A 115,343-nucleotide genomic window follows, 5' to 3' on the forward strand; every position below is an offset into this window, starting at 1 on the left:
CACAAGGTCGAAATCGGCCTGGTGCCGTTCGGTTCGATCGGCATCACCCTGTTCGGCGTCGACCTGTATTTCGCGCGTCCGCATCCGGCGCCGGTGCAAGGGTTGGGGCCACTCGAATTCCTGCATTCCGCGGGCGGCTGGCACATCGCGTTCGACCTCACCCTGATCGGCGTGTTCGCCGGCTTCTACATCGTGCCGCTGTTCGCGCTCGTGCAGAGCCGCGCCGAGCGCGACCAGCTTTCGCGCATCATCGCCGGCAACAACATCATCAACGCGCTGTTCATGGTCGCGGCGACGGCGCTGTCGCTCGCGCTGCTCAACGCGGCGCATTTCACCATCCCCCAGTTATTTCTCGTCGCCGCGCTGCTCAACGCCGCCGTTGCGATCTACATCTACACGCTGGTACCGGAATTCCTGCTGCGCTTCGTCGACTGGATCCTGATTTCGCTGCTCTACCGCGTCCGCACTGAAGGCCTCGACAACATTCCGGAGGAGGGCCCGGCAGTGCTCGTCTGCAACCATGTCAGCTTCATGGATGCGCAGATCGTGCTCGGCTGCATCCGCCGGCCGGTACGCTTCGTCATGTACTACAAGATCTTCAACACGCCGCTGCGGCCGCTGTTCAAGGCGATGAAGGCGATCCCGATCGCAGGCGCAAAGGAAAACCCCGAACTGTTGCAACGTGCGTTCGCGGAAGTCGACAAGGAGCTGGCCTTGGGCAACCTCGTCTGTATCTTCCCGGAAGGCGGCATCACGCGCGACGGCGATATCGCGCCGTTCCGTCCCGGTATCGAACGCATCCTCGCCACGCAGCCCGTGCCCGTAGTGCCGATGGCCCTGCGCGGGCTCTGGGGCAGCATCTTCAGCCGCAAGGATTCCTGGCTCAACCGCGCGCGCCTGCCGCGCCGCTTCCGCGCGCGCATCGAACTCGTCGCCGGCCCGGCCGTACCGGCGGCGCAGGCGACTGCAGCCATGCTCGAAGCAAAGGTGCGTGCATTGCGCGGCAATTCAGCGTGAGATCGAGAACACCTTGACCACGGATTGCACGGATAGAGCAGAACCAGAAAATTTTTTTCTTTATCCGTGTTGATCGGCTCGTATCAGTCCCGATCCGTGGCCAACACTCTCGATTTGCTTCTCAGCCGAACACCCCGGCAATGACGATCACGGCGAGAATCGCGAGCCAGACAATCAGCACGCGGCGGATCAGGGTCATTGCATCGTCGAGCTCGATCAGCGCATCGGTTGTGTCGACCGAATGGCCGTCGCCGGCTTCGACGTCGGCATCGACGCTGGCGCGCGCGATCGCGCCGAGAAAGCCGCACTCGAAGCTCCAGTAGCCCTGCGGATGCGCGGCGTGGTAGCTGCGCCAGGCCTTGAGCACGGCGTCGAAGTCCGAAGCGATAGCGAGCGCGAGCGCGATCAGGTGCGCCGGCAGCCAGTCGAGCAGGCGCGCGAATTTCTGCGCCAGCGACTGTTGCGTGGCGGGCAATGCCTGCGCGTGCGCGGGCGTGTACGCGAGCAGGTGCGCGAGGCGATAGAGCAAGGCGCCAACGGGCCCGAGAATGGCGAACCAAAGCACGACTCCGAACACGCGGCGCAGTCCCGCGGTGAACGCGGCTTCGACCACCGCGTTCGCTTCAAATGGCAGCGGCTCGCTCATTTCCTCGGGCTTGAGCGCCTGCGCCGCCTCGTTGCGGCGATCGGAGTCAGGCGCCTTGTCGACCGCTTCGACGTCCTGTTCGAGATCGCGCGGCCCCATGCAGTAGAACAGCACGACGATGCCGACGACGAGGCTAGGCAGGCCAAAGACATTGCCGCGCAGCGCCAGTTGCACGGCCAGGCAGAGCAACGCGGGCAGGCCGATCGTGATGAGCAGGCCGAGTTCCGCGCTGGATTGTGCCGCGCCCTGATCCTGCCAGCCGCGCAGCCAGGAAAAATTGCGCAGGCGCTTGAGGTCGGGGGCGAAATGCGTGAGCAGCAGGACGACTACGATCGCGACGAACACGATGGCCATGAAAAATTTCCTTCCGCGCAAAATGCGCGGGCGCGGGAAATTGTAACAGCGGCGCTTATCCGCGCACGGCCCGGCGCAGCGGATCGTCGTGCGTCACCGAATCGAGCTCGATGCCCGCGGCTTCGCGCAGCCAATGTTCGACGAGGCGGTACGACACCGACAGTGGCGACGGCATCAGCAATTCGCCCGAGGCGACACCGTCGACAAGTTGCCGCGCGGTGAACCAGCGCGCGTCTTCGAGTTCGGGACCGAGCTTGATCGTCGGATCGTCCGCGCGCGCGGTGAAGCCGAGCATGATCGACGAGGGGAACGGCCATGGCTGCGAGGAATGGTAGTCGCAATCGACCACGCGCACGCCGGCCTCCTCGTACACCTCGCGCTGCACCGCGGCTTCCAGCGTCTCGCCCGGCTCGACGAAGCCGGCCAGCGCCGAGTAGCGGCCCTTCGGCCAGCTCGCCTGGCGGCCGAGCAGGCAGGCGCCGCCGTGCGCGACGACGACGATCATCGCCGGATCGGTGCGCGGGAAATGCTCGGCGGCACATTGCGGATTCGTGCACACGGCGCGATGACCGGCGCTTTCATGCCGCACGCGCGAACCGCAGACGCTGCAATGGCGTGTGCGCTCCTGCCAGTTGACGATCGCACGCGCGTAGGCGAACAGGCCGGCATCGTCGGCAGCCAGGGTCAGGCCGGCGCTGCGCAGGTCGACGAAGTCGCCGCCGATCCGCGCGGCAATGCTGGCGCAGGCCGCATCGTCCGCACGCCAGACGAACCAGTCGTGGCCTTGCGTATTGCCGAGATAGGTCGTGGCCTCCTCGCTGCCCCCGAAGCAAGCGAATCGAGCGTGGTCGAGGCCACGCAGGCGGTGCCCGGCGGCGTCGACCAGTGCGCGGCCGTCGGCGCGCAGCAACAGGAACCGCGCGGCCACCGCGTGCAAGCGCCGGTTGATCGTTTCGGTGTCGCTGCGCCAATCGGCGTCGCGTTCGATTTCGAGGGCGGAGAACGTATTGTTACGGCTGCGTACGAGAGAACTCATCGAATCATTTTAGCGCCCATCCATGAGCGCAGGATCGAAAACGCAGTTCCCGGTGCCGGCGGCGTGTCAGATGCTGAAGGACGAACCGCAGCCGCAGGTCGTTTTCGCATTCGGATTGCGGATCACGAACTGCGCGCCTTGCAGGCTCTCGCTGTAGTCGATTTCCGCACCCATCAAGTATTGCAGGCTGAGCGGATCGACCACCAGGGTGACGCCTTCCTTTTCCAGCGCGAGATCATCCTCGGCGCGCGCCTCGTCGAACGTGAAACCATACTGGAAGCCCGAGCAGCCGCCGCCGGAGATGTAGACGCGCAGCTTGAGGTCGGGGTTGTTCTCCTCGGCGATCAGCTCGCGTACCTTGTGCGCGGCCGCGTCGGTGAAGATCAGCGGCTGCTCGAGGGCGTCCTGGTAGCTGGGCGTCGTATCCATGCGGGCGTAGATCGTGCCGATTCGGGCGAAATCAAGTACGCGCGGCACCGGACAGCGCGAACTCGTCCGCTTCGTCGGGCGCGGCCAACTGCTTCGGCGGCTCGGCACGATGCACGATCTTGCCGTTGATCTGCGCGCCGGCTGACATTTCCATGACCTTGTAGTAGACGTTGCCTTCGACGCGCGCGCCGGCGGCAAGTTCGAGCCGCTGCGTCGCGGTGACATCGCCGTTGACCTCGCCGTTGATGATCACATGCGGGGCGATGATCTCGCCCTTGATGCGCCCGCTGTTCGACAAGGTCAGCACTGCGCTGTCGCCGTCGCCGTGCAGCGCGCCTTCGACACTGCCGTCGACGTGCAGTCGGCCGTTGAAGCTGACGTCGCCGCGGATCTGCGTACCGCCGGCGATCAACGAGGTGGTTTCGGCCGGCGGCGCGACCTGATTGGACTTGCTTCTATTCCCCAGCATGCGTCCCTCCCGACGTGGTCAATACCTCGTCCCATGTGAAATCGCGTGAACCCTTGCCGAACTCGGAGCCGGCATCGGCCTCGACACGCACGCCGTTCGGCACGAAACCCGCCGGCAGCAGAAGAGTACCTTTTATTTGCTGGAAATACTTGAAGGAGAATCCCACTCCCTTTGCGTCTGCGCTGTCCGCGAGATCGGCCCAATCAACCGTCACGAGTTTGCCGGCGCGCATGCCGCTCAGGCTGATCCGCACCTGCCCGCTGGCGACCTGGCCAGGCTTGAGGTTCTGCGTAAGCGTGACGGAATAATTGAACAGGCGCGGATTGTCGCGCACCGGCGCGAGGCTCAACGCCTGCACGCTGAGACCGTCGCGCTTTGCGTCGGCGCGCGTCAGACTGCTGTAAAAGGCCAGGTCGGCGCGCAGCCCGGCGATCTCCTCCTGGCGCTCGCCGATCTGGCGCTGCAACTGCGCATTCGCCGCGTTTTCCACCTGCTGCGCGCGCTCGAGCACGGCCACGCGCTGCTGCAGGGTCGCGTTCTGTTCGAGTGCATGCCGAAGCTGCGTCAGGCCGTCGGCCGGCACATTCTCGCGCAACACCCAGGTCGCAGCGACGGCGACCACAATCGAAGCGAACCAAAACAGGCCTAGCGTCGCCCACTCACGCCAGCGCGGGCGCTCGGCGTGCGGGCGGATGACGAGGGTGGGTGGTGGCGGAACGTGGACCATGCACGAATCGTTCGAGGCGAACGCGAGAGCTTAGCGAAAAACGCGGCCCCGCACCCATTCGCCGCGGCTATACTGCGTCGTCGTTCACATTCATTTTCGCCGATGCTCTGGATCAAGGCCCTGCACATCGTCTTCGTCGTGACCTGGTTCGCCGGGCTGTTCTATCTGCCGCGGCTGTTCATCTACGACGTCGAATCCGCCGACGCCGCGGTGCGAGCGCAGTTGCGAATCATGCAACGGCGCCTGCTCGGGATCACGCATGTCGGCGGCGCGCTCGCGCTGACCTTCGGCATCTGGACGCTGATCCTCGTACCCGCCTACCTGCACCAGGGTTGGCTGCACGCCAAGCTCGCCCTGGTGCTCGGCCTGGTCGCCTACCACATCCGGCTGGTGCAACTGGTGCAACGATTCGCCGAAGACCGCAACACGCACTCCTCGCGCTGGTTGCGCGTGTTCAATGAAGTGCCGGCGCTGTTCCTGATCGCGATCGTGCTGCTGGTGGTGGTGAAACCGGCATAGAGGCATGCCGGCGCAGCCGGCATTCCATCTATCTTCTGCTCTTCTGCGTACCGCCCGGATTCACGACCCCAGCTTCTGCTGCAGGTAGCCCGTTTCGCCGAGTTGCTTGACCAGGCCGAGCTGCGTCTCAAGCCAGTCGATGTGCTCTTCCTCGGATTCCAGGATCTCCTCGAACAGCTCGCGGCTGACGTAATCGCCGACCTTTTCACAATGCGCGATCGCCAGCTTCAAATCGGGATGCGCGGCCTGCTCCAGCTTGAGATCGCACTTGATCACCTCGACCGGCGTCTCGCCGATCATCAGCTTGCCGAGCGCCTGCAAATTCGGCAGACCTTCGAGGAACAGAATGCGCTCGATCAACTTGTCCGCATGCTTCATCTCGTCGATCGATTCCTTGTATTCGTGCTCGGCCAGCTCCTTGTAGCCCCAGTTCTTGTACATGCGTGCATGCAGGAAATACTGGTTGATGGCGGTCAACTCGTTGAACAGCACCTTGTTGAGGTGGGCTATGACCTGCTTGTCGCCTTTCATGCCTGGAACTCCCGATCTTTCGCGAAGGTACGACTATAGCGCGCGCCACAGCCACGCGAAGAAACGCGAATCGTGAGCATTTGCAGGAAGGCCCGCCGTGCACGCACCGCCAAGCGGATCAGCGCCGCCTACGCCGCCTGTGCAACCAGCGGCAGGCTGAACGCCGCGCGCGTGCGGCGATGCGCGTCGCGCAGCACCTCCTCGGCGACATCGGCGCAACTGCCGCAATCGCCCGAGCAACCCGTGCGGCGCGTGAGTTCACTCAGGCTGCGCACACCCTCGGCGGCAGCCTGACGAATCATCTTCTCGGTGACGGCGTTGCAGATGCAGACGTACATGGGCACGGATATGGCGAGACGATAGTCATATTCAATTGCAAATGAGAATGATTGTCAACTACTTTCTGCAATGCGATCCCGGATTCACGAATGACCGCAACAAACCAGGTCCGCAATTGGCAAAAGAAGCTCCCATCGATCCCGTCGATGCAGGAATCCGCGGATCTTCACCGGCGACTCCACAGCAGGTGTTCGTTTGCGCGGGCTAACAAACGCCGAAGTGGAGCAGCAGCCTGGGCGGGTTCGATACGTTTGATGCCGGAAAACCGCGGCGAGCGGCCCGCAGGCCGGCTCCGATGCCGCGCACCGGTCCGGCGCGCAATGTCCGGACTAACCCGCCTTGGCCAAGCCGAGCCGCTCGGCCAGATCAGCCATGCCTTCAGCCATCGCGCGCGCACTCTCGGCCATCTGCTCGGCCGCGGCGAAGGCGGATTCGGTCATCTGCCCGGCCACGGCGAGCGCATCGTCGAGCGTGGCGTGGCTGTAGCTGGTCGCGATCGGGGCAAGGTGGCGCAACGCGCGCTGGTACACGTCGCGCTTGAACGCAACGACGTGGCTGGCCGGATACCAGAAATCGACCCAGCGCCATTGATCGAACTCGGGTTCGTCGGTCGCGTCCAGGCGCACCGCGGACTCTTCGCCGACGAAGCGCAGCAGGAACCACACCTGTTTCTGGCCGATGCACATCGGCTTCTGGTTGCGCCGGACCATGCGCGGCGGCAGGCGGTAGCGCAGCCAGCCCGGCGTCGCGCCGAGCACCTGCACGTGATGCGGCCGCAGGCCGGTTTCCTCGTGCAGTTCGCGGTACATCGCCTCCAGCGGGGTTTCGTCGCTGCGCATGCCGCCCTGCGGGAACTGCCAGCCGTCCTTGAACGCACGGCGCGCCCAGAACACCCTGCCGTCGTCGCGCAACAGGATGATTCCCACATTCGGACGGTAGCCATCCGGATCGATCACGTAGCTCTGCTCCAAATCCCGACGCGCCGCGCCGTGGAAACCGATACCAACGGCGGGAAATGGCGCTTTTGTCCCGATTCTTCCACAGCCGGTCACGCCGGGCAAGCGAACCGGGGCGCATGCCGCGCCTGAAACAGGTTGTGCCGCGATCAGAGTTCTTCGACCGCCGTGCGCTTGGAGCGGCGGATCAGCCAGGCCACGCCGCGCAGGTCGGAGATGCCGACCAGCGCCCGATTGAGATTGTTGTACTTCGACACGCCCGTCCCGCGCGCACGGTGGTTCACCGGCACGCTTTTCACCTGCCAGCCGGCGCGCTGCATGAGCGCGGGCAGGTAGCGATGCATGTGGTCGAAATACGGCAGGTCGAGGAAAACGGCGCGCTCGAACAGCTTGATCCCGCAGCCGGTGTCGGGCGTTTCGTCCTTGAGCAGATTGGAGCGGATGCGGTTGGCCCAGCGCGAGGCCCAGCGCTTGCTGCCCGAATCCTGGCGGTTCACGCGCCAGCCGGCGAACAGCTTGATTGCGGATGCCGACGCGTCGCGCATCGCGATGAGCTTGGGGATGTCGGCCGGGTCGTTCTGGCCGTCGCCGTCGAGCGTGGCGATCCAGGCGCTGCGCGCGGCCTTGATGCCGGTGCGCAGCGCGGTGCTCTGCCCGCTCTGCGAAACATGGCGCAGCACGCGCAGCTCGGGGAACTGCGCTTTCGCCGCAGTCAGCACGGCGAGCGTGTCGTCACGGCTCAGGTCGTCGACATAGACGATCTCGAAATCGACCTTGCCGCGCAGCGTGGCCACAATTTCGCTGAGCAGCGGGACGATATTGTCACGCTCGTTGTGCACGGGCACGACGACGGATAAGTCGGGCATCGCTTCGATCCGGAAGTTGACGCGGCCATTATCGCCTGCCGCGGCGCCGCTTGTCGCCCGCGCCCCGGCTCAGCCGGCGATCGCCGCGCGCCACTGCGCCTCGGCGCGGCCGAATTCGGCGGAAGTCCTGGCCAGCAGGATCAGGGTGCCGCTGCCGAGTGGAAGACTACGGCCGCGCAGGCCGTCACGCTCGAAGTCTGCGGCCGTCGCCACTTTCTGATCGACTATGTAGATCACGGTCAGCGGGCCGTCCTCGGTCGGCATGACCAGATGCACCGAACGATGTTTGCTGGCGCCGACCGGGCAAGGCGCAACAAAGCTGATGCCGTCGGGGACTTGCTTCAGGGTGACGCCACGCTCGGCGAATGTGCGCACCACTTCTGCGGCCGGGACCGGTGCGGTCAGTGCCAGCACCTCCTCCTCCGAATGCAGGTGCTCGACCGCCTGCACCGACAACGGCTTGGCCTCCGCGCGCATGCCGGCGACGCCGATCGCGAGCACGAGCGCTGCGGCGATCGCGAACATCGAGGCGCGACGCAGGTTCGTGCGCCGGCGCCTCTCCGCGGTGGTTTGCGCAAGCAGGATGGCCTCGGCGAGCTGCGCGGGCACGGCGACGCTCAACGCGCGCACCAGCTCACCCTCGAACGCCAACGCACGCGCCTGCGCCTCCGCGCAACGCGGGCATTCCGTGCGATGTCGCACGAAATCCGCGGCAGTCGCCTGGGGCTCGATCGCGAGTTGTCGCCGGAATTCAACGCAGTTCACAGTACTATCACCTTGGCCTGTGCATCGTTCGACTCGCCGCCGAGCATCGCCTTCAACTTCTGCCGCGCGCGGAACAACTGGGTCATCACCGCGGCGCTGGAAATGTTCAACTCGCGCGCGATCTCCTCGCAGGAGAACCCGCCGACCACCTGCATGAGCAGCGGCTCTCGATATTTCACTTCGAGCTTGAGCATGGCCGCGCGGACCAACGCATCCTCGCCCGAACCTTCCGGCGTCAATGCCTCGCGCACGTCCGCCACCTCGACCTCGTCCACGTCGACGAACTGCGGCGTCTTGCGCTCGTACAGGCGCGCATGCTCGCGGCGCAGGATCGTGATCAGCCACGCCTTGGCCGCGCCGGTCTCGCGCAAGCTGTCGAGCGAACGCCACGCACGCAGAAACGACTCCTGCACGAGATCCTGTGCCAGTGCCTCCTCGCCGCAAAGCCAATACGCATAGCGGAACAAGTCACCCGAATGACCGCGCACGAGCGCGTCGAACTGTCGCTGCTTGCTGCTCACAGAAGACATGACCGGGCGGATGCTATCGAGCTTTCATGGAAAATTTGTGCTGTCATTCGCGCGCGCTTCCGGCGGAAGGACGAAAAAAAGTTCAACGGCGGATTTTTTCGAGGATGCCTTCCAGCTCGTCCAGGCTGTGGTAGCCGATAACGAGCTTGCCACGCCCGCCGCTGCCGTGCTGGACCGCCACGCGCGCGGCGAGCTTCTCCGACAGCTCGCGCTCGAGCGCGACGATGTCGGCATCGCGCGACGCGGCTTTCTTCGCCTTGCCCTGTGGCGCGGTCTGCGCCTTGCGCGCCGCAGCCTCCAGCTCGCGCACCGACCAGCCGTGCGCGGCCGCATGCCGCGCCAGACCGAGCGCCAGCGCCGCCGGCAGTGTGGCCAACGCCTTGGCGTGCCCGGTTTCGATCCGGCCTTCCTTGAGCAGGCGCTGGATCTCCTCGGGCAGGTCGAGCAGGCGCAGCAAGTTCGACACCGCCGAACGCGAACGGCCGATCGCCTCGGCAACCTTCTCGTGCGTATGCTGGAACTCGTCGATCAGGCGGCGCAATGCGTGTGCTTCCTCGAGCGCGGACAAATCCTCGCGCTGGATATTCTCGATCAGGGTCATCGCCGCGACCGCGGGGTCGCCGACTTCGCGCACGACCACCGGAACCTCGGCGAGGCCGGCAAGCTGCGCGGCGCGCCAGCGGCGCTCGCCGGCGATGATCTCGTAGCGTTCCGCACCGAGCGGACGCACGACGATGGGCTGGATCACGCCCTGCGCCTTGATCGAGGCGGCAAGCTCGGCGAGCTTGTCCTGATCGAACACGCGCCGCGGCTGGTACTTGCCCGGCGCGATGCGCCCGACCGGCAGCGCACGCAGATCGTCACCGTGCGCGGCGGTTTCCGCGGCGACATCGCCGCCGCCGAGCAATACGTCCAGATCGCGCGAACCCAGCCCGCGCCGCTTTGCCGCTGCCATGTGCTATCCAATCACCGATTCGGGGCGCGCAAGTTTAGCGCACGAGCAGTGAGGCGATGGACGGTGGTGGTGTTTCCGCGGGCTGGGACTTTTCATCGACCGCCGCGGCGGCCGGCGGATTCGCGTCCGCCGCGGGCACCGGTGCGGGATGCGCCGCCCCGGCCGCCGCCGCGCGGTCGCGCCGCAACAGCTCGCCGGCCAAGCCGAAATAGGCGATCGCGCCGCGCGATTCACGGTCGTAGAGGTTGATCGGCTGACCGTGGCTAGGCGCTTCGGCGAGGCGGATGTTGCGCGGGATCACCGAGCGCAGCAGCTTGTCGCCGAAATGCTTGGCGAGTTGCGCGGAAACGTCGTTGCCGAGGTTGTTGCGCACGTCGTACATCGTGCGCAGGATACCGTCGATTTCGAGATGCGGATTGAGCCGCGCGCGCACCGCCTTGACCGTGTCGAGCAGGCTGGTCAGGCCTTCCAGCGCGAAGTACTCGCACTGCACCGGGATCAGTACGCCGTGCGCGGCGGTCAGCGCATTGACTGTGAGCAGGTGCAGCGACGGCGGGCAGTCAATCAGGATCGTGTGGTAACGCTCGCCGAGCTTGGCCAATTGCTCCTTCAGGCGCGACTCGCGCGCGAGCATGTCCATCAGCTTGATTTCGGCCGCGGTCAGGTCGCGGCTGCCGGGCAGCAGGTCGAAATTGGCCGGCGTCGGCAGGATCGCCGCCTCGATTGCGGCCTCTTCGAGCAGCACTTCGCAGCCGGTCGGCTTGGCCGTGCGCTTGTCGATGCCCGAGGCCATCGTCGCATTGCCCTGCGGATCGAGATCGACGAGCAGCACGCGGCGTTTCGCCTCGGCCAGCGCCGCGGCGAGATTGACCGCGGTCGTGGTCTTGCCCACGCCGCCTTTCTGGTTCACCACCGCGATGATGCGAGTCATGCTTGGATCGCTCTGCAACGATAAAAAACACAAGACAGCCACGAAGACACGAAGGTCGCCAAGGAAAGCCGCGAAGGAAATCTCAACCACGATCCTTGCTTCGTGATCTTCGTGTCTTTCATGGCAACGTTTTGATTTCCCTGCGCCGCCGGAACCGAAACCGGGTTTACGAACGGCGAAGTATGATGGCATGCCGCGCCGCACCCAAGCCCGGGACGGACAGCGGCACGATTTGCTCGATGCGGAAGTCCGGCGGGATGCCGCGCAATTCCCCCTCGTCGATCACACCTTTCATTGCCACGCATATGCCGTCCGGGGCAAGCAACTGGCCGCCCCAGGTCAGAATATCGCCCAGCGCGGCGAATGCGCGCGCGGTGACGCAATCGTACTGCCCGGCCACCTCCTCGACGCGCGCCTGCTCGACGCGCACATTGGCCAGGCCGAGCACACGCACGGCCTCGCGCAGAAAGCGCGTCTTCTTGCCGTTGCTGTCGACCAGGGTGACGGCGCGATCCGGAGCGAGAATCGCCAGCGGAATGCCGGGCAACCCCGGGCCGGTGCCGAGATCGACCAGCGTGGCGCCGCGCACCAACGGCGCAATCGCGAGCGAATCGAGCAGGTGGCGCGTGACCATTTCCGCCGGATCGCGCACCGCGGTCAGGTTGTAGACCGCGTTCCAACGCACCAGCAGATCGAGATAGTCGAGCAGGCTCCCGCTCTGTTCCACGGTCAATGCCAGGCCGAGTTCACCCGTGCCGGCCCGCAGGCGGGCTTGCAAGGTGGCGCGATCGGGAGCAGGACGGGCGGCGGGCATGCGGGCAATTCCGGCGCGGAACGGCCGCGCGGCGGCCGGCAAGTATCGCGGCAGCGCGCGGCAAATTCCACCGGCGCGGCCACTCCGGGACAGACTGCCCCGGGCAATCCGGGGCAGACACGCCGCTCGGTTACGCGAGCTGCACCCGCGTCACCATCAGGCCGCGCTCGCGCAATGAGCGGTTCAGTTCGGTCTTCAGGTGCTGGTTGCGTGCGGCAATGTCGCGTGCCGGAGCGGCCGCGACCAGTTCGGGCAAGCGCTCACGCAGACGCACGCCGACCTCGTCGATGATCGCGTCGGCGCGCGCGGCGTCGAGCACCTGGTAGTAGATCTTGCCGTGCAACGGGCCCTGATCCGGAGTCGCGATTTCGCCAACTTCGACGACATTGCCGAACAGCCGGATCTTGTGCGCGACGCGCTCGATCACGGGCAGGACCAGGTGGGTACCGGCACCGAGCGTACGCATGTGGCCGTCCACGCGCCGCAGGGTATATGCCTGCCCTTCAGGAATGCGCTTGATCGACGCAACGAACAGCAGGACCGTGGCGCCCAACAGCGCCATCATCACGATAGGGGCTAGCATTTTTATTCCCTCTTCCAAGAGGTTATGTGAAGCTTGCAATACGCACTCTGGAAAAAACCCGCACCTTGGTGAATATACGGGCTTTTCTTGAGTATGCCGCTGCGCCGCCGAATCGGCGCTGAATCATTCTGGTATTTTTGCGTTTTCATACTTGTCTTCCCGGGAAGCCGCACCCGATTACACAAGCAAGTAACTTGCCAAATTCCCGAAATCAGCGCCTGAAACGCGGCATGCGCCAAGGAGTGATGTCGATGTCCTACCCCGCCACCCGTCTGCGCCGCATGCGCCGCGACGCGTTCTCGCGCGCGCTGATGCGCGAGACGACCCTGCTGCCCAGCGACCTGATCATGGTTGCCTTTGTCATCGAGGGCGAAGGCCAGCGCGAGCCGGTCCCGTCGATGCCCGGCATCGCACGCCTGTCGATCGACGAACTGGAAAAACTGGCCGGCGAATGCGTCGCCGCTGGCATTCCGGCACTGGCGCTATTTCCTTCGCCGGGCGACAAGGTCAAATCTGAAGATGCATGCGAGGCGTGGAATCCCGACGGGCTGTTCCAGCGCGCCGCGCGCGCGCTGAAGCGGCGCTACCCCGGGCTCGGCCTGATCGGCGATGTCGCCCTCGATCCCTACACCACGCACGGCCAGGACGGTCTGATCGACGCCAATGGCTACGTCATGAACGAGCCGACCATCGAGGCACTGGTGAAGATGTCGCTGGCCCAGGCCGAAGCCGGCTACGACTTCGTCGCGCCGTCGGACATGATGGACGGCCGTATCGGCGCGATCCGCGATGCGCTGGAGCGCGCCGGCTTCATCCACACGCGCATCCTCGCCTACTCGGCCAAGTATGCGTCGGGTTTCTACGGCCCGTTCCGCGACGCGGTCGGCTCGGCCGGCAACCTCGGCACGGGCAACAAGCACACCTACCAGATGGACGTCGGCAACAGCGACGAGGCGCTGCGTGAAATAGAACTCGATCTGGCCGAAGGCGCGGACGCGGTGATGGTCAAGCCGGGCATGCCCTACCTCGACATCGTCCAGCGCGTGAAGCAACGCTTCGGCGCGCCGACCTTCGTCTACCAGGTCTCCGGCGAATACGCGATGCTCAAGGCCGCCGCGCAGAACGGCTGGCTCGACGAAAGGGCGGTCGTGCTCGAATCGCTGACTTCGATCAAGCGCGCCGGTGCCGATGCGATCCTGAGCTATTTCGCGCTCGATGCGGCGCGCTGGCTGAACGAACGGTGCCCGCCATTGCGGCGGGGATTGCCGGAATGACGCACAGGTGGATGAATCCATGACCATTGCGAACTACGCCGTCTTCGGCCACCCGATTTCACACTCGTTGTCGCCGCGCATCCACGCCGCGTTCGGCAAGCAGGCCGGCATCGCACTGAATTACGTCGCGATCGATGCACCGACCGACACGTTCGCGGCGGTGCTCGCGCGCTTCGCCGACGCAGGCGGACGTGGCGCAAACGTCACCTTGCCATTGAAGCAGGAAGCGTTCCGCCTCAGCGCGAGCGCTTCCGATTTCGCCCAACGTGCCGGCGCCGTCAACACGCTGACGCGCCTCGACGCCGGCTGGCGCGGCGACAATACCGACGGTGCCGGCCTGATCCGCGACCTCACCGGGCGCCACGGGCTCGACCTGCGCGAACGCCGCACGCTGCTGCTCGGCGCCGGCGGCGCCGCGCGCGCGGCCGCGCATGCGCTGCTCGACGCCGGCATCGGCGAACTCGTCATCGTCAACCGCAGCCCCGAGCGTGCCGACGCACTCGCCGATGCGATCGGCCTGCCCAAGCGCGTGCACACGCGCTACTGGAACGATCTCGCCAATCTCGGCAGCTTCGACCTCGTCGTCAACGCCACCTCGGCCGGCGTCGCGCGCGAAACGCTGCACCTGCCGTTCGCCCTGGTCGCGCCGCGGGCGCTGTGCTACGACCTGTCCTACGGCGCGGCCGCGTTCGGCTTCATTGCCTGGGCGCGCGCCGCGGGCGCGGGCAAGGCGCTCGACGGCCTCGGCCTGTTGGTCGAACAGGCCGCCGAATCGTTCTCGATCTGGCACGGCACGCGGCCCGAAACCGATCCGGTGCACGACCTGCTGCGCGCCGAATTGCCGCTGCTCGCCACGGACTGACGATGGAATGCCGTGTCGGCTGCGGCGCCTGCTGCATTGCGCCGTCGATTTCGTCGCCGATTCCCGGAATGCCGAACGGCAAGCCGGCGGGTGTTCGTTGCGTCCAGTTGGACGACCGCAACCGCTGCCGGATTTTCGGCCGGCCGGAACGACCCGCCGTCTGTGGCAATCTCGGACCGGAGCCCGCAATGTGTGGCAACAGCGCCGCCGAGGCGATGCGCACGATCGCGGCATGGGAAATCGCAAGCACTCCGCAGTAGACGGTTCTCCTCCCAACTGGTGCCCTACGGCTCGCCCAGGTATTCGTTCTTCAGTAGCACGTAGTGCCTGGCCGAGTAGTAGAGCTGCTCGATCTGCTTGTCGGTCAGCACGCGCACACGGCGCGCGGGGTTGCCCAGCCACAGCTCGCCCTCACCGACGACTTTGCCCGGCGAGACGACCGCGCCCGCGCCGATCATCGCGTGTTTGCGCACGACCGCCTTGTCGAGCACCGTCGCGTGCATGCCGATCAGGCAGGCGTTCTCGATCGTGCATGCATGCAGGATCGCGCCGTGGCCGACGGTGACGTCGTCACCGATGATCAGCGGCGCGCCGCCCGGCGTGTACGGGCCGTCGTGGGTGACGTGCAGCACGCAGTTGTCCTGGATGTTGGTACGCGCACCGATGCGGATGAAATTGACATCGCCGCGCGCGGCAACAAACGGCCAGATCGACGCGTCGTCGCCGATTTCGACATCACCGACCACGACCGCGGCAGGATCGACATAGGCGTTTTCGCCGAGGCGCGGCAGGCGGCCGCGGTAGGGGCGCAGGTGCATGGGGTTCCTTGTCGCGTGCGAACTAGCGGGCACGCATCGTAGCACCGTGGCCGCTTTGCCCCCGCCGATGCGCCGTTGCCGCCGTGCCGCCACGCGCGGAGCGCGCTACACTGCGACCATACGCCACCGAATCCCGGACCGCCGATGGACATGCCCGTCTCCACGACCGATCTTGCCGCCACCCTCGCGCGCCTGCGCGGCGCGCAGCAGGCAAACGTGCCGAGCTACACGCAGCGCATGGACGATCTGAAGCGCCTGCGCGCTGCCTTCAAGGCGCGCATGGACACGCTGATCGCGGCAATGAACGCGGATTTCGGCCGCCGCGCACGCGCGGACTGCATCCTCGGCGACGCGTTCACCGTGCTCGCCGACATCGACCACATCCGCGCCCACCTGCGCGGCTGGATGCGCAGCAAGAGCGACCTTGCCGACTGGCTGTTCTGGCCCGCACGCACCGAGGTACGCTACCAGCCACTCGGCGTGGTCGGCGTGATCTCGCCGTGGAACTACCCGGTCAACCTCGCCCTGCTGCCGCTGGCGGCGGCCATCGCCGCGGGCAACCACGTGATGCTGAAACCGTCCGAGCACACGCCGCGCACCTCGCAGGAACTGAAAGCCTTGCTCGATGAAGTGTTCCCGCAAGACCGCGTCGCCGTCGTACTGGGCGGCGCCGAGGTGGCCGGCGCGTTCGCCGCACTGCCGCTGGATCATCTGTTCTTTACCGGCTCGACCGCGGTCGGGCGCAAGGTCATGCTTGCCGCCGCGCAGAACCTGACCCCGGTGACGCTCGAACTCGGCGGCAAGTCGCCGGCGATTCTCGCGCCGGGCTATCCGGTGACGACTGCAGTCGATCGCATTTCCGCGGGCAAGCTGCTCAACGCCGGCCAGACCTGCATCGCACCCGACTACGTGCTGATGCAGAAGGAAACGGTCGCGCCGTTCGTCGCCGAGATGCAGCGCGTGGTCGCGCAGCGCTATCCGGACCTGGCGACGAATCCCGCCTACACGAGCATCGTCAACGAGGGACAGTACACGCGCCTCGCCGGCTATCTCGAAGAGGCGCGCGCGGTCGGCGCAAAGGTGGTCGAGCTGACGCAAGGCGATGCCGCGAACCGCATCCTCGCGCCAACGCTGGTGATCGATCCACCCGCGCATCTCGCCGTGATGCAGGACGAGATTTTCGGCCCGATCCTGCCGATCGTCACGGTCGACTCGGTCGATGCCGCAATCGACTTCGTCAACGCGCGCCCGCGCCCGCTCGCGCTCTACCATTTCGACCACGATCGCGCGCGTACCGAGCGCGTGCTCGAGCGCACCATCGCCGGCGGTGTCACCGTCAACGACACGATACTGCACATCGCGCAGTCGAACCTGCCGTTCGGCGGCGTCGGTCCATCCGGCATGGGCCACTATCACGGCCGCGAAGGCTTTCTCACTTTCAGCAAGCAGAAGCCGGTGCTCTACCAGGCGCGCTTCAGCAGCATGAAGGTGTTGCGCCCGCCGTACGGCAAGCTCGCGAACTTCGTAATGAAATTCCTCACCCGCTGAGCGCGGCCCGGCTTCGGCGACCGGTGGCGCTCCTGTCGCCCGCGGCAAGCGTCATACGCGCCGCGCCCAAGCCCTCAACGCACCGGCAGGTCGAGCACGATCGGCGGCAGCGTGCGCGAGCGGCGCAGGTTGCCGAGCATGAAGCCGCCGCGCAGCAGGCGTCCGGCGATCATGCGCGTGATGCGCGAGACGTCGCGAAACGGTTTGAAATGACTCGCGCGGCGCTCTTCCTCGTAGCTGGCCTTGATCGGCACCGACACGGCGCGAATACCGCGCCCGGCACACTCGATCAGGATTTCGCTTTCGAATACGAAGCCGTCGTGCGGCAGCGCAAGCGCAGTCTCGATCGCGGCGCGCGGGTAGTAGCGCTGGCCACTCTGCGAATCGACGATGCGCTGGCCGCAGGCCCACGACACCCAGAAGTCGGCCTGCGCATTGCCGAAGCGGTTCTTGTCCGGCTGCGCATCGCGGCCGAGCAGGCGTGCGCCGATGACGATGTGGTTCGGGTACCGCGCGGCGGCGGCGAGCAGGCGCGGCAGGTCGGCCGCATCGTGCTGCCCATCGCCGTCCATGGTCAGCACGCCGTCGGCGCCGAGCTTGAGAGCGAGTTCGAAGCCGTCGCGCAACGCCATCGCCTTGCCCTGAGGCAGGGCATGGTGGATGCGTTCCACCGGCAGATCGGCAACGGCCTCGCTGGTCCGGTCGCTGGATCCGTCGTCGACGACGATCACTTTCGCGCAATGCCGCAGCGCGGACTCGACCACGCCGCGAATCGCGCGTTCCTCGTTCAGCGCCGGAATCACGACGACGCCGGCGATCGCCGCGTGCGCGCCTTGGGCGGCCTGAGTTTGCTCCCCGCTCAAAACGAAATCTCCAGATGCAGTGTCGATGCCGGCAAGTCTTGGTCGGCATGCAGGGCGAAGTCAAACCCTCCGGCTTCGCTGCGCGCCAACGCGGCCAGCAACGGCAAGCTTGCCGCTGCCGGATTGCGTTCGCGCAAAGCGTGCAGCGAGGCCGGCAGTGGCACAAGTTCCGCCGCAGCATCGCTGCGAAATTGCAGGCGCAGACGCGCCAGCGGCTCCGGCCTGGCCGGCGCGAGCACGAAGGCAACGCCGAACGGCACGTCGCAGGCAATGACCGCGGCGAGCGGCCCGGCCGCCGCGACGTCGAAGGCGACGTAGAGCACCGGGCTGGCCTCGCTCGCCACGATCGCCGCCGCTTCGAGCAGGCCGGCGGCGAATGTGGCGCCGCCGGCGCTCAGCGCGGTCGAGGATGCCATGCAGCCGGCCGCGATCGTCCAGTAGCCGGCCGGCGCGTTGTGCACGGAGTTGTGGAACCTGGTCGGCGACACCTCGAGAGGTGTGCGCGCGAGCACGGCGCAGAGATAGTCGTTGATCGCGAGATCGCCGTAGGCCGAGGCGAACACGTTGGGCAGCTCGCGCGGTGCCTGTCCGGCCATCGCACAAGCCTGTTCGGCCGCGGCGAGCGCAAGCAGCACCGAATCCGGCGCACGCCGGCGTTCGTTCGGCGACAGCAGCGCCGGTGCGGGTCGCGTGCACGCCGACGTATCGGGCCTGTTCATGCTGCGCAACGCATCGCGGGCCGCGCTCCAGTCGGCCATGCCGGGCGCACAGACGCCGATGCCTTCGATCGCCAGCTCCAGCGCCACGCTCATGCCTCGTCCCCGCGCGCGAACGCGAGGCAGCAGTTGTTGCCGCCGAAACCGAATGAGTTCGACAGCGCGATGCGCAGGTCTGCCTCGGCGTTGTCGGTGCGCAGCTGCGGACCGCAGACGGGGTCGAGCTCACGCGTGTTCAGCGTGCCCGGTGCGAGGCCGCGCTCGAGTGCGATCAGGCTGATCGCGGTTTCGAGGATGCCGGCCGCGCCCAGCGTATGCCCGCTCCAGCCCTTGGTGGAGCTGGCGCGCGTCGTCGCCGGAAAGCGGCGCGCGATCAACGCGGCTTCCATCGCATCGTTGTGCAGGCTCGCCGTGCCGTGCAGGTTGATGTAGTCGACCTGGCTTGCGCGGATGCCGGCGCGCGCGAGCGCATCGTCGAGCGCACGCTCGGCGCCGAGCCCCTGCGGATGCGGTGCGGACATGTGGTGCGCGTCGCTGGATTCGCCGTAGCCGATCAGCAGCGGCGTTCCTTTTTCCACTTTTCCACTTTGCGGCGTGCGCTCGAGAATCGCGAAGCCGGCTGCCTCGCCCAGCGAAAGGCCGCGACGGTTGGCGTCGAACGGCCGACATTCCTCGTCGGAAACAAGCTGCAGCGAATTGAAGCCGAACAACACGCTGTCGCAAAGCGTATCGACGCCGCCGACGATAGCCGCATCGACCAGGCCCAGATGCAACATGCGCGCGGCGCTGGCGAACACCTTCGCGCTCGACGAGCAGGCCGTGGCGATGGTCAGGCTCGGCCCGGCCAGACCTAGCGCGTGCGCGACGAACAGACCCAGTGCGTGCGGCTGGTGGATCGACGCGCGGCGCTGCGCGGCGGGAAAATGTCCATCCGCATCGAGTTCGCGGTACGCGCGCTCGGTTTCGCCGATGCTCGAAGTCGAGGTACCGAGCACGAGTGCGACGCGCGAAGCGCCGTGGCGCTCGCGCAACGCAAGCGCACGCTCGCGGAAGCCGTCCTGGTCGAGACCGAGCCAGGCCAGGCGATGATTGCGCGAGTCCAGCGATGCGAGCGCATCGGGCAGGCGCAAATCTTCCAGACCGTCGACGCGACCGATCTTGCACGCCAGCGGTTGGGTCGACAACGAATTCGCGGTCAGCCCGCCGGACCGCGTTTCCAGCGCGCGCGCGATCGCCCCCGACCCGCGCCCGGCGGCGCAAGTGGCGGTGTAGGCGGTGATGGCGAGCGGCGCAATGCGGTCTGGCAAACGGAAGCGTCAAAGCGAAATACGATGACAAAGTATAGGTTTCCCCGGCGATGCGCCGCAACGTGGCGACGGCCATCACGTTCGCCGGTCCGGGCAGGCACCCGCGGCGGCACGGTATCATTCGCGCATCTTTCCCCCGTAAAAAATGAACAGCCATGCCCGCCGATTCGCCCGCCGTCATCGAAACTTTCCTGCGCGACCTGCAGGATCGCATCTGCGCCGCGCTGGAGCATGCCGACGGCGGCGCAGGATTCGCCGAGGACGCCTGGGCGCGCAGCGAAGGCGGCGGCGGACGCTCGCGCGTGCTCAAGAACGGTGCGGTGTTCGAACAGGGTGGGGTCAACTTCTCGCGCGTCGATGGCAGCACCCTGCCGCCGTCCGCGACCGCGCACCGGCCCGAGCTTGCCGGCCGCGCCTGGTCGGCGCTCGGCGTCTCGCTCGTGCTGCATCCGCGCAATCCCTACCTGCCGACCACACACATGAACGTGCGCTACTTCGAGGCGCGCGCGCCAGGCGTCGAGCCGGTGTGGTGGTTCGGCGGTGGCTTCGACCTGACTCCGTACTATCCGTTCGACGAGGACATCGTGCACTGGCACCGCGTCGCGCGCGACCTGTGCGCGCCGTTCGGCGCCGGGACCCATGCGAAGTACAAGCGCTGGTGCGACGAATACTTCTTCCTCAAGCACCGCAACGAGACACGCGGCGTAGGCGGCCTGTTCTTCGACGATCTCAACGCGGGTGGGTTCGAGCGCTGCTTCGAATTCACCCGGGCGGTCGGCAACGGCTTTCTCGACGCCTATCTGCCAATTGTGGAAAAGAGAAAAAATACATTTTTTGGCGAACACGAGCGCGAGTTCCAGCTCTACCGGCGCGGACGCTACGTCGAGTTCAACCTGGTCTACGATCGCGGCACGCTGTTCGGCCTGCAGTCGGGCGGGCGCACCGAATCGATCCTGATGTCGCTGCCGCCGCGCGTGCGCTTCGAGTACGCCTACGCGCCGGCGCCCGGATCGGCGGAGGCGCGATTGGCGGGGTATCTCGTCCCGCGCGATTGGGTCTGAGGGCGGATCGCCGCGTTGGCCGTGCCGCTACGTCAGCGGCGGGATCGTCAGTGCCTGTGCGAGCGAGCGCTCGTCGCAGTTCGCGCCGGGACCGCCGCGATCGACGACCAGGAAGTCGCCGACTTCGCCGAGCGCGAGCAGCGGATGATGCCAGACGCCGGCGGCGTAGTTGACGCCCTGGTCGCCGCGCGCGAGGAACACGCGCACGTCGTCCGCGCCGAAGGTTTTCCCGCGCGCCGCGACCGCAACGAGGTAGGGCCGGCCGTTCAGCGGCATGAATGCCTGGCTGCCGAGCGGGTGGCGTTCGAGCAGCGTGATCGCGAACGGCAGCGTGCGCGGCTGCGCGCGGAAGATGCTGATGATCGCTCGACCTGCGCCATCGACTTCGACCTTGGCGAGATCATGGTAGCGTTCGGTCGTGCCGTTGTTGATCGGGAAGTGACGCGCGCCGCCGCCGGCCTCGATCACGTCGCCGAACGGCGCGAACTCTGCCTGCGTCAACGCTTCGATCGTGGCAATGCGCGGGCTCATCCGGCCAGACGCCCCCAAAGGCGCAGGCGCGAAACGCCGCCGTCGGGGAAGATGTTGAGGCGCACATGGGTGATCGGCCCGAGCGCGGCGATCTCGTTTGCGTAGTGGTGCCCGGCATCCATGGCAAGCTTCTGTTCGGGCAGCAGCACCGGCCAGAACATGCTCTGCGCGACCAGCGATTGTTCCGTACCGCCGTCGACGCGTGCCGCCTGGATCGAACAGCGGTCGGGATAGTTGCCCTTGAAGTGCGCGGTGTCGACATCGATTTTTTCGACGACGCCCGGCGCGGCCAGCGCGATCAGGCACCAGTCGTTGCCGGGCTCACGGCGGCGCCGTGTCTCCCAGCCGTCGCCCATGTCGCGACCGCGCCCCGGCAACAGCAGGTTCGCCACCGCGCCGAAGTGCGCGTCGTTCCAGGCCACGGCGCGACCGCCATTTTCCAGCGCGACCAGATCGTGCAGCGCGCTTGCGTCACTCGCATCGAACGCACCGGCAACATGGCCATACACGCGCAGGCGGGCAACGCCGCCGTCGGGATAGATGTGCACGCGCAAGTGCGACCAGACACCATCGTTCGCGATCTCGACAAGATGATGGCTGTTGCCCTTGAGCGCGGTCGCGGCCAGCACCGGCGTCCAGCTCGCCTGCTTCAGGGTGTCGGGTTCGTCGCTGGCCGTCAGCGTGCCCTCGATCGAAATGGCCGGCGCGTAGTTGCCGGTGAAATGGCTGGTGTCGATGTCGAAACCGGCGATGCGCCCGCGCCGGAGTTTGATTACGGCCCAGTCGTGGCCGGAGGTGCGCTTGCGTCGCGTCTCCCAGCCGTCCATCCACTTGCCGTTGGCGTCGTACTTGCCGGGCACGAAGATGGCCGGTTGCGGATCGAGCATGCGCGCGAGCGGGGCGAAGAACTCGTCCGAGGCGCAGATCGCCGCCGCGCCGATGCGCGGATTGGCGAGATTGGTCGCGCGCCGCGCCCAATCGGGCAGATCGATTGCGGCCGCCACGATGGCGGCGCCGGGGGATGGTGTCATGGTGGTTCGTCCTGTCCAGTTCGAAACGATTGTAGAAAAACCGCGGCGCCAACAAAATGCCCTCTGTTCCGCAGGCGCCCGAAGACGCGACCATGAACCTCGACACCCTCAACCGGCTGTCCGCCGGCGAATTTGCCGAAACGCTGGGCGGCATCTACGAGCATTCGCCGTGGATCGCCGCCGCTGCGCATGCGCACGCGCCATTCGCCGACGTCGACGCGCTGGCCGCGGCGCTGCGCGACGCGGTGGCGCAGGCAGCGCACGGCCGCCAGCTCGGCCTGCTGTGCGCGCACCCCGAACTCGCCGGCAAGGAAGCGGCGAGCGGCACCCTGACCGCGCATTCCAGCGAGGAACAGAAAGGCGCCGGCCTGATCGACCTGAGCGAGGCGGAGAGAGCCGAACTGGCCGATCTCAACCTTCGCTACCGCGACAAGTTCGGCTTCCCGTTCATCATCGCCGTGCGCCACCATACCAAGTCGGGCATCCTCGCCGAGTTGCGCCGTCGGACCGCGGGCGACGACGCGGTGCGCGAGTTCTCGACCGGCCTTGCGCAGGTGCACGAGATCGCGCGGCTGCGTCTCGCCGCGCTGCTCGCCGTCTGATGCGGTTGCTTGCGTGAGCAGGAGCGCGAATTTTCCGATCGCGGAGATCCTGCCCGAGCTGCTGGCGCGGCTCGATGCCGGTTCGCGCCTCGTGCTCGAGGCGCCGCCGGGGGCGGGCAAGACGACGCAGGTGCCGCTGGCCCTGCTCGATGCCGGGTGGCTGGACGGACGCAAGATCCTCATGCTCGAGCCGCGCCGCATCGCCGCGCGCGCAGCCGCCGAGTTCATGGCCGCGCAGCTCGGCGAGGCGGTCGGCGACACGGTCGGCTACCGCATCCGCTTCGAGGCGAAAGTGTCGGCGCGCACGCGCATCGAGGTCGTCACCGAGGGCATCCTCACGCGGATGATCCAGGGCGATCCGGAACTCGCCGGGGTCGGCGCGATCCTGTTCGACGAATTCCACGAGCGTCATCTCAGCGGCGATTTCGGCGCGGCGCTTGCGCTGGAAATCCAAAGCTCGCTGCGGCCCGACCTGCGCCTCGTCGTCATGTCGGCGACGCTCGACGGCGAACGCATCGCGCGCTGGTTCGCTGCCCCGCGCCTGACCAGCGCGGGCCGCAGCCATCCCGTGCGCATCGAGTACCCCGCGGCCAAGCAGAACGAGGACTGGCCGTTCCATTTGCGCCGTGCCGTCGAGCGCGCGCTGACCGCGACCGCAGGCGATGTGCTCGCATTCCTGCCGGGGCGGCGCGAGATCGAACGCGCGCAGCAGGCGCTCGCTGCGACAAGTGCGTCGGACGGACGCGAAATCACGTTGGTGCCGCTGCACGGCGAGCTTTCATTGGCCGAACAGCACGCCGCGCTCGCGCCCGCGCGCGCGGGCACGCGGCGCATCGTGCTCGCGACCAACGTCGCCGAGTCCAGCGTCACCTTGCCGGGCATCCGCGCGGTGATCGATTCGGGCCTCGCGCGCGAGCCGTTCTACGATCCGAATTCGGGCTTCACCCGGCTCGAGACGGTCGTCATCTCGCAGGCTTCGGCCGACCAGCGTGCAGGGCGCGCGGGGCGCGTTGCCGAAGGCGTGGCCTATCGCTTGTGGCCGCAAAGCCGGCGCCTCGAACCGGCGCGTCGCGCCGAGATCGCGCAAGTGGAATTGTCTGGCCTGGCACTGGAACTCGCGGCGTGGGGCGCGAGCGATCTGCGCTGGCTCGATGCGCCGCCGTCCGGCGCGCTCGCAAGTGCGCGCAGCCTGCTGCATCTGCTCGGCGCGACGAGCTCGCCGCACGCCGATGCGCGCCCGACCGAGCTGGGCAGGTCGATTCTGGCAAGCGGTACCGGGCCGCGTCTCGCGGCCGCCGCACTGCGCGCAGCGCCGGCTTCGCGCGCACTCGCTTGCGATCTGATCGCACTTGTCGAAGCGCGCAACCCGTTGCGCGGCGAGGGAGCGCGCAGCGACGATTTCCGCGCCCGCCACGCCGCGCTCGTCGCGTTCCGCAAGGCCGGCGGACGTGCTGCGCGCGAACTCGGTGCCGACGCCGGTTTGCTCGCGACGATAGCGCAAGCGGCCGAGGCATGGCAGCGGCGCTTCGGTGTGCGCGATCGCGCGCCTGCGCAGACGGCGAGCCTCACCGCCGTCGGCGATCTGCTCGCGCACGCTTTCCCCGACCGCATCGCACGTCAGGACGCGAACAACCCGCGCCGCTACGCGCTGAGCAACGGCCGCGGCGCAAGCCTGCGTGCGGATTCGGCGTTGTACGGGGAGCCATGGCTGGTCGTCGTCGACCAGCGCTTCGATGAGCGCGACAGTCTCGTGCTTGCCGCCGCGCCGTTCGATCCGGACCTGCTCGAACGCGACTGTGCCGATCGCCTGAGGCGCGCGCGCACGGTGCGCTGGAATCGCGACACGCGCAGTGTCGAAGCATTCGAGGAATATCGCTTCGCCGATCTCGTGCTCGAACGCCGCAGCGTACCGGCGATGCCTGCCGACGCGCTGCCGGCGCTGCTCACCGCAGTGCGCGAAGCAGGCCTCGATGCGTTGCCGTGGAGCGATCACGCGCACCTGCTGCGTGCACGCGTGGGCTTTTTGCGCGAGGCCTGCCCCGAACTCGACCTGCCCGATCTGTCCGATACCGCATTGCTGGCGACGCTCGAGGATTGGCTCGCCCCCGCGCTGGCCGGCAAGACCCGGCTCGATTCGCTCGATGCACGGCAACTCGGCGAGGCGCTTGCCGCCAAACTCGACTACGCGCAGCGCAGCGCCATCGACGAGTACGCGCCGGAAACGCTGCGCGTGCCCAGCGGCAACGAGCGCACGCTGCACTACGAACCGGGCAAGCCGCCCGTGCTCGCGGTCAAGCTGCAGGAACTGTTCGGCCTCGCCGACACGCCGCGCATCGCCCGCGGACGCGTCGGCGTGACCCTGCACCTGTTGTCGCCCGCGCAGCGCCCGATTCAGGTCACCCAGGATCTCAAGGGATTCTGGGAACGCACCTACCCCGAGGTGAAGAAGGAACTCAAAGGGCGCTATCCCCGGCATCCCTGGCCGGACGATCCGTGGACCGCGGCGCCGACCGCACGCGCGAAGCCGCGCGCGCGCTGATCCACGCGGCACGGCGCTCGCGCCCGGAAGCATCCGGATCGCTCCTATCCAGCGAACGGATGCGTGGCGATCCAATGCCGCGCAATGTCGACGCGACGGCAGATCCAGACCTTTTCGTGCGCGAGCACATGGTCGAGGAAGCGCTCGAGCGCGGCGACGCGCGCAGGCCTGCCGACGATTCGCGCGTGCAGGCCGATCGACAGCATCTTCGGCGCGTCGAGGCCGCCGGGATCACCTTCGCGCCAGAGCACGTCGAACGCGTCTTTCAGATAGTCGAAGAACTGCGTGCCCGAGTTGAAGCCCTGCGTCGCGGCGAAGCGCATGTCGTTCGTGTCCAGCGTGTACGGCACGATCAGCTGCGGCACGCTTTGCGCCACGCCATCGCGGACGATGTCGACCCGGGCCCAGTACGGCAGGTCGTCGGCGTAGGAATCCGCGTCGTACAGATAGCCGCCCTGCTCGACGACGAGGCGGCGCGTGTTCGGACTGTCGCGCCCGGTGTACCAGCCCGCAGGATGCTGGCCGACGAGTTCGCCGAGCAGGGCCGTCGCTTGCGCGATGTGTGCCCGCTCGGTCGCCTCGTCGATGGACTGGTAACTGATCCAGCGCATTCCATGACAAGCAATCTCGTGGCCGAGTTCCCGGTAGGCGGCAAGCAATTCCGGCTTGCGCCGCAAGGCCATGGCGACGGCGAAGATCGTCAACGGCAGCTTGCGCGCCTCGAACGCACGCAGCACGCGCCACACGCCCGCACGTGCGCCGTATTCATAGAGCGACTCCATGCTCATGTGCCGTGCCGGGAAGGCTTGCGCACCGATGATTTCGGACAGGAACGTTTCCGAGGCCGGATCGCCGTGCAGCACGCAATTCTCCGCGCCCTCCTCGTCGTTGAGCACGAATTGCAGCGCGACGCGCGCGCCTCCCGGCCAGCGCGGGTGTGGCGGGCTGCGGCCGTAACCGGTCAGGTCGCGCGGATAGGCGGTATCGGAAACCGGCGGCATCGGAAACTTCCCGGCGGAGAATGCCGTCATCATAGCGATTCGGCACAATGACGCCATGCCCGCCGTGTCGCCGAGAGTCCGAACCCGCCTCCGGATCGCCTGCATCGCGATGCTCAGCCTGCTCGCCAACGCCTGCTCGACCCTGCGCTACGTAGCCCACGTTACGTACGGTCAGGCACAGCTCGTGACCGCGCGCGAACCGATCGCGAAAGTGGTCGCCGATCCCGCAACGGATGCCAGGCTCGCCAAGCGCCTGCGCGTCGCACTGGAAGCGCGCCGTTTTGCTTCGACCCATCTGCATCTGCCCGACAATCGCAGTTACACGAGCTACGTCGATCTCAAGCGGCCCTACGTCGTCTGGAACGTGTTCGCCGCACCGCGCTATTCGGTCGAGGCTGTCCTGCATTGCTTTCCGATCGCCGGCTGCGTGCCGTATCGCGGCTGGTTCGACGAAGCGCTGGCGAAGGCGGATGCGGACGCGCTCGAGGCGCGCGGCGACGACGTCTACATCGGCGGCGTGACCGCGTATTCGACGCTCGGCTGGTTCGCCGATCCGATCACCTCGACGATGCTGCGCGGGGACGATGACGAGCTGATCGGAACGATCTTCCACGAACTCGCGCACCAGCAGCTCTACGTGAAGGGCGACAGCGCGTTCAACGAATCGTTCGCGAGCTTCGTCCAGGACGAGGGCCTGCGCGAATGGCATGCGGCGCGCGGCGACGCCGCGCCTGGAGAACCGCAGCGCGAGACCAACGATGACTTCACCCGCCTCGTGCTCGATCTGCGCAAGCGTTTGCGCGCGCTCTATGCGAGCGGGATCGACACTGCCGCGATGGAAACCGCCAAGCAGGACGAGATCGCCGAATTCCGCAAGCGCTACGCGGCATGGCGCGATGCGTACTGGCCGGACGACCATCGCTACGACGCTTTCGTCGCCAAACCGCTCAACAACGCCAGCCTGCTGCCGTTCGGCCTCTATGACGGCTGGACGCCGGCCTTTGCGGCATTGTTCGCGCAGTCGAAGCGCGACTGGCCCGCATTCTACGCACGCGTGCGTGAGCTGGCGCACATGAACAAGGCGGTGCGCGAGGAAAAACTGAGCGCGCTGACGGCTGTTGCAGTCCGATAGATTCTGCCGTCTAGACGTCCAAACCGCCGCACTTGCCATGCCCCGAGGCCGGTCTGCTAGAATCGAAACATGCGCACGCTGCCCCCATCGCTGCTTCTCGGACTGGACCTTACCCTCGGCCGGGATCCGCTGCGCGCGCTTTGAACTCTCCCTGATCCCGGCCATCGACCAGACCTTCGCAGAAGGTCGGCAGGAGAGAAGCGCGCCGCCGAATTTTTCTCCCCGCAACATCCTGGCCGAATCATGATCCCCAATCCCCAAACCAAGTACCGCCCCTTCCCCACGGTCGACCTGCCCGACCGGCAGTGGCCGTCGCGCCGCCTCGGCGCCGCGCCGATCTGGCTGTCGACCGACCTGCGCGATGGCAACCAGGCGCTGTTCGACCCGATGAACAAGGCGAAGAAGCTGCGCCTGTTCGACGAGCTCGTGCGCGTCGGCTTCAAGGAAATCGAACTCGGCTTCCCGGCTGCATCGCAGATCGACTACGACGTGATCCGTCACCTGATCGAAAACGATCTGATCCCGGACGACGTCACGCCGATGGTGCTGACCCAGGCACGGCCGGAGCTGATCGAACGCACGATCGAATCGGTGCGTGGCGCCAGGCGCGCCATCGTCCACGTCTACAACGCGACCGCGCCCTTGTGGCGCCGCGTCGTGTTCCATATGAGCGTCGAGGAGATGCTCAAGCTCGTTGATACGCAGGTCACGCTGATCAAGCGCCTCGCCGAGGCGCGGCCCGGCACCGACTGGCGCCTGCAGTATTCGCCGGAAACGTTCTCGATGACCGAGCTCGAGGTCTCGCTCGCCGCGTGCAATGCGGCGACGCGCGCGTGGGACGCCGGCCCCGGCCGGCCGATCATCCACAACCTGCCGACCACGGTCGAAGTGGCGACACCGAATGTGTTTGCCGACCAGGTTGAGTGGATGCACCGCCATCTGGAGCGGCGCGAGCATGTGGTGCTCTCGGTGCATTCGCACAACGACCGCGGCACCGGCGTCGCCTGCGCGGAACTGGCCATGCTGGCCGGCGCGCAGCGCGTCGAGGGCTGCCTGTTCGGCAACGGCGAACGCAGCGGTAACGTCGACCTCGTCACGCTGGCGTTGAACCTGTACACCGAAGGCATCCATCCCGGCCTCGACTTTTCCGACATCAACGCGACCGCGCGCATCGCCGAGGAATGCACGCAGCTGCCGATCCACCCGCGCCACCCCTACGTCGGCGACCTGGTCTTCACCTCGTTCTCCGGCTCGCACCAGGACGCGATCAGGAAGGGCTTCGGCGCGCGCCGCGAAGGCGATTTCTGGGAGATGCCGTACCTGCCGATCGACCCGGCCGACGTCGGCCGCAGCTACGAGAGCATCGTGCGCGTGAACAGCCAGTCGGGCAAGGGTGGCATTGCCTATCTGCTCGAACGCGAGCACGGCATCGTCCTGCCGCGGCGCATGCAGATCGAGTTTTCTTCGGTGGTGCAGCGACACACCGATGCGAGCGAGGCGGAGATCACCAGTCAGGAGCTGTGGAAACTGTTCGAGCACACCTATCTGAGCTGCGCGAACGACACGAACGGATTCGTCTACCGCTCGCACAGCACGCGCGCGACCGGCGACGGCCATGCGATCGATCTCGACGTCGCTGTCGATGGCCAGCCGCACACGCTGTGCGGCCAGGGCGCAAGCCTGCTCGACGCGACGGCGCAGGCGTTGCCGGTGTCACTGCGCATCGACAGCCACGAGCAGCTCGGCGCCACGAATGGCGACGCGGTCGTCATCGTCGAGGCCGCGCACGCGGATGTGCCCGGCGCGCGCTTCGGCGTCGGCCGCCACGCCGATCGCGATACCGCGGCGATCCTCGCCGTGCTCAATGCGGCGGCACGGCTCGCGACGAAGCCGGCGGCTTAGGCTTGGCGGACAGCACCCCTGCCCTGCGCTTCATGCGAGGCAGGGGTGCGGCGGCGGCGCAGGATCGAAGACTCGCCTACCAGATCGTCACGCGCTTTTCCGGCGCAACGTACATCTTGTCGCCTTCCTTGACATCGAACGCCGCATAGAATGGCGCCTGATTGGCCAGCGTGCCGAGCACGCGGTCGACCGGCAGCGAGTGCGGATCGGACTTGATCAGCTCGATCGCGAACTTGTCGCGCAGTTTGGCCTGCCACACCTTGGCCCAGCCGATGTAGACGCGCTGGTCGCCGCTGAAGCCGTCGAGGGTCGGCGCGGGTTTGCCGGCAAGTGAAATCTGATACGCCTTGTAGGCGATCGCGAGGCCCGAATTGTCGGCGATGTTCTCGCCAAGCGTCAGTTCGCCGTTCAAGTGAAAGCCCGGAACCGGCTCGAACGCGGCGTACTCGGCGACGAGCGCCTTGGTCTTGGCCGCGAACTTCTCGTGGTCGGCCACCGTCCACCAGTCGCGCAGGTTGCCGTCACCGTCGTATTGCGAGCCCTGGTCGTCGAATCCGTGCGAGATTTCATGACCGATCACCGCGCCGATGCCACCGTAGTTGATCGCATCGTCGGCCTTCGCGTCGAAGAACGGCGGCTGCAGGATCGCGGCCGGAAACACGATCTCGTTGAGTTCCGGATTGTAGTAGGCGTTGACCGTCTGCGGCGTCATGCCCCACTCGGTACGGTCGACCGGCTTGCCGAGCTTGTCGATGTTGCGCCGGTATTCGAACGCATTGCCGCGCATGACGTTGCCGACGAGATCGTCCTTCTTGATTTCCAGCGCCGAGTAGTCGCGCCACTTGTCCGGATAGCCGATCTTCGGCATGAACTTGGCGAGTTTCTCCTGCGCGGCCTGCTTCGTTTCCGGGCTCATCCAGTCCAGCGTGTCGATGCTCTGCTGGTAGGCGGCGAGCAGGTTCTTCACGAGCTGGTCCATGCGCGCCTTGGACTCGGGCGGGAAGTAATTGGCCACGTAGAGCTTGCCGACCGCTTCACCGATGATGGTTTCGGTGAGGCTGACGCCACGCTTCCAGCGCGGCTGGTCGGCCGGCACGCCGCGCAGTTCGGTGCCATAGAAAGCGAAGCGCGTGTCGACGCAATCCTTGTTGAGATACTTGGCGTAGCTGCGCAACAGCTGCCAGCGGAAATACGACCGGAGCGTCGCCAGCGGCGTCTTCGCGAGGATCTTGTCCATGCCGGTCAGGTAGCTTGGCTGGCCGACGATGACGTAGTCGGTCTTGCCCTCGATGCCGGCGGCGACGAGGAAGCTTTTCCAGTCGTAGCCCGGCGCGAGCTTGGCCAGATCGCCAAACGACTCCTTGTTGTAGCCCTTGATCGGATCGCGCAGCTGCACCTTGGTCCACTGCGCGCGCGCAAGCTCCGTCTCGAACGCGAGGATCGCCTTCGCATTGGCCGCGGCGGCCTGGTCGCCGGACAACGCAAGCATCTTCTCGATGAACTTCGCGTAGGCCTCGCGGATCTGCTTGAGCTTGGCGTCGTTCTCCAGATAGTAGTCGCGGTCGGGCAAGCCGAGGCCGTCCTGCTGCAGGTCGACGACGTACCTGGTCGAATCCTTGTTGTCCTGGTGCACGAAGCCGCCGTACGGCGCGGTGACGCCGATCATGAGGAAGTGCGCAAAGAGCGCGGGGATCTCCTTCTTGTCCTTGATCGCGTCGATGCGTGCGAATTCGGCGTCGAGCGGCTTCAGGCCGGCGCTCTCGAGCGCGGCCTCGTCCATGAAGCTGGCGTAGAGGTCGGCGATCTTCTGCCTCTCCTTGTTCGCAGGATCAGGCTTCGCCGCCACGCCCTCGATGATCGCGCGAATGTTCGCCTTGGCCTCGTCGTCGAGCTTGACGAAGGCGCCGCTCATCGGCTTGTCGTCGGGAATCTGGAACGTATCGAGCCAGTGCCCGTTGACGTAACGGTAGAAGTCGTCCTGCGGACGCACGGCCGTGTCCATGTTCTCCTTGTCCACGCCCGAAGTCAGCGGCGGAGGTGCCGGTGTGGCCGCAGCCGGCGCGGGCGCCTTCTCGACCGGTGGCGGCGTCGGTTGCGAGCAGGCGGCGACGAAGCCGGCGCAGGCCAGCCAGATGAGAGTGCGTTTCATGGACGAACCTCCGGAAAAATGCGACCGGCAAGTTTATTCAGCCCACACGGACGACGCATGGGCCAAAGGTAACCGCAGGCACCGGGCAATTCCCCGGCTTTGGTTTTTGATCTTCGGGTCCCCGTTTGCCTCGGCGAGGGCATGACGGAAACGCCTGAAGGTCGCGCGCACGATGCGCGGGGTTTCGCGAATGGCAGGGATGTCCATCGAGCGAACCACGGCATGACCTCGCGTACCCGGAGCGCGCAGCGCGGAGGGCGCGGCATCCGGGATGCATTTCTTTTGGTTACTTTTCTGTGGGCAAACAAAGAGAAGTGACCCGCGCGCTGGACGCGCGCGGAAAGGCGAAAGGGCGCGGCTACAAAAGAATCCAAAGCCAGATCAGAAGCGCCCCCTCACCCCAGCCCTCTCCCCCGACGACAAAACCGTCGAGGGAGAGGGAGCAGGTTCGGGTTACGAGAGATTGCGCCCGTGGAACAACTCTTCGATTTCGCGCTTGAGCAGCGACTCGATGCGCAGGCGTTCCTTGAACGACAGGTCCTTGGCGTGCGCCTCGAACAGGTAGGTCTCGAGATCGAACTCCTTCACGTGCATCTTCGTGTGGAAGATGTTTTCCTGATACACGTTGACGTCGAACATCTCGTACTTGGTGCGGATGTGCTTTGCCAGATATTCCTGGATCGAGTTGATGCGATGGTCGATGAAGTGCTTCTTGCCGCGCACGTCGCGGGTGAAGCCACGCACGCGGTAGTCCATCGTGACGATGTCCGACTCGAAACTGTCGATCAGGTAGTTCAGTGCCTTGAGCGGCGAAATGACGCCGCAGGTCGCCACGTCGATATCCGCGCGGAAGGTGGCGATGCCGTTGTGCGGATGCGTCTCAGGGTAGGTGTGCACGGTGATGTGACTCTTGTCCAGATGCGCGACGACCGCATCGGAGATGATGTCGCGACCAGCATCGCGCTTGTCGATCACCGGCTCCTCGGAGATCAGGATCGTCACCGAGGCGCCTTGGGGGTCGTAGTCCTGGCGCGCGATGTTGAGGATGTTCGCGCCGATGATGTCGGCCACATCGGTGAGGATCTTGGTCAGGCGATCGGAGTCGTACGCCTCGTCGATGTACTCGATGTAGCGATCGCGCTGCTCGGGCGTTACCGCGTAGCAGATGTCATAGATGTTGAAGCTGAGCGCCTTGGTCAGGTTGTTGAAGCCCTGCAGCTTCAGACGCGGGATCGGCTTGACCATGGTTGTAGTCCTCGCAAAACGTGCCGCAAACGCGGAGAAGGGGGCGAATTATGGGCCAAGTTGGCTACAGACGAAACCGTGGAGACAACATGGGCCAGTTTGGCTGCCGACGAAACCGTGGAGACGACATGGGCCAAGTTGGCTACAGACGAAACCGTGGAGACGACATGGGCCAGTTTGGCTGCCGACGAAACCGCGGAGACGACATGGGCCAGTTTGGCTGCCGACGAAACCGCGGGAGCGACACGGGCCAGGTTGGCTGCCGACGAAACCGTGGGAGCGGCATGGACCGGATCGACCGGGAAGGAACTACGGACGCAGACGGGGCCCTTAGAGCCGGACATGCCGCGCGGCAATTCCGTGAACTACACGACACCTTGCATCTTCGTCCGCAAATTTTTCCAGGACGATACGCTTCACCGCTTTTTTTCGTCTAAGATGCGGGAGCGTCGATCCGGGAGCCCTGATGAGCGCCGTGCGATTCGAGGGATGATCGACGATACATGTCCATACAAACACGAGGTCGAGTGTGCCCCAGCCTTTGCGTTACACCCTGCAGAAAGCCGTAGCGCGCGTGCAAACACCAGCGGCCCTGGTCCTCGATCAGGCGGCCCTGAACCGCTTCCTGGAAGACTGCCATTTGCGCCATTACCCGCGCAAGACAGTGATCATCCGGCCGGGTGATTCGGCGAACATCCTGTATTTCATCATCGACGGTTCTGTAACCGTTTCCTCGGAGGACGAGGAAGGCCGCGAGTTGATCCTCGCCTACATCAACGCAGGCGAGTTCATCGGCGAGATGGGCCTGTTCGTGGAGACGCCGCAGCGCGAAGTCACCGTGCGCACGCGTACGCCGTGCGATCTCGCCGAGATCAGCTACGAGCGCCTGTTCCAGCTCGCCGAGGGCCCGCTGCGCGAGGACCTGCCGAAGCTCCTGTTCGCGATCGGCACCCAGCTCACCAACCGGGTGCTCAACACCTCGCGCAAAGTCAGCCGCCTCGCCTTCATGGACGTCACCAACCGCGTCGCCAAGACCCTGATCGACCTGACCAGCGAACCGGATGCCCTGTCGCACCCGAAAGGCATGCAGATCCGCATCTCGCGCCAGGAGATCAGCCGCATCGTCGGCTGCTCGCGCGAGATGGTCGGGCGCGTGCTCAAGCAGCTCGAAGGCCAGGGCATGATCTCGGTGTCGGGCAAGAACATGGTGGTGTTCGACTCGCGCTGAGCGCGCGCGGGCGAGTGGTGGGCGCACGCGAGCCGGCCCGCCGCTACCATCGACGCGACGCGCGTCTCACCACTCGACGATGGCCAGGCGCTGGCGCAGGCGCGGCGACAGCTTCGCGAGCAAGGCGCGATCCGGATTGACGAGCACGGCCGAGCGCGCGCCGGCGAGCATGTCGAGATCGGCAAACGAATCACCGTAGGCGACATCCCAGGGCGCGCGCACGCCGCGCAGGCGCAGCTGATGCGCCTTCTGAAAGCCGACGTTGTGCACCTTGACGCGCGCGCCGGCACGGCCGGCTTCCAGCTGCGAGGCAACGAGTTCGACGTCGGCGAGGCCGAGTCCGTCGAGCATCGCCCGCGCCAGGGTCTGCTCGCACCCGGTGACGACGATGACGCGTGCGCCCTGATGGCGATGCACGCCGAGTGCCTCGAGCGCGGGCCGCGAGAACCGCCGCGCGTCGCGCGCAAGCGCAAAGCCGAAGTCCTCTGCGAGGCTGCGGTAGCGCGGCAACGAAATTCCGAACAAGGCCAGATGCACGAGAAACCGCAGCATCGGGCGTCGCGTGCGCCGTATCAACAGCGTCGGCGAGACAAGCAACAACAGCGGCGACGCGAACACGACACGCCACCATTGACGCCGGAAATGCGCGCGCAAAAACGCGGCGAATGCGTCGCCCTTGAACAATACGCCGTCGAAATCGAACAGCACCACGGGCGCAATCACGGTGGACGTCGAGCCGATCACGCGGTTGCGAACACGCGCCGCAACGCCTGCCCCGGATCGTCGGCGCGCATGAAGGTTTCGCCGACGAGGAACGCATTCACGTCTGCCGCGCGCATCCTTGCCACGTCGTCGCGCGTGACGATGCCGCTTTCGGTGACGAGCAGTCGATCGGCGGGCACCCTGGCGCGCAACGCCAGCGTGGTTTCGAGCGAGGTTTCGAACGTGCGCAGATTGCGGTTGTTGATACCGATCATGCGCGCGGAGGTCGCCAGCGCACGCTCGAGCTCTTCGCCGTCGTGGACTTCCACGAGTACGTCCATGCCGAGTTCTTCGGCAAGTACGGCAAACTCGAGCAACGCGGCATCGCCCAGCGCCGCGACGATCAACAGGATGCAGTCCGCACCGAGCGCGCGCGCCTCGTAGACCTGGTACGCATCGATCGTGAAGTCCTTGCGCAGCACCGGCAACGAGCACGCACCGCGTGCTTCCTGCAGATACGCATCGGCGCCCTGGAAGAAATCGACGTCGGTCAGCACCGACAGACAGGCGGCACCACCGGCCTCGTAGCTGCACGCGATCTCGGCCGGGCGGAAGTCCGCGCGCATGACGCCCTTGGACGGACTCGCCTTTTTCACTTCGGCGATCACGCCGGCCTGCCCGGTCGCGATCTTCGTCTCGAGCGCCCCGACGAAGCCGCGCACGGCTGGCGCATCGGCGACACGCGCCGACAGTTCGCGCAACGCCACGCGCGCACTGCGCTCGCGGATTTCTTCAGCCTTGCGCGCAAGGATTTTCTTCAGGATATCGGACATGGAGCCGGAATTCGGAATTCGGGATCAGGAGTTCGGGAAAAAACTGCACGACCATCATTCCCGCGAAGGCGGGAATGACGTGCCGGCCCTATGGTCCGCCATAGGCGCGCTCGACCTTGGCCGCGCGCACTTCGAAATGTTCGTACCACTCGCGCTTGCCGCGTTCGCGCGTCGCCGCATGCGCGGCGTGGTTGCGCCAGGCACGGATATTCTCCTCGCTGTCGAAATAGGCGACGGTGATGCCGAAACCGTCGGCACCGCGGGTCGATTCGGCGCCGAGAAAACCCGGCTGCCGCTGTACGAGTTCGAACATCGCATCGGCCGCGGCGGCATAGTCCGCCTCGCCCCGGCCGTTGCGTCGCGAGGAAAAGATCACCGCGTAGTACGGCGGTTGCGGCAGGCGCGCGAATCCCGATCCGCTCATGTCTGCGCCTCCTTCAGGCGCCGCGTCGTGGCGACGAACTGATCGAGCCTGGCGAGTGCGGCGCCGCTTGCCAGCGCGGCCTTGGCCGCATCGATGCCGCTCGCGATAGAATCGCTCGCACCGGATGCATACAGCGCCGCGCCCGCGTTCAGTGCGACGATGTCGCGCGCTGCGCCCGCGCGGTTCTCCAACGCTTCGAGCACGCGCGCCGTCGACTGGCCGGGATTGTCCACGCGCAACACGGCGCTGTCGACCGCGGCAAAGCCGAACTGCGCAGGCTCGATTTCGTATTCGTTGACCGTCCCGTCGCGCAACTCGCCGACCAGGGTCGGACCCGCGAGCGAGATCTCGTCCATGCCGTCGCGACCCCAGACGACGAGCGCATTGCCGGCGCCGAGCCGCTGCAGCACGCGCACCTGGATGCCGACGAGGTCGGGGTGGAACACGCCCATGAGGACGTGCGAGGCCCCGGCCGGATTGGTCAGCGGCCCCAAGATGTTGAACAGCGTGCGCACGCCCATCTCCTTGCGCACCGCGCCGACGTTCTTCATCGCCGGATGATGGTTCGGCGCGTACATGAAGCCGATGCCGGTTTGCTCCAGACATTCCGCGACCTGCGCAGGAGACAAATCGATCGCCGCACCGAACGCCTCGAGCACGTCGGCGCTGCCCGACTTCGACGAGGCGCTGCGATTGCCGTGCTTGGCCACGCGCGCGCCGGCCGCGGCAGCGACGAACATCGAGGCGGTCGAGATGTTGAACGTGTTCGAACCGTCACCGCCGGTGCCGACGATATCGACGAGGTGCCGGGTGCCGCCGGCCAGCGGCACCGTCGCCGCCATCTCGCGCATCACGCGCGCCGCCGCGGCGATCTCGCCGACAGTCTCCTTCTTCACGCGCAGGCCGGCGAGGATCGCGGCCGTCATCGTCGGCGACACCTCGCCACGCATGATCTGGCCCATCAGGTCGATCATCTCGTCATGGAAGATCTCGCGATGTTCGATCGTGCGCTGCAGCGCCTGTTGCGGAGTGATCGACATCGCTACGCCGCCAGCTTCGGCGCGCGCAGGAAGTTGCGCAGTTGATCGTGGCCGTGCTGGGTCATGATCGATTCGGGGTGGAACTGCACGCCCTCGATCGGCAGCGCCCGGTGGCGCAAGCCCATGATCTCGTCGACACCGCCGTCGGCAGCTTGCGTCCACGCAGTGATTTCGAGGCAGGTCGGCAAAGTATCTTTTTCCACAATGAGAGAATGATACCGCGTCGCCTCGAACGGATTCGGCAGGCCGGCGAACACGCCGAGGTTGCCGTGGTAAATCGGCGAAGTCTTGCCATGCATGATCGTGCGCGCCCGCACCACCTTGCCGCCGAATGCCTGGCCGATCGCCTGATGCCCGAGGCAGACGCCGAGGATCGGCACCTGACCGCCGAGCCTCTCGATCACCGCCAGCGATACGCCCGCCTCGTTCGGCGTGCACGGACCGGGAGAGATCACGATCTTCTCCGGCGCCAGCTTCTTGATCTCGGCCACGCTCAACTCGTCGTTGCGCACCACGCGCACATCCTCGCCGAGCTCGCCCAGATACTGGACGAGGTTGTAGGTGAAGCTGTCGTAGTTGTCGATCATCAATATCACGTCGCCACCAACCTGTTGTCCGATGAGGCGCATTTTCGCGAATCCCGCTCCCGATAACCGCGCCGGTACCTGCTGTTTCTTCGCCGTGGCGGACGGAAAACGCTGCGGGAAACACCACGGCGCTATTCTCGCCCAGAAACCGGCGCCGATGAACTACCGCGTGAACCGGCTCATCAAACCCCCGCGTCGGTCCGACGGTGGAACTGGTCGAACCGGGGTTGCGGCCGAGGGTCGATCCCGGCCCTCGATCCGAGCCGCCGCACGATCATCATGCGCACGGGGTAGCCCGCATCGGCGCGCGCGCCACTGGCCGCACGCAAGTCCTGCGCGTCATCGCGACCGCGTCGGTGATACCTCGGCGCAACCGGCAGCCAGCCATTGCTTGTCGATGCGCGCAAACGTCAGATAGCGGTAATCGTCGCGTTCGTAGAGCAGGCCGATATCGCCGCCCGGCAACATCGCCAGCGTCGAATACGCGGCACTACCCGCGTCCAGCACGCGCGATCTGGGCCAGGTCCGGCCGTCGTCGCAGGACAGGCGCAGGGTCAGATTGCGGCGTTGGTGAATCGACGCGGTATTGCTGAACAACAGCCAGTGCGCACGCGCATCGTCGGCGCGGGGGGCGACGCGGATGATCGATGCGTTGTTTCCGGGATCGGGCAATTGGCGATCCGGCGCGGGCGCGTCGTAGTGGATGCCGCCGTCGTGCGAATGCGCGACGAGGCGCGCCTTGCCCGCGCCTTTCGGTCGCGAGTTCAGCAGCAGCGTGCCGTCGGCGAGTTCGACGACCTTGTTCTCGTCCATGCCGGGACCGACCGGCTGGCCCGCATGCCAGGTCTCGCCGTGATCGTCGCTGTAGATGCTGACGGCGCGCAACTGCTGCCGGGCGTGATCCTCATCGCCGACCTGCACGGCGTATTGCTGGAGCAGACGTCCCTTGTGCGGCCCCTGGGTGAGCTGGATGCCCTGCCCCGAGGAAAAGAAACCGCCCCACCAGGACGGATCGCGAATCTCCGCCGTGAGCCGGCGCGATTGCCAGGTCAGGCCGTCGTCGTCGGACCAGCTCACATCGGCCTGAGCGAGATTCGGATTGGTTGGATCGTTGCCGCGCGCGCTCTTGCGGATGCCGTTGTTCACGGCTGCGCTGTAGAACAGGAAGATGCGGCCGGTGTCGCGATCGACCAGCAGGCTCGGGGCGCCGAAGCCCTGGGGAGCCGGACCGTCGCGCACTACCTGCCGGGCTTGCCACGTGCGGCCGCCGTCGATGCTGCGTCGAAGCAGCACGGCGATGTGCGCCGGCAGATCGGCGAGGCTGGGGCGCCCGTCGTAGGCGGCGAGCAGCGTGCCCCGGTTGCTGACGGCGAGTGCGGGGATGCGGTAGACGGGCCAGCCGCCGATGCCGTTTTCGGCCACATCGACGCGCACAACGTCCGCGCCAGGCTGCCCGGCCGCATTCGTTTGCGTCGCGCGCAAAGCCGGCTCGCCGCGGGGCGGCGCGGCGCAGGCCGCCAACAGGACGCCTGCCGACAATGTCATGCGCGCCACGATCTTCCCGACGACTTCGCATCGGAGCATCGCGACGCCTACACGTTCGCATCGCGCGCATGCACGTGGCAAAGCCACAGCGCTCGCGGGTGATGGAAGAACGATTTCCACAACGAACCCTTGAGGGTGTTCGCTGGCGTGCCGTCGCGATGCAGGTAGCCGTACCACTCCCCGTGGCGCGGGTCGGCGAAGCGGCGGAAGCTCCACTCCCGCAACTGCTCGTGCCATTGGAGATAGCGCGGTTCGCGCGTAATCGCGTAAGCATGCAGCGTCGCGATCAACGCCTCGTCGTGCGGCCACCAGAATTTCATCTCGGCCCAGTATTCCTGCACCGGCTTGTCGTGCACGTCGCGGAAATAGAACAGGCCGCCGTGCTTCTCGTCCCAGCCGCGCGCCCACATCCAGTCGAGCATGTCGCAGCCTAGCTTGGCGAGCGCCGCATCGCCGCGGTGCTGTGCTTCGGCAAGCACGAACCAGGCGCCTTCGATCGCGTGCCCCGGATTGAGCGTGCGCCCGTCGAAATGGTCGCAGATGCCGCCGTCGGGCGCGACCAGTTCCATCACGACCCTGAGCTGCGGCTTGACGAACCGTCGCGCGATGTCCTCGAGACTGCGGTCGATCCAGCGCGTATACAACGCATCTTCACCCAGGCGGCGGCGCAGTTCCTGCGCGATGAGCAGCGTGAACATGCGCGGTCCGATCGACTCGAGCGGCCGCGCGCCGGTGGTCTTGGGCGGCATGCGGCCCGGGGTGAAATTCCAGTCGACGAAGTGTTCGAACCAATGCCGCGCTTTCGCCGCCGAGTCGGCCGAACCGGTCGCGGCGGCGTGGGTTGCGAAGGCGAGCGCAGCGAAGCACTCGCTGTAGGCGTAGCGGCGCTTGCGCAGCGGCGTGCCGTCGCGGGCGACGTGGAAGTACATGCGCCCGTCGGCCGGGTCGATGCATTTCGTTTCGAGGAATTGCAGGCCCGACTCTGCCCAGCGCAGCCAGTCGTCGTTGCGCTCGTGGTCCAGATACAAGGTCAACAGCATCCAGGCCATGCGCCCCTGCGCCCATACCGACTTGTCGTCGTCGACCAGACTGCCGTCGCGATCGAAGCAATGCAGGAAGCCGCCGTGTTCGGTATCGAGCGCACGCGGAAACCAGAACGGCAGGCAATCACGAAACAGCTGGTCGTGATAGAAGGCGGCGAGAGTGTCCGTCATGGCGTGATGGGTTCGCTTGCGTGTGATGAAATCCGTCAAGGCAACGGCGCGTCGTCGTGGATCGCCGGCGCCACGCGCGGCGTGGCCGCGCACGTGCCGAGCGGGGCTGCGCCGATGCGTGCGCAGCGCAAGCGTACACGAGCGCCGCGTGCGACGGTGCGGTCGTTCAAAGCGCTTTGGCGCCCCATTGCGCGAAGCCGAGCGCATCGAGTTTGCCGAGCAGCGCATCGAACTGCGCCGGCGTCGGGTTCGGCAGCGGCAGGCGTGCCGGTCCGACCGGCACGCCGAGATGAGCCATCAGGCCCTTTGCCGTGCCGAGGAAGCCGCTGGCGGCGATCGCGTCGATCATCGCGATCGAGGTCGATTGCAGCCGGCGCGCCTCGGCGAGGTCGCCGCGGGTGAACGCGGCAATCAGATCGGTGTACAGCTTCGGCGCCCAGTTGTAGGTCGAGCCCACGCCACCGTGCGCACCGGTGGCGAGGCCGGCGAGCAACATCTCGTCGACGCCCCAGGGCAGATCGAATTTGTCGCCCGCAACGTCGAGGCTACGCCGATATGCGACCAGATCGGGATTGGTGAATTTGATGCCGACGAGATTGGGAATGCGCGCGGGTGCCTCGACCAGGAATTTTTCGTTCGCCAGGTTGATGCCCGTCAGCGGCGGAATGTCGTAGTAGTAGAACGGCAGCGCCGGCGCCGCGCCCGCGATCGCGGCGCAGACATCGACCAGCACATCGAGACTGGTCAGCTTGAAATAGGACGGAGCCACGGCGCTGATCGCATCCAGACCGAGCTGCTGCGCATGCGCGGCAAGGACTTTCGCATCCTCGATGCAGTTGTCGCCCACATGCGCGATCACGGTGAGGCCGGTTTCCTTTTTTGCCGCGGCCCACGCGTCGTAGATCGCTAGTTTTTCGGACAGGCTGAGCGAGTGTGCCTCGCCGGTCGAGCCGGTCATGAACACATATCGGATGCCGTTCTTGGCGTAGAAGCGTGCCTGCCGGGCGACGACTTCGGGCGCGAGCGAGCCATCGGGGTGAAACGGCGAGTGGCTGGCGACGCACAGCCCGGAAATCTTGAATTGCGACATGGAATTTTCACCAAACAAGGGAGAAAGGAAAAACGCGGCCGCGTCAGAGAGGGGTGCGCGGCCGCGGCAGCAACCACAACAAGATGCCGCTGAAAAAGAGAACTGCGCCGGAACAAGCCAAGGTCTGCGCGAGCGGAATGCCGGCATCCTTGAGGCGACCGCCGTAGACCACCGCGATGCCGCCGACACCGGCGCTGACGAAATTGAGGAACCCGTAGCCGGTTGCGGCGAAGCGACCGTCCACGTGCGCGCGCAGGATCGGCATCAGCGTCGCGTCGAGCGCACCTTGCGCAAGGCCCTGGAACAGCACGCAGCCGACGAACAGCGGCAACGTATGCACGCCCAGGCACAGCGCGACCATGGGCCCCGCAACGAGGAAGGCCGCGCCCGCGATCTGCGAGCGCGCCTTCGGATTCGTGCGCGACCACGCGTCGGCGGCGAGCGCGATGGTGATGACCGAAACGTATTTCGCGATCGATTGCGGCGTGGTCGCATAGGTGCCCGCCGCACCGAGCGACAAGTTGAACTTCTCCTGCAGCAGCAGCGGCAGCCACGACAGCGTGAACCAGTTGGCGATGCCCGAACAGGCCACGATCAGCATCAGCAGCCAGAACGCCGGCACCCGCAGCACGCCGGCGAGGATCGCGCCGATGGCCGGCGCTGGCGGTGCCGGCGCGCGCGCGTCCGCACCCGGCTCACCCGCTGCCGGTTCCTTGAGGAACACGATCAGCACGATCGCATACGAGACGCCGATGAGTCCGAACAGACTGAATGCCAGACGCCAACCCATGTCCTGGGCGACGAAGGCGCCGACGCCGGCGAGCGCCTGGCCGAGATAGACGCCGCTCATGTGGATGCCGGTAGCGAGCGAGCGCGTCGATCCGCGATGGTAGTCCGTGATCAGCGCAAGCGCAGCCGGGATGTAGCAGGCCTCGCTCACCCCCATCAATGCACGCGCCCAGAACAGTTCCTCGTGGCTGCGCACATGACCGGTCAGCCAGGTGACGCCCGACCACACGACGAGCGAGACGACGATCACCAGGCGCCTGCTGTAACGGTCGGCGAAGATGCCGCCGAACGGACTCAGGCCCGAGTAGACGAACAGGAATACCGCGGTGAGCATGCCGAACTGCGCGTCGGTCTGCGGGATATCGCGCACGATCGGCGAGCGCAACGTCGCGAGCAGCTGGCGATCGAGATAGTTGAGCATCGCGACGAAGAACAGCAGACCGACCGCAATCCATGCGGCGCGCCCGGGCACGCCGCGCCCCGCGGCAAGGTCGCCCAGTCCGCGGGCAAGGCCGTCGCGGCGCGTCTGGCGCACGATCAGGCCGACCGCGAGCGTGCCCAGCACGAGCAACAGCACGTCGCGCGGATCGACGGCGTACGCATAACCGAGCCGCATCGCGGCGACGGCCGGCGTGCGCACCCCGGGGCGCACCTCGCCCGAGACGGTCATCAGCGTGTCGCCCTGGACCACGGCAGGCGCAGTCGCCAGGCCCAACGGCCAGGTACCCAGCGTGCTCCACGCATCCGCGTGCGGGGCGTAGGCGAGAACCTTGCCGGACTGCCCCGGATGTTGTTGCGGCGGTTGGCCGTAATGGGCGCCGTCGTCGCCGCCGATCACGATCAATGCGCCCTCGCGCGCCGTTGCCGGCGCGGCCGCAGCGGCGAGCGGATACGGAAGTGGCGCGGGTCGGATCTGCAACCACATCTGTGCGGGATCGTCGCCGCCGCCTCGCAGCGCCGCGCCGTCCGCATGGTACGTGCGCCGCGTCCGGCCATCGGCGTCCGCGGAAAGCGAGCAGCCGCCAAATACATAGACGTTGCCGTCGAGCGCGCCGGCGATCGACAGGATACGTCCGCCGAATGGTGCGCCCGGCAAGGTCTCCCATTGCACCCCGTCGGGGTGGTCCGGATCGACACGGGTCAGGTCGAGGCGATAGGTCGCAGCGAGTGCCGTGGTGGCGGAGGGCGATGTCTGGCCGCCGATCACATACAGACGATTGTTGTCGACCGCGAACGCGGCATAGGCCACCGGCGTAGGCAACGGTGCAAGACGCGTGACCCGACCGTCGTCGTGCACATACAGCGTTTCGGCGAAATGTCGATCCGCATCGGCACCGCCGGCGATGATCATGCCGTGCTCGAAGGCCGCGTAGGCAGCGTACGCGCGTGGTGCAGGCAATTCGCCGATCTTGTTCCACGCACCGCCGCCGAGCCGATAGATCGCGCGATGGAAGACCTTGGTGCCACCGTCCCAGGGGGCGGCATCGGGAAAGTTCGCCCCGCCCGCAGCGAGCACGATGTCAGCGCCGTCCGCGGCATGCGTCGCCACGGCGGCCATCCCGGCGAGACCGTGCGCATCGGGGATCGGTGCGATGGCGGGCGCGGGTGCGAGTCGCGGCCCGGCTGCGGCCGCGCAATTCCACGCAACGAGTGCAAACAACACGATGAGGAGAAGGGTACAAGCGCGTATCGCCAACAGAGGCCTGCGCCGGAAATCGGGGGCTTCCGACAGCGCGAAAACCTTGTTCATCGACGATCGTCCCCACGCCACACTTTGGGGCGTGAGGACAATGTGGTCCGCGATGACAACCATCGTCTCGATTTGCAGCGACCTAGAAACGAAGCTTCAACCCGGCGAAATATTGCCGGCCGATCACATCGTAAGCACCCGGTTCGGTATTGGTGCCAATCGCCGCGTCACGCACGTTGATCGCGGGCTGCACGTTGAACACGTTGTTCGTACCGACATACAGATTGAGGTGGTCGGTGGCCTTGTAGTTCAAGCGCAGGTCGACGTAGGTGACCGCCTTCATGTCGTTCAAGTTGGGCGCAAAATTGGTTGCCGTGAGGTAACTTTGCGTCGCGCTGCGATAGCGGGCCTGTGCGAACACGTTGATCTGGTCGGTAAGGTTGTACGCGAAGTTCGTGGTGACCCGCCATTTCGGATAGAGCGGGCGGCCCGCGAATGCGGTGTTCGTGCCGGTCCCATCGATCACATTGAAATTGTGGAGATAGTTGACGAACGTGCCAACGTTGAATCCGTGCCCAAGGTAGCCGATTTCCAGGTCCACGCCCCTGGTCTTGATGCTTGCCGCATTGATCAGCGGCGAGCGGAGGTTGAGGATCGGGCCGTCGTTCACGTCGCGGACGAGTATTCCTCCGCACGTCGGGTCAAAGGACGTTGGCGCGACGGAATAGCAATTCCTGACGAAAACATCCGGCGGGAGGCGGGTGATGCCGTTCTTGATGGCGATGTCATAGTAGTCGGCCGACAGTGACAAACCGCGCAACGGCGTCAGGACCACACCCAGCGTCTTGGTATTGGCTGCTTCGGCCGACAGCGTCGGCGACCCGGCAAGCAGCAAACGCGTGTTGTTTGCTTCCGAGGAAACCAGGGTGAAGGAACCGTTGTTCGCGATGCGATTGGCGATGGCCGGGATCGAGCGGCAGTTGGTCGCGAGGTTGCCCGTGCTGGCGGCCGTCACACCGTTGCAAACGTCGGTATTGGCCGGGGCCACGTTGGTGATGCCGTTGGAAAACAGATCGTTGATGTTGGGCGCGCGTACCGAACGCGGCGACCAGCTGCCACGAAATCGCACGATGTCGTTGATCGGCGCGCTGAAACCGTAGCGGTGGGTGAAGTTGGTGCCAACGGTCGAGTAGTTGCCGAGACGACCCGCGGCGCTCAGATTGAGCCACGACGCGACCGGCACCTCGACTTCGCCGAATACTTCGTTGACCGTGAAGGCACCCGAAATCGCCGAGACCTGAAGATCGCGGGAAAGCCCCAACTGGCGGAACGCATCGGGCGTTTCCCGGGCCTGCTCGCGACGGTGTTCGACACCGGCAGCAAAGCTGATCGGATCGGACGTGAGCGAAAACGGCATCTGGCCGGAAAGAACCGAGTTGACGACCGTTTGCTTGATTTCGCCGGTCTGCCCGGTTGCAATCATCAGATACTTGGCCGCTGCGGGCGAGATGCCGGTGATTCCCGCCTTGCCGACCAGGCTGTCGGTGGTGCCGAACGGATTGATCGGGACGCAGCCTTCCAGGCGCGCCGTCGCGTCGGCGCACTGATAGCCACCTTTGCCGTCGGGTTGAATGGTCACGGCATTGCGGAAGTTGGGAATACTGAAGTCGCCGGTATTGGCTTGAAGTTCGGAGGTCGATCCGTAGACGACGCTGCTCTTCCACGACAGGGTGTCGCTGAAGTCATGCGTGAAGGCGGCCGCCGTGCGGAAGGTCGTCCGACGGTTCGACACGGTTCGATCGCCGAACTCCCACGCACGCCGGTAGGTCTGGACGCGGTCGAGCGAGGTGTTGGAGCCCATCGCGGCCAGCAACTGCGCACCGGCACTGCTGCCGACGAAGTAGGGGCTGGTCGCGACGTCGATCCCGGTCTTGCCGCCGACCGGTACGCGGAAGACATCGGCGACGACGGAAACCGGAGCCGGTTCGAGCGCCACGAACGAGGTTGTCCGCGTGTAGTTCATCTCGACATCGAGCCTTGAGCTATCGTCAACGTTTACGGTCAGCCCCGAGGCGAGGTAGGAGGGCTGGTAGGGCGCGACGAGATAGCGGTGTGCGAATTGGTTGTACCAGTCGGTCGTGCCATTCCGGTTGAAGTTGGAATCGAGCAGCGGCTGATTGGTATTGAACGGATTGCCATTGCCGAAGATCGCGAGTTTGCCGAAGAACAGCGCGCCCGGATCGACATAGGCGGGGCCGGGGCGCACCGCGATCGTGTCGAGAATGCCGTTTTTTTGGCTGCTGACGAAGCCCAGTTCGTTGGCCGAAAAGGGGCGATCCCTCGACATCAATGGTTCCTGCTTCGAGCGGCCGAACGAGACCCAGACGTTGCCCGCATCGAAGTTGCGCCCGTAGGTGACATCGAAACTTCGCTTGCCCGCACCGCCATCGGCCGAGTCCGAGGCAAGCCCGTTGACCTCGAGGCCGTTGAAGTCGGTCTTGGTGATGATGTTGACGACACCACCGATCGCATCCGAGCCGTAAATCGCCGACTGACCGCCGGTGAGAACGTCTACCCGCTGGATCATGGCCACCGGGATGCTGTTCAGATCGACGCCGTAACCGGTGTTGGCCGACACGCCCGACACCCAGCGGCGGCCGTTGACCAGCACGAGGGTGCGTGCCGCGCCAAGATTGCGCAGGGAAATCGTCGCCACGCCGACGTTCGCCGCCGCACCGCCGGTCGAAGTATTGTTGCTCGACGCGGACAGGTCCGATGAGATGGACGGAATGCGGCTCAAGGTGTCTTCGATCGAAATCGAACCCGTGCCCTCGAGAACATCTCTGCCCACCTCGGTGATGGGCGCCGACGAAACGATGTTGGCACTGCGGATATTGGTTCCGGTGATGACCACCGCTTCCATCACCTTGGGCGCCGCCTGGCTGGCATCGGCCTGCTTGGTGTCGACTTGCTTGGCATCGGCCTGGCTCTTGTCGTCGCCCGGGGCTGCGGTCCCTGGCGCGGCTTGTTGCGCCACGGCCAACGATGCGCCGCCAAGCAACAACACGCTGGCGATCATGCCAGACAAACGGTTCTGTCGCGGCGCCACCCACTTCGGATTGCGATTCATGCTCATTCCCCAACGTTATCAGACATCTGATGTCTTATCAGACAGGATTTTTACGCCGGAGTCAAGTGGAAGGGGCAGATTTGATGTCAGCGAATCAATGCCCGCGCAGTGCCGGCCCCATGCGCGCCGCAACGCCCACCACCGGGACCACCGCCATGCTCGCCGTCGGCTGACGAACACACCAGCCGGCGCGACGCCTTTTCGAACTGCCTCGGGGGAACTGCCCCTAGGACATCGAAGCCGCAAACCGCCGGCCTATTTGCGCTCGATCACGGTGACCGTGTTGGTGCGCTTGCCCGGGCCGGTCTCGCCGCAAACCAGCCAGACCTTTCCCTGCCACTGCACTGCAGGCGCGGTTACGATACCCAGCGGCAGCTCGCCCGCTGCCGCGTAGGCGTCTTCGGCGGGACGGTAGGCGTAGATGGTGCGCGGTTGGCCTGGATGCTCGGCCGGCGAACGACCGTTGTTGTAGAAGAAACCGGTATCGCCGCCGAGCAGCAGCAGCGCATCGCCGACGGCCGGGGCCGGACCGACCGTGGCCACCAGCGGCTCGGGCAACTCGCGCACTGGCTTCCATTCGCCTTGCTCGCCATCGAGGACGAAGGCTTCCTTCCGATAGCTGCGCACCGGCTTTCCGGCCGCGTCGGGCTCCAGCGCGCAACCCCCGAACACGTACAGTTTTCCGCCAAGCACGCCCGCCACCGAAAGCATGCGCCCACGCCCCGGCAGGGAGGGCAGGCGGCCCCAACCGCGGCCCGGGTCGGCGAGATCGAGCCAATGCACGCTGTCGAGTGCGCTGGTCGCCGACGGCGAGTCGGTGCCGCCGATCACCACCAGTCTGCCTTGCCAAACCGCGTGTGCGGAGAAGGCCACCGGCGTCGGCAGCGCGGGTAATTCCTCGCGCACCAGTCGGCCGCCGGTGATCGACACGCGAAAGGCCGTGCGGAAGTTTTCCTTGTCGTCGGTACCCCCGGCGAGGACCAGCCCCTCGCGACTGCCGGCGCAGGCCGCATACGCGATCTTGCCCGAGAGTTCACCGATTACGCGCCAGTCGCCCTTCTCGAACGCATACACGGCCTTGTTGTAGACCTTCGCCCCACCCTCCCACGGTTTTCTTTCCGGGAAGTTCGCGCCGCCGGTGGCGAGCAGCACCTCGTTGGTCACGCCGGCACCCATGCCGGCGAAACCCACGGGGTCGGGAAGCGCCGGCGCCTGATCGAAAGCGAGCTTGATGACGGCGCCGGAGCAGCCGGCAACGAAGGAAGACGTTGACATGAGCATCAGCCCAGGCAGGCTGCGAGCGGGGAAATGGCAGTCGCGAGAGGTGCTGCTCGCATCGCACCACGCTTGCGCCGGCACCTCCTGGAAATCGAGCAAGTCGAGCGCTTACGCGAACGCAGTTCCATTGATACGCAGCCGTTACCATAGATAAGATATCTGACATCTTATCAGACATCTTGTTCAAGCATAAGTACGAGACAGGAGCAACGCAAAATTTGAATATCAGATATCAGGAAACTATAGTCCGGGCATGAGAGTACGCATACCTGCCTATCGCCACGCTCAACGCGAAATCAAGCTGTTCATCGAAACCAACCGCCTTGGGCCGGGCGACGCTCTGCCTTCCGAGGCGGCCCTGGCCCATGAGCTCGGCATCAGCCGGCCCTCGCTGCGGGAAGGCATGAAGGCGCTGGAGTCCCTGGGCATCGTCGAGACTCGCCACGGCGAGGGGGTATTCGTCGCGGCCTTCTCGTTCGACTCGATCATCGAGAACCTGCCGTATTCGATCGTCAGCGGCGGCAAGAACCTTTACGATCTGCTGCAGGTGCGCACGGCGGTCGAGATGGGTGCCATTCCCTATGTGCTCGAACGCATCGGCGTGGCTGACAAGGCGCGCCTGCGCCAGTTGGCCGAGGAGATGCTCGCAGCGGCCAAACAGGGACAGGAATTCGAGCAGCAAGACCGCGAATTCCACGCGACCATGTTCCGCTGCCTCGACAACGCGTTCCTGTCCCGCCTGATCGATCTGTTCTGGGAAGTGTTCCATCGCCTGAACCAGTCGCTGGAGAGCCCCGACCACTGGTCACTCGAATCGACTGCGCTCGATCATCTGAGCATCGTGGACATGATCGAGCGCGGCGACAAAACCGGCCTGCTGGCCGCGCACCAACGCCATTTCGGATCGATTCTGGCCCGGCTGGAGCGCGCAAAACCCGCGGCATAGCTCGCGCGACGGTTGATCAACCGATCACGCTTTCGTCGTCCACGAGGTAGTCGCCGACCGCCTCGATCCGAGGCTGTGCGCCGATCCCGCAAAACAGCAGCATTTGCCCGGCTCGCCGCGACGAGCCCGCTACAGCCCGCCCACCGCCTGCGCCACCGCGCGGAACAGCGCGCGGCACTTGTTCATCGTCTCCTTCCACTCGAGCTCGGGCACGGAATCGGCGACGACACCGCCGGCGGCCTGCACGTGGAGCTGGCCGTCCTGCACGATCGCGGTGCGGATCGCGATGGCGAGGTCGGCCTCGTCGTGCCAGTTCCAGTAGCCGATCGCGCCGCCGTAGACGCCGCGCTTGACCGTTTCGAGTTCCGCGATCACTTCCATCGCGCGTACCTTCGGCGCGCCGGTCAGGGTGCCGGCCGGAAACGTTGCGCGGAACACGTCGATGAAGCTCAAACCCCGCTTCAGCCTGCCGACGACCTCGGAGACGATGTGCATGACGTGCGAGTAGCGCTCGACGACCATGTTCGCGGTGAGTTCGACCGTGCCGGTTTCGGCGATGCGGCCGACATCGTTGCGGCCGAGATCGATCAGCATCAGGTGCTCGGCGCGCTCCTTCGGGTCGGCGAGCAATTCGGCTTCCATCGCCGCATCCTCCTCGGGCGTGTGCCCGCGCCGGCGCGTGCCCGCGATCGGTCGCAGCACGACCTGCCCGCCTTGCGCGCGCACGAGGATCTCCGGCGACGAACCGATGATCTGCTCGCTGCCGAGGTCGAGGAAATACATGTACGGCGAAGGATTCAACGCGCGCAATGCGCGGTAGACGTCGAGCGGGCGCGAGCGGAACGGCACGCTCAGGCGCTGGCTGATCTGCACCTGGAACACGTCGCCCGCGTAGACGTATTCCTTGGCCTTCTCGACTGCGGCGAGATAGTCGTGCTTCGGGAAACTCGACACGAAATGCGATTCGTCGATCGCCTGCGGATCGACGATGTCGGGATACGCCGCGCTGGTCGAGCGCAGGCGATGCACGAGCGAGTCGAGTCGGCGCTGCGCGCGTGCATACGCGCGCGGCTCGGCCGGATCGGCGTTGACGATGAGGTAGAGCTTGCCCTTGAGGTTGTCGAACACGGCCAGTTCTTCGGCCAGCATCAGGCAAATGTCGGGCATGCCGAGCCGATCGGGCTTCGCATCGGCCTTGATCCGGTGCTCGATGTAGCTCGCGCACTCGTAGCCGAAGTAGCCGACCAGGCCGCCGGCGAATTTCGGCAGGCCGTCGATGCGTGGCACCTTGTACTGCGCCTTGATCGCGGCGATCTCGGCGAGCGGATCGGCGACGTCGTGCTCTTCGACCACCTCGCCTTCCTCGCTGAGGATCAGGCGATGGCCATGGACGCGGATCACGCGCCGTGCCGGCAGGCCGATGATCGAATAGCGCCCCCAGCGCGCGCCGCCCTCGACCGATTCGAACAGGTAGGCGTAGGGTCCGTCGGCGAGTTTCAGATACACCGACAGCGGCGTGTCGAGATCGGACAACACCTCGCGCACGAGCGGAATGCGGCTGTAGCCCTGCGCGGCGAGTGCGGCGAATTCGGCAGAAGAGATCACGGGACAATACGGCGGCAGAAGGGCTGCCGAAGATAGCAAGCAATGCTGCTGTGCGCCAATCAGCCGGCCAGCGAGCGTCGCGGCATGCCGTGCAGTTCGAGCGAGAACTCGACACCGGTGCCATCGGGCAGATTGTGCGCCGTCGCCACACCGCAATGCAGTTCGGCGATCAGACGCACGATCGACAAGCCGAGTCCGAGATGCGGCGGCTCGGCCGGCGCGCCGGTGATCGGCGTGTTCTTCTGCGTCGCGGACGGACGCACGCTGACCAGCGAATCGAACAGGCGATCGGTCATGCTGCTTGGCAGCGCAGGCCCCTGGTTGGCGACGCTGATGACGGCGTTGTCGCCGAGTGCGCGCAGATCGATGCGGATCCAGCCGTCCTCGGGCGTGAAGCCGCGCGCGTTGTCGACGAGCTTGTCGAGTGCCTGCGCAACCAGTTCGGGTGCGCCGTGCATCAGCAGCGGCGACGCCGGCAGGTCGGCTTCCACGCGCCGCGGCGCGAGCAGCGGTCGGTACGCTTCGACGCAGCCGCGCACGACCGCTGTGAGATCGAACTCCTCCGCGTCGACGCCGTGGATCGCGCGCTCCATGCGGCTCGCCTCGCTCATCGCGCGCAGGATCGCGCCAAGACGCTCGGCACCGCTGCGCGCGCGCACGAGGTAGGTGCGCGCATCGGTCGACACCGACTGCTGGTCGAGATTGTCGAGCGAGGATTTGACGATCGCGAGCGGCGTCTGCAACTCGTGCGAGAGCTTGGAAGCAAGCGTGCGCAGATAGTCGGTGTAGGCGTTCACCTCGTCGAGCAGGTGCGCGAAGCTGCGCGCCAAATCGCCAAGCTCGTCTTTCGCCCCGAGCAGCGGCAGCGGAACCGGTCGGTCCGGGTTGCGCTGCATTCGCCCGTTCGCCTGCTTGGCGCGTTCGACCGCGTCGCGCAGGCGGCGGATGCGCAGGCCGAGCACGCCGGCGAAGGCGAACAGCACGGCACCGGCGAAGACCAGTGCACCCAGGCTTGCGCCAATCAGGATCAGCAGCGCGCGATTGGTCAGCAGCGGCAGCGCGTCGCCGGATTGCTCGAGCAGCAGCGCGCCGCGCACCTCGTTGTTCTCCTTCAGCGGCACCGCGGCCGCGAGCACGACGCTGCTGCCCTGATTGGGCGCCGGATGCCAGGCCGTCGCTGCGACGCCGGACAACGCCTGCCAGATTTCCGGCGAAGACAGGCGCGGCAGGTTGGTCGCGAAGTCCTGCGCGCGCGTCATGTCGGGCGCGATCAGGCTGCGGTAGATCAGGTTCTCGAACCAGCGCCGCAACGCCGGTGTAGACGATTTCGACGACAGCACCGCAAGCTGGCCCGATTCGGCGACGACCCAGCCTTCGGCGCTGAGCACGCGCACGCGCATGCCATCCGGCGCGAACTGGGCGAGGTCGGTGGACAGGTCCGGCGAACGCAGCAGCAGCGGCCGCAATTCGATGTGCGCGTTGTTCGGTGCGTCAGCATCGAACTCGTTGAGCGTGAGCGAGTCGGGCATCTGCGAGCGCGGCAAGCGCAATTCGACGCGATAGCCGTCGGCGTCCTCCTGCCACCAGCCACCGAGCACCTGCGGCAGCGAATCGCCTGCGCCGTCGAGCACGCGCGCCTGGAACCTTCCCGGCGCCGCGCTCGCGATCAGGTAGCGGCGCAAATCCTCTTCGCGCGCCAGGCTCAGGATCAAATGATCGCGCAACAGCGCATTATCGTCGCCCGCATCCGCGCGCGTGCGCGTCGCATCGCGCACCTGGGCGAGCAGATAGAGCCAGTCGCCGTCGACGCAGAGCAGCAACTTTGCCTTTTGCGCATCGTCGGCCGGGCCGATGTTCTGCGCATACGGCGTGAGCGTCGTCCAGTCGTCGGCGTATCCGTCGACGTGCATGCGGCCCGCGCAAGGATGCACATAGAATGCCTGCCCGGCCGGCGGCAGCGCGGTCTTGAGGGCGGCAAGACTGCGCGCGAGCGCCTTGGCCGACGCCGTCAGCGTCTGTTCCTGACCCTGGCGCAGCAACTCCTCCATCTGACGCACGATCAGCCAACCCGCCAGCGGCAGGGCCAGCGTGGAGAGGGCGAGGAGGAGGAGCTTGAAGCGGAGGGACATGCCGGGAGAATTGCACAAGCCAAAGATAAATCGAATACCGGCTCCGCCGGCAGGGCTTTATGTCGGCCTCCACCGATACCCCGCCCCATGCACCGTCTCGATCGAATCGAACGCCGCGTCGAGGGCAAGGAACTTCTTGCGGATGCGCTTGATGTGCGAGGTGATGGTGGCGTCGTCGACGACGACCTGCGCCTCGCGCATGAGCTGGTCGCGGTTCTTCACATGCCCCGGGAAGCGTACCAGCGTGTGGATCATCCAGAACTCGGTCACGGTTAGCGGCACTTCGGCATTGTTCCAGGTCACGCGCATGCGCTCGGCCTCGAGCTTGAGCGGGCCATGCTCGAGCACGGTTTCCTTCGACGCGGGCTTGTTCAGCGCGTCGATGCGGCGGAACAGCGCGCTGATGCGCGCGGCGAGATGATGCAGGCTGACGTCCTTGGTCAGATAGTCGTCGGCGCCGAGACGCAGGCCGGAGATCACGTCGAAATCCGAATCGCGCGCGGTCAGGAACAGGATCGGCAGCGTCGGCGATTGCGCGCGCAGTTCGCGGCACAGCTCGAAGCCACCCTCGGGGTCGTCGCCGAGGCCGACGTCGATGATGACCAGCTCCGGCAGGCGTTGCGCGAACGCGCGGCTCGCGTCGGGCCGCGTAGAATAGCCATGGGTGGTGTAGCCGAAGCGATTGAGCGCCTCGACGTAGTTGGCGCGGATCGCGGGTTCGTCTTCGACGATGGCGATGTTGCGGCCCATGCGGAAAATCCTGCGAGCTGAGGTAAGTGCAGCTTACGCAACGCGCCCGGCGCGCGGCAATGGCGGCGGCGCATTTGTCATCGTCGTGCCAGATTTGATCCGCGCGCCGCCCCAACTGGCGCAGGCTCCGTTCAGTCGCGCAGTGGATCCTGCCACCGTGTCAACGCCCCGCACGGAATCCCCGCCATGAACGCTTCCCGCCCCGAACCGAACCTCGAACTGCACCAACCCGAACCGTTCCGCGTCGCTTTTGCCCTGCTTGCGCTCGTGCTCGGCGCGATCGCCGCCCTGCAGATTTGATTGCCCGTGCACCGCGCTGCCGGACGGCGCCTCCCGTCCGGCGGCGCGGTTTTCTTGGCCTGGTCTTGCGCTCGTCCTTGATCGCGAAAGCCGCAAGGCGGCCATTCTCGGCCGCACTTTTCAATTTAGAATGCGCAACCCCGCCCGGTTCGCGCGATCCGTCCGATGCGTCACGACTACATCCTCACCCTGTCCTGCCCGGACCGCACCGGCATCGTCTACCGCGTCAGCGCACTGCTGTTCGAGTCCGCGTGCAACATCCTCGATGCGCAACAGTTCGGCGACGAGGAAACAGAACGCTTTTTCCTGCGCATCCATTTCGATGTACCCGCCGTGCTCGACATGGCTGCGCTGGAGGGCCGCGTCGCGCAGCTCGCGCAGGAATTCGGCGGCGACTGGCAAATCCACGATGCACGCAAGCGCGCGCGCCTGCTGCTGCTCGTGAGCAGGCAGGGGCACTGCCTCAACGACCTGCTGTTCCGTGTGCGCAGCGGCCAGTTGCCGGTGGAGATCGCCGCGGTCGCCTCGAACCACGAGGATTTCGCCGAGCTTGCCGCATCGCATCGCGTGCCGTTCCGCTATCTGCCAGTCAGCAGCGCGACGCGTGACGCGCAAGAGGCATCCCTCGTCGAACTCGTCGACAAGGAGCGCATCGATCTGGTCGTGCTCGCGCGCTACATGCAGATCCTGTCGCCGAAACTGTGCGCCGCCCTCGCCGGCCGCGCGATCAACATCCATCACAGTTTCCTGCCGAGCTTCAAGGGCGCCAAGCCCTATCACCAGGCGCACCAGCGCGGGGTGAAGGTGATCGGTGCGACGGCGCACTACGTTACCGGTGATCTCGACGAAGGCCCGATCATCGAGCAGGAGGTCGCCCGCGTCGACCACGCCGCAACGCCGCGCGACCTCGTGCGCGTGGGCAGCGACGTCGAATCGCTCGTGCTCGCGCGCGCGGTGCGCTGGCACGTCGAGCACCGCGTGCTGCTCAACGGACATCGCACGGTGGTGTTCCGCTGAGCCACCGCGCCCTTGCATTGGCGGACGCTCAGAAAAATCTGCCGCGGATCAAAGCAGATCGGCACGGATCAAGGCGGATGGAGCAATGACTTACGTGCCCTATCCGCACTCATGAGCCTCGATCCGTGGCAAGTACCTTGTTTCAAGCGCAGCCGCTCAGGCGACCGCGGACAGCATCTTGGTGACTATCTCGCGATAGTCCCCGTGGCCGAAGATGGCCGAGCCGGCGACAAAGGTGTCGGCACCCGCTTTCGCGATCTCGCCGATGTTGTCGGCCTTGACGCCGCCGTCGATCTCGAGGCGGATCGCACGACCGCTGCGATCGATGCGTTCGCGTACTTCGCGCAACTTGGCAAGCGCCGACGGAATGAAGCTCTGCCCGCCGAAGCCCGGGTTGACGCTCATCAACAGGATCAGGTCGATCTTGTCCATCACGTAGTCGAGATACGCCAGCGGCGTGGCCGGGTTGAACACGAGGCCGGCGCTGCAACCCGAGTCGTGGATCAGGCCGATCGTGCGGTCGATATGCTCGCTCGCCTCGGGATGGAAACTGATGTTGGTCGCACCGGCCTTGGCGAAATCCGGCACGATGCGGTCGACCGGCTTGACCATCAGGTGCACATCGATCGGCGCCGTCACGCCATGCTTGCGCAGCGCTTCGCAGACGAGCGGGCCGATGGTCAGATTCGGAACGTAATGGTTGTCCATCACGTCGAAGTGCACCCATTGCGCACCGGCGGCGAGGACACTGTCGACCTCCTCGCCCAGCCTGGCGAAATTCGCGGACAGAATCGAGGCTGCGATGACGGCGGATTGTTTCATCGGACGACTCTTGCGGTGAGGCGTGACAGTGTACATGCAAGCCCGCCCCCTCTCCCGGCGGGGGAAGGGTGAGCGGGGCTACGTGCCGCGCGCGCTGCGGATTTGCTCGAAAGCCGCGTTGATGTCGCGCGCGCGCTCCTCGGCGCGGCGCTTCATCTCGTCGGGCACGTCGCCAAGCTTGTCGGGATGATGCTGGCTCATCAGCTTGCGATAGGCGCGCTTGATCTCGGCATCGCTCGCCGTGCGCTCGACCCCGAGCACGGCGTACGGATCCTTGCTCCGCGCGGCGCCGGGAGCGGGACCGCGCGCGCGGTCCTGGTGCCGCGCATGGACGTATTCCTCCCAATTGTCCGGCGCGACATAGGCATAGCCCTTCATCACCGCAATGCCGATCAGCTGGCGCTCGTCGACGCCGAGGGCGGCACAGAGCTTGCGCACGATGACGAGCTTGGCCGGCGCCAGCGGGCCGTCGGCGCAGACGATGTCGAGCAACAGGTCGACCAGGATGAACGACCGGTCGCGTCGCCCGCTCGTCCACGTACGCAGGTGCACGATCGCGTTGGTTGTCGAATATCCCGTCTGCTTGCCGGCGGTGAACTGGCCGACCGCCACACCGCGCAGCTCGGACGAAAGCTGCAGGCGCGCCATCAGTTGCTCGGTCGCGGCGATCTCGGCCTCGGACACGCGCCCGTCCGATTTCGCGATCGCACCCGCAAGGCCGAACAGCGGCGCGACGAACGACAGCGGCGCGGCATCGAGCGTCGCGCCGAAGCTGCCCATGCTGCGGTCGAAAATATGCCCGAGCAGGACGCAGATGACGATCGCCGGCGGGTTGTGGAACGCAGCAACCCCGATCGCCAAGCCGATCAGCTTGCCCCAGATCTTCATGCGTGCAACCGCTTGGCACCGCGCGCGGTTACCGGATCGGGGGCGGGAAGAGGCACTGTCATCGATCACTGTGGCATTTTTCGGAGCGCGAATTCTAGCCGAACCCCGCGATGCACGACGAATGGACGGTTACAATGCGCACCCCGTTCCGCCCGAGGTCGCCGTGCCCACCACGCTTCTGCAGTCCCGCCTGCCCGGTCTCGACCTGATCCATCGCGGCAAGGTACGCGACGTCTACGCACTGTCCGCGCGCGAACTCCTGATCGTCGCCAGCGACCGCCTTTCGGCGTTCGACGTGATCCTGCCCGACCCGATTCCGGGCAAGGGCGAGATGCTGTGCCAGATCTCCAACTTCTGGTTCGCCCGCACCGCGCACCTCATGCCGAATCATCTGACCGGCAAGGACGTGGCCTCGGTGCTGCCCGCGGGAGTCGATGCGGATTTGTATCGCCGGCGCAGCGTGATCGCCAAGCGCCTGAAACCCGTGCCGGTCGAAGCGATCGCGCGCGGCTACCTGATCGGCTCGGGCTGGAAGGATTACCAGGCCACCGGCGCCCTCTGCGGCATCAAACTTCCGGCCGGCTTGCGCCAGGCGGAAAAACTGCCTGCACCGATCTTCACTCCGTCGACCAAGGCCGCGATCGGCGGCCACGACGAGAACATCGGCTTCGACCAGGTCGTCGCGACCATAGGCGGCGACCTCGCCGAGCAGGTACGTGCGGCAACGTTGAAAATCTATGCTTTTGCCGCCGAATACGCCGCTGCGCGGGGCATCCTGATTGCCGACACCAAATTCGAATTCGGCACCGACGAGGCCGGCAAGCTCCACGTCATGGACGAAATGCTGACCCCGGATTCCTCGCGCTTCTGGCCCGCCGACGAATACCGCATCGGCATCAGCCCGCCGAGCTACGACAAGCAGTTCGTGCGCGACTATCTCGAACGGCTTCCCTGGAACAAGACCGCGCCCGGGCCGGACCTGCCGCAATCGGTGATCGATGGCACCGCGGCAAAATATGCCGAAGCCCTGAAACGCCTCGCGGATATCGAACTGCCTTGATTCCGCCACCGTGCTTGCCGTGCGCAAATCCTTGTGCTATCTCTAGCGCCATGACTTCCCTCCGCCACAGCTACTTTTTTTGGTATTACCGCATTCCCACGCCGGCGGCGGAGGAAGGGGCACGATCGATCTGAAGATTGCGCAAAACGAACAACCCTCAAACAACCGCCGGCCCATCCGGCGGTTTTTTGTTGCCGCCGGGAAACGAAAAATCCCCGACCCGATGACCCTCCCGAGGACACCCGCCATGACCACCCAACACACCGACGACCTGCGCATTGCCGAACTGCGCGAACTCTCCACGCCCGCCCAGGTGATCGCCGAATTCCCGCTCGACGACACTGCCGAAGACACCGTGTCCCGATCGCGCGCCGCCGTGCATGCGATCCTCGAGGGCAAGGACGACCGCCTCGTCGTCGTCGTCGGCCCATGCTCGATCCACGATATCACCGCGGCGCTGGAGTACGCGCGGCGCCTGCGGAAAGAACGCGAGCGCCACGCCGGCGAGCTCGAAATCATCATGCGCGTGTACTTCGAGAAGCCGCGCACCACGGTTGGCTGGAAGGGCCTGATCAACGATCCCGAACTCGACGGCAGCTTCCAGATCGACAAGGGTTTGCGCCGTGCCCGTGGCCTGCTGCGCGACATCAACGCGCTCGGCCTGCCCGCCGGTTGCGAGTTCCTCGACATGATCACGCCGCAATACATCGCCGACCTCGTCGCCTGGGGCGCGATCGGCGCACGCACGACCGAGAGCCAGGTGCACCGCGAACTCGCCTCGGGCCTGTCCTGCCCGGTCGGGTTCAAGAACGGTACCGACGGCAATGTCAGGATCGCGGTCGACGCGGTGTTGTCGGCGGCGAGCCCGCATCATTTCATGGCGGTGACCAAGGAGGGACGCACGGCTATTGCCGCCACGCGCGGCAACCGCGACTGCCACGTGATCCTGCGCGGCGGCACGGCGCCGAACTACGACGCCGCAAGCGTGGACGCCGCCTGCGCGGCAATCGCCAAGGCGGGACTCGACGCTCGCGTGATGATCGACGCCAGCCACGCCAATTCGTCGAAGAATCCCGAGAACCAGCCCAGGGTCGTCGACGACATCGCCGGCCAGATCGAGGCCGGCGAGATGCGCGTCCTCGGCGCGATGATCGAGAGCCACCTCAGCGCTGGTCGCCAGGATCTCGTCGCAGGCCAGCCACTGCGCTATGGCCAGAGCATCACCGACGGCTGCATCGACTGGGAGACGACCGTGCGCACGCTCGATCGCCTCGCGCACGCGGTGCGCGCGCGTCGCACGCGCACGCAGGAGGTCAAGTCGGCAGCCTGAGATACACTTCGACCATGTCGACGGTGTACTACGACTACATGCATACACCGATCGGCCGCCTCATGCTCGCGGCCGACGGCAGGGGTCTGCGCCACGTCGATTTCGAGAACGGCAAGTACACCGCAACGATAGGCGAGGACTGGGAACCCGGTGCCGGCGCACTGCACGAGGCGCGTGCGCAACTCAAGGCGTATTTTGCCGGCAAGCTCACCTGCTTCGACCTGCCGCTCGCACCGCAGGGCACCGATTTCCAGCAGCAGGTGTGGCTCGCCCTGCTCGAAATTCCGTACGGCACGACGACCAGCTATGGCGAGATCGCGCGCCGGCTCGGCGATGCCCATGCCACGCGCGCGGTCGGCGCGGCGAATGGACGCAATCCGTTGCCGATCATCGTTCCCTGCCACCGCGTGATCGGCGCGAACGGCTCTCTCACCGGCTTCGGCGGTGGCCTGCCGATCAAGCGCTGGTTGCTCGAACACGAGCAGCGACACAGCGCGTTCGCCTTGACGCCAGCCTGACCGGTACGCTGGTTTTCATCGCTCGCCAGCACCGGAAAACTTCGGCAGCAACCCGCGTACACCACATTGCCTTCGCGTATGGTCGGGCGCATGATTCACGCCGTTCCTTGCCCATCGGGTTCACTGCCGGAGGCTCGCATGTCTGGATTGCGTACCACGAAAATCACCTTGTTCGCGGGAATTCTGCTCGCACTGTCCGCCTTCACCGCCTCCGCGCAGGACAACCGCGACAGCGCGGCCGCAGCCGCCGAGCAGGATGCGAAGGACATCATGAATCGCGCGTCCCACCCACCCGACCTGTCGAAGGACACGCCGCCTGCCGGTATCCAGCAGAACGGCAATGCCGGCACGGCCAATATCAGCCGGCAGACGAACGAGCACAGCGAGACCGTCACCCGCGGCAGCGAGCATTCCTCCGGCTTCTCGGTCGGAGTCGGCAACGGCAACCGGCGCGACGACGACCGCCGTGACGACGGTCATCGCGACGATCCGGTCGGCGGCAACCACGATGACGGTCGTCCGGTCGCCGGCGAGATCGCCAACAATCCACCGCCGCCGCCGGGCTGGCCAGGACATGACGGCGCCAACCGTCCGGTCAACAACCAGGCCGGAGCCGTGGAAAATTTCGATGCCGGCCCGATCTGGAACAACAACGATGCGCAAGGGAAATGCCCGAACGTCTGCGGCCGCAACCAGAGGACGTGGACCGGCGACTGGCGCACCGTGGGCTTCAACAAATCGGTGTGCGCCTGCGCGGCGGGCAGCGACACGCAGTCGCCCACGGCGCAGTCCTCGGGCTGGGGGCGTGGATCGTCCTGCCAGGCGCCGGCCAATCACCAATGCCGTGGCTGCTCGGTAAGCTGCCCCGCCGGCAAGGAAGCGCATTGCTCCCAGGGGGACCGCGGCATTTTTACCAGCCCGGAAAACGCCATATGCCCACGAGAAGCGGTGTGCGAGTGCCGCTGACGCGATGAAGCCCGCGCGCCGGCGGCGTCGGCGCGCGATTGGTTTTCAACCGGAAAACGCAAACAGCCGGAATCGGGCACCCGCTTGATATGACCGGATAGGGGTTTCCAGCTACCGCGGAATCTTCCCCGGCTTCCGGCCAGGCCGATCATCTACCTTTCGCTTTCCGCCGCTTTCTGGGCGAAATCGAATCGCAGTGTCCAGTACAGGGATCCCCACCATGGAAGCACCCTTGTCCGACAGCGGTTATCGCCAGGAACTCGAGCGTCGGCTCGGACTCGGCCACCTGATCGTCTTCGGCCTGATCTTCATGGTGCCGATCGCGCCCATGGCGGTCTATGGTTTCGTGGCGAAGCAGAGCTACGGCATGGTGCCACTGGTGTACCTGGTCGGCATGACCGCCATGTTCTTCACCGTCATGAGCTATCGGCAACTGAGCCGCGAGTTTCCGATCGCGGGCTCGGTGTATTCCTATGTGCAGCGCGGCCTGCACCCTTACGCCGGTTTTGTCGCCGGGTGGCTGATCGTGGCCGATTACCTGCTGGTGCCGAGCCTGATCTACGCGTTTGCCGCGAGCTGGCTGCACGGATTGCTGCCGGGCGTGCCGCTCTGGGTCTGGATCGCCGCTTTCATCGGCGCGAATTCCGCCATCAATGTCCTCGGAATCGAGTTGCAGGCGCGCGCGAACTTCGTGCTGCTCGCGGTCCAGTTGGTCGCGCTCGCGCTGTTCCTGGTATCGGCGGTGCAATTCGTGTTCATCGCACGCCACGGTACGGGCGGCTGGTCGATCGCGCCGTTCTACCAGCCGGCGCACATCAACGGACATTTCATTGCCACCGCGACGTCGATTGCCGTGCTGAGTTTTCTCGGATTCGACGCGGTCAGCACGCTCGCCGAGGAAGCCCATGACCCGCGCCGCAACATCGGCAACGCCATGGTGCTGGCCTTGCTGCTGCTTGGCGCACTGTTCGCCGCGCAGACCTACGTCGCTGCGCTTGCTCATCCCGACTACGAGACCCTGGATGCCGAACTCGGGTTTTTCCAGATCGGCCAGCAGGTGGGCGGACGTTGGCTGTACGTGCTGCTGCTGCTCGCCAATGTGGCGGGCGCCGTCATCTCGGCTTTGGCGGCGCAAACGGCTATCGCACGCATGCTCTATGCCATGGGCCGCGATCGCGCCCTGCCGGGCGGCCGGTTTTTCGCCTACATCCAGCCGCGATTCAAAACGCCGGTGAACGCCATCGCGCTGGTCGCGATACTGTCATTCGTGCTGGCGGTATGGGTGCCGGTAGAAACCATTCTGAAACTCGTGAACTTCGGCGCCCTCACCGCTTTCATGCTGCTCAACCTTACCGTGTTCGTGTTTTTCTACATCAAACGCAGGAATCTCAAGAGCATATTCCGCTACCTGCTGCTTCCGCTACTCGGTTTGGCCATCGTCGCATTCGTGTGGTCGGGTTTCGACCGCGCGACGTTCGCGTTCGGCGGCGTCTGGCTCGCCATCGGGCTGCTCCTAGGCATCAGCCGCTACAAGAACTTCGTCTCGTTCGAATCCCTGTAGGCAACACAGGCACGCCGGCACGTCCACTGAGAATCTGAAACTCCATCCGGTCGCACCAAGCTGCTACACCGCAATTGCGGCTATTCCACGGTGACCGACTTGGCAAGGTTGCGCGGCTGATCGACGTCGGTGCCGCGCAGCACGGCGACGTGATAGGCGAGCAGCTGCAGCGGCACGGTCAGCACGGCCGGGGCGATGAAGTTGCCGCCGGAATCGAGCTTGACCAGGGCGCCATGCCCTTCGCCCACGCCGAATTGGCGCGCATCGATCTCCGCGGCTTCATCGGCGAAGACGAACAGTTCGCCACCGCGCGCGCGAACCTCGGCCAGATTCGATTTGAGTTTCTCGAGCAGATGATCGTTCGGCACCACCGCGACGACCGGCATCTGCGCATCGACCAGCGCGAGCGGGCCGTGCTTGAGTTCGCCGGCCGGATAGCCTTCGGCGTGGATATAGGAGATTTCCTTGAGCTTGAGCGCACCCTCGAGCGCGACCGGCCAATGCGTGCCGCGACCGAGAAACAACGCGTGCTGCTTGGGCACGAACCGCTGTGCGAGTTCGCGCACCTGGCCCTCGACCTTGAGCACCGCATCGACCACGCGCGGCAGGCTTGCCAGCTCGGCAACGAGTTCGCGCAGGCGCTCCGCCGGCAGGCCGTTGATGCGCGCGAGCTCGAGCATGAGCAGGGCGAGCGCAGCCAGCTGCGTCGTGTTCGCCTTGGTCGAGGCGACGCCGATCTCGGGGCCGGCGCGCGTCATCAACACGAGGTCCGATTCGCGCACGAGGCTGGACTCGGGCACGTTGCAGATGACGAGCGTGGCGAGATAGCCATGCTTCTTCGCCTCGCTCAGCGCGGCCAGCGTGTCGGCAGTTTCGCCCGACTGCGAGATGGTGACGAACAGGCTGTCCTTGGGCGCGACGAATTCACGATAACGGAATTCGCTCGCGATCTCGACGTTGCATGGGATGGCCGCAAGCGACTCGCACCAGTAGCGCGCGACGAGGCCGCCGTGATAGCTCGTGCCGCATGCGACTATCTGCACGTGACGCACACGCCGCAGCAGCGTCTCGGCATCGACACCGAAAATGTTCGGCAGGATGCGATCGTTGGCGATCCGTCCTTCGAGCGTGTCGGCGATCGCCCGCGGCTGCTCGTGGATTTCCTTGAGCATGTAGTGCGCGTACTCGCCGCGCTCGACCGCATCGGCGGACAACGAGGACTCGTGCCGCTTGCGCTGGACGACGCGACCGTCGGCGTCGAACACCGTCACCGCGTCGCGGCGCACGTCGGCGACGTCGCCCTCTTCGAGGAAGATGAACTGGCGCGTCACCGGCAACAGCGCCTGCACGTCGGAGGCGACGAAGTTCTCGCCTTGGCCGAAGCCGATCACGAGCGGGCTGGCGATGCGCGCGACGACGATGCGGTCCGGCTGCAGCGCATCGAACACGACGATCGCGTAGGCACCGGTGAGCTGCCTGACCGCGAGCTTCACCGCTTCGGTGAGATCGTGGCCCTGCTTGACGAACTCATGAATCAGATGGGCGACGACTTCGGTGTCGGTTTCGGAGGCGAAAACGTAACCCTTCGCGCTCAAGGCAGCGCGAATCTCGAGGTAATTTTCGATGATGCCGTTGTGGATCAGCGCGATGCGGCCTTCCGAAACGTGCGGATGCGCGTTGGCCTCGGTGACGCCGCCGTGCGTGGCCCAGCGCGAATGGGCGATGCCGAGCACGCCTTCGCGCGGGCTCGCCTTGACCTTCTCGGCAAGTTGCGTGACCTTGCCGATCGTGCGCCAGAGCGCGAGCTCGCCACCCGGCTGCGCGAGCGCGAGACCGGTGGAATCGTAGCCGCGATATTCGAGCCGGCGCAAACCTTCGACCAGGATGGTCGTGACATCGCGCTGCGCGATCGCGCCGACGATTCCGCACATAAGCCGCTCCTCAATTCGACAGGCTGTCCATTTTACTTGGTTCCGCTTCCGCGATGCGCGATTACTTCGGCGCCTTTTGCGGGCGCTTCCAGCCGCGCACCGTCGTCTGCCGCGCGCGTGCGACGGTCAGTTCGCCGTCCGGCGCATTCGTGCCGATCGTCGAGCCCGCGCCTATCGTCGCATCCTTGCCTATCGTCACCGGCGCAACCAGCGCGCTGTTCGAACCGATGAACGCGCCGTCCTCGATCACGGTGCGGAACTTGTTCACGCCGTCGTAGTTGCAGGTGATCGTGCCGGCACCGACGTTGACCCGCGCACCGATCGTCGCGTCGCCGATGTAGCTCAGGTGATTGGCCTTCGAGCCGGCGCCGATGCTCGCGTTCTTGACTTCGACGAAGTTGCCGACGTGCGCGTCGGCGGCAATCTCGGTACCGGGGCGCAAGCGCGCGAACGGACCGATGATGCAGGCGCCGTGCGTGACGACGCCGTCCAGGTCGCTGTGTGCCTGCACGACGGTGCCGGCGGCGAGCGTGCAATTGCGGATCCGGCAGAACGCGCCGATGCGCACTTCGTCGCCGAGCGCGACTGCGCCCTCGAGGACGACGTCGACGTCGATCTCGACATCGCGGCCGGCGCTCACGCTGCCGCGCAGATCGAAGCGCGCCGGGTCGGCGAGGCGCACGCCCTGCGCGCAGAGGTTGCGCGCCGCGCGTTGCTGATAGCGGCGCTCGAGCTGGGCCAGCTGCCATGCGTCGTTCGCGCCGGCGATCGCGTTCGGGTCGGTCGACAGGATCGCCAGCGCCGAAGCGTCGTCGGCCGCGGCGAGCGCGAACACGTCGGTGAGGTAGAACTCGCCCTGCGCGTTCTTGTTGTCGAGCCGCGCGAGCCAGCCGCGCAGACGCGCCGCAGCAGCGGCGAGCACGCCGGTGTTGATGGTGCGAACCGTGCGTTGCGCCGATGTCGCGTCCTTCTCCTCGACGATGCCCAGCACGCGTTGCGCGGCATCGAGCAGGATACGCCCGTAGCCAGCCGGATCGGGCAGGTCTGCGGCGAGCACGACGAGCGCGGCCTGCGCCTCGACCAAAGGTTGCAGGGTTACCGCGCGGATCAGCGGCACGTCGCCGTAGAGCACGAGCACGCGCGCTGCGTCGGGAATGCCCGCGATCGCGAGTTGCATCGCATGGCCGGTGCCGTTCTGCTCGGCCTGATGCACCCAGGCAAGGTCGGTCTGGCCGGCGAACGCGGCCAACACCTGTTCGCCGCGATGGCCGTAGACGACGTGGATCTTCTCGGGATGCAGCGCGCGCGCGGTGTCGAGCACATGCGCGAGCATCGGTCGGCCGGCAAGCGGCAGCAGCACCTTGGCGCGCGCGGACTTCATGCGTTTGCCCTCGCCCGCGGCGAGGACGACGATATGCAACGGATGGATCGGATTCATCGGTGCAGCCTAGCAGAAGGAACAAGATGAATTTCGGGTGCGGGCGTGGCTACGTGTCGACGCCGAACAGATGGCCTATCGCCGCCGTGGCAACCATCGCCAGGGTGCTCCAGGCCAACACGCGCAGTGCGCCCGGCAACATCGGCGCGCCGCCGGTGCGTGCGGCGATCGCGCCGAGCACGGCAAGCGAAACCAGCGAGGCCAGGGCCACGGTCAGGGCCATGTGCGCGGGCGCGGAAAGCAACACGGCGACCAGCGGCAACGCCGCGCCGACCGAGAACGCCAGCGCCGAAGCCGACGCCGCCTGCAACGGGCGTGCACGCTGCTGCTCGGTCAACCCGAGTTCGTCGCGCAGATGCGTACCGAGCGCGTCGTGCGCGGTCAGCTGGTCGGCTACCTGCTCGGCGAGCGGACGGTCGAGGCCGCGACCAACGTAGATGTTGACCAGTTCTTCGCGCTCGCCGTGCGCGTCGGTGGCCAGCTCGTGCCGTTCCAGATCGCGCTCCGCGTTTTCCGCATCGCTCTGCGAGGAAACCGAGACGTATTCCCCGGTTGCCATCGACAGCGCACCGGCGACGAGCCCGGCGACGCCGGCGACCAGCACGCTGCCGCGCGTGGCATCGGCGCTGGCAACGCCGATGACGAGGCCGGCCGTGGAAAGAATCCCGTCGTTCGCGCCGAGCACCGCCGCGCGCAGCCAGCCGACGCGTTCACCGACGTGGCGTTCGTGGTGCCTGCGCATGGATGGGTTGTCGAAATGCTTCGATCGCATGGGCGCCACATCTTCAAATGGGGAAAAGCGCTTAACGCAGATCAAAGCGGATCCGAGCCGATAAGAGCGGATTCAGTATTTGATGCTTTATCCGCTCTTATCCGTGTTTATCCGCTCTTATCCGTGTTCATCCGCTCTTATCTGCGTCAAAAATCGCTTTTCGACTATAACTCGTGCTGGCCGCCGAGGTCGTCGTGATACTCCTCGTCAGCCTCGAAGCGCAGGTGCTTGACGCTGCGACCGTGGCGGCGCACGAGCTTCAACGCCTCGATGCCGACCTTGATGTGCTTCTCGACATAGTTCGCCGTGATCGACTTGTCGCTGGCCTCGGTCTTCACACCCTCGGGAATCATCGGCTGGTCGGAGACGAGCAGCAGCGCGCCGGTCGGGATGTGGTTGGCGAAGCCGGCGGCGAAGATCGTCGCGGTTTCCATGTCCACGGCCATGCTGCGCGTGCGGCGCAAAAGGTTCTTGAACTCCTCGTCGTGTTCCCAGACACGGCGGTTGGTCGTGTACACGGTGCCGGTCCAATAGTCGTGGCCGAGGTCGCGGATCATCGTCGATACGCCGCGTTGCAGCTGGAACGCGGGCAGCGCCGGCACGATCGGCGGCAAATAGTCGTTCGAGGTGCCTTCGCCACGGATCGCCGCGATCGGCAGGACCAGATCGCCGAGCTGGTTCTTCTTCTTCAGGCCGCCGCATTTGCCGAGGAACAGCGCGGCCTTCGGCGCGATCGCGCTGAGCAGGTCCATCACCGTGGCCGCGTTCGGCGAACCCATGCCGAAGTTGATCAAGGTGATGCCGTCGGCGGTAGCGTTCGGCATCGGCCGATCGCGACCTTGCACCTCGACCCCGTTCCATTGCGCGAACAGGTCGACGTAGTTGCCGAAATTGGTCAGCAGGATGTACTCGCCGAACTGATCGAGCGGCGTGCCGGTGTAGCGCGGCAGCCAGTTTTCCACGATGTCTTTCTTGTCTTTCATTTTTTGTTCCGCTGGAGTTGCCGATGACGGCACATCGGCGGGATGGCAGGTCGTTTGGGCATCGCCGGCAAGTTTATCCGTTACGCGCGCCGTGCGCAGCCGCCGCGCGGCGGCGCAGCTTTGCTTTTTGCCGGCCGCGAAGGATGATGCGTCGTACGTATCCGTCCGAATACCGGGAGTCTGCGATGCTCGTTACCCTGCTTCTGGCCGTGATCGCGCTGAGCGCGTTGCTCTTCCTCGGCCGCGGCTTCCTCGCCTGGGTCGTCGCCGCCGGCATCTGTCTGGTCGGCTGGCGCATCACCGGCATTGCGGCGCCACTGCTGTTCGAAACCACGGCGCTCGCGCTGACCGCGCTTGCCATCGTCTTCGGCATTCCCGCAATCCGCCGCGCACTGGTCACACGCTGGATCATGCCGATCTTCGCCAGGGTGCTGCCGCGGCTCGGCGAAACCGAGCGCATCGCGCTCGACGCGGGCACGGTGTGGTGGGATGCGGAGCTGTTCTCGGGCAAGCCCGACTGGAACAAGCTGCTCGATTTCAAGCCGCAGCCGCTGGATGTCGACGAGCAGGCGTTTCTCGACGGCCCGGTCGAGCAGCTTTGCGCGATGCTCGACGACTGGCAGATCAACCAGCTGCGCGACCTGCCGCCCGAGGTCTGGGAGTTCATCAAGAAGAACGGGTTCTTCGGCATGATCATCCCGAAGGAGTACGGCGGCCACGGTTTTTCGGCGATCGCACACTCGCGCGTGGTGACGCGAATCTCCTCGCGCTCCGTGGCCGCAGCGGTGACGGTCATGGTGCCGAATTCGCTCGGCCCGGGCGAACTGCTGCTGCACTACGGCACCGATGCGCAGAAGAACTACTACCTGCCGCGCCTCGCGCGCGGCGAGGAAATCCCGTGCTTTGGCCTGACCGGCCCCGAAGCCGGCTCCGACGCAGCGGCGACGCAGTCGACCGGCGTGGTCGAGAAGCGCATCGTCGATGGAAAAGAAATTCTCGGCCTGCGCCTGCAATGGAAGAAGCGCTACATCACGCTCGCGCCGGTGGCGACGCTGATCGGTCTCGCCTTCCGCATCAAGGATCCCGACCATCTGCTCGGCAGCGAGGATGACCTCGGCATCACCTGCGCGCTGATCCCCCGCAACCTGCCCGGCATCGAGATCGGTCTGCGCCACGACCCGATGGGCGTGCCGTTCATGAACGGGCCGATCGTCGGCAACGACGTGTTCATCCCGCTCGACAACGTCATCGGCGGCCGCGCCGGCATCGGCCAGGGCTGGCGCATGCTGATGGAATGCCTCGCCGCCGGTCGCTCGATCTCGCTGCCCGCGCTCAGCGTCGGCGCGGCGCAGATGATGACGCGCATCTGCGGCGCCTACGCGACCGTGCGCGAGCAGTTCGACACCCCGATCGGCCGCTTCGAGGGCATCGAGGAGCCGCTTGCGCGCATCGCTGCGAAGACCTACATGATGACCGCGACGCGCACCCTCACCTGCGGCGCGCTCGATGCGGGCGAGAAACCCGCCGTGCTCTCGGCGATCGCCAAGGCGTACCTCACCGAGAGCATGCGCGAGGTCGTCACCGATGCGATGGACATCCGCGCCGGCAGCGCGATCCAGCGCGGGCCGCGCAATTCGCTCGCGCGCGCATGGGACGCGGTGCCGATCGGCATCACCGTCGAAGGCGCGAACATCCTCACGCGCTCGATGATCATCTACGGCCAGGGCGCGATCCGCTGCCATCCGTTCGTGCAGAAGGAAATCGGTGCGGTCGCCGCCAACGATCTTGCCGCGTTCGATACGGCGCTATTCGGCCACATCAATCTCGTGTTCCGCAACGTCGCCCGCGCCAAGCTGTGCGCGCTCAGCGGCAGCCGTCTCGCCGCAGCGCCGAATGTGCAGGACACGCGACGCTACTACCAGCATCTGTCGCGCTTCAGCGCGGCGTTCGAGTTCGCTTCGGACATCGCGATGGGCACGCTCGGCGGCTCGCTCAAGCGCCGCGAGAAAATCTCCGGCCGCCTCGCCGATGCGCTCGCCTATCTCTATCTCGCCTCCGCCGCGCTCAAGCGCTACGCGGACGAGGCGAAGACGACAGCGAATCTCAACCTCGTCTCGTGGTGCGCGGAATATTCGCTGTACAAGGTCCAGGAAGCCTTGCTCGGTGTGATCGAAAACCTTCCCACGCGCGCTGCCGCGTGGATGCTCAAGCTGGCCATCTTCCCGCTCGGCGCGCGCTTCCGCCCGCCCTCGGACAAGCTCGGCGCGCGCGTCGCGCGCGACATCCTCGAGGACCGCGAAGCACGCGCGACGCTGACCGGCGACGTGTTCATCCCGCCACCGAGCGAACCCGGCCTGGGCACGCTCGAAGCCGCACTCGACAAGGCCGTGCGCGCAATCCCGGTCGAGACCAAGCTGCGCGATGCGGTGCGCGCCGGCACGCTCGACCGCGCACCGGGTTACATGCTCGACGAGATGGGTTTGAAGGCCGGCGTCATCAGCCAGGCCGAATACGATCTGCTGCAGGACGCCGAAGCGGCGCGCAACGAGGTGATCGCCGTCGATGCGTTCGATCCGGCGATCTTCAAGACGCTGCACTGATGTCGTCTCGACATTTGAGAATGCTTGCAGGGTAAAATCGTCCAACATGGAAATCACGCAAGTTGCCGATATCGAAACACGACGGCGCAACGCCACGCGGGCTGTGGAAGAAGATCATCGCGCGGCATTCGGGCAATTCTTCACGCCGCAATCGGTGGCGCGATTCATGGCTTCGCTGTTCGATTTCGGCGATGAGCCGATCGAACTCCTCGACCCCGGTGCGGGCATCGGTTCGTTGACTGCGGCGTTCGCGCATTGCGCAGGCCGACGACGCCTCCATGCGTCCTGTTTCGAGATCGACCCTCATTACCATGCGGGCTTGCAGGAGACGCTGCGGGCGCTGCGCAATGTCGATGCGCAGATACTCTCGCTCGACTTCATCGAATCCAGCGTGCGGTGGACACAAGCATCGGAACAGCCGCGTTACACGCATGCCATCGCCAATCCACCGTATCGGAAAATCTCGGCCGACTCGCGCGAGCGCAGGCTGGTATCGAAGTTGGGCTTGGCGACGTCGAATCTCTATTCTGCTTTCCTGGCGTGCGCCATCGCGCAATGCGTGCGTGGTGCGCAAATCGTGGCGATCGTGCCGCGTTCGTTCATGAACGGACCCTATTTCAAATCATTTCGTTACTGGTTGCTCGATCGCGTGGCCTTGATCCACATACACTTGTTCGAGCGTCGCGACTCGGCATTTGCCGACGACAAGGTGCTGCAGGAAAACGTGATCCTAAAAATGGTCGCGGGCGGAATGCAAGGCGACGTGACAGTCTCGTCCTCGACCGACGACCGCTTTGCCGATTTGCGCGAACGTCGCGTGTCTTTCGATGAAATCGTCACACCCGGCGACGATGAGCTTTTCATCCACGTGCCCGCGGCACACACGCAGCGCATGGCGGTACTCAACGGCATTCCGCTGCGCGAGCTCGGCATCGACGTCTGCACCGGTCCGGTAGTCGATTTCCGTTTGCGCGAACATTTGCGGCAGCAACCACAGGAAGGCAGCGTGCCGCTGCTCTATGCAACCCATTTCAATGGCGGCTTCGCGTGGCCGCGCGAAGGGCGCAAGCCCAACGCGATCGATGCGAATTCGCAAACGCAATCGTGGCTGATGCCGAACGGTTGCTACGTCGTGACACGCCGATTCACATCGAAAGAAGAAAAGCGCCGCATCGTCGCGCACATGCTGCCTGCCGATGCATTGTCCGCCAACCGCATTGGCTTCGAGAATCACTTGAACGTATTTCATCGCGACAAGCGCGGCTTGCCGGAGCGACTCGCAATAGGTCTGTGCGCCTACCTGAATTCGCAGGAAGTGGACGATTACTTCCGCACGTTTTCGGGTCATACGCAGGTCAACGCCACCGATCTGCGCCGGCTGAAGTACCCATCGATCGCGCAATTGGAAGCATTGGCAAATGGCCAAGAAAATTAAAGAAGCGCTGCGGATATTGACGGCACTGGGGCTGCCGCGCGCTCAATTGAACGCGCGTTCGGCGATCTGCCTGCTTGCATTGTGCAACCTGAAACCGCGAACCGCCTGGGAGAATGCCAGCGCACCGCTTGTCGGCATCACGCCGATCATGGAGTTTGCAGCCGTGCACTACATGGACAAGCCCTACGCACCGAACACGCGCGAAACGATTCGGCGCCAGACCATGCACCAATTCTGCGATGCCGGAATAGCGCTCTACAATCCAGACGATCCGGGCCGCGCCGTGAATTCACCCAAAGCCGTGTACCAGATCAGTCCGGAAGCCTTGAGTCTCGTGCGCAGCTTCAATGGCCGGCAATGGCAGCGTAGTCTGACCGACTTTCTCGACCGCAACGCAAGCCTTGCCAGCAAATATGCAAAGCCACGCAAACTGGCAGGCATTCCGGTGAGGATTGGCGACTCGCAAACGATACGACTCTCGCCAGGCGCGCACTCCGAACTGATCCGGGGCATCGTGGAGCAATTCGCACCGCGCTTCGCGCCCGGATCGACGTTGATCTATGCCGGTGACACCGGCGACAAAAGAGGATTTCTGGATAGCACGGCGCTTGCAGCACTGAACGTGAAGCTCGACAGCCACGGCAAGATGCCGGATGTCGTGATTCACGATACTGCACGCGATTGGCTACTGCTCTGTGAAGCAGTTACAAGCCACGGCCCTGTCGATGCCAAGCGCCACGAAGAACTCAAACGCCTGTTTTCAGCGGCACGTCCCGGGCTGGTTTTCGTTACAGCCTTTCCCACGCGCAAAAATATGGCGAAATATCTCGGCGATATAGCCTGGGAAACGGACGTCTGGAGTGCCGACGCACCCGACCATCTCATCCACTTCAACGGTGAACGGTTCCTCGGGCCGTATGCGTAATTCACGATGACAGTCACGAAAGCATCCTGGTATTTCGATTTCGTCTCGCCGTTTTCCTACCTGCAACTGGCGAAAGTGCTGCAATGGCGCGACCGGCTCGACATCACGCCGAAGCCGATCGCGCTCGGCGCGGTGCTGAAACATTGCGGCCAGCTCGGCCCCGCGGAAATTCCGGGCAAGCGCGAGTTCATGTATCGCTTCGTGCTATGGCAGGCGGAACACACCGGCGCGGTGCTGCGCTTTCCGCCGCAGCATCCGTTCAACCCGCTCGCCGCGCTGCGGCTGTGCATCGCCGCAGGCACGACGTGGGCGGCCATCGAGGCGATTTTCCATCACCTCTGGCGCGACGGAAGACCGGGCGCGACGGCCGCGGAACTCGCCGAAGTCGGCCATGCGCTCGGCATCGGTGACGTCGAATCCGCGATCAACGATGCGCAAGTGAAGAACACGCTGCGCGCGAACACCGACGGCGCGATTGCCGCGGGCGTGTTCGGCGTGCCCGCGCTCAAGGTCGGCAACGAAATGTTCTGGGGCAACGACGCCACGCCGATGATCGAGGACTGGCTTGCGCATCCGCGGCGTTTCGACACGGACGAATACCGGCGCATCGCCACGCTGCCGCTCGGCATCGAGCGGCGGCGCTGAGTATGCTTCTTGTCGTCGTGCAATTTTCTGCGATGATGCCTCGTTGCTTGCCAATGCCAAGATGTTGATCATCCGGAGACGCCAATGAACGGCTCGGTAAAACGCAATGCGGGGGGCTGGTTCGCATCGCTGTATGCGATCGTCCTTGTCCTCATCGGTCTTGTCTTGTTCGCAGGCGGCGTGATGCTCGCCAAGCTGGGCGGCTCCTGGTATTACCTGATTGCGGGTGCGCTGCTCGTCGTTTCGGGCGTGTTGACATATCGACGTCGTTTCGCCGGAATTTGGTTGTTCGCTCTCGGCTTCGTCGGCACGCTGATCTGGGCGTACTGGGAAGTCGGTGCGCAGTTCTGGCCGCTGGTGCCGCGACTCGCACCGTGGATAGCGCTGGCGCTGGTCGCCGCGTTGATCGCGCCGACATTCCGCCCGTCGGCTCGCGCCACGAGCTGGCTGATGGCGATTGTACTGGCCATCGCCGGCGCCGTGGGTTTCGCGCAGATGTTTTCCGAGCACGGTGTGATCGAAGGCACGCGGCAACTGGCGGCCGTGCCCGTTGCCGACGCGCAGGCGCAACGCAACGAGCGCTGGCAGTACTACGGTCGCACGCTTGACGGCCACCGCTTCGCGCCATTCGATCAGATCAACAAGGGCAACGTCGACAAACTGCAGGTCGCCTGGACCTTCCGTACCGGCGATGTCGCCGGCAAGGGTGCCGAAGACCAAACCACGCCGACGCAGATCGGCGACAACGTCTACGTCTGCACGCCTTACGGCAAGGTGTTTTCGCTCGACGCCGACAGCGGCAAGGAGCGCTGGCGCTTCGATTCCAGGGAGCCGGACAGCAAGCTGTGGAACCGTTGTCGCGGCGTGGCGTACTACGACGCCAGGGAGTTCGCGCAAGCGCACCCCGAGAACGCGACGGCGCAAGCCGCGGCGAGCGCGCCCACCTGCGCACAGCGCCTGTTCCTCGGTACCACCGATGCGCGCCTGATCGCGCTCGACAGCGCGACCGGCCAGCCATGCTCGGGCTTCGGCAACAACGGCAGCGTGGATTTGAAAGTCGGCATGGGGCTGGTGCAGCCGTTCTATTACATGACGACATCGGAGAACACCGTCATCGGCAATCGCGTTCTTGTCGGCGGCTGGGTGCAGGACGGTGCTTCCGTCGACGAGCCTTCCGGCGTGATCCGGGCGTTCAGCGCGGATACGGGCGAATTGCTGTGGGCGTGGGACCCGGACAATCCGAACATCACTTTGCTGCCGCCGCCCGGCGAGACGTATTCGCGCACCACGCCGAACATGTGGTCGACGCCGGCCTACGACGCGAAACTCGATTGGGCGTTCCTGCCGATGGGCGGCCAGACGCCGGACTTTTTCGGCGGCTTCCGTCGGCCGGGAAGCGACGAATTCGGTTCCAGCGTGGTCGCCATCGACATGAATACCGGCAAGGTGCAATGGCATTTCCAGACGACGCACCATGATCTGTGGGACTACGACGTGCCCTCGCAGCCGGCGCTCGTGGACATGCCCGATGCAAGCGGCAGGATGGTTCCGGCAGTCGTGCAGTTGACCAAGCGCGGGCAGATTTTCGCGCTCGATCGCGCAACCGGACAACCGATCGCAGAGGTCGTGGAAAAACCCGCACCGACGAACGTCGTCAAGGGCGATCGGGTTTCACCAACGCAGCCCTTCTCGGTCGGCATGCCGCAAATCGGCAACGAGCCGCTCAGCGAAAAATCCATGTGGGGCGCCACGTTCTTCGATCAACTGTATTGCCGCATACAGTTCAGGCGCATGCGCTACGACGGCGAGTTCACCCTGGCCAGCGAGCAGCAGGTCAACCTGCAGTTCCCCGGCAACTATGGAGGATTCAATTGGGGTAGCGCGGCCGTCGATCAGCAGAACGACATTCTCTATGCCGGCAGCATGCGCATGCCATTGTGGGGCCAGTACATTCCGCGCGCCGTAGCGGACGACCCCAACGCGCCGGGCGGGCACGACGGCCTGCACGTGATGGCGGGCACGCCATTCGGCTATCGCAAGGGCATGTTCATGTCGCCGCTCGGCGTGCCATGCCATGCTCCGCCCTACGGCCAGCTCACCGCAGTGGATTTGAAGAACCGGAAAATCCTCTGGCAGAAGCCGATGGGAACGGTTGCCGACACCGTGCTGCCGTTCGGCTTCAAGGCGAAGCTGCCGTTCGCCATCGGCATGCCGGTCATGGGTGGCCCGATGGCTACCGCGTCAGGTCTGGTGTTCTTCGCGGGAACTTACGACTACTACCTGCGCGCGATCGACGGCGCGACCGGCAAGGAGTTGTGGAAAGGCCGCCTGCCGGTCGGCGCGCAGGCCACTCCGATGACGTATGTCTCACCACAATCGGGGCGCCAGTTCGTCGTGATCGCCGCAGGCGGGGCACGCCAATCACCCGACCGCGGCGACTACATCGTGGCGTTCGCACTGCCGCAAGGAGCGGCGCCTTGATCGAAAGACGCGGAATTGTCGCTCCCGCCCAACCGCCGCTGCTCGAACTCGACGACGCGCGCCTGATGCGCGGCGAGAACGAAATCCTGCACGGCCTCACGCTGCGCATCGAACCCGGCCAGCACACCGCGATCGTCGGGCCGAACGGCGCGGGCAAGTCGACGCTCGTGCGCATGATCCATCGCGACGACTACCCGCTCGCGCGCGACGACGGCAAAGCCGCAATGCGCATCCTCGGCCGCGCACGCTGGGACGTGTTCGAACTGCGCAAGCACCTCGGTATCGTTTCGGGTGATCTGCAGCAACGTCTGATCGGCGAGGACCTCGTCGATGGACTCGACGCGGTGATTTCGGGTTTCTTCGCCAGCCACGTGCTGTCGTTCAATCATCGGGTGACGGACACCATGCGCGCGGTCGCGCACGGCGCACTCGAACGGCTCGGCGCCGCGCATCTGGCACACCGGCGTTTTGCCACGCTGTCGACCGGCGAGGCGCGCCGCGTGCTGATCGCGCGCGCGCTTGTGCATGATCCCGGCGCGTTGCTGCTCGACGAGCCCACGACGGGCCTCGACTTCGTCGCCCAGCGCACCCTGCTCGAAAGCCTGCGCGGGCTCGCCCGCGGCGGCACGACGGTGGTGCTCGTCACCCATCATCTGGAAGAGATTCTCCCGGAAATCGACCACGTGATCCTGCTGCGCGACGGCCGCGTGTTCGCACAAGGTCCCAAGGACGATGTATTGCGCTCGGCGACGCTGAGCGCGCAATACGGCGCTCCCATCCGCGTCCGCCGCGACGGCGGCTACTATCACGCCGAGCTCGATGGCGATTGCGCCGCGCCATAAGTTCGAGCGGCGCCACATCACCAGAAAGCATTATTGACACCGGAATGCGACTTTCGTGATGCTCGCACAGGGCATGCCGGCCGCTCGGCGCGGCCGCCGTCGGGAGCGAAGAACCTGCCCTCGCGCCACCGGCGCGCAGATTGTCGAGCGTAGCAGCTTTGAGGACAGTTTCTGACATGAAAGGCTTCACTCGCCATCTGTATTTCTGGGTACTGGTCGGCATCTTCCTCGGCGGCCTGCTCGGCTGGCTGTTCGGCGATGCGAATCCGGTCATCGCCGGCGTCGCATTCAAGGCGTCCTCGCTGAAGTGGCTCGGCGACCTGTTCATCGGGCTGGTCAAGATGCTGATCTCGCCGGTGATCTTCCTCACCGTCGTGCTCGGCATTGCCGGCATGAACGACATGAAGAAAGTCGGCCGCGTCGGCGGCAAGGCGCTGCTGTATTTCGAGGTCGTCTCGACCATCGCGCTCGCGGTGGGTCTGTTCGTGATGAAGGTGGTCAAGCCCGGACAAGGCCTGCACATCGACCCGGCCACACTCGATGCGAAGGCGATCGCGAACTACGCCAGGGCGGCGAGCGAGCAATCCACGGCCGAGTTCATCCTGCACATCGTGCCGAAAACCTTCCTCGACGCATTCACGGCGAACGGCGACCTGCTTCAGGTGCTGCTGATCGCGATCCTGTTCGGCTTCGTCCTCTCGCGCCTCGGCGAAACCGGTCAGACCGTGTACCGTTTCTTCGAGGTCTGCTCGAAGGTGCTGTTCGGCATGATCAACCTCGTCATGAAGGTCGCGCCACTCGGCGCGTTCGGCGCGATGGCCTTCACGATCGGCAAGTACGGCATCGGCACGATCGTCAACATGGCCCAGCTTGTCGGCCTGTTTTACGTCACCGCAGCGCTGTTCGTCGTCGTCGTGCTCGGCCTGGTCGCGCATTTCACCGGCTTCTCGATCCTGCGCTTCCTCAACTACATCAAGTCCGAGCTGCTGATCGTGCTCGGCACGAGTTCGTCGGAAAGCGCGCTGGTGCCGCTGATGGAAAAGCTCGAGCGCCTCGGCTGCTCGAAATCGGTGGTCGGCCTCGTCGTACCGTCGGGTTATTCGTTCAATCTCGACGGCACCAACATCTACATGACGATGGCTTCGCTGTTCATCGCGCAGGCGCTCGACATCGACCTGAGCTGGAGCCAGGAACTGGCCCTGCTCGGCGTGGCGATGCTGACCAGCAAGGGTGCGTCGGGCGTCACCGGTGCGGGCTTCATCACGCTCGCGGCGACGCTGGCCGTGGTGCCGAGCATTCCGGTCGCGGGCATGGCGCTGATCCTCGGCATCGACCGCTTCATGAGCGAGTGTCGCGCGCTGACCAACTTCATCGGCAACGGCGTGGCGACGATCGTCGTGTCGAAGTGGGAAGGCGAACTCGATGCTGCGACGCTGCAGCGCGAGCTGGCTGATCCCAGCTTCGTCGAGAAAGCGGAAGTGGCGTAACGCCGCGACTCGTCATTCCCGCGTTTTCTGGCGGGAATGACAGCAAAGGGATCCGTGTTCAGCTCAAGTGCGCCTCGATCAACGCGCGCGCCGCCTTCGCGATCGAAGTGACCGGGCCGGAATTGTTCGGGAAGGTCAGGCGCGTGTAGTAGCCGCCTTCGAGCAGCAGCATCAGCGCATCACCGAGCGAATCGGGCTCGCGCGCGCCCATCTCGCGCGCATACCTGCGCAGGCGACGGCGGATCTCGGCCTTGTAGTCGTGCACGATCGCGTTGAGCCTGTCGTTGTCCTCGGGGATTTCGACCGCGGCATTGCCGAGCGCACAGCCGCGGCTCGAGCGACAGCAGTCGGATTTCGACCTGGCTTTGGCCAGATCGACCACGGCCTGCATCAGCACCTCGACCTGGCGGCGCGCATTGCCCGCGTGCGGCGCGACGGCCTCGTCCCACCATTGCCAGTAGCCGCGCTCCTGGTCCCTGAGGTATTCGGCGACCAGATCGTCCTTTGACGGGAATGCGCGATAGAAACTCATCTTGTTGGTGCCGGCGTCCTCGACGATCGCGTCGACGCAGACGCCGCGGATGCCGTGGCGATAGAACAGGTCGGCGGCGGAATCGCGGATGCGGTCGCGCACGCGCGGCTTTTCGCCGCGCGCCGGCACCTCGCTCGCCACCGAAACCGCGGCAGCGGTTGATTTCGCGGACATGGCACAAACTCCTGTTGAGGGGTTAGTGACCGGTAAGTAATATATTCAAACGTTACTAACCAGTAACACACGTTGTGGCAGCTTCGTGCAGGCCGGTACTCAAGTCAAGGCGCCGCGCAGCAGGGATCACGGCCGGTTCAGCCCGCAAGAATAAAAGGAGACTGCCATGCAGTACCCGAAATTCGTCAAGACCGGCATCGTTCTGACCGTGCTCACCGCGGCGGCGCTGGCAGGCTGTTCGCAGTCCTAGGCCATGGCGCCCGCGCCCACGGTCAGCGTCGCCGAGGTCGTGGCCAGGCCGCTGCGCGACTGCGAGGAGTTCACCGGCCGGCACGAACCGGTCACCACGGTGCAGATCCAGCCGCGCGTCGGCGGCTTCATCGAGTCGGCGCAATTCGCCGAAGGTGCGCAGGTAAAGAAAGGTCAGGTACTGTTCCGCATTGATCCGCGCCCGGCGCGCATGCTGATCGGGTTTGGCTGCGGGAAATCGGACCGTCCGCGACAGCGGCGACACGCGACGCGTGTGGCGGACGGGCCACTTCCCCGCCGACCCGGCGGCAAGGCGAAACCGCTCGCGCATCGCCCGCGCAGACGGGGCATTTGCGCCTTGCACCCAACGCCACGGCCCCTGCGCGCGCGCAATGGAATTTGTACGCCAAATTAGCGCCGCGCTAACGCCGGGCATGGTCGAATGGCGACACTCGAATCGACCGTGGATTCCCTCATGTCCCATCCTCAAATCGCAATCGCGGCCAGTTGGAGCCGCGCGCTGCGCGAAGTCACCGACGGCCTCGGCGGCGAGATCGCGCCGAAAGACGTCAGCGAACTGCGCGGCGCACTGACCTCGCTGGTCTGGGCCGAAGGTTGCCCTCGTGCCGCCTCATTCTTTTCCGACGCGCACGCGCCGCGCTACCGCCGCCAACTCATCGCCGCAGCGCCCGATCGTTCGTACACGATGCTGCTGATCGCCTGGCCCGCAGGCTACGTCACGCCGCTGCACGACCATGCCGGACTGTGGGGCATCGAACTCGTGCTCGACGGCGCCCTGCAGGTCGAGGAATACTTCAGTGACGGTGACGCGGAGCAACCCACGCTGCAACCGCATCGCACGCTGATGCTCGGTTCCGGCGACGCAGCCGTATTCATCGATCCGGCCTACGTGCACCGCTGCCGCAATCTTTCCGCACACCAGCCCGCGCTGTCGCTGCACGTCTACGGCGGCGACCTCCACCGCTATCAGAGCTTCGTCGAGGTCAGCGGCAGTCTCTACCATGTCGCGCGGCAACAGGCCATGCTCGACGCGGTATCGATCTGACCAGCAAACAAAGTCCACTGGTCATCCCGGCATGCATTGCCGGAATGACCGATGCTATAGCGGCAACGTGAAACTGACCGGCACGCGCGCCCGGCCGGCACAGGCAACGCCGCCGCGCATGCCGGGCTTGAACTTCCATTTCATCACCGCCTCGCGCGCGGCGCGGTCGAGATCGCGCGAGCCGCTGGACTTGTCGACCTCGATTTCCTTGACCTCGCCGTCCTCGCCGACGAGTACGCGCAGAATCACCGTGCCTTCGATGCGGTTGCGCAGCGCGATGGGCGGATACGGGATCCGCGTCTGCGTACCGTAGGTCAAAGCGGTCGGCGCGGCGTCTGCCGCGTCGCTGCCGGAGGACACGGTCGGCGCTGGCCCATCCGCAGGCGCGACGATCGAAACGACCGATGTCGCCGGCTGCATCGGCACGGGTTGGGCAATCGGCGCGGTGATCGTGATCCGTGGTACCGGCGGCGGGGTTTTCTTGACCTTCACCGGCGGCTGCGGCAACGCGAGTTCGGGCTTGATCTGCTCGGGCGGCCTCAGCCAGATCGGCGGCTCGCTGCGGGTAGCATTGCTGATGCGCTGCAGCTGCATCGCCACGGGGGGAATCAGCAGCGACAGCGCCAGCGCGAGATGCAGTGAGAAACTTCCCGACCATGCCGAAATGCGCCGCCAACTCAGGGCCGGCAACTGATCGCCGTGCGGAAATGCAGGTGCGGAAACCAAGGCAAGCACCGTCATGACGGACTCCTTGAGCGTTGGCGCGGCATTCCGGCAACCGCGCGTCGGATCGACCATCGGCGCGAGCTACGCTAGCAAGCGCGGCGACAACGGCGCATCACGATTTTCGTGAATCGATCAGGCCGCCCGGGTAGCCGGCAACGAAGCGCGATCGATGCACCGGAAGCGCAGCACGGACGCGCCGAGTCCGAAAACCGCGCCGAAAGCGTGCGCCTGCCAGACGACGCGCACCGCGCCAGAAAGACCGGACGCATTCGCGACGAAGCCGGTTGCTTCGCACAGTGTCTTCAACGCGAAGATGCCGGCCAATGCAATCAGCGGCGCACGCGTCGCGGCGGACTCCTGCCACAGCAACAGACCCAGAGCCGCGCCGAATGCGGCACATAAGCCGGACGCACCGCGATAGGTGGCAAGCCCCGGCGCGCCGAAGTTCAGCGAAAGCGACAGCAACGGCGGCAGACACAGCAGCATCGCGGCGAGCAGGCGCCGCCCGCTGCGCATCTCGATGGCTGCGGCGAGTGCAAACGCGGCGATCAAATCCACGCCGGCATGGCGCGCGGAAAAGTGCACGACGTGGCCGCTCCACGCGCGCCACCACTCGCCCGCGGCGAGCGCATCGTGGTCGTATTCCATCGCCAGGCGCAGCGGCTCCGGCACCAGCGCAAGCGCGATGCCGATCGCCGGCAGCGCAAGCGCGAGCAGCGGCAACCTACGCATGTCGCCGCTGCGTGAATGCAAGCGCAGCCAGAACACAGGCACCGAGCAGCCCGATCCAGCCCGCGTCACCGCCGCCGCTGTAGCCGGCCCTGTTCTCGATCTTCACCTGCGCATCGTGCTTCGAGCGTTCGCGGAAATCGTCCATCGCCGTCTTCAACTGCGGAATCAGATCCTCGACGGCCTTCGTGTAGCTCTCGTCCTGCGCGTGGCGCGCGCGTTCGCTGAAACTCGCGAGCGTGCCGCTGCCTTTCACGCGGCTCGAACCCGGCGCGCGGAACAGCAGCTTGCGACTCGCGACGTCGAACACCGACGCATCGACGAGCGTCTGCACGTCGTACTTGTCGCCGCGGATCACGTAGGCGCCGACGATGGTCCAGTACAGCATCGCCGCCGCGCGCGTGTCGTTGAACTGCACCTGGTCGTACGACAGCAGCGCGATGATCTCGATGTTGAACAGACGCGCGACCTGATCGAGGTTGTCGAAGCCGCCGCGCGCGTGCAGGTAGTTCGACGGAATCACCTCGATATTGCCGATGTACGGATAATGCGCGAACACTGCCTTGACGCGCTCGAGCAGCAAGCGCCGGGCCTGCTCGGACGCGCCTGCATCCCACTGCCCGCCCGGCACGAAGGCGATGCCGACGCGCACCGGCGGTCGCAGTGTCGTCGTGCCCGGCTGCAGTTGCGGCGCTTCGCTCGCGTTCGGATAGAGATAGTCGACGACGCTCGCGGCGCGATGTTCCTGCTGCGGGCGGAACAACGTCGCGCAGCCGGCAAACGCAAGCATTGCCGCTGCCACGGCGAACTTCCACAGCAACGAACTATTCGACCTTGCGCGCATTGCGCATCTCCTCGTTGTCGGATGATGGGGAATCCAGCAGACCTTGCGCCGCAAGCCACGCCGGAAGGCGCCCGGCGAACAGGCCGCGATCGATCTCGTGGCCGCGATCCAATGCGACGAACTCGCCGCGTTTCGATGCCGCGCCGAGACGCTGCCCCATCGCGAACGGGATGATCCTGTCCCCGCGGCCGTGCTCGACGTAAACCGGTTCGGAAAATTCCCGCACGCGCGCCAGCGTGTCGAAGGGATAGCGCAGCAGGAAACCCGGCAGCAGGTAACGGTGCGCGATGTCCTTCAGCGAGGTGTAGGTCGACAGCAGCACCAGCGCGCACAGCGGACGGCGCCGCGTCAACTCGCCGGCGACGCCGCCGCCGATCGAATAGCCCATCGCGACGATGCGTTGAACGTCGACACCGGGCTCGCGCGCCAGCCAGTCGTAGGCGAGTTCGGCGCTTTCGCGAAGTTGCGCATAGTTCGGCTCGCCGTCGGCGCCGCCGTAGCCCGGATATTCGAGCTGGAGCACCGACACGCCGGCACGGACGAGCGGCGGCATCGCCGCGAACGAATTTTCCACGCGCTCGAAATTGCCGTGCAGGTAGAGAATCGCGGTGTGGGTTTGCACGCCTGCCGGCGCCGGCCAGTACACCGCGCGCACCTTGCCGAACGATGCGGGCAATTCGACCAGATGCGCGCCCGACGGAAGCCCAACGCCGAGTGCGTGACGTTCGCCTGACGCCGCAGGAAACAGGATCGATTGCTGCTTGGCGTACATCACGCCGCCGTACAGCGGATACAGAAGCACCAGTGGCAGGATGCAGACGCGCAGTTTCATGGGATGTGCGCTCGACGATGGCGAACAAAGTCGATGCAAGACCCGTCCCGCTGCAAATCGCGACGCGTACCGCGCACGATGCGGTTCGTCGGGTATCATCTCTTGATACTTTTCCGGTCCCGGCCATGAGCACGAGCGCAACCCTGCTGCAATCGATCCGCGCAACGCTGCGCGAACGCGGCATGACCTATCGTCAGCTCGCCGCCAAGATCGGCATCAGCGAGCCGACGGTGAAGCGCGACCTGTCACGCGGCGACTTCTCGCTGAGTCGGCTCGATGCGATCTGTGCCGCGCTCGACGTGTCGCTTACCGACCTGCTGCAGGCGCCGCCGGCGAAGAGCCTGCTCACCCAGCTCAGCGAAGCACAGGAGCGCGCGCTGGTGCGCAACCCGCAGTTGCTGCTCGTCGCCTACCTGCTGGCCAACGACTGGAAGTGGGGTGAGATCACCGCGACCTTCGACTTCGACGACAACACGCTGACTTCGGCGTTGCTCAAGCTCGATGCGCTGCGCATCGTCAACTTCCGCCCGCCGCGGCGCGTCGGCAAGCTCACCGCGCGCAACTTCGCCTGGCGCAAGGACGGCCCGGTGCACGAGTTTTTCCTCGCCCGCGTCGCGCCCGAATTCCTGCGCGCGCGCTTCGACGGCCCGCTCGACGAACTGCGCCTGATCGGCGGCATGCTGTCGACGGCCTCACGCGCGCACATCAAAGCCGCGATCGAACGCGTGGCGCAGGAATTCGAGGACCTCGCCCACCGCGACGCGCGCCTGCCGCTCGACGCCAAGGACGGCTGCACCGCGCTGTTCGCGTTCCGCCAGTGGGAGTTTTCCGAGTTCACGCGACTGCGGCGGCGATGACGAAGGATATTTCTCGTCACAGATGAAAGCGCCGTGCGCAAGCGTCCGCGCCGGCTCACGCTGCGCGAGTGTGCGAGGCTGATGGGATTCCCGCCTTCGTTCAAGATTCCGGTGAGTGATACGCAGGCGTACAAGCCATTTTCGCAAAGGGGCGTCTACAAGCACGAGAGCGAAGATCTCTTTTGCTTCGAACATATCCAAGACAAGCCAATCAACTTCGTTTGGACGATTGTCGAATCCGGAATTGGAGACGACGGTACTTGGTATGCGTCTCCGGGGATTCACTACGTGAACAGACTCGGCTACGTCATGACGAAAAAGGCTTGGATAGACGACACGCTTGACGCAATCTACTTCGCCGGCGAGTTCGATCCCGTGTGAATTGATGATCCTGCAATCGCGTTACGTCACGCCGTTCTTGCGCAATGACAACAACATCAGCACGCCCGCAAGCACGACATACGCCACCGTGAACTGCCAGACCAGTACGCGCGCGGCGGGCGCAAGCGTCCACGGCAGGTAGATCGTGCCGAGCGGATCGACCGAGTGGATGATGCCGAACAAGGTCAGCGCGGCACCGGCGAGCAGGGTCGCGGCGGCGCGGCGCAGGCGGCCGTCGATCAAGGCGACGACGAAACTCGCCCACACCATCGAAGTGATGATGAAGCCGTTGCCGAGGATGAAGATCACCGCCATCTCGGGCAGGCCATGGTCGGCGTTCGCGTACGCCTTGGCGAACTGGTCCGGCGCGACGATCGAGGGATCGCCGAGCTTGATCGCGACCATGCGCGCGACAGCCGGGAAGAACGCCATGACGACGGCGGCGAAGTATTTCTGCTCGGTCGCCTCGAACGCCTGCATGGTGATGTGGATCGCGATGAAGATCAGGATCGGCGCGAGCACGGCCAGCGGAATCAGCTCGACCAGATTGGAGAGATAGCCGAATACGCCGCCGAGGCCGACGAACAGGCCGGTGAGGAAGGTGTAGCCGGTGCGCCCGCCCATCGCGCGGTAGGCGGGCTGGCCGATGTAGGGCGTGGTCTGCGCGACGCCGCCGCAGACGCCGGCGACGAGCGTGGCGATCGCCTCGGTCAGCAGGATGTCGCGCACCGGATAATCGTCGCCCGCGGCGCGCGCGCTCTCGGTGACGTTGATGCCGCCGACGACCATGAGCAGGCCGAACGGCAGGATCAGTGCGAGATAGGGCAGCGTGTACTTCAATCCTTCGATGAAACCGAGATTCGGCCACGGCAGGTTGAAGCGCAGCGTCGGCGCGCTCGGCGCGTGGAAGCCCGGACCGAGCAGATCGAAGGGGCCGAGCGCGTAGTAGAGCACGACGCCGACAAGGATCGAGAACAGCACGCCAGGAATGCGCCCCGGCAACGGTGCGTGCGCGACGAGCGCGTAGAGAATGATGCCGAGGCAGGCGAAGCCGACGATCGGCACGCGCAGCACATCGACGAGCGGAAAGAAACCCATCAGCACGAGCGCGATGCCGGCGATGGATCCCAACAAACCCGCGCGCGGCACGTTACGCATGACCCAGCCGCCGAAAAACGAGAGCACGGTTTTGAGCACGCCCATGACCACGAGCGAGGCCATGCCGAGTTTCCACGTCGCATCGGCCGCGGTCATCTCGTCCATGCCCTGCTGCTTGAACGCGAGGAAGGCCGGGCCGAGCACGAGCAGGCCCATGCCGATCGTCGTCGGCGCATCGATGCCGAGCGGCATCGCGCAGGCGTCCGCGCGGCCGCTGCGCAAGGCCATGCGCGCGTAGGCGAAGTTGCCGAGCAGTGCACCGAGCGCAGTGCCCGGAAACATCTTGCCGAAGATGACTTCGGCCGGAAAGTGGAAGATGCCGATCAGCGCGCCGGAAAGGAACGCGAGCACCGAGAGGTTGTCGACGACGAGACCGATGAAGCCGTTGACGTCGCCGGAGGTGATGCGCAGTTTCGTCGAGTTCACGTGAATCTGTTCTCAAAGCGTAGCGAGCGAAGGCAGTTCGCGTGCGCACGGAGCGCAGGAACCGAAGTGTACAGTCGGGTACATGAGGATGATTCGCCGCATCGGCGGCTCTCCCTTGGGGCCATTCGCTCCGCGAATGTTCGCTGCGGCATCCTGCCTTCGCAGTCCGAGCAGCGTACGCATGCGAAATATCGAGCGCAGTAGCTTTGGGGGCAGGCTCTCAGAACGACACGTCGGCCGGCTGGGTGACGCGCAGCACGGACAGGTCGCCCGTTTCCTTCTTCCATGCGGCGCGGATCGCGTCGATGTCGGCGCGCTGCTTCGGTGTATCCGCGTGCAGCAGCATGATCACTTTTGAATGCAGGCGCTCGATATGAGCCTGGCCTTGCGTGCGCCACTGACCATAGACGTCGAACACGCTCAAGCCGTCGGGAAAGCGCGGCGTCACCTCGCGGTCGAGGAAATCATGCCAGCGCTTCGCGTTCGCGGCGGCATCAGCTTCCTCGCCAGCATCGGAAACGACGCCGACGCCGAAGTACAGTTCGGTGCGCACCCAGTTTGTCGTCGTGGCCGGATGCGCGGCATCACCGGCCAGCGTGCTCGACACAGGCTTGGTCGCGGGTGGCGTTGCCACGCAGCCGGAAAGCAGGAGAACCGACAATATAAGCGCGGCGGAAAATTTCATATGGGCATCTGTTTCGCAGCGAGGCCAAGTTGCCTAGTATTGGGTGTTTCCGCGCCGCCGCGCAACCGCACCCCTTCGCTTTGTGGAAATGACGATGAAAGCAAAAATCCCTTCCCTGCCGCGCCACCGCCTGTCCGCGGCGATCGCCGTCCTGCTCGTCTGCGCTCCCGTCGCGCACGCGCAGCAGGCCGCCGACACCCGGACGGCAAACCTCGACACGATCGTCGTCACCGGCACGCGCGCGCCCAACCGCACAGTGCTCGACTCGACTTCGCCGATCGATGTCGTCACCGCGGACGATCTGAAAGCCGCCGGCGCGGTCAACGGCGAACTCGGGCAGGCGTTGCAGACCTTGCTGCCTTCGCTCAATTTCCCGCGCCAGTCGAATGCGGGCGGCGCCGACATGGTGCGTTCGGCGCAACTGCGCGGGTTATCTCCGGATCAGGTACTTGTGCTGATCAACGGCAAGCGCGTGCACACATCCGCGCTCGTGCAGACCGAATCGACGACCGGGCTCGGCACGACACCGGTCGATCTCAACGCGATCCCGATCTCGGCGATCAAGCGCATCGAAGTGCTGCGCGACGGTGCGGGCGCGCAATACGGCTCCGACGCGATCGGCGGCGTGATCAACATCATCCTCGACGACGCGCCGCACGGTGGAGAAATCACCACGAGCTACGGCGCCTACCACACCGATTTCGAGCCGACGAACCGCACGATCACCGACGGCCAGAGCACGTATCTCAGCGCGAAATTCGGCACCGCGCTCGGCGCGGGCGCCGGCGGCTTCCTGCGCGGTGGCGTCGAGTTGAACAACCACAACGCGACCAATCGCGCCGGCTTCGACAACTTCGCCGGCGATTCGACACCGGACAACCTCAAGCTGCTCGGCAAGGTCAATTACGCCGCGGGCGATCCCAAGCTCGAGAATTATTCCGGCTGGCTCAACAGCGCACTGCCGCTGTCGGACGCGGCGACGCTGTACGCGTTCGGCACCTACGCGCACCGGCATTCGACCGGCGACAATTTCTTTCGCTATCCGGACGATTCGGCCAACGTGAAGTCGATCTATCCCGACGGCTATCGCCCGGTCGGCCTCGGCAGCAGCGACGATCTGCAGGGCACGGCCGGCCTGCGCGGGCATGTCGGCGACTGGGACTACGACGCGAGCCTGACCTGGGGCACCAACGACTTCGACTACCGCCTGCGCAATTCGCTCAACGCCTCGCTCGGCGCGGCCAGCCCAACCGCGTTCGACACCGGCGAATACAAATTCGCGCAAACCGTGGCGAATTTCGACGCGACGCGCGGCGTGAACCTCGGCGGTCGCGACTACACTCTTGCGCTCGGCGGCGAACTGCGCCACGAAAATTTCCAGACGCGCGCCGGCGATCCGGCGTCCTACGCGATCGGCCCGATACCCGGCGTGCCGATCGGCGCGCAGGCCGGCACCAACCTGACTCCGGCGGACACGGCCGACGTGTCGCGCAACGTACAGGGCGTGTACGCGGAGTTGTCCGGCAACCTCGCCGACGCGCTGTTCGTCGACGCCGCCGTTCGCTACGAGCACTACGGCGACTTCGGCAGCACGACCAACGGCAAGCTCAGCGGGCGCTGGGAGATCACGCCGGAATTCGCGCTGCGCGGCGCGGTGTCGACGAACTTCCGCGCGCCATCGCTTTCGCAGATCGGTTTCGAGTCGACCGCGACCGGCTACGACAATGCCGGCAACCTGATCAACTCGCGCATCCTCTCGGTGGACAACCCGATCGCGCGCGCGCTCGGCGCAACGACGCTGACGCCGGAGAAATCGCACAACTACAGCATCGGCTTCACCGCGACGCCGGCCGAGAAGTTCGATGTGTCGCTCGACATCTACAAGATCGACATCGACCATCGCGTGGTGCTGTCCGAGCAGATCGGCGGCGACGCACTGACCCAGTTCATCGAAACCCATTTCGGCATCCCCGGCGTGCAGGCGGTGAATTTCTTCACCAACGCGGTCGACACGAGCACGAAGGGCGCCGACCTCGTCGCCAACTACCGCTTGCCGCTGCACGACGGCACACTGACCCTGACCGGTTCGTACAGCTACGCCGACACGCACATCGAACGCATCGCCGACACGCCGGCCGAACTGGTCGCGCTCGGCAACGACAACGTGCTGTTCGGCCTGCAGGCGCGCAACATCCTGACCAACGCCGCGCCGCGCAACCGCGGCATCCTCTCCGCGCGCTGGGCCGATTCGAAATGGTCGCTGCTCGGTCGCGCCACGCGACAGGGTTCGACGACGCGCGTGTTCGACTTTGGCGGCGGCTTCACGCCGACGCAGACCTATTCCGCGAAATGGCAGTTCGACGCGGAGGTCGAATACAAATTCACCCAGGCATTCTCGGTCGCGGTCGGCGGCGTCAACCTCACCGACAACTATCCGACGCGTTCGAGCGACGACATCAACTACTTCGGCAACCTGCCTTACGACATCATCTCGCCGATCGGCTTCAACGGCGCGTACTGGTACGCGCGGGCGCGGTTGACATTCTGATCATCCAAGATGTTCCGCCGCGCGGGCGGAACGCCGCACGCCGTATCTGATTCGGCCGGGATCAGGAGAACCCGTGCACGCGCCGCGCACCGGCCCAGCGCTTGGCCCAGTACGGACTGGCGAGTTCATCGATGCGCACGCGCTTGCCCGGCGAGGGGGAGTGGATGAAGCGGCCATCGCCCATGTAGATACCGACATGGGTGATGCGATTGCGCACCTGGAAGAAAACGAGGTCGCCCATCTTCATCTCGTCGCGGGCGATCTTCTCGCCGTCGCGATATTGGCTCGGCGCATCGTAAGGCAGTTCGACACCGAAGGTCTTGTTGTAGACGTAATGGGTGAAACCGGAACAGTCGAAGCCCGTGGACGGGTCGCGGCCGGCACGGCGATAGCGGATGTCGCGCAGGGTCAGGGCGAAATCGGCGACGCGTTTGCGCGGCGCCTTGTAGATCGCGCGATCAACGATCGCGGCCAGCGCCGCGGACTCGGCAGCATCGACACCACTGTCGGCCACCGCAACGTTCGGTGTTGACGTTGCCGGCACGGCAACGACTGACTCGAAGGCGGGAATCAATGCTTCGATGGAGAATGGCGCCGGACTGTTGGCCGGAACAGAATGCAATTCCTGGGCGGTAGCGCCATCAGCGCAGATGGCAACCAGCGCCATCAGGGCAAACCCTGCACTTGCCAAACAAGCTGGCTTCGGCGGCATCGTGGAAATCCCCAAGCTGGATGAAGCGGAGTTGAACTCTATAAAATCGCTTGTTGAAATCCCGTTAAGAAAAGCCGTCCCGGCCCCGGATTTGGCGAAAGTCCTGCGATGCGCCGGCCCGAATCGCGCAGCCGGGCCCGATCCAGCCGCGCCGGACTGCCGACTGCCGCGATCCATCGCCCCGCATCGGCAAGGCCGGGAGCACGGGGACATGCTTTCGCCGACCGGACCACACAGCCCGGCATCGCGCCCCGGAAGAACTTCGCTCAATCCGGCGCGGGGCGCGTCGGTGCGCACGGAAAGTCGTTCCGCGGAACATTTCCGGTCGACGGCCCCCGGCTTCAGATCAGCGGCGTGATGTTCTTGACCTCTCCAAGCAGCGCCTTGCCGTACAACTCCTCGCACACGGTCGGCAGCACCAGTGCGTGGCGGGCCGCGGTGTTCGCATCGCGCCAGATGCGTTGCAGCGGATTGGCCTCGGCGAACGAGCCCGCTCCGTGCGCGGAAACCAGTGTATTGAGCGCTTCGGTGATGACGCGTGCGACGTAACCCGCGTCGGCACGGATCCGCGCGCGCGTCTTGAAGTCCGGAAACTCCGCGCGCGCCGCGGCGCTGTCGATGTCGTCGGCGGCACGATACGCGTGCAGGTGCGCACTGTCGATCTTCATCGCGGCCTCGGCGACCTGCAACTGGAATGCCGGCGAATCAGCCTGCCGCTCGTACATCGTGTACGGAATGTTGCGCCGACCCGACATCTCGATCACCTGATCGAGCGCGACCCGCGCAAGGCCCAGCTGCGGGCCCACGAGCGCCAGCGTCACGACCGGAATGAATGCGGAACGATACAGGACTTCGCTGTCGTGTTCGGTCGGATAGTGGCCGTGAACGGCCGCATTCAGCGACATCAGGCGGTGGTCCGGAATGAACACGTCCTCGGCAACGAGGCAGTTGCTGCCGGTGCCGCGCATGCCCGAGGCGTACCAGGTGTATTCGATCGACAACTCGCGCATCGGCGCAAAACCGAGGTACTGGTCGACGAATTTGCCGTTCGCATCCTGTTCGATCAGACCGAGCATGCCCCAATCCGCGTGCAGCGAGCCGGAGGCCCAGTACCACTTGCCCGAGACGACGAGCCCGCCGTCGACGCGCCGCGTCTGTGCGCTCGGCGCGAACACGCCGGCGGCGCGCGCGTCGGGATCGGCGCCGAAAATCTCGTCCTGCGCGCGTGCGGACATCAGGCCGACGATCCAGGCGCAGTTGTTGATCAGGTTGAGTACCCAGGCGGTCGCGCCGCAGGCCTCGGCGAGGATGGAGACCACGTCCAGGTTGGTGCGCATGCCGACCTGGTAGCCGCCGTAGCGCTTGGGCAACATCAGGCGGAACAAACCGGCCTCGCGCAGCGCGCCGATGTTCTCCTCGGCGATGCGCCGCTCGCTGTCCGTCTGCGCGGCGTTGCGGCTCAGCAGCGGCTTGAGCGCGCGTGCGCGCGCGACAAGCTCGTCGCGCGTCGCACGCTCGTGATCGCTGGCCCTCTGCAACATGTCACCCCCTCGCTGGTTGCTGCGGTAGCGGCGCGCCGATTACCAGCCGTCGACCGCATTCCACTGTATCGCGGGCTCGTGCGCGTGGATCTGCTTGTACTTGCCGCTGAAGAAAATCAGTGGCCTCGCCTCGGGCCCATGCCAGAGATGTTCGATCGCGGCGATGTAGAGCAGATGATCGCCCACCGGATGGATGTCGACCACCCGCGCGACGATATGAGCCAGGCTGCCGTCGATCAGCGGCGTACCGAAATGATCGTGGAACACGACCCTGGCCGCGCCATCCGGCCGCCGCGCGAAATAGGGAGCAAGATGCTCCTGCGCTTCTGCCAGCACGTTGACGCCGTAGCGATCGCCGACATGCACGTGTTCGACGAAGTTCGAGGTCCGCCGCACCGAAATCAGGATCAGCGGCGGATCCAGCGACACCGACAGAAAGGCATTGACGGTCATGCCCGCACGCTCGCCCTCGCGCATGAAGCTGACCACGGTGACGCCGGTGGCAAATCTTCCCATGACCCCGCGAAACATCGCGGCATCGAAAGTCGAGGCGGGGTCGGATATGGTCATTCCCGTTGTCCGATTGCGGCGGCCAGTTGGCCCATCTTATCGACCCGCGTCCATTGTGCGAAGAAACTGGCGCAACGCGCGCCAGACCACCAGCGGAATTTCGTGGCCTCCCTCGAACGGCACCCAGGTCACGCGCGCGCCTCCGGCGAGGGCAGCATCGCGCAGGCCCTCTCCCGCCGGGAAGGCCAGTTCCGCATCGCTGCGCCCGTGGGCGACGAGGACAGGCAAGCCCTCGAGGCGCGGCAGCAGCGGCGTCCATTCGGCAAACGCGATGCGCGAGGACGACAGCAGCGCCAACGCGTCCGCGCGTCCGCCGTGCAATACGTGATCCATTGCGAGCATGCCGCCCTGGGAGAAACCTATCAGCACCAGCCGTTGCCGGCAGCCTATCTCCGCACACAAGCCCGCCAGCTGCTGCCGTGCTTCGGCCCGGCCCGCAGGATCGAGCGAATGCAGGTCGCGCGCACCGCACTGACGCAGGCGCATTTCCGAATCGACCGGCCACCAGCTGTAGCCATGTGGCTGTACCGGCAACGGCGCATCGGGAAACACGAAGTAGGCCGCCGTGCCGAGCGAATGCGCGAACGGCGCGAGATCCGCCGCTTCCATCATGCGCCCATGCAGGATGACGACAGCCAGCGCGGCCGCCGGATCGCCAACCGCGATCGCGCTCAGGCCACCGATCGCGATGCGCGACTCGATCATCGCCACACCTCGGCGATCGCGCCCAGCGGCGACGGCTGCGACGCGTGCGTAGCGAAGAGGCGATCGCCGACGTCGGCCTGGCGCCGCGCACGGCCCCAGCATGGCACGGTGATCGCGGACGCGGTGTTCATGCGAGCGCGAAGCGGACACCGCGTTCGGCGTTGAGCGCGGTGATCGCCCCGTGGACGCGGCCGCGCCCGCCCGATCCGGTAGCGCGCAGCGCCAGCGTGCGCGATTGACCCGGGGCCAGATGGAAACCGTTGTCTTCGGCGGCGAAACCCGGTACGTCGATCGTCACCGACCGGGCGAACGCACGCGTACTGACGGTGAGCTGGTATTCCTCGCAGCCGTCCTGCGCCACGACCGCAGCCGACAAGCCCACATCATAGCTGCGCGTGACCGGCAGGCCGGCCGGAAACCAGAATGTCTCCGCGACCGGCTTGCCGGCCGCGACGAGTTTCGCGTGGACCACGTCGGCAATCGGCGGTCCAAAACGATACGCCCAGGACAGGTCGAGAAAGCCTTCGAACAAATCGGTGGCGGCGAGTTCGATCGCGCCATGCGCGGGCACGCGAACATCGGCAGCGCCGCTACCTGCGGGCAGGTCGCCGCTGCGATACAACTCCAGCTCGACGCGCGCCGCGAGCGGCAGCGGCGCATCGTTGAACACATGCACGGCGAGGCCGTTGACGCCTTCGTCGCTGAGCGCGATGGCGATCGGCGCGAGCGCACGGCGCAAGGCATACCAACAGGGTTTGGAATCGCCATGCGCATCGACCACACCCCAGCCGGCGCCGGGCCACAGATCGCGCAGGAACCAGATCAGACCACCCCCGGTCGGCGAGCGCGCACGCCGCCACTCGGCGAAGGTCTGCGCCATCACTTCGCCGGTCGCGGCACGGCCGAGGGCGAGGTAGCGCTCGTGGTCGCTGACGCGCAATCCGGCCGGATCGATGTTGAACAGACGACGCACGTAGTGATCGCGCACATCATCGAAGTCCCAGCCGGCGCCGAGGTCGCGCGGCGAGCGCGCCTTCCACGCGGCGTGGTGGACGCGCAGCGCGGCGCCGCCAGGCAGGCCACCGTCGAACGGGATGTTGGCGAAGGCAAGGCACTCGGAGGCGAAACGCACTTCGGCGCGGCGTGCGTCTTCGAGCGGGCGCAGGTATGCGCCAACGCCGTAGTAGGACGTCGGCCCCGCGCTCGCCGCATGCGGAAATGCACCGCCGCACGTGCTCGACGGCAGGTACGGCACGCCAAGCGCGCGCACGCGAGCCGGCAGGATTTCGTCGAACAGCGCGGGCGCCCAGCGCTCGCGTGGCGCGCCGCTCATCGCCGCCTGCTGGCTGCCTTCGCTGTTGCCACAGAGCAGCGCCAGGCTCGGACGCGCGCGCCAGCGCGCGAGTTGTTGATCGATTTCGGCGAGCACGACGGCGACGAATGTTTCGTCCTCCGGATAGTCCATGTTGGCGAACATGAAATCCTGCCAGAGCAGGATGCCGTGCTCGTCGAGCGCGTCGTGGAAGGCGTCGTCCTCGTAGACCATCGTGCCGCCGACGCGCAGCATGTTCATTCCGGCCGCACGCGCCTGCGCGATCGCGGCGTGGCACGCTTCGGGCGTGGCGCCGAGCGTGACGACGTCGAGCGGAGTCCAGCACGCGCCACGACAGAATATCGGCACGCCGTTGACGCGCAGGCGAAAATCGGCGCCGCTGCCGCGATCGAGCTCGATGCGGCGGAATCCGGTGTTGCCAAGTTCCATGCCGAGTTCGCGTTCGTCCGTCGCCGCTTCGATCCTCGTCGCGTACAGTGCCGGCTCGCCGTGCGTATGCGGCCACCACAACTCCGGATTCGCGATGCGCACGCTGCCGCGCCAGCGCCCCTCGCGCAGCGCCAGAGCGGACTCGTGGCGCCGACCGTCGCGCTCGACGACGAGAACGGCGCGCCTGATCCGGGCGTCGAGTTCGGCAGCGACGGCAACTTCGCCGAAGTCGTGCATTTCCGCCAGGGCGGCGCCGACATCGATCGCGCCGATGTGCAAGGTGCGATATTCGATCCATACCGGCCGCCATGGCCCGACTGGCGGACATGGCGGCGACCAGCCCGGGGTGCGGCCGAGCAGGGTTGTGCGGATCCAGCGCAGTTGCTGCTGTTCGAGCATCGGCACGCGCCAGCGCGGGCGCGGGCGCTTGATCGCCAGTTCCGGCGTCAGCGCGCGACAACGGATCACCAGTTCGTGTTCCGCCGCGCCGCGAAACTCGAGCGGGATCTCGTGGGCGAGAAACATGTCGGCGCTGGCGAGAATGTGCTGGCCGTCGAGCCAGACATCGGCGAGCGTCGCCAGGCCGTCGAATCCGAGCACGGCAGAGCCCGGTTCGGCGGCGAAGCGGATGCGCCACCAGAAATCTTCGTCGTCGAAGCGGCGGTGCCGATCCCAGTCCCACAGCTTCGCCGCGCGCAGCGCGCCGGCGGCGGTGCCCGGCACCTGTGCCGGCAACCAGGCGAATGAGTCGATCTGGTCGAGCGCCGAACCCGCGGGTGCCTGGGCCATGTGCCAGCCCTCGCCCAGCCCGATGCGCCGATGCGCATCGGCGCATCGGATGCGGCTCATTGCGCGGCCGCGGTCAGCTCGTCCACCGCGCTCGTGATCGAGGCGATGCTTTCGAACACGCTGCGCTTGAGCATGTGATCCGGGAATTCGATGTCGAATTCGCCCTCGAGCGCGAGCATCACGTTGACCGAAGCGTGCGAGGTCATCCCGGCCTGATACAGATCGGTATCCGGCGCAAGGCCGTCGACTTCCCTGGCGAGCCGGCCATGCTCCTTGAGAATGGTCCGGACCTTGATTTCGTTACTCATAAGCGATCACCACCGCAGTTGCCTGATTCCCGTCATGACTCATCGACAACGCAAGCCGCGCCGCCCCGGCCGCAGCGCGTGCGGCGCCGTACAATACCAGATGGCAGGCGCCGCTTGCGTTGCGCTGCACTTCGATATCGCGCCAACCGACGCCGTCGAGGCCCAGCGCCTTCTTCGTCGCCTCCTTGGCCGCAAAACGCGCTGCGAGTCGCTCGCCCTCGCTCGTGGGTGCCGAACAGGCGTAGTCGATTTCACCGTCGGTGTACACGCGGCGCAGAAAACGTGCACCAAAGCGCTCGATCGATTCGGCAATGCGACTGATCTGCACCAGATCGATGCCGACGCGAATCTGTGCTGCGCTGGTTTCCGGCATGTGCAAGCTACACCGTTTTCTTCAATGCCGATGACGCGAGCAGCCACTGCGCAGCCCACTCGTCGAGTGCAGGCGCCGCGTCGAATGCGCGCTTCGCGTTGACCGCACGCGCGGCCTTGAGGATAAACGCCTTGGCCCCGGTCGAAATGCGTTCGTAGGCGTCCGCGGCGACTGCGTACCGATCTGCGTCGAGCCAGCGCAGATACAGCGCGGCCAGCTCTGCCGCCGAGCCGAGCTGGCGCACGGTGGCGAACGCCCAGGCGTGGTAATAGGCGAGGCCGCGTTCCTGCAGCTGCGGCAGATCGCGCTGGAAGCGTTGCGCGAACCGTTCCACCGGATTTTCGCGCGGCTGGCGGGCGAGATGGCGCGCAAGCAGCGCGCGTGACTGCCGGGCGAGCTCCGCGCGCGGCTGGCGCACGATGCGATCGACGCGCACCAGTTCGGCGAACAACGGCATGAAGGCCGGATCGGGCGCGCGATCCAGCCCGAAGGTGCGCGCGAAATCCTCGCCTTCGAGCACGAAATAGCCGGCGTTGTGGAAATAGCCGAGCCGGCGCGCATCGATATCCAGATCGTTGAGCACGATCGTCGATTTCGTATGCTGGCTGCGATAGTCCGTGCCGGACGTGTCGGGCAGCCACCAGGCATCGGCCTCGGTCGAGATCAGCTTGCCTGCGCCCAGGTGTTCGACGGCGTGTTCGAGCAGCGGCCGCCAGCAGTTGAGTTCCTGCACGTCGATGCCGTAGAGGTCGCGCAATTCGTCGTGCGGCGGTTTGTAGAACGTCCATTGATCGCCCTCGAAGTCGATCGCGAGGACGAAGGCGAGCATCGCCAACGGCTCGCCGCCGAGCGCGTGGACAAGTTCGATCCAGATGTCGACATAGCAGTTCTTTTCGATCCACACGCGATCATCGGCGTGCAGCATGTGCCGTGGATAATTTGCCGGGTCGAGTGGCAGCACCTTCACGGCGATCTCACGGCCAGAGTTTTGCGCGCACCGCCGAGGGCCACGCGCCCGGATCGAATCCGTGGGTCTGGAACAAGGCCATGACCAGGCGTTCGAGGCCGAATCCGAGGCAGGCGGTGTTGGCGACCTTGCCGTCCTCGGTGCGGATGGCGAACGCCTCGCCGAAATGTTCCTGATGGTAGTTGAAGGAGCAGACCGCGGTCGGCTTTTCCTTCGAGATCACCGGCACGAGCACTTCGAACTTGAGTTGCTGTTCGCGCTGCGAGACGGCGAGCATCTTGCCGCCTTTGCCGAAGAACGGATCGGAAGCGACCTCGGCCTGGACCGGCAGGCCTAGCGACTCGAGCAGGGCGAGGCCACGCTTGAGCCACATGTCGCGCCACTCGACGACTTGCGCGGGCGTGCCGCAACGCACGAATTCGCGCACGCGGAACGACTGCATGCGCGTCGGTTCCGGCGAAGGCTCGTTGCGGAATACCCAGTTGAACATCGTCACCAAGCGCCCCTCTTTGGGCACCGTGCCGCTGAAACTCGGATAGACCGGATAGCAGGCCGCCGGATTGAGCACGACGTCGGTCATGCTCTCGTATTTCTCCCAGGATTCGCCCGCATGGATCGCCTCGCTGAGCTGGCGCGCGGTCAGCTCCTTGCCCTGGAAGCTGAAAACGGTGCCGGCAAGGTTGGGAAAACTGTCCATGTAGTCCGACTTTTCCAGCACCTTGCGGTCGATCGTCGGCGGAAAGACGAAATACTCGGCACCATCGTCCTTGGCCAGATCGGTAACCAAGGCGTTGAAATGCTCGAGCACGTCCTCGAATACGCGGCTGCGGCCGAAGATGCCCTGCACGCCGACCGGAACGATCAGGCCGTGCTTGACCAGACCTTCATGGAATTTCCGTGCATCGTAGTCGGTGGCGGGCATGGCTCATGCGTCCTTGTAGACCAGCAGCATCGAAGCGCTCTTGCTGGCAATGCGTTCGTTCGACACCATCAGCGCCGCGGAAAGGACATCGCGATAATGGCGGCCGACGCTGAACGGCGTGTCGTTCTTGTAGCCGAGGATGCCGATGATCTGCAGCGCCTCATGGCACAAGCGCGGCGCGACTTCCGAGCAACCCATCTTCAGCTGATTCATCTTGAGCGCCCAAGCCATCGAGCCGAGTTCTTCGCGCGCGGCGCGATCGCCGGCTTCGGTCAATTCGTCGAATTCCCGTGCGCAGGCCTGCCAGTTGTGCCGCATCGCCTGCAATTCGACGTTGGCGCGCGCCAGATGCGGCGCGTTCGGGGGCATCGTGCCCGGATTGCGCCGCGCCGCGCCGCGCACGAATTCCGCCGCACGCCCGAGTGCGTCCGTGGCGATGCCCGACCACAGCGCCGACCAAAGGATATGCGAATACGGCACCATCGTCTGCGCCGAGGAATCGGCAAACGAACCGGGCAGAACCTGTTCGGCGCGGCCCTTGCCCGAAAATTTCGCTCCGGGGCTGCAGGTGCCGCGCATGCCGAGCGTATCCCAGGTTCCCGTTTGTTCCAGCGCGTACTGCCCTTTCTCGAACAGTACGAGCACTTGATCGCTCGCCGCAGCGTCGGCCGCGCGCCGGCAGGTCACCAGTTGTGCGTCCGCATGCGCGCCGTAGGACACCGTGGTCGCATCTTTTTCGAGCGCCATGTGCTCACCGTCGACCGCAACCGCGCAGACACTCGAACGCGTGTCGCCGAAGGTGCCGTTCTCCGAGGTGATCGAGGCGATCAACTCCTGGCGGTCGGCGAGGTTCTCGCGCAGATAGCGATCGAAGTAAGCTGCGCCCAGACCATGCCGGGCAATGCAGGCAACCTGGATGTGATGCATCGCCAGCACCATGCCCGACGAGCCGCAACCTTGCGCAAGCGCGGCGCACTGCATGCCGAGTTCGAGCATGCCCGCGCCGGCACCGCCATGGCTCTGCGGAACAGCTGCGGAAAGCAGTTTCGCGGCCTTGAGCGCGGCGAACGTTTCGTGTGGAAAGCGGCTCTGCGCATCGACCGTCGCAGCATGCCTGGTTGCCACCTCCGCGGCGATCGCGGCGGTTCTCGCAACCACCCCCATTGCCTTGATCTCAGATGATCTGCTCATTCCATTTCCTCGGGGAGGCCCCGGCTCCCCGCTGTTATTGTGCCATAGACCGTCGCCGCAGCGCTTCGATCGTACGGGTTCGTGCGGCGTGCTCCGGCAGCCCCGACCGGGACGAACACCGGGCGAAGAACGCAATCGTGATTCCTGCACCACGCAGGGTGACACCTGTCCGCAATGAATCAGGATTTGCCCGCGACGATTACGTTCGTCGAATCAGCGGCGACTGCGCACGTCGATGTTTGCCCCTCAATGCACTGCGGACCGTTCCCGCTGACCTCGCGCACGGCATGCACAGCAGCCGTGATCGCGGCCGTCCGTGCCCGCCCTCGCCCCGCATGCGGATAGACAATCGTGCCGATCCGTGCTCGACTATCGCGTGCCGTCTTCGACGCCCTGACGCACGAATCGCCTGACACGGCGCAGGAGCGAGAGCGGCGTTCGCCGCAATGTGTCCCGCGCAATCTTTCAGGCGGATCGCAAGCGGAGCAACAAGCAGATATTTCCGATGTAGGGCAAGGCATGGACAAGCGCAACGCAATCCTGGTGACCGGCGGCGCGGGCTACATCGGCAGTCACGTCGTGCTGCAGCTGGCCGAACAAGGCGAACGCGTCGTCGTGCTCGACGATCTGAGCACGGGTTTCGCCGAAGCCGTCCTCGGCGCCGAACTCATCGTCGGCAACGTCGGCGACACGGCGCTGGTGGAGCGATTGCTGCGCGAGCACGGCGTCGACACGGTCATCCACTTCGCCGCCCGCACCATCGTACCGGAGTCAGTCGCCGATCCTCTGCGCTACTACGCCAACAACACCTGCGCCACGCGCAACCTGCTCGCCTGCTGCGCGCAGGCCGGAGTCGAGCACTTCGTCTTTTCGTCGACCGCCGCCGTTTACGGCATCCCCGCAGGCGGCCTGGCCGGCGAAGACACGCCGACGCTGCCGATCAATCCCTACGGCACGTCCAAGCTGATGAGCGAATGGATGCTCCGCGATCTCGCCGCGGCGAGCGCGCTGCGCTACGTCGCCTTGCGCTATTTCAACGTCGCCGGCTGCGACCCGCAGGGACGCATCGGCCAATCGACGAAAAACGCAACCCTGTTGGTCAAGGTCGCGTGCGAAGCGGCGCTCGGCAAGCGCGAGCACCTGCTCGTCTTCGGCACCGACTATCCGACAGCGGATGGCACCGGCGTGCGCGACTACATCCACGTTGACGATCTGGCGCGCGCGCATCTGGATGCGCTGCGTTACCTGCGCGGCGGCGGCGCATCGGCGACGCTCAACTGCGGTTATGGCCACGGCTACAGCGTGCGCGACGTGATCGCCGCGGTCGGCCGTGCGCATGGTGCCGCCTTCCCGGTCGAAACGCGGCCGCGCCGCGCCGGCGACCCGCCCAGCCTCATCGCCGATGCCCGGCGCATCCGCGAAGTACTCGATTGGCAGCCGCGCTGCGATGATCTGGACCTGATCGCGCGCACCGCGCTGGCGTGGGAACGCAAGATTTGATCCGCATCGACGCGGGAGAGCAGGCGCCTCCTTCACCGCCCATTTCCGGCCGCGGCAAGTGCGGGACCTGTCGATTCGCTATGCCGATCATGCCGAGGGATGCCCGCATCACGGCGACGGACCGGCGCTTGGGAAAATACCCGACTGTCTTGGCCGGGCGGCCTGGCTGAGTTTCAGGTGCGACAGCGGATTGCGAATTCTTTCCCTCGGTCCATCGCTTGGACCGTATGTTTCGACGTGCCCTCAGACCGGCGGCAGGGCTACGGACGGAGTTTGACGACGGACGTCAGCCGCCCCCGCCTGCGCGTGGTCGGCAACCCGGTCCACCGCGGCGCGCAGGACCTGAAGGAAGTGCTCCTGCGCGTGGAAAGGCCGGATCGTATGGTCGGCATGGTAGACGCGGTGGACGCGAATGCTCGGATCCAGCTTTTTGAACCCGGCACCGAAGTGGCGTTCGAGGAAGTCGACCGACTGGTCCCCGTCACTGAGGAAAATGTCGATAGCAGTCGGCCGCTTGGCGAGGTCGTTGTAACCACGCACCACGTAGTCTTCTTCGGCGGTTTTGACGGGACGTTTGATCAACCCACCCAGCTTGCGCCACGGCGCCGACAGGAAAGCACCGCCCTTGAACGCCGCCTTGATGTTCGGCGGCAGTTTGCCTTTGAGCAATTTGCGGAACGACTCCGGGTTGAGCCATAGATCGGTACGCCGCGCGAACTTCAGCAGTTGCTGGAACAGCGCGTTGTCGTCGTCCGCCGGGTCGTGCCGGAGCTGCAGAAGGTTGAGCAGCACGATCGCACGGACATCGGTGCGGCGCGTGGCGATCTGGTACGACGCCGTGGCCCCGGAGCAGATACCGGTCATCAGGAACTGTTGCGCACCTTGCGCCGTCGCGATCCCCATGACGTTCTCGATATCGTCGTAGATATGCTCCTGGTAGTACTCCTCGTTGGGCATGAGCCCGTTGCCCTCGCCGTCGCTGTCGCCAACGCTGCGGCCGTCCAGGCGCAGGGAGGCGAACCCCTTCAGCGCCAACTCGCGTGCGATGCGCACCCAGATGCGGTTCGGGCCGATGTGGCGGACCGCCCGCCCGGTGAGCAGGATGAGCCACGTCGGATTGACAGGTTGCGCGGCTGGACGAGTCTCGATCGAGAACAACAACCCGCCTTCGCCCTGCTTGTAGCGAACGGTTTCTTCGATGAGTTTGTCCGGGCCAAGACGCGTCGATGCACCGTCGGGAAGCGCACCATCGATCCCGGCGCTGCTCGGCACATACGGCGCGCGCTCGACCACGTCCTTGGCAAGCCAGTCGCGCATGAGCGCGAACACCTCGAGCGGGGCGACCGACAGGTGCGGCTGGTCAAACATCTTGGTAAAACCGTCGCGCTGCTCAAACGTAGCGCTGAGCCCGCGCACTTCCAGCGGCGCCACCATCGTCTTCTCGTCGCCTGTCATGGTGCGCGTAACGACCAGAGTTTCAGGCCGCAGGCGCCCGGCCGGCCAGGCGCCGACCGGCGCGGATCGCAGATCGAACGCCGACAACTGGTCGGCGAGCTTCGCGGTCAGGGGAAATCCCGCGATCTGCTCGACGCCCGGCGGATCCGGCGGTGGCTTGGGCGCATCGGGATCCCGGGTGACGCTCGCCCGTGCGGCGATGGCCTGGTAGGCGCGCTGTTCGCGCACCCAGGCGCGCGCGCGCGCCGGTACGCCCCAGAGAATGAGCTTGTCGACCTCGACTCCGTCATCGAGAGCACCAAGCGCGACGGCGCCGCCGAGCCCAACACCGATGATCGCAGTCCGCGTACAACCGGTCTCGCGGCGCGCAGCGACCACTGCGGCGGCAACGGCAGCCCTCCACGCCGACAACTCCATCTCGCCGTCGGAATCACCGGTACCGGGGAAATCGAAGCGCAACGCGGCGATGCCGCTCGAGGACAGGCAATCGGCCAAGATACGCAGGCCACGGTGGCCGCAGATGTTGTCGTAGCCGAACGGAGTCGGACAAATCACCGCGCACAGGTCTACCGCAGCACCCCGCGGAGTGTGCATATGCCCCAGCAGCGAGAGCTCCTCGCCAAACCAGAATGCCCGAAGATGCCGTCCATCGCTCACGCTCATTGTGGCCATAGCCTAGGGGCGCCACCGTCGCGAGGTCAAGCCTGCCGGGCGCTCACGGTCCGGCACCCGCAGCACGCAATCCGGGAATTTCCGACAGAAATCGAACAAAACGTCGACTCCGTCAAATAATCCGATTCGCACCTAACCCGATATTAACGCAGATGGCATTATGCGCCACTATAATGATCTGGTTCACAAAAACAGCGTGGCGCTCGAGGTTCTCTACCTAAGGAATGGTGAAAACGTACACGCAGCTATTGTGAATGTCATCAGGGGGTTTTTGCAAAACGACAGCAACTCGTCGCCGGGCGTGTTGTGCGTTTTTTTTGATACCGGACTAATTTTAACCCTCATGATGATACGCAAAATTCTTTCTGCTTTAGTATTTCTTCTCGCCTCTACATGCGCATACACCGCGCCCATCGGCAACACGACCTTTCCATGGCCGGTGTTTGATGGCAGCGTGCCCGATACACCAGTGGCGTCGGCTGGACACAACACCTGGTATGTCGACGCCAACGCCGGCAACGACAACCAGGCCGGTACCAGCTTCGCCACTGCCAAGAAGACGATCGGCGCGGCACTGAGTATCCCAAGCCTCGCCGCGGGCGACACGATCCTTCTCGGCGGCGGTGTCTACCGCGAGTATCCGGCGTGGGGCAACGCCCCCGGCGGCAAGGCGGGCGCGCCACTGACCATCGGCTCGTATGGCCGCGGTACGGGCCGCCCGGTCATCGACGGCGGGCTCAAACCGGCGACGTGGACCAAGTACACCGGTGCGGGCCAGTCCACCGTGTGGCAGACCTCGACGGCGGGGTTTTCGCAGATCAGCGGCAACGCGCCGGTGCTCGGCATCTATGTCAACAACGGCACTGCCGAAAGCGCGCTGCGCGAGGTCATCCACGGTCAGGTCAGCAAGTACGCAAGTGACCCGCTGCCGCCCAACCAGACCCAGGCGAACATCACCAACAACAGCAACAACTGGTACTTCGACGCCGCGGGGAAGACGCTCTACGCCGACTTCGGCGGAACGCTGGGCGCCGGCGATCCCAACCAGGCCGACGTGTCGATCCTGTGGAACAGCCACCGCAGCGGCAACAGCCAGCTCCTCATCTACCTCGACAGCAGTCACGGCTACTACAACTTCGTCGGGTTGGGCATCCGCGCCAGTTCGTGGACGGGGGCTTACATCGAGTCGTCGGGCAACACGTTCGATCATTGTGACATCAAGTTCAACGGTGGAGCGTCTGTGGTCTTCTCGACCCCGAGTGCTGCCACGCAGGCGGCGAGCAGCAATGTGGTCACGCAGAGCCGCATCTGGATGAACGTGCTGGACAACTGGCCGCGCTTCAACAACGGCAATACCGGCGGCGGCTGGCCGGCCGGAATCTCATGGGTGGCCCAGAGCAACGCGCTCGTTCAGGGCAACCTGATCTACCAGAACGGCGGCGAAGGCATCATCTTCTACGGCACCACGTCCAAGAACTTCACCAGCCAGAACAACGTGATGCAACAGAACGTCATCTTCGACAACTTCTCGGTCAACGTGTACCTCGACAACACTACCAACGCGACGGTGCAGCAGAACTTCGTGTTCGACCACCCGCGCGACGAGACGCAGACGTTTCCCAGGCTCCTCGAAGCGTCGTCGGGCTACGCGACCGATTTCGGCAGGCGCTTGACGCCGATCAATCTGAGCCTCGCCGACGAGCCCGGCTCGTCGTATGACGGCAAGTCGCACCTCGCGAACATCGCCGTGCTCAACAACATCTTCGCCGGCGGTTCGTTCGGCTTCGTCGACTATGGCGACAGCGGCGCCCAGACGAGCCACGGGCTCAAAAACGTCACCATCGCCAACAACACCTGGGTGGTCGGCGCCAATCAGCCGTCGGGAATATCGCCGTTCGGCTGGAAGCATACGGGGACGCAGTCCGGCGGAGCCGACCCAAGTAGCAACAGCGTGTTCGAGAACAACATCATCATCACCGCCGACACCTCGCAGGACTTTGCGCAGATGCTGACCCCGCCGGTGTCGGGGGTCGCGGTCGACTACAACGTCTACGGCGGGCCAGGCATGTGGATGGTGGGCAACAATCGCCGCAATTTCGCGGGCTGGCAGGGAGCGCAGAGTGGCTGGGACGTGCACAGCGTAAATCCGGCGGACGCCGGGCTCGCCGATATCACCGAGTTCAGCCGCACTGCGGCCGACCAGTTGGTCTACGACTGGACCAAGGCACGACCGGTGACAGGCTCGCCGACGGTCGGCACGGGAACCGGTGCGCCCAATGCGCAGACCGACTTCTCCGGCGCCGTGCGCGGCGACGGTGGCAAGACCATAGGCGCGCTCGTATCCACGGGTGGCGGTGGCGGTGGCGGCAAGGCTGCTTCATCGGTGGCGCTCAACGTTTCGCCCAATCCGGCAACGAGCGGGCAATCGGTGACGATGACGGCGACCATCAGCAGCAGCGGAACGACGCCGACCGGCACAGTCACCTTTGTCGACGGCAGCACCACGCTCAAGACGTCGACACTGAGCGGCGGCGTTGCGAGCTTCAGTACGTCTTCCTTGGCCGTTGGCACGCACAACATCTCGGCCAGTTACAGCGGAAGCGGCACGATCGCTGCGAGTACGAGCACGGTCACAGGCCTCGTCGTCAACGCGTCCACCACGACGAAGGCCACGAGCGCCACCGCCCTGTCGGTGACGCCCAACCCGGCGACAAGCGGGCAGGCGGTAGCCATGACGGCGACCATCAGCAGCAGCGGAACGACGCCAACGGGTATCGTCACATTCACTGCCGACGGCGTGACGCTTGCGACAGCATCGCTTGCGTCCGGAGCCGCTACCTACAGCACGACGACCCTGGGCGTCGGAACCCATATCCTGACAGCGACATATTCCGGAGATGCCGGCAACACCGGCTCTACGTCGCCGTCGGCGTCTGTCGTGATCAACTCGTCTACGACTGCGCCTGCCTCGATCAACCTGAACCAGTTCGGCCTCACCGGCACGTGGTACCAACCGACAACCAGCGGACAGGGATTGTACCTGCAGGTTTTCCCCGATAACCGCGGCAGCGGTCTGGGTACTCTTTTTGCCGGTTGGTATACCTTCGATGCGGGATCGGCCGGTGGCGAAGAAAAGCAGCGGTGGTATACGCTTCAAGGCAATGTGGATGGCACGACTACAACAGCGGCGCTTGGAATCTACACTGCGGTAGGCGGCAACTTCGATGCGCCGCCCAAGGCCACCGGGAGCCGCGTCGGCGATGCGGCGATCCAGTTCAGCGACTGTACCCATGCCACATTGGCCTATTCCTTTACCGACGGCAGTGGCCGCACGGGCTCGATATCGCTTGTGCGCCTGGACAGCAACGTGACCTGCGTGGCATCTGGAACAACTCCGCCTCCGCCGGACTACGCGCTGTCCGGATCATGGTACAACCCGGATACGAGTGGGCAGGGGTTGTTCCTCGTCGTCAATCCGACTCAGCGCAAGCTGCTTGCCGGGTGGTACACATTCGCACCCAACGGTGCCGCGATCGGCGGTGCCGCGTCGCAACGTTGGTACACCTTGCAGCTGGACGACTACACCGTCGGCTCGAACATGTTCAGAAATATTCCGATCTATACCGCCACCGGCGGCGTGTTCAACTCCACGCAACCCAAGGCGACGGGGTCCGGCCCGATCGGAACCGCCGGCATCATGTTTCAAAACTGCACGTCCGCAGTCCTCACCTATGCGATCAGCGGCGGAAGCAATGCCGGAAAGACCGGCAGCATCGCGCTGACGAGACTGGGTGGACCCGCTCCGGGGTGCGCGCTGTAACCTGCGCCGTGGCCGAGAGCCGTCGCCAGCGGGCGATGGCTTCGGCCACGGGCATCGAACGATCGCCGGACTGCCGTCCCGCGAGTACGATCCCGAACGTCTTTCCGCCTCCGGCATTCGCGCCGATGATCGCACCGATGCCGCGCAATCTCTCGCACCCAGCCCGTTGCGCAGATGCCGTCGCGCGAAACGATTCGGTGCAAATCAGTCGGTTCTGAGCGCGACCAAAGAACCAAACTTTCGCGTCAAGGACCCCCACATCCAACCCGCTTCACGCGGAAATGTATGCCGGGCCACGAAGCCGGTGCTGCTCGAGGCCCCGGGAGATCTTCGAAGCAGCCGTTTCCGAAGGCCGGTTGAATTTGGCTTTGAAACGGCGCTTGAGCGCCGGCAGCCAGTTCCGGCGCAAATGGTAGACGAACGCACCGGGGCGCATTCTCAACGCGTGCACGAACACGGTCTCGCGTTTGCCGGTCGCCAATTCATCCTTGTAGCGATGCTCGCCGCGCAGAAAATCCAGTACCGCGTGGCCCTCGCCAATGGCGTGCTCGATGATGTAGCCGAGCAGAACCTGACCCGGTTTCAGATCCGCATGGTCGGGATCGAAGCCGCTCTGCATCAGATACACGCTGTCGCGGAACCGGTAGAAATAGAACATCGCGACGATCTTGCCGCCAATTTCCAGGCAATACAGGCGCAACCGATCGCGAGCGAGGCACGCAGCCATCACCGCGTGGTGAAACTCGATGTACTCGGGTGAGGAAAACCCATGGCTCTCTCCGGACGCTGTCCAGCGCTTGCGGTGCAGGTATGCGAGCCGATCGACGCCCGCATCGAGCGTGGCCGCGTCGTCCCAGACGAAAAAGCGTGCGTCGGGATGCGTGGCGACGAGCTTCTTGCGGATGCTGCGCACCCGATAGCGGCGGTCGCGGTGCAACGAAGCGAGCCAGTCGTCCCAACTCGACGGCAGCCGCATGAAAGCGATGCTTTCGCTGCGCCCCGTGCGACACGCCAGGCGCGCTCTGCGTGCAACGGCCTCGATCGCTGCCGTGAACGCGCAGTGCGGATTCATGTCGGTAAGCGCGAGCACGTCCCATCCGGCGAGTTCCGTCACGGCTCTGGCGAGCGCATGCGCGACGTCGCTTTCTCGACCGCGCATCAGTACCGGGCCGAGGTCGTCCGGAGATGTATCCCCGCCCGTGCCGACAAAACGCAACTGCCGCACCGGCCAGCCGAGCATGCGCACGCGCTCGATGTACAGCGGCAGGATGCCGACAAGCGCGTCACCATCGAATGCGAGCAGCAGACGCAGTCGCCGGCCACGTCCGTACATGCGCCACCACAGGTGCTGCCAGTCGAAGGCGCTGAATACACTTGCCGACTGTGCATCGGCGTGCAGACGCTCCCAGCGCTCGCCGAGACCGGCGAGCACGTCGCTGGATTCGATCACACGCACCTGGATTGCGTCGTCCGGGACGGACCGCATCATGACTTTCCTTCCGCGTTTCCATGCAGGCGCTCGCGCAACGCGCGCACACGGTCGCGCAACAACAAGCCGCTTCCGAACGGCAGCGAGGCGATCAGAAGCGGCTTCGCAAGTCCTGGCTGCCACGGCCAGTAGCCGAGCGATTTGAGATAGTGCGAGATCGCCAGCGCCGACTCGCCGCGTTCGAGCCGCTCGGAGGCAACCCAGGCATGGGTTTGCGCCAGCTTGCGCCGGATCATGTGTTCGGGCAGATCGATCTGCGCGCGATTCTCGCGCACCACCGGCTCGATCGTGCGCAGCAGATTCTCCGCCATGTGAATCCTGTAGCGGCTCGCCGTGAGCTGATCGGGCAAGCCTTGCTGATAACGGATCGCAGGCAGGTCGAGTAGGCCGACCGGGCCCTCGCGGCAAGTGCGCAGATGGAAATCGTAGTCCTCGCCGGAATGGCGCAGCGATTCGTTGAAACCGACGACGCGGTCGAGTCGTTCACGGCGCAACACCACAGTCGATGTGTGCACAAGATTGCCCATGATCATCTTCGAGAACAGGCAACCGGTGCGCAGACGCGCCGTACCTGTGACCGATGCGAGTTCCGGCGCGATATCGGCGAGCGGCAGCGAACGCTCGAACATCTGCTCTTCGGGGAACGATCGATAAGCGTGATACATGTGGCGCAGATAGGCCGGATCGATGATCTTTCCGTCGGCATCGACCATCACCATGTCGGTCCAGGTCATGCCAAGCGAGCGATCACGCTCCATGCAGCCGACCTGCAATGCCAGTTTCCACGGGAACCAGGTGTCGTCGGAGTCGAGCAGCGCGACGTATTCGCCGCGCGACTGCGCGAAACCGATGTTGCGCGCACTGGCCGGACCGCCGTTCTGCTTGTACACGTAGCGGACGCGCGCGTCATCGGCATAGTCGCGGGCAATCGTTGCGCGGGTGTCGTCGGTGGAACCGTCATCGACCACGATGACCTCGAGCGCAGGGTAGCTCTGCGCGAGCACGCTGCGGAGCGTGCGGCCGATCAAGTGGGCGCGGTTGAACGTGGGCACGATCACGCTGACGAGCGGCACATTCGCACCTGCGCTCCAGCGGGTCCGAATCGGCTCTTCTGCGAGACGGTCATGCCCGGTGTCCGATGCGGCGCCGGCGATGGATTCAGTTGTGCTGAACAGCGCCGCGGGCTGTCGCCGCCCCCCTCCGTCTCGCGTGTCCGTTCGAATTCTCTCGGCAGCCGGCTCGTATGCTTCGTTGCCTTCCTGGTCGGCTTTCACGTCCAACATGCCGCAAATTGCAGTCATGGCGGCTCCGCCGACAAGCACGCGGAACGGTACGCGCCTGTATCCCGTGGCACCTGGCATGTTCGACCTCCATTGGTGTGCGATGGTCAGGATCATCGACAATCTGGATCCTGCCGCGCGCACGCTGCTGCATGGCATCATAGCGGAAAACCGCACACTCGACCGGCGATGCAACCGTCCCTGTCGAGCGCCGCGAGTGGTGCACTGGCGCCACCCCATGGTTTTACCACGGTAAGCGCAGGATGCAATTCCAGCAACACTTCGGAGTGGCAAATGGGAAAATTGCTGTTCGCCTCGATCATCCTGCTGTACGTCGGCGACACCGTTGTGCAGCCGGTTGCAGAAGCCGCCGCAGTGGTGGCGAATCCGAAGGGCAGCACGTCTTCCGCCTACGCCCGCGACCGCGATCCCGCGGCGGCCGTCCCCGCGCCCGGTTATCCCTGGCGAGTCTGGACCTCCGGGTCCGTGGCCGTGCCAGCCTCGACCACCGGAAAAACCTACTACGTCGACGCCAGCGCGGGCAAGGACGGCAATGCCGGCACCTCCCCGTTCGCAGCCTTCCTCACCCTCAAAAAGGCAGTCTCGGTTATCGCGGCCGGTGATACGGTCCTGATTCGCAAAGGCCTCTACAGGGAAAGCCTCGACGTGAGCCATGCCCCAACCGGTACGGCGGCCGAACCGATCACCTTCGGTAGCTACGGCGATGGTGAAGTCATCATTGATGGTTCCTCCCAGGTCAACGGCTGGACCCGGGTTTCCGGCTCGGTCTGGAAGGCCCCCGTCTCGTTCACGCCGATCGCCGTCATCGTGGACGAGGAGCCGCTCAAGCAGGTCCGTGACGGCGCCCCTTCCGTCACCGCCGGCTCCGGTAGATGGTTCTACAACTCGTCGACCAGGACCATCATCGCCGATTTCCGCTCCACTACGCCTGCTTCCGCCGACATCATCGTGCCCGGCAGCGATGGCGCCCAGCAACACGTGTATTTCTACAACCAGAACTACTATATCTTCAGAGGTCTGACGATCCGCGGCTCCGGCTCCAACGGAATCTGGGGTTACGGCAGCCATATCACCGTCGAGCAATGCAACATCAAGTTCAACGGCAAGGCCGCCGTCGCTTTTTTGGGGGCCGGCGACACCGACAACGCCGTGCTGTATTCCCATGCCTACCAAAATGTTCTGCTGAACTGGCCGCGCGGCAACAACGACTACGCCAGTGCCGGCGGTGGCTGGCCAGGCGCCGTTTCCTGGTATGCCAACTACCGACCTCTGGCTCGCGGCAACATCGTCCACATGAACGGCGGCGAGGGCATCCTGTCCTACGGCACCAGAGCAGGCAAACCCAGTGGCTCGGCCTTGTTCGAGGAAAATGTGTCCTACGACAACTGGTCCACGAACATGTATTTCGACAATCAACCCAACGACGTTGCCCGCAACAACATCATCTTCAATCATCCGGTGGACACGTCCACCTGGCTACAGGTCCCGAGCGATTCCTATCCCTGGAACACACTCTACAAATACTCGGTGTGCATCATGCTGGCCGACGAGCAAGGCTCTTCCGACGCCACCAACAACCACGCCAATCTCGCCAATACGCAGGTCTACAACAATCTGCTGGCCGGCTGCCGCATCGGTATCCGCGATTACTCGGAGGGCACCATCGCCGAAAAGCACCACGGCCTGAAGAACACGCTCATCGCCAACAACACCATCATCCTGCCGCCCAGCCCCGTGCCCGATGCCGATACCATGGGCATCTATCTCCAGGACAACACGACTCCCGGCGGCACCAGTCGCGACGTTGACACGCGAATCGAAAACAATCTGGTTTATTCGAGCGCTTCCATGCCGCTGGTCTGGTTGGCGGGTGCAACTCCCTCCAGTGGCATCACCCTGCGGAACAATCTCTACTATTCGCCGTTCCCGGCCACCGCGTTCCGCCTGGGTGGCGGTTCGCCCAAACTGCATTCGCTTCGTGGCGTGTCGGGCTACTTGCTGGACCGACTCAAGTTTGCGTCCAATGGAATCGGCGGGTTCGCCGAATGGCAGCAACTGGGCGTGGACTCCAGCAGCCGCTTTGCCGATCCCCGTTTGCTCGACGTTCCTGCGCTGCAGGGAAAAGCTCCTGCCGTATACGACTATCGCAACGCCGCCCCCGGGGCCGATTCCCCGGCTTTGGGCAACGGCGTGGCCGAACAACAGTTTTCCAACAATCTGGCGAAACAATCGCGTCGATCCTGGAACATCGGGGCTTTTTGAAGCAGCCGTCGACCTTGTTCAAACCGCGTCCGGCCACAACCTGTTGCGCACCATCCTCGCCAGTTCTCGAACGCTGTCGCGGACGCCGGCATCGAGCGTCAGGGTGATCCCGCCATAGATCGCGATAACGATCGCCGTGCGCAGCACAAGGTCGAACCACGGCGACCCACTCGTCATGCGTGCTGCCAGCATGCAGCTGGCGCCGAAGGCGAACGCGGAGACGACCAGTGACCTCGCTGGAAATGGAACCGTCAATTCAGACCGTCCGATCACCATCGCGGTCGCGAGCAGCACCGCGTACGAGAGCAACGTCGCAATCGCCGACCCGGCAATGCCGAAATGCGGGACCAGCAAATAGTTCAGCGCGATGTTGACCGCCGCCGCAATCGCGACGTAGGTGAAAATCGCACCGGTACGCTTTTTCAAGAACAACCCGGCCGCGGCAACCGCAACGTAACTGTCCAGCGCCATGCCGCCGATGACCCACGGCACGATCGTGGTGCCCTCCACATAGCGTTCCGACGCGAGGATCGTGACCAGGTCCGCCGCGTTCGTGGTTACCAATGCCGCGACCAGGAACGAGACCGCGAGATAGCTGCGCGCGAAGCGACCGAGGAACTGTTCCGTGGCCACGCGCCCTTCCTGTTCCCACACGCGCATGTACATGGGCGCCACCGCCGTGCTGAGCGCGGCCATGGTCGAACCCCGGATGTATTCGCAGAGGTTGTAGGACGCCGAGTACACACCAACCGCCTCGGCGCCGAGCAGTTGCTGGATCACGTAGCGGTCACCGAGCGCGAGTATCGATCCTGCCACCTCGACGCCGACCATCGGCACACCGTACGCGATCATGCGAATGAACAGTTCCCGCGAAAACCGTGTCGGGCGGATCGGGTTGTCCTCGGCGACTACCCAGCCGATCCAGACCAGCGCGACGACTTCCGCCACGATCGTCGCCAGGAAGAAACCCTCAGCATTGCGTGCCGACGCTAGCAGGACCCCGATAACCAGCACCAACGCCAAATAGCGCTTGACTACTCCGTACGTCGAAATAAACGCGCTGCGTCCCTCGGCGTAGAGCAGATTCGAGAACGCGCTGTCGAGAACGCGGACCAGCACCAGGCATGCGGTCAGCAGCAGCAGGTATCTCAGGCCCGGAGTGCCGAGCGCGTGCTCCGGGAGCAGCGCGACGACGCACATCCACGTCAGCGTGGCCAGCGCGCCGACCGCGGCCATGCCCAGGATCTGCGTCGAAGGCAGCCGCGCCGACGTCTCGCCGCCCTCGTGATAGAAGCGCACGGTCGCGCGCTGCATGCCGAGCTTGCCGACCGCGACCAGTAGCGCGAGCGCCAGCGTCACCGTGTTCATCAGGCCGTAGTCGGCCACCGACAACAGGCGCGTCAGGATCGGAAACGACACCAGACTCGCGAGCGTCACCAGCGCAGTACCGATTGCATAGGCGGACGCGTGCCGGAACAGCGAGCTCATGCCCGCATCCCAGGCGCGTCGCGCGGGCGCTCGGGCGCGGACTCGCTCAAGCGAGCGCCATCCGCAACGCGAGGGAGGATACGTCGTCGGGAACCGCCAGGCGCGGCAAGGCATGGCGGTCGGGCGCCAGCGGCGGCACCAAGCCGACACGGGTGCTGAGCGCGCTGGCATAGGTCGCACGCACGCGCGCATCCGCGGCCGCGTCGAAATCACCGTTCGGGTAGCAGAAATGTTCGACCTTGCGGCCGAGCATCGTCTCGATGCGCGCCTTGCTGCCGACGACTTCGCGCTCCAGCCGTGCTTCGTCCATGCCGATCATGATGTCGTGGCTCGACGAATGCGAACCGATCGTGACCAGCGCCGGATCGAGCAAGGCGAGCTGTGCCCAGTCGGCCAGATCGCAAGCCTGCCGCTGCGCCGCCGACGGCGTGAACGCCGGCGTCGCCGCACGGACCGCCTCGATGCCATGCGCACGCGCAGTTGGCGCCAACTCCTTCAGATGCTGCACGATCACGCCGACGTCGCAGGTCGGCAGCTCCGGCGCAAGCGCGCGGCGCGTGGGCTCGTCGAGCATCGCCAGCCGCGCGCGCACCTCGTGCGTCCACAGCCAGCTGCCCGCGTCGATCAGGCCGGGACAGACGAAAAACGCCGCCGGCACCGCGTGTCGTTCGAGGATCGGATAGGCGACAGTCACGTTGTTGGCGAGGCCGTCGTCGAAGGTCAGTACAACCGCCGGGCGCGCGACGAGCGGTGGCTCATCCAGTTCGGCGACGAGCGCGGCGAGGCTGAGCGGCCGGAAATGCCGCTTGAGGTACACGACCATTTCCCCGAACACGTCGGCGTCAAGTTCCGCCCCCCCGACGCCATGCAGCATCAGGACGCAGGTGCGCCGACGCAGCCGCGCGATCGCCGGGGTGATGCCCGTGCGATACAGCGAGGCGCGAATGCTCTGCTTGATGGCGGCGAGTGCGATGGACCTGTTCCAGTCCCGCCCGTGGCGGTCGTTCGTGGCCAGCGCGAGCCGCGCCGGTCGTGACGCATTATCCCGCGCCGCGGCGATGTGCTCAACCGGAACCGTGCAGGCCGAGCCGATACGCGATTTCACCGACGATTTCGTGGATCGCATCCTCGGCCTTGCGCGCCGCCGATGCGTCCGGCAGCAGATAGGTGAGCGGGCCTTCCGGCGCGCGGTACTGCGAATGCGCCGGCCATGCGCACGGCTCGAAGCCGGCGGCGCGGAACGCATAGAGCGCGCGCGGCATGTGCACGGCCGAGGTCACCAGCCAGATGCGGCGTGCCAGCGGCGGCGCGAGCGCGGCCGCGTTGACCGCGTTCTGCCAGGTCGTCAGCGAACGCGTCTCGACGCGGACCGCCGCGCGCGGCACGCCGAGCCGCACCGCGAGTTCGGCCATGATTTCGCTTTGTGGAATGTCATAGTCGCTGTTGCCGACCACGGTGAATGTCGTCACATGCCGACTGCCGAACAGCTCAACCGCGGCGAACAAACGCCGCAGGCTGGTCGTGCCCAGCGCGGCGAAGTCCTGCACATCGCGCGGCGGCGATACCATGCCGCCGGAGAGCACGACGATCGCGTCGGGCGGCGACGCGCATTCCTGCGGTGAGGGCGCGCGCGATTCCTGCCAGAGGATCAGCGCATCCGCGACCAGCGGCGTGACCAGCGCGAGCAACAGCCCGCCGGCAACGACGACAGCGATGCGCAGTCTGCGCCGCAAGCGGTGCCAGAGGGCCACGCCGAGCACGAACAACAAGCCGCCAAGCCAGAGCGGCGACAACAGCAGGGAGGTAAGCAACAGCATGCGGGGGACATCCTCGGCAAGCACCAGCGCAGGGTCGGCATGATGCCATCGCGGTGGCGCGGGCGGATCACAATGCGCGGTCGCGATCGACCGCATGGCCTCTGCTAGAGTACCGTATATGATCGCGACCACGCACCGCACACTGCTCTCGCGCCGCCTGGCCGGCGCACTGCACATCACGCCCGCACGCACCGACGCGCATCCGTTGCCAGTCAACGCGAACGGAGCAATGCGATGAACGGTACGCTGCTGCTGCCCGCGCGCGTCGTCTACGTGGTTTCGCTGTTTCCGTGCTGGTCGGAGACCTTCATCGTGCGCGAGATCGCAACGCTGGTCGAAGCCGGCGTCGACGTGCTGATCGTCTCGCTCAAGCCACCGAGCGAAACGATGGTGCAGCCGGAAGCCGCCGCACTGCTGCCGCGCGTGCTGCATCCGCTGTCGGCCTCGCGCGCGCCGTGCGCGT

At 65.5% G+C, this 115,343-nt stretch carries 104 protein-coding genes (2 of these 104 cut by a window edge); 35 read left to right on the forward strand and 69 right to left on the reverse strand.

What is annotated here, in order from left to right:
- Positions 1-1,017, forward strand: partial view of an MFS transporter gene (locus AC16HO_RS14920; protein WP_395641496.1) — the 3' portion only. Its footprint begins 870 nt before the window's first position; only the last 1,017 of its 1,887 coding nucleotides appear in the window; its start codon lies beyond the left edge, outside the window; its stop codon occupies positions 1,015-1,017.
- Positions 1,018-1,138: 121 nt separating this feature from the next.
- Here the strand turns inward: AC16HO_RS14920 and ampE are convergent, their stop codons facing one another.
- The 5 genes from ampE to AC16HO_RS14945 form a co-directional block, all read right to left on the reverse strand.
- On the reverse strand, positions 1,139-2,017 hold the full coding sequence (gene ampE / locus AC16HO_RS14925; RefSeq protein WP_395641495.1) for a regulatory signaling modulator protein AmpE: 879 nt from the start codon (positions 2,015-2,017) through the stop codon (positions 1,139-1,141).
- Positions 2,018-2,072: 55 nt separating this feature from the next.
- On the reverse strand, positions 2,073-3,053 hold the full coding sequence (nudC, locus tag AC16HO_RS14930; RefSeq protein WP_395641494.1) for an NAD(+) diphosphatase: 981 nt from the start codon (positions 3,051-3,053) through the stop codon (positions 2,073-2,075).
- A 66-nt stretch (positions 3,054-3,119) separates the two neighbouring features.
- Entirely contained in the window at positions 3,120-3,482 is a 363-nt protein-coding gene (erpA, locus tag AC16HO_RS14935) for an iron-sulfur cluster insertion protein ErpA (RefSeq protein ID WP_395641493.1), read from the reverse strand.
- Positions 3,483-3,513: 31 nt separating this feature from the next.
- Positions 3,514-3,951: a bactofilin family protein gene (locus AC16HO_RS14940; RefSeq protein ID WP_395641492.1), complete on the reverse strand. Its 438-nt coding sequence runs from the start codon at positions 3,949-3,951 to the stop codon at positions 3,514-3,516.
- A complete protein-coding gene (locus AC16HO_RS14945) occupies positions 3,938-4,678 on the reverse strand; it encodes a DUF6776 family protein (RefSeq protein ID WP_395641491.1) in 741 nt (246 codons plus the stop codon). The genes AC16HO_RS14940 and AC16HO_RS14945 overlap by 14 nt, the downstream gene beginning before the upstream one ends.
- Before the next feature lie 102 nt (positions 4,679-4,780).
- Here AC16HO_RS14945 and AC16HO_RS14950 point away from each other — a divergent pair, with 102 nt between their 5' ends.
- Complete coding sequence (locus AC16HO_RS14950) at positions 4,781-5,197, forward strand: CopD family protein (protein ID WP_395641490.1); 417 nt, start codon at positions 4,781-4,783, stop codon at positions 5,195-5,197.
- A gap of 60 nt (positions 5,198-5,257) precedes the next feature.
- On the opposite strand, the gene bfr is transcribed toward AC16HO_RS14950, so the two are convergent.
- From bfr to AC16HO_RS15000, 10 genes are all read right to left on the reverse strand, one after another.
- Positions 5,258-5,728, reverse strand: coding sequence for a bacterioferritin (gene bfr, locus AC16HO_RS14955; protein WP_395641489.1), 471 nt, complete (start codon positions 5,726-5,728; stop codon positions 5,258-5,260).
- Positions 5,729-5,856: 128 nt separating this feature from the next.
- Positions 5,857-6,066 carry a (2Fe-2S)-binding protein gene (locus tag AC16HO_RS14960; RefSeq protein WP_395641672.1) on the reverse strand — a complete coding sequence of 70 codons (210 nt, stop codon included), beginning with the start codon at positions 6,064-6,066 and terminating at the stop codon, positions 5,857-5,859.
- Positions 6,067-6,396: 330 nt separating this feature from the next.
- Positions 6,397-7,023, reverse strand: a complete 627-nt coding sequence (locus AC16HO_RS14965) for an RNA pyrophosphohydrolase (protein WP_395641488.1) — start codon at positions 7,021-7,023, stop codon at positions 6,397-6,399.
- Between the two features lie 149 nt (positions 7,024-7,172).
- Positions 7,173-7,889 (reverse strand): glycosyltransferase family 2 protein, encoded by a 717-nt coding sequence (locus tag AC16HO_RS14970; protein ID WP_395641487.1) that lies wholly within the window; start codon positions 7,887-7,889, stop codon positions 7,173-7,175.
- 69 nt (positions 7,890-7,958) lie between these two features.
- On the reverse strand, positions 7,959-8,654 hold the full coding sequence (locus tag AC16HO_RS14975; protein ID WP_395641486.1) for a DUF3379 family protein: 696 nt from the start codon (positions 8,652-8,654) through the stop codon (positions 7,959-7,961).
- Complete coding sequence (locus AC16HO_RS14980; protein WP_395641485.1) at positions 8,651-9,184, reverse strand: sigma-70 family RNA polymerase sigma factor; 534 nt, start codon at positions 9,182-9,184, stop codon at positions 8,651-8,653. The genes AC16HO_RS14975 and AC16HO_RS14980 overlap by 4 nt, the downstream gene beginning before the upstream one ends.
- A gap of 82 nt (positions 9,185-9,266) precedes the next feature.
- Positions 9,267-10,139 (reverse strand): ParB/RepB/Spo0J family partition protein, encoded by an 873-nt coding sequence (locus tag AC16HO_RS14985; RefSeq protein WP_395641484.1) that lies wholly within the window; start codon positions 10,137-10,139, stop codon positions 9,267-9,269.
- A gap of 34 nt (positions 10,140-10,173) precedes the next feature.
- Positions 10,174-11,070: a ParA family protein gene (locus AC16HO_RS14990; protein WP_395641483.1), complete on the reverse strand. Its 897-nt coding sequence runs from the start codon at positions 11,068-11,070 to the stop codon at positions 10,174-10,176.
- 166 nt (positions 11,071-11,236) lie between these two features.
- Positions 11,237-11,884, reverse strand: coding sequence for a 16S rRNA (guanine(527)-N(7))-methyltransferase RsmG (gene rsmG / locus AC16HO_RS14995; protein ID WP_395641482.1), 648 nt, complete (start codon positions 11,882-11,884; stop codon positions 11,237-11,239).
- Positions 11,885-12,014: 130 nt separating this feature from the next.
- Complete coding sequence (locus tag AC16HO_RS15000) at positions 12,015-12,467, reverse strand: SPFH domain-containing protein (protein ID WP_395641481.1); 453 nt, start codon at positions 12,465-12,467, stop codon at positions 12,015-12,017.
- A 251-nt stretch (positions 12,468-12,718) separates the two neighbouring features.
- On the opposite strand from AC16HO_RS15000, the gene hemB reads away from it, so the two are divergent.
- Genes hemB through AC16HO_RS15015 form a run of 3 tightly spaced genes read left to right on the forward strand, consistent with a single transcriptional unit; the run spans position 12,719 to position 14,863 of the window.
- Complete coding sequence (gene hemB / locus AC16HO_RS15005; RefSeq protein WP_395641480.1) at positions 12,719-13,741, forward strand: porphobilinogen synthase; 1,023 nt, start codon at positions 12,719-12,721, stop codon at positions 13,739-13,741.
- 19 nt (positions 13,742-13,760) lie between these two features.
- A complete protein-coding gene (gene aroE / locus AC16HO_RS15010; RefSeq protein WP_395641479.1) occupies positions 13,761-14,603 on the forward strand; it encodes a shikimate dehydrogenase in 843 nt (280 codons plus the stop codon).
- A gap of 2 nt (positions 14,604-14,605) precedes the next feature.
- Entirely contained in the window at positions 14,606-14,863 is a 258-nt protein-coding gene (locus tag AC16HO_RS15015) for a YkgJ family cysteine cluster protein (protein ID WP_395641478.1), read from the forward strand.
- Positions 14,864-14,887: 24 nt separating this feature from the next.
- Here the strand turns inward: AC16HO_RS15015 and AC16HO_RS15020 are convergent, their stop codons facing one another.
- Entirely contained in the window at positions 14,888-15,421 is a 534-nt protein-coding gene (locus tag AC16HO_RS15020) for a gamma carbonic anhydrase family protein (protein WP_395641477.1), read from the reverse strand.
- Positions 15,422-15,565: 144 nt separating this feature from the next.
- Here AC16HO_RS15020 and AC16HO_RS15025 point away from each other — a divergent pair, with 144 nt between their 5' ends.
- Complete coding sequence (locus tag AC16HO_RS15025; protein ID WP_395641476.1) at positions 15,566-16,969, forward strand: coniferyl aldehyde dehydrogenase; 1,404 nt, start codon at positions 15,566-15,568, stop codon at positions 16,967-16,969.
- 74 nt (positions 16,970-17,043) lie between these two features.
- Here AC16HO_RS15025 and AC16HO_RS15030 read toward each other — a convergent pair whose 3' ends face one another.
- From AC16HO_RS15030 to AC16HO_RS15040, 3 genes are read right to left on the reverse strand one after another with little or no spacing between them, the layout of a single operon-like run.
- Positions 17,044-17,832, reverse strand: coding sequence for a glycosyltransferase family 2 protein (locus AC16HO_RS15030; RefSeq protein ID WP_395641475.1), 789 nt, complete (start codon positions 17,830-17,832; stop codon positions 17,044-17,046).
- The gene (locus AC16HO_RS15035; RefSeq protein ID WP_395641474.1) at positions 17,829-18,644 is read right to left on the reverse strand and encodes a beta-ketoacyl synthase chain length factor; all 816 of its coding nucleotides are present in this window, start codon (positions 18,642-18,644) and stop codon (positions 17,829-17,831) included. Before AC16HO_RS15035 ends, AC16HO_RS15030 begins: the two co-directional genes overlap by 4 nt.
- Complete coding sequence (locus AC16HO_RS15040; protein ID WP_395641671.1) at positions 18,641-19,843, reverse strand: beta-ketoacyl-[acyl-carrier-protein] synthase family protein; 1,203 nt, start codon at positions 19,841-19,843, stop codon at positions 18,641-18,643. Before AC16HO_RS15040 ends, AC16HO_RS15035 begins: the two co-directional genes overlap by 4 nt.
- Positions 19,844-20,010: 167 nt before the next feature.
- On the opposite strand from AC16HO_RS15040, the gene hemF reads away from it, so the two are divergent.
- On the forward strand, positions 20,011-20,916 hold the full coding sequence (hemF, locus tag AC16HO_RS15045) for an oxygen-dependent coproporphyrinogen oxidase (protein ID WP_395641473.1): 906 nt from the start codon (positions 20,011-20,013) through the stop codon (positions 20,914-20,916).
- Positions 20,917-20,943: 27 nt separating this feature from the next.
- On the opposite strand, the gene AC16HO_RS15050 is transcribed toward hemF, so the two are convergent.
- Both AC16HO_RS15050 and alc read right to left on the reverse strand, forming a co-directional pair.
- Positions 20,944-21,447: an ureidoglycolate lyase gene (locus tag AC16HO_RS15050; protein ID WP_395641472.1), complete on the reverse strand. Its 504-nt coding sequence runs from the start codon at positions 21,445-21,447 to the stop codon at positions 20,944-20,946.
- On the reverse strand, positions 21,444-22,478 hold the full coding sequence (gene alc, locus AC16HO_RS15055) for an allantoicase (protein WP_395641471.1): 1,035 nt from the start codon (positions 22,476-22,478) through the stop codon (positions 21,444-21,446). The genes AC16HO_RS15050 and alc overlap by 4 nt, the downstream gene beginning before the upstream one ends.
- Before the next feature lie 92 nt (positions 22,479-22,570).
- Between alc and uraD the strand changes: the two genes are divergently transcribed.
- Complete coding sequence (uraD, locus tag AC16HO_RS15060) at positions 22,571-23,080, forward strand: 2-oxo-4-hydroxy-4-carboxy-5-ureidoimidazoline decarboxylase (protein WP_395641470.1); 510 nt, start codon at positions 22,571-22,573, stop codon at positions 23,078-23,080.
- Positions 23,081-23,093: 13 nt separating this feature from the next.
- On the forward strand, positions 23,094-25,619 hold the full coding sequence (hrpB, locus tag AC16HO_RS15065) for an ATP-dependent helicase HrpB (RefSeq protein WP_395641469.1): 2,526 nt from the start codon (positions 23,094-23,096) through the stop codon (positions 25,617-25,619).
- 44 nt (positions 25,620-25,663) lie between these two features.
- Here the strand turns inward: hrpB and puuE are convergent, their stop codons facing one another.
- Entirely contained in the window at positions 25,664-26,620 is a 957-nt protein-coding gene (gene puuE / locus AC16HO_RS15070) for an allantoinase PuuE (protein WP_395641670.1), read from the reverse strand.
- Between the two features lie 55 nt (positions 26,621-26,675).
- Between puuE and AC16HO_RS15075 the strand changes: the two genes are divergently transcribed.
- On the forward strand, positions 26,676-27,752 hold the full coding sequence (locus AC16HO_RS15075) for an aminopeptidase (protein ID WP_395641468.1): 1,077 nt from the start codon (positions 26,676-26,678) through the stop codon (positions 27,750-27,752).
- 243 nt (positions 27,753-27,995) lie between these two features.
- The gene (locus AC16HO_RS15080) at positions 27,996-29,654 is read left to right on the forward strand and encodes a 2-isopropylmalate synthase (protein ID WP_395641467.1); all 1,659 of its coding nucleotides are present in this window, start codon (positions 27,996-27,998) and stop codon (positions 29,652-29,654) included.
- Positions 29,655-29,730: 76 nt separating this feature from the next.
- On the opposite strand, the gene AC16HO_RS15085 is transcribed toward AC16HO_RS15080, so the two are convergent.
- Together AC16HO_RS15085 and speD are read right to left on the reverse strand one after the other, a co-directional pair.
- The gene (locus AC16HO_RS15085) at positions 29,731-31,803 is read right to left on the reverse strand and encodes a M13 family metallopeptidase (RefSeq protein WP_395641466.1); all 2,073 of its coding nucleotides are present in this window, start codon (positions 31,801-31,803) and stop codon (positions 29,731-29,733) included.
- A gap of 453 nt (positions 31,804-32,256) precedes the next feature.
- Complete coding sequence (speD, locus tag AC16HO_RS15090) at positions 32,257-33,048, reverse strand: adenosylmethionine decarboxylase (protein ID WP_395641465.1); 792 nt, start codon at positions 33,046-33,048, stop codon at positions 32,257-32,259.
- Positions 33,049-33,601: 553 nt separating this feature from the next.
- Between speD and crp the strand changes: the two genes are divergently transcribed.
- A complete protein-coding gene (gene crp / locus AC16HO_RS15095) occupies positions 33,602-34,276 on the forward strand; it encodes a cAMP-activated global transcriptional regulator CRP (RefSeq protein WP_395641669.1) in 675 nt (224 codons plus the stop codon).
- Positions 34,277-34,342: 66 nt separating this feature from the next.
- On the opposite strand, the gene AC16HO_RS15100 is transcribed toward crp, so the two are convergent.
- From AC16HO_RS15100 to AC16HO_RS15150, 11 genes are all read right to left on the reverse strand, one after another.
- Positions 34,343-35,020 (reverse strand): haloacid dehalogenase-like hydrolase, encoded by a 678-nt coding sequence (locus AC16HO_RS15100; RefSeq protein ID WP_395641464.1) that lies wholly within the window; start codon positions 35,018-35,020, stop codon positions 34,343-34,345.
- Complete coding sequence (gene trpC, locus AC16HO_RS15105; protein ID WP_395641463.1) at positions 35,017-35,811, reverse strand: indole-3-glycerol phosphate synthase TrpC; 795 nt, start codon at positions 35,809-35,811, stop codon at positions 35,017-35,019. The genes AC16HO_RS15100 and trpC overlap by 4 nt, the downstream gene beginning before the upstream one ends.
- Positions 35,812-35,899: 88 nt before the next feature.
- Complete coding sequence (locus AC16HO_RS15110; RefSeq protein WP_395641462.1) at positions 35,900-36,235, reverse strand: antibiotic biosynthesis monooxygenase family protein; 336 nt, start codon at positions 36,233-36,235, stop codon at positions 35,900-35,902.
- A complete protein-coding gene (trpD, locus tag AC16HO_RS15115; RefSeq protein WP_395641461.1) occupies positions 36,232-37,275 on the reverse strand; it encodes an anthranilate phosphoribosyltransferase in 1,044 nt (347 codons plus the stop codon). Before trpD ends, AC16HO_RS15110 begins: the two co-directional genes overlap by 4 nt.
- 2 nt (positions 37,276-37,277) lie before the next feature.
- The gene (locus AC16HO_RS15120) at positions 37,278-37,871 is read right to left on the reverse strand and encodes an anthranilate synthase component II (protein WP_484335574.1); all 594 of its coding nucleotides are present in this window, start codon (positions 37,869-37,871) and stop codon (positions 37,278-37,280) included.
- A 330-nt stretch (positions 37,872-38,201) separates the two neighbouring features.
- A complete protein-coding gene (locus AC16HO_RS15125; RefSeq protein WP_395641400.1) occupies positions 38,202-39,407 on the reverse strand; it encodes a sialidase family protein in 1,206 nt (401 codons plus the stop codon).
- Between the two features lie 47 nt (positions 39,408-39,454).
- Positions 39,455-40,621, reverse strand: coding sequence for an AGE family epimerase/isomerase (locus AC16HO_RS15130; RefSeq protein WP_395641399.1), 1,167 nt, complete (start codon positions 40,619-40,621; stop codon positions 39,455-39,457).
- Between the two features lie 166 nt (positions 40,622-40,787).
- A complete protein-coding gene (locus AC16HO_RS15135; RefSeq protein ID WP_395641398.1) occupies positions 40,788-41,711 on the reverse strand; it encodes a dihydrodipicolinate synthase family protein in 924 nt (307 codons plus the stop codon).
- Positions 41,712-41,754: 43 nt separating this feature from the next.
- Positions 41,755-44,163 carry an MFS transporter gene (locus AC16HO_RS15140; RefSeq protein ID WP_484335568.1) on the reverse strand — a complete coding sequence of 803 codons (2,409 nt, stop codon included), beginning with the start codon at positions 44,161-44,163 and terminating at the stop codon, positions 41,755-41,757.
- Between the two features lie 169 nt (positions 44,164-44,332).
- A complete protein-coding gene (locus AC16HO_RS15145; protein WP_395641396.1) occupies positions 44,333-47,320 on the reverse strand; it encodes a TonB-dependent receptor domain-containing protein in 2,988 nt (995 codons plus the stop codon).
- 255 nt (positions 47,321-47,575) lie between these two features.
- Entirely contained in the window at positions 47,576-48,595 is a 1,020-nt protein-coding gene (locus AC16HO_RS15150) for a hypothetical protein (RefSeq protein WP_395641395.1), read from the reverse strand.
- A gap of 256 nt (positions 48,596-48,851) precedes the next feature.
- Between AC16HO_RS15150 and AC16HO_RS15155 the strand changes: the two genes are divergently transcribed.
- Positions 48,852-49,544 carry a FadR/GntR family transcriptional regulator gene (locus AC16HO_RS15155; protein ID WP_395641394.1) on the forward strand — a complete coding sequence of 231 codons (693 nt, stop codon included), beginning with the start codon at positions 48,852-48,854 and terminating at the stop codon, positions 49,542-49,544.
- A 129-nt stretch (positions 49,545-49,673) separates the two neighbouring features.
- Here the strand turns inward: AC16HO_RS15155 and trpE are convergent, their stop codons facing one another.
- The 3 genes from trpE to pdsR are packed head-to-tail and all read right to left on the reverse strand — an operon-like array spanning position 49,674 to position 54,028.
- Positions 49,674-51,149 (reverse strand): anthranilate synthase component I, encoded by a 1,476-nt coding sequence (gene trpE / locus AC16HO_RS15160; protein ID WP_395641393.1) that lies wholly within the window; start codon positions 51,147-51,149, stop codon positions 49,674-49,676.
- 59 nt (positions 51,150-51,208) lie between these two features.
- Entirely contained in the window at positions 51,209-53,278 is a 2,070-nt protein-coding gene (locus AC16HO_RS15165; RefSeq protein WP_395641392.1) for an ATP-binding protein, read from the reverse strand.
- Between the two features lie 57 nt (positions 53,279-53,335).
- On the reverse strand, positions 53,336-54,028 hold the full coding sequence (gene pdsR, locus AC16HO_RS15170) for a proteobacterial dedicated sortase system response regulator (protein ID WP_395641391.1): 693 nt from the start codon (positions 54,026-54,028) through the stop codon (positions 53,336-53,338).
- Positions 54,029-54,493: 465 nt separating this feature from the next.
- Between pdsR and purU the strand changes: the two genes are divergently transcribed.
- Positions 54,494-55,345: a formyltetrahydrofolate deformylase gene (gene purU / locus AC16HO_RS15175; RefSeq protein ID WP_395641390.1), complete on the forward strand. Its 852-nt coding sequence runs from the start codon at positions 54,494-54,496 to the stop codon at positions 55,343-55,345.
- 156 nt (positions 55,346-55,501) lie between these two features.
- Here purU and rpe read toward each other — a convergent pair whose 3' ends face one another.
- Positions 55,502-56,167: a ribulose-phosphate 3-epimerase gene (rpe, locus tag AC16HO_RS15180; RefSeq protein WP_395641389.1), complete on the reverse strand. Its 666-nt coding sequence runs from the start codon at positions 56,165-56,167 to the stop codon at positions 55,502-55,504.
- A 78-nt stretch (positions 56,168-56,245) separates the two neighbouring features.
- The gene (djlA, locus tag AC16HO_RS15185; RefSeq protein ID WP_395641388.1) at positions 56,246-57,055 is read right to left on the reverse strand and encodes a co-chaperone DjlA; all 810 of its coding nucleotides are present in this window, start codon (positions 57,053-57,055) and stop codon (positions 56,246-56,248) included.
- 163 nt (positions 57,056-57,218) lie between these two features.
- Between djlA and AC16HO_RS15190 the strand changes: the two genes are divergently transcribed.
- The 5 genes from AC16HO_RS15190 to AC16HO_RS15210 all read left to right on the forward strand — a co-directional run bounded on the left by AC16HO_RS15190 (position 57,219) and on the right by AC16HO_RS15210 (position 62,490).
- Positions 57,219-58,115 carry a phosphoribosylaminoimidazolesuccinocarboxamide synthase gene (locus AC16HO_RS15190; RefSeq protein WP_395641387.1) on the forward strand — a complete coding sequence of 299 codons (897 nt, stop codon included), beginning with the start codon at positions 57,219-57,221 and terminating at the stop codon, positions 58,113-58,115.
- Positions 58,116-58,362: 247 nt separating this feature from the next.
- Complete coding sequence (locus tag AC16HO_RS15195; protein ID WP_395641386.1) at positions 58,363-59,445, forward strand: 3-deoxy-7-phosphoheptulonate synthase; 1,083 nt, start codon at positions 58,363-58,365, stop codon at positions 59,443-59,445.
- Positions 59,446-59,459: 14 nt separating this feature from the next.
- Positions 59,460-59,963 (forward strand): methylated-DNA--[protein]-cysteine S-methyltransferase, encoded by a 504-nt coding sequence (locus AC16HO_RS15200; protein WP_395641385.1) that lies wholly within the window; start codon positions 59,460-59,462, stop codon positions 59,961-59,963.
- Positions 59,964-60,101: 138 nt separating this feature from the next.
- Positions 60,102-60,929, forward strand: coding sequence for a hypothetical protein (locus AC16HO_RS15205; RefSeq protein WP_395641384.1), 828 nt, complete (start codon positions 60,102-60,104; stop codon positions 60,927-60,929).
- Between the two features lie 220 nt (positions 60,930-61,149).
- Positions 61,150-62,490, forward strand: a complete 1,341-nt coding sequence (locus AC16HO_RS15210; RefSeq protein ID WP_395641383.1) for an APC family permease — start codon at positions 61,150-61,152, stop codon at positions 62,488-62,490.
- An 80-nt stretch (positions 62,491-62,570) separates the two neighbouring features.
- Here AC16HO_RS15210 and glmS read toward each other — a convergent pair whose 3' ends face one another.
- The 4 genes from glmS to AC16HO_RS15230 all read right to left on the reverse strand — a co-directional run bounded on the left by glmS (position 62,571) and on the right by AC16HO_RS15230 (position 67,614).
- The gene (gene glmS, locus AC16HO_RS15215; protein WP_395641382.1) at positions 62,571-64,421 is read right to left on the reverse strand and encodes a glutamine--fructose-6-phosphate transaminase (isomerizing); all 1,851 of its coding nucleotides are present in this window, start codon (positions 64,419-64,421) and stop codon (positions 62,571-62,573) included.
- A 61-nt stretch (positions 64,422-64,482) separates the two neighbouring features.
- On the reverse strand, positions 64,483-65,859 hold the full coding sequence (glmU, locus tag AC16HO_RS15220) for a bifunctional UDP-N-acetylglucosamine diphosphorylase/glucosamine-1-phosphate N-acetyltransferase GlmU (RefSeq protein WP_395641381.1): 1,377 nt from the start codon (positions 65,857-65,859) through the stop codon (positions 64,483-64,485).
- Positions 65,860-65,908: 49 nt separating this feature from the next.
- On the reverse strand, positions 65,909-66,601 hold the full coding sequence (locus AC16HO_RS15225) for a VIT1/CCC1 transporter family protein (protein WP_395641664.1): 693 nt from the start codon (positions 66,599-66,601) through the stop codon (positions 65,909-65,911).
- A 194-nt stretch (positions 66,602-66,795) separates the two neighbouring features.
- Positions 66,796-67,614, reverse strand: a complete 819-nt coding sequence (locus AC16HO_RS15230; RefSeq protein ID WP_395641380.1) for an AMP nucleosidase — start codon at positions 67,612-67,614, stop codon at positions 66,796-66,798.
- A gap of 185 nt (positions 67,615-67,799) precedes the next feature.
- Here AC16HO_RS15230 and AC16HO_RS15235 point away from each other — a divergent pair, with 185 nt between their 5' ends.
- On the forward strand, positions 67,800-70,214 hold the full coding sequence (locus tag AC16HO_RS15235; protein WP_395641379.1) for an acyl-CoA dehydrogenase: 2,415 nt from the start codon (positions 67,800-67,802) through the stop codon (positions 70,212-70,214).
- Here the strand turns inward: AC16HO_RS15235 and AC16HO_RS15240 are convergent.
- A complete protein-coding gene (locus AC16HO_RS15240; protein ID WP_395641378.1) occupies positions 70,198-70,521 on the reverse strand; it encodes a hypothetical protein in 324 nt (107 codons plus the stop codon). The genes AC16HO_RS15235 and AC16HO_RS15240 overlap by 17 nt on opposite strands.
- A gap of 12 nt (positions 70,522-70,533) precedes the next feature.
- Here AC16HO_RS15240 and AC16HO_RS15245 point away from each other — a divergent pair, with 12 nt between their 5' ends.
- The 6 genes from AC16HO_RS15245 (at position 70,534) to AC16HO_RS15270 (ending at position 78,029) form a co-directional block, all read left to right on the forward strand.
- Entirely contained in the window at positions 70,534-71,649 is a 1,116-nt protein-coding gene (locus AC16HO_RS15245) for an Eco57I restriction-modification methylase domain-containing protein (protein WP_395641377.1), read from the forward strand.
- Positions 71,633-72,574 carry a BsuBI/PstI family type II restriction endonuclease gene (locus AC16HO_RS15250; RefSeq protein WP_395641376.1) on the forward strand — a complete coding sequence of 314 codons (942 nt, stop codon included), beginning with the start codon at positions 71,633-71,635 and terminating at the stop codon, positions 72,572-72,574. The genes AC16HO_RS15245 and AC16HO_RS15250 overlap by 17 nt, the downstream gene beginning before the upstream one ends.
- Before the next feature lie 6 nt (positions 72,575-72,580).
- Positions 72,581-73,219: a 2-hydroxychromene-2-carboxylate isomerase gene (locus AC16HO_RS15255; protein WP_395641375.1), complete on the forward strand. Its 639-nt coding sequence runs from the start codon at positions 72,581-72,583 to the stop codon at positions 73,217-73,219.
- 84 nt (positions 73,220-73,303) lie between these two features.
- Entirely contained in the window at positions 73,304-75,700 is a 2,397-nt protein-coding gene (locus tag AC16HO_RS15260) for a membrane-bound PQQ-dependent dehydrogenase, glucose/quinate/shikimate family (protein ID WP_395641374.1), read from the forward strand.
- 65 nt (positions 75,701-75,765) lie between these two features.
- Positions 75,766-76,542: an ABC transporter ATP-binding protein gene (locus tag AC16HO_RS15265; RefSeq protein WP_395641663.1), complete on the forward strand. Its 777-nt coding sequence runs from the start codon at positions 75,766-75,768 to the stop codon at positions 76,540-76,542.
- Positions 76,543-76,718: 176 nt separating this feature from the next.
- The gene (locus AC16HO_RS15270; protein ID WP_395641373.1) at positions 76,719-78,029 is read left to right on the forward strand and encodes a dicarboxylate/amino acid:cation symporter; all 1,311 of its coding nucleotides are present in this window, start codon (positions 76,719-76,721) and stop codon (positions 78,027-78,029) included.
- Positions 78,030-78,087: 58 nt separating this feature from the next.
- Here AC16HO_RS15270 and AC16HO_RS15275 read toward each other — a convergent pair whose 3' ends face one another.
- A complete protein-coding gene (locus tag AC16HO_RS15275; protein ID WP_395641372.1) occupies positions 78,088-78,735 on the reverse strand; it encodes a TetR/AcrR family transcriptional regulator in 648 nt (215 codons plus the stop codon).
- A 253-nt stretch (positions 78,736-78,988) separates the two neighbouring features.
- Between AC16HO_RS15275 and AC16HO_RS15280 the strand changes: the two genes are divergently transcribed.
- Both AC16HO_RS15280 and AC16HO_RS15285 read left to right on the forward strand, forming a co-directional pair.
- Entirely contained in the window at positions 78,989-79,399 is a 411-nt protein-coding gene (locus AC16HO_RS15280; protein WP_395641371.1) for a biotin/lipoyl-binding protein, read from the forward strand.
- Between the two features lie 60 nt (positions 79,400-79,459).
- Positions 79,460-80,050, forward strand: coding sequence for a cysteine dioxygenase (locus AC16HO_RS15285; protein WP_395641370.1), 591 nt, complete (start codon positions 79,460-79,462; stop codon positions 80,048-80,050).
- Between the two features lie 54 nt (positions 80,051-80,104).
- Here AC16HO_RS15285 and AC16HO_RS15290 read toward each other — a convergent pair whose 3' ends face one another.
- The 4 genes from AC16HO_RS15290 to AC16HO_RS15305 all read right to left on the reverse strand — a co-directional run bounded on the left by AC16HO_RS15290 (position 80,105) and on the right by AC16HO_RS15305 (position 83,181).
- The gene (locus AC16HO_RS15290) at positions 80,105-80,791 is read right to left on the reverse strand and encodes an energy transducer TonB (protein ID WP_395641369.1); all 687 of its coding nucleotides are present in this window, start codon (positions 80,789-80,791) and stop codon (positions 80,105-80,107) included.
- A gap of 117 nt (positions 80,792-80,908) precedes the next feature.
- Positions 80,909-81,508, reverse strand: a complete 600-nt coding sequence (gene rrtA, locus AC16HO_RS15295) for a rhombosortase (RefSeq protein ID WP_395641368.1) — start codon at positions 81,506-81,508, stop codon at positions 80,909-80,911.
- Positions 81,501-82,349: a rhombotarget lipoprotein gene (gene rhlP, locus AC16HO_RS15300; RefSeq protein ID WP_395641367.1), complete on the reverse strand. Its 849-nt coding sequence runs from the start codon at positions 82,347-82,349 to the stop codon at positions 81,501-81,503. The genes rrtA and rhlP overlap by 8 nt, the downstream gene beginning before the upstream one ends.
- Positions 82,330-83,181: an alpha/beta hydrolase gene (locus AC16HO_RS15305; protein WP_395641366.1), complete on the reverse strand. Its 852-nt coding sequence runs from the start codon at positions 83,179-83,181 to the stop codon at positions 82,330-82,332. Before AC16HO_RS15305 ends, rhlP begins: the two co-directional genes overlap by 20 nt.
- Positions 83,182-83,306: 125 nt before the next feature.
- On the opposite strand from AC16HO_RS15305, the gene AC16HO_RS15310 reads away from it, so the two are divergent.
- Both AC16HO_RS15310 and AC16HO_RS15315 read left to right on the forward strand, forming a co-directional pair.
- A complete protein-coding gene (locus AC16HO_RS15310; protein WP_395641365.1) occupies positions 83,307-84,038 on the forward strand; it encodes a helix-turn-helix domain-containing protein in 732 nt (243 codons plus the stop codon).
- A gap of 33 nt (positions 84,039-84,071) precedes the next feature.
- Positions 84,072-84,419 carry a DNA cytosine methyltransferase gene (locus AC16HO_RS15315; protein ID WP_395641364.1) on the forward strand — a complete coding sequence of 116 codons (348 nt, stop codon included), beginning with the start codon at positions 84,072-84,074 and terminating at the stop codon, positions 84,417-84,419.
- Between the two features lie 21 nt (positions 84,420-84,440).
- On the opposite strand, the gene AC16HO_RS15320 is transcribed toward AC16HO_RS15315, so the two are convergent.
- Together AC16HO_RS15320 and AC16HO_RS15325 are read right to left on the reverse strand one after the other, a co-directional pair.
- On the reverse strand, positions 84,441-86,003 hold the full coding sequence (locus AC16HO_RS15320) for a hypothetical protein (RefSeq protein WP_395641363.1): 1,563 nt from the start codon (positions 86,001-86,003) through the stop codon (positions 84,441-84,443).
- 220 nt (positions 86,004-86,223) lie between these two features.
- Positions 86,224-86,688, reverse strand: coding sequence for a DUF3574 domain-containing protein (locus AC16HO_RS15325; protein ID WP_395641362.1), 465 nt, complete (start codon positions 86,686-86,688; stop codon positions 86,224-86,226).
- A 115-nt stretch (positions 86,689-86,803) separates the two neighbouring features.
- On the opposite strand from AC16HO_RS15325, the gene AC16HO_RS15330 reads away from it, so the two are divergent.
- Entirely contained in the window at positions 86,804-89,236 is a 2,433-nt protein-coding gene (locus AC16HO_RS15330; protein ID WP_395641662.1) for a TonB-dependent receptor plug domain-containing protein, read from the forward strand.
- A 61-nt stretch (positions 89,237-89,297) separates the two neighbouring features.
- Here the strand turns inward: AC16HO_RS15330 and AC16HO_RS15335 are convergent, their stop codons facing one another.
- Genes AC16HO_RS15335 through AC16HO_RS15385 form a run of 11 tightly spaced genes read right to left on the reverse strand, consistent with a single transcriptional unit; the run spans position 89,298 to position 99,076 of the window.
- Positions 89,298-90,245: a C40 family peptidase gene (locus AC16HO_RS15335; protein ID WP_395641361.1), complete on the reverse strand. Its 948-nt coding sequence runs from the start codon at positions 90,243-90,245 to the stop codon at positions 89,298-89,300.
- 44 nt (positions 90,246-90,289) lie between these two features.
- Entirely contained in the window at positions 90,290-91,489 is a 1,200-nt protein-coding gene (locus AC16HO_RS15340) for an acyl-CoA dehydrogenase family protein (RefSeq protein WP_395641360.1), read from the reverse strand.
- A 39-nt stretch (positions 91,490-91,528) separates the two neighbouring features.
- On the reverse strand, positions 91,529-92,059 hold the full coding sequence (locus tag AC16HO_RS15345; protein WP_395641359.1) for a flavin reductase family protein: 531 nt from the start codon (positions 92,057-92,059) through the stop codon (positions 91,529-91,531).
- Between the two features lie 36 nt (positions 92,060-92,095).
- Positions 92,096-92,764, reverse strand: a complete 669-nt coding sequence (locus tag AC16HO_RS15350; RefSeq protein ID WP_395641358.1) for an alpha/beta hydrolase — start codon at positions 92,762-92,764, stop codon at positions 92,096-92,098.
- Complete coding sequence (locus AC16HO_RS15355) at positions 92,761-92,895, reverse strand: hypothetical protein (protein ID WP_395641357.1); 135 nt, start codon at positions 92,893-92,895, stop codon at positions 92,761-92,763. Before AC16HO_RS15355 ends, AC16HO_RS15350 begins: the two co-directional genes overlap by 4 nt.
- A complete protein-coding gene (locus AC16HO_RS15360) occupies positions 92,892-95,375 on the reverse strand; it encodes a glycoside hydrolase family 2 protein (protein WP_395641356.1) in 2,484 nt (827 codons plus the stop codon). The genes AC16HO_RS15355 and AC16HO_RS15360 overlap by 4 nt, the downstream gene beginning before the upstream one ends.
- Positions 95,372-95,623: an acyl carrier protein gene (locus AC16HO_RS15365; protein ID WP_395641355.1), complete on the reverse strand. Its 252-nt coding sequence runs from the start codon at positions 95,621-95,623 to the stop codon at positions 95,372-95,374. Before AC16HO_RS15365 ends, AC16HO_RS15360 begins: the two co-directional genes overlap by 4 nt.
- Positions 95,616-95,996: a holo-ACP synthase gene (gene acpS, locus AC16HO_RS15370; protein WP_395641354.1), complete on the reverse strand. Its 381-nt coding sequence runs from the start codon at positions 95,994-95,996 to the stop codon at positions 95,616-95,618. Before acpS ends, AC16HO_RS15365 begins: the two co-directional genes overlap by 8 nt.
- Before the next feature lie 7 nt (positions 95,997-96,003).
- Positions 96,004-96,963, reverse strand: a complete 960-nt coding sequence (locus AC16HO_RS15375) for a DUF1839 family protein (RefSeq protein ID WP_395641353.1) — start codon at positions 96,961-96,963, stop codon at positions 96,004-96,006.
- Positions 96,964-96,970: 7 nt separating this feature from the next.
- Positions 96,971-97,885: an amino acid--[acyl-carrier-protein] ligase gene (locus tag AC16HO_RS15380; RefSeq protein ID WP_395641352.1), complete on the reverse strand. Its 915-nt coding sequence runs from the start codon at positions 97,883-97,885 to the stop codon at positions 96,971-96,973.
- A gap of 3 nt (positions 97,886-97,888) precedes the next feature.
- The gene (locus AC16HO_RS15385; RefSeq protein ID WP_395641351.1) at positions 97,889-99,076 is read right to left on the reverse strand and encodes an acyl-CoA dehydrogenase family protein; all 1,188 of its coding nucleotides are present in this window, start codon (positions 99,074-99,076) and stop codon (positions 97,889-97,891) included.
- Between the two features lie 519 nt (positions 99,077-99,595).
- Here AC16HO_RS15385 and galE point away from each other — a divergent pair.
- Positions 99,596-100,576 (forward strand): UDP-glucose 4-epimerase GalE, encoded by a 981-nt coding sequence (gene galE / locus AC16HO_RS15390; RefSeq protein ID WP_395641350.1) that lies wholly within the window; start codon positions 99,596-99,598, stop codon positions 100,574-100,576.
- Between the two features lie 243 nt (positions 100,577-100,819).
- On the opposite strand, the gene AC16HO_RS15395 is transcribed toward galE, so the two are convergent.
- Positions 100,820-102,694, reverse strand: a complete 1,875-nt coding sequence (locus AC16HO_RS15395; protein ID WP_395641349.1) for an alpha/beta fold hydrolase — start codon at positions 102,692-102,694, stop codon at positions 100,820-100,822.
- A 205-nt stretch (positions 102,695-102,899) separates the two neighbouring features.
- On the opposite strand from AC16HO_RS15395, the gene AC16HO_RS15400 reads away from it, so the two are divergent.
- The gene (locus tag AC16HO_RS15400; protein WP_395641348.1) at positions 102,900-106,523 is read left to right on the forward strand and encodes an Ig-like domain repeat protein; all 3,624 of its coding nucleotides are present in this window, start codon (positions 102,900-102,902) and stop codon (positions 106,521-106,523) included.
- 271 nt (positions 106,524-106,794) lie between these two features.
- Here the strand turns inward: AC16HO_RS15400 and AC16HO_RS15405 are convergent, their stop codons facing one another.
- On the reverse strand, positions 106,795-108,012 hold the full coding sequence (locus tag AC16HO_RS15405) for a GNAT family N-acetyltransferase (protein WP_395641347.1): 1,218 nt from the start codon (positions 108,010-108,012) through the stop codon (positions 106,795-106,797).
- Positions 108,009-109,085, reverse strand: a complete 1,077-nt coding sequence (locus AC16HO_RS15410; protein ID WP_484335569.1) for a glycosyltransferase — start codon at positions 109,083-109,085, stop codon at positions 108,009-108,011. The genes AC16HO_RS15405 and AC16HO_RS15410 overlap by 4 nt, the downstream gene beginning before the upstream one ends.
- Positions 109,086-109,586: 501 nt before the next feature.
- On the opposite strand from AC16HO_RS15410, the gene AC16HO_RS15415 reads away from it, so the two are divergent.
- A complete protein-coding gene (locus AC16HO_RS15415) occupies positions 109,587-111,575 on the forward strand; it encodes a right-handed parallel beta-helix repeat-containing protein (protein WP_395641345.1) in 1,989 nt (662 codons plus the stop codon).
- A gap of 18 nt (positions 111,576-111,593) precedes the next feature.
- On the opposite strand, the gene AC16HO_RS15420 is transcribed toward AC16HO_RS15415, so the two are convergent.
- From AC16HO_RS15420 to AC16HO_RS15430, 3 genes are read right to left on the reverse strand one after another with little or no spacing between them, the layout of a single operon-like run.
- Positions 111,594-113,063: a lipopolysaccharide biosynthesis protein gene (locus tag AC16HO_RS15420; RefSeq protein ID WP_395641344.1), complete on the reverse strand. Its 1,470-nt coding sequence runs from the start codon at positions 113,061-113,063 to the stop codon at positions 111,594-111,596.
- 46 nt (positions 113,064-113,109) lie between these two features.
- Positions 113,110-114,168: a polysaccharide deacetylase family protein gene (locus tag AC16HO_RS15425; protein WP_395641343.1), complete on the reverse strand. Its 1,059-nt coding sequence runs from the start codon at positions 114,166-114,168 to the stop codon at positions 113,110-113,112.
- Positions 114,128-114,880, reverse strand: a complete 753-nt coding sequence (locus tag AC16HO_RS15430; RefSeq protein ID WP_395641342.1) for a YdcF family protein — start codon at positions 114,878-114,880, stop codon at positions 114,128-114,130. The genes AC16HO_RS15425 and AC16HO_RS15430 overlap by 41 nt, the downstream gene beginning before the upstream one ends.
- A 234-nt stretch (positions 114,881-115,114) precedes the next feature.
- Between AC16HO_RS15430 and AC16HO_RS15435 the strand changes: the two genes are divergently transcribed.
- Positions 115,115-115,343 carry the 5' end (the start) of a glycosyltransferase gene (locus tag AC16HO_RS15435; protein WP_395641341.1) on the forward strand. 1,007 nt of this gene lie beyond the right edge of the window, so 229 of the gene's 1,236 nt are visible here — the first part of the coding sequence; its start codon is at positions 115,115-115,117; the stop codon falls past the right edge of the window.

It is taken from the genome of Rudaea sp. (assembly GCF_057139185.1).

Bases quoted from the DNA above. Each gene is read 5' to 3' on its own strand.
- AC16HO_RS14985 (WP_395641484.1), bottom strand. From the start codon at position 10,139: ATGGCAGCGGCAAAGCGGCGCGGGCTGGGTTCGCGCGATCTGGACGTA.
- rsmG (WP_395641482.1), bottom strand. From the start codon at position 11,884: ATGCCCGCCGCCCGTCCTGCTCCCGATCGCGCCACCTTGCAAGCCCGC.
- AC16HO_RS15420 (WP_395641344.1), bottom strand. From the start codon at position 113,063: ATGAGCTCGCTGTTCCGGCACGCGTCCGCCTATGCAATCGGTACTGCG.
- AC16HO_RS15085 (WP_395641466.1), bottom strand. From the start codon at position 31,803: ATGAAACGCACTCTCATCTGGCTGGCCTGCGCCGGCTTCGTCGCCGCC.
- AC16HO_RS15350 (WP_395641358.1), bottom strand. From the start codon at position 92,764: ATGATCGAGTCGCGCATCGCGATCGGTGGCCTGAGCGCGATCGCGGTT.
- AC16HO_RS15380 (WP_395641352.1), bottom strand. From the start codon at position 97,885: ATGCCCGCCACCGACTACGATGCACGGAAATTCCATGAAGGTCTGGTC.
- AC16HO_RS15050 (WP_395641472.1), bottom strand. From the start codon at position 21,447: ATGAGCCCGCGCATTGCCACGATCGAAGCGTTGACGCAGGCAGAGTTC.
- AC16HO_RS15255 (WP_395641375.1), top strand. From the start codon at position 72,581: ATGACAGTCACGAAAGCATCCTGGTATTTCGATTTCGTCTCGCCGTTT.
- AC16HO_RS15205 (WP_395641384.1), top strand. From the start codon at position 60,102: ATGTCTGGATTGCGTACCACGAAAATCACCTTGTTCGCGGGAATTCTG.
- AC16HO_RS15405 (WP_395641347.1), bottom strand. From the start codon at position 108,012: ATGATGCGGTCCGTCCCGGACGACGCAATCCAGGTGCGTGTGATCGAA.
- AC16HO_RS15000 (WP_395641481.1), bottom strand. From the start codon at position 12,467: ATGCTAGCCCCTATCGTGATGATGGCGCTGTTGGGCGCCACGGTCCTG.
- pdsR (WP_395641391.1), bottom strand. From the start codon at position 54,028: ATGGGCCGCAACATCGCCATCGTCGAAGACGAACCCGCGATCCGCGCC.
- galE (WP_395641350.1), top strand. From the start codon at position 99,596: ATGGACAAGCGCAACGCAATCCTGGTGACCGGCGGCGCGGGCTACATC.
- aroE (WP_395641479.1), top strand. From the start codon at position 13,761: ATGACCATTGCGAACTACGCCGTCTTCGGCCACCCGATTTCACACTCG.
- AC16HO_RS15385 (WP_395641351.1), bottom strand. From the start codon at position 99,076: ATGAGCAGATCATCTGAGATCAAGGCAATGGGGGTGGTTGCGAGAACC.
- alc (WP_395641471.1), bottom strand. From the start codon at position 22,478: ATGACACCATCCCCCGGCGCCGCCATCGTGGCGGCCGCAATCGATCTG.
- AC16HO_RS15130 (WP_395641399.1), bottom strand. From the start codon at position 40,621: ATGACGGACACTCTCGCCGCCTTCTATCACGACCAGCTGTTTCGTGAT.
- ampE (WP_395641495.1), bottom strand. From the start codon at position 2,017: ATGGCCATCGTGTTCGTCGCGATCGTAGTCGTCCTGCTGCTCACGCAT.
- AC16HO_RS14940 (WP_395641492.1), bottom strand. From the start codon at position 3,951: ATGCTGGGGAATAGAAGCAAGTCCAATCAGGTCGCGCCGCCGGCCGAA.
- AC16HO_RS15325 (WP_395641362.1), bottom strand. From the start codon at position 86,688: ATGAAATTTTCCGCCGCGCTTATATTGTCGGTTCTCCTGCTTTCCGGC.
- AC16HO_RS15285 (WP_395641370.1), top strand. From the start codon at position 79,460: ATGTCCCATCCTCAAATCGCAATCGCGGCCAGTTGGAGCCGCGCGCTG.
- glmU (WP_395641381.1), bottom strand. From the start codon at position 65,859: ATGAATCCGATCCATCCGTTGCATATCGTCGTCCTCGCCGCGGGCGAG.
- djlA (WP_395641388.1), bottom strand. From the start codon at position 57,055: ATGAAGATCTGGGGCAAGCTGATCGGCTTGGCGATCGGGGTTGCTGCG.
- glmS (WP_395641382.1), bottom strand. From the start codon at position 64,421: ATGTGCGGAATCGTCGGCGCGATCGCGCAGCGCGATGTCACGACCATC.
- rpe (WP_395641389.1), bottom strand. From the start codon at position 56,167: ATGAAACAATCCGCCGTCATCGCAGCCTCGATTCTGTCCGCGAATTTC.
- AC16HO_RS14960 (WP_395641672.1), bottom strand. From the start codon at position 6,066: ATGTACGTCTGCATCTGCAACGCCGTCACCGAGAAGATGATTCGTCAG.
- AC16HO_RS15290 (WP_395641369.1), bottom strand. From the start codon at position 80,791: ATGACGGTGCTTGCCTTGGTTTCCGCACCTGCATTTCCGCACGGCGAT.
- AC16HO_RS15270 (WP_395641373.1), top strand. From the start codon at position 76,719: ATGAAAGGCTTCACTCGCCATCTGTATTTCTGGGTACTGGTCGGCATC.
- AC16HO_RS15230 (WP_395641380.1), bottom strand. From the start codon at position 67,614: ATGAAAGACAAGAAAGACATCGTGGAAAACTGGCTGCCGCGCTACACC.
- trpD (WP_395641461.1), bottom strand. From the start codon at position 37,275: ATGTCGATCACTCCGCAACAGGCGCTGCAGCGCACGATCGAACATCGC.
- AC16HO_RS14950 (WP_395641490.1), top strand. From the start codon at position 4,781: ATGCTCTGGATCAAGGCCCTGCACATCGTCTTCGTCGTGACCTGGTTC.
- hemB (WP_395641480.1), top strand. From the start codon at position 12,719: ATGTCCTACCCCGCCACCCGTCTGCGCCGCATGCGCCGCGACGCGTTC.
- AC16HO_RS15015 (WP_395641478.1), top strand. From the start codon at position 14,606: ATGGAATGCCGTGTCGGCTGCGGCGCCTGCTGCATTGCGCCGTCGATT.
- trpC (WP_395641463.1), bottom strand. From the start codon at position 35,811: ATGTCCGATATCCTGAAGAAAATCCTTGCGCGCAAGGCTGAAGAAATC.
- erpA (WP_395641493.1), bottom strand. From the start codon at position 3,482: ATGGATACGACGCCCAGCTACCAGGACGCCCTCGAGCAGCCGCTGATC.
- AC16HO_RS15075 (WP_395641468.1), top strand. From the start codon at position 26,676: ATGCCCGCCGTGTCGCCGAGAGTCCGAACCCGCCTCCGGATCGCCTGC.
- AC16HO_RS15240 (WP_395641378.1), bottom strand. From the start codon at position 70,521: ATGAGGGTCGATCTCGAAACAGGACGCATGGAGGCGTCGTCGGCCTGC.
- hemF (WP_395641473.1), top strand. From the start codon at position 20,011: ATGCCCGCCGATTCGCCCGCCGTCATCGAAACTTTCCTGCGCGACCTG.
- speD (WP_395641465.1), bottom strand. From the start codon at position 33,048: ATGGTCAAGCCGATCCCGCGTCTGAAGCTGCAGGGCTTCAACAACCTG.
- AC16HO_RS15280 (WP_395641371.1), top strand. From the start codon at position 78,989: ATGGCGCCCGCGCCCACGGTCAGCGTCGCCGAGGTCGTGGCCAGGCCG.
- AC16HO_RS15345 (WP_395641359.1), bottom strand. From the start codon at position 92,059: ATGACCATATCCGACCCCGCCTCGACTTTCGATGCCGCGATGTTTCGC.
- rhlP (WP_395641367.1), bottom strand. From the start codon at position 82,349: ATGCGCGCAAGGTCGAATAGTTCGTTGCTGTGGAAGTTCGCCGTGGCA.
- nudC (WP_395641494.1), bottom strand. From the start codon at position 3,053: ATGAGTTCTCTCGTACGCAGCCGTAACAATACGTTCTCCGCCCTCGAA.
- AC16HO_RS15155 (WP_395641394.1), top strand. From the start codon at position 48,852: ATGAGAGTACGCATACCTGCCTATCGCCACGCTCAACGCGAAATCAAG.
- AC16HO_RS15125 (WP_395641400.1), bottom strand. From the start codon at position 39,407: ATGACATTGTCGGCAGGCGTCCTGTTGGCGGCCTGCGCCGCGCCGCCC.
- AC16HO_RS15260 (WP_395641374.1), top strand. From the start codon at position 73,304: ATGAACGGCTCGGTAAAACGCAATGCGGGGGGCTGGTTCGCATCGCTG.
- AC16HO_RS15025 (WP_395641476.1), top strand. From the start codon at position 15,566: ATGGACATGCCCGTCTCCACGACCGATCTTGCCGCCACCCTCGCGCGC.
- bfr (WP_395641489.1), bottom strand. From the start codon at position 5,728: ATGAAAGGCGACAAGCAGGTCATAGCCCACCTCAACAAGGTGCTGTTC.
- AC16HO_RS15395 (WP_395641349.1), bottom strand. From the start codon at position 102,694: ATGAGCGTGAGCGATGGACGGCATCTTCGGGCATTCTGGTTTGGCGAG.
- AC16HO_RS15135 (WP_395641398.1), bottom strand. From the start codon at position 41,711: ATGTCGCAATTCAAGATTTCCGGGCTGTGCGTCGCCAGCCACTCGCCG.
- AC16HO_RS14945 (WP_395641491.1), bottom strand. From the start codon at position 4,678: ATGGTCCACGTTCCGCCACCACCCACCCTCGTCATCCGCCCGCACGCC.
- acpS (WP_395641354.1), bottom strand. From the start codon at position 95,996: ATGCCGGAAACCAGCGCAGCACAGATTCGCGTCGGCATCGATCTGGTG.
- AC16HO_RS15365 (WP_395641355.1), bottom strand. From the start codon at position 95,623: ATGAGTAACGAAATCAAGGTCCGGACCATTCTCAAGGAGCATGGCCGG.
- AC16HO_RS15200 (WP_395641385.1), top strand. From the start codon at position 59,460: ATGTCGACGGTGTACTACGACTACATGCATACACCGATCGGCCGCCTC.
- puuE (WP_395641670.1), bottom strand. From the start codon at position 26,620: ATGCCGCCGGTTTCCGATACCGCCTATCCGCGCGACCTGACCGGTTAC.
- AC16HO_RS15035 (WP_395641474.1), bottom strand. From the start codon at position 18,644: ATGAGCGTGGCGCTGGAGCTGGCGATCGAAGGCATCGGCGTCTGTGCG.
- AC16HO_RS15020 (WP_395641477.1), bottom strand. From the start codon at position 15,421: ATGCACCTGCGCCCCTACCGCGGCCGCCTGCCGCGCCTCGGCGAAAAC.
- AC16HO_RS14970 (WP_395641487.1), bottom strand. From the start codon at position 7,889: ATGCCCGACTTATCCGTCGTCGTGCCCGTGCACAACGAGCGTGACAAT.
- AC16HO_RS15430 (WP_395641342.1), bottom strand. From the start codon at position 114,880: ATGCTGTTGCTTACCTCCCTGCTGTTGTCGCCGCTCTGGCTTGGCGGC.
- AC16HO_RS14990 (WP_395641483.1), bottom strand. From the start codon at position 11,070: ATGACTCGCATCATCGCGGTGGTGAACCAGAAAGGCGGCGTGGGCAAG.
- AC16HO_RS15195 (WP_395641386.1), top strand. From the start codon at position 58,363: ATGACCACCCAACACACCGACGACCTGCGCATTGCCGAACTGCGCGAA.
- AC16HO_RS14980 (WP_395641485.1), bottom strand. From the start codon at position 9,184: ATGTCTTCTGTGAGCAGCAAGCAGCGACAGTTCGACGCGCTCGTGCGC.
- AC16HO_RS15080 (WP_395641467.1), top strand. From the start codon at position 27,996: ATGATCCCCAATCCCCAAACCAAGTACCGCCCCTTCCCCACGGTCGAC.
- AC16HO_RS15355 (WP_395641357.1), bottom strand. From the start codon at position 92,895: ATGAACACCGCGTCCGCGATCACCGTGCCATGCTGGGGCCGTGCGCGG.
- AC16HO_RS15415 (WP_395641345.1), top strand. From the start codon at position 109,587: ATGGGAAAATTGCTGTTCGCCTCGATCATCCTGCTGTACGTCGGCGAC.
- AC16HO_RS15110 (WP_395641462.1), bottom strand. From the start codon at position 36,235: ATGAGCGGATCGGGATTCGCGCGCCTGCCGCAACCGCCGTACTACGCG.
- purU (WP_395641390.1), top strand. From the start codon at position 54,494: ATGCGTCACGACTACATCCTCACCCTGTCCTGCCCGGACCGCACCGGC.
- AC16HO_RS15265 (WP_395641663.1), top strand. From the start codon at position 75,766: ATGCGCGGCGAGAACGAAATCCTGCACGGCCTCACGCTGCGCATCGAA.
- AC16HO_RS15310 (WP_395641365.1), top strand. From the start codon at position 83,307: ATGAGCACGAGCGCAACCCTGCTGCAATCGATCCGCGCAACGCTGCGC.
- AC16HO_RS15305 (WP_395641366.1), bottom strand. From the start codon at position 83,181: ATGAAACTGCGCGTCTGCATCCTGCCACTGGTGCTTCTGTATCCGCTG.
- AC16HO_RS15275 (WP_395641372.1), bottom strand. From the start codon at position 78,735: ATGTCCGCGAAATCAACCGCTGCCGCGGTTTCGGTGGCGAGCGAGGTG.
- AC16HO_RS15250 (WP_395641376.1), top strand. From the start codon at position 71,633: ATGGCCAAGAAAATTAAAGAAGCGCTGCGGATATTGACGGCACTGGGG.
- AC16HO_RS15150 (WP_395641395.1), bottom strand. From the start codon at position 48,595: ATGTCAACGTCTTCCTTCGTTGCCGGCTGCTCCGGCGCCGTCATCAAG.
- AC16HO_RS15225 (WP_395641664.1), bottom strand. From the start codon at position 66,601: ATGCGCAGGCACCACGAACGCCACGTCGGTGAACGCGTCGGCTGGCTG.
- AC16HO_RS15340 (WP_395641360.1), bottom strand. From the start codon at position 91,489: ATGTTGCAGAGGGCCAGCGATCACGAGCGTGCGACGCGCGACGAGCTT.
- AC16HO_RS15360 (WP_395641356.1), bottom strand. From the start codon at position 95,375: ATGAGCCGCATCCGATGCGCCGATGCGCATCGGCGCATCGGGCTGGGC.
- uraD (WP_395641470.1), top strand. From the start codon at position 22,571: ATGAACCTCGACACCCTCAACCGGCTGTCCGCCGGCGAATTTGCCGAA.
- rrtA (WP_395641368.1), bottom strand. From the start codon at position 81,508: ATGCGTAGGTTGCCGCTGCTCGCGCTTGCGCTGCCGGCGATCGGCATC.
- AC16HO_RS15145 (WP_395641396.1), bottom strand. From the start codon at position 47,320: ATGAATCGCAATCCGAAGTGGGTGGCGCCGCGACAGAACCGTTTGTCT.
- AC16HO_RS15210 (WP_395641383.1), top strand. From the start codon at position 61,150: ATGGAAGCACCCTTGTCCGACAGCGGTTATCGCCAGGAACTCGAGCGT.
- AC16HO_RS15235 (WP_395641379.1), top strand. From the start codon at position 67,800: ATGCTCGTTACCCTGCTTCTGGCCGTGATCGCGCTGAGCGCGTTGCTC.
- AC16HO_RS15165 (WP_395641392.1), bottom strand. From the start codon at position 53,278: ATGTCCCTCCGCTTCAAGCTCCTCCTCCTCGCCCTCTCCACGCTGGCC.